The sequence below is a fragment of the Desulfuribacillus stibiiarsenatis genome, assembly GCF_001742305.1.
Lineage (GTDB): Bacteria > Bacillota > Bacilli > Desulfuribacillales > Desulfuribacillaceae > Desulfuribacillus_A > Desulfuribacillus_A stibiiarsenatis.
Window position 1 is genome coordinate 57,672 of record NZ_MJAT01000037.1, and the last position, 110,863, is coordinate 168,534.

101 protein-coding genes, 4 tRNA genes, 2 other RNA genes, 3 pseudogenes and 1 other annotated feature (1 of these 111 running past the window's edge) are annotated in these 110,863 nt (G+C 38.4%); of the genes and pseudogenes, 101 read left to right on the forward strand and 9 right to left on the reverse strand.

The window, feature by feature from the left end; genetic code table 11:
- The 8 genes from BHU72_RS12685 to BHU72_RS12720 form a co-directional block, all read left to right on the forward strand.
- On the forward strand, positions 1–1,204 hold the 3' portion of the coding sequence (locus tag BHU72_RS12685; RefSeq protein ID WP_069703001.1) for a RelA/SpoT family protein. Its footprint begins 956 nt before the window's first position; only the last 1,204 of its 2,160 coding nucleotides appear in the window; its start codon lies off the left edge, out of view; the stop codon is at positions 1,202–1,204.
- A 38-nt stretch (positions 1,205–1,242) separates the two neighbouring features.
- Complete coding sequence (locus BHU72_RS12690) at positions 1,243–1,872, forward strand: MBL fold metallo-hydrolase (protein WP_069703002.1); 630 nt, start codon at positions 1,243–1,245, stop codon at positions 1,870–1,872.
- 63 nt (positions 1,873–1,935) lie between these two features.
- Positions 1,936–2,028: transfer RNA gene (locus tag BHU72_RS12695), tRNA-Ser, on the forward strand.
- A gap of 18 nt (positions 2,029–2,046) precedes the next feature.
- Positions 2,047–2,421, forward strand: an RNA gene (gene rnpB, locus BHU72_RS12700) — RNase P RNA component class B.
- Positions 2,422–2,436: 15 nt separating this feature from the next.
- Positions 2,437–2,512, forward strand: a tRNA-Phe gene (locus BHU72_RS12705).
- Positions 2,513–2,522: 10 nt separating this feature from the next.
- A tRNA-Leu gene (locus BHU72_RS12710) sits at positions 2,523–2,607 on the forward strand.
- Positions 2,608–2,610: 3 nt separating this feature from the next.
- Positions 2,611–2,687: transfer RNA gene (locus BHU72_RS12715), tRNA-Ile, on the forward strand.
- Between the two features lie 314 nt (positions 2,688–3,001).
- Positions 3,002–4,732: a methyl-accepting chemotaxis protein gene (locus tag BHU72_RS12720; protein WP_069703003.1), complete on the forward strand. Its 1,731-nt coding sequence runs from the start codon at positions 3,002–3,004 to the stop codon at positions 4,730–4,732.
- A gap of 110 nt (positions 4,733–4,842) precedes the next feature.
- Here the strand turns inward: BHU72_RS12720 and BHU72_RS12725 are convergent, their stop codons facing one another.
- The gene (locus tag BHU72_RS12725; protein WP_069703004.1) at positions 4,843–6,465 is read right to left on the reverse strand and encodes an N-acetylmuramoyl-L-alanine amidase family protein; all 1,623 of its coding nucleotides are present in this window, start codon (positions 6,463–6,465) and stop codon (positions 4,843–4,845) included.
- A 67-nt stretch (positions 6,466–6,532) separates the two neighbouring features.
- Between BHU72_RS12725 and BHU72_RS15935 the strand changes: the two genes are divergently transcribed.
- The 31 genes and pseudogenes from BHU72_RS15935 to BHU72_RS16650 all read left to right on the forward strand — a co-directional run.
- Positions 6,533–6,697: a hypothetical protein gene (locus tag BHU72_RS15935; protein WP_176720483.1), complete on the forward strand. Its 165-nt coding sequence runs from the start codon at positions 6,533–6,535 to the stop codon at positions 6,695–6,697.
- An 83-nt stretch (positions 6,698–6,780) separates the two neighbouring features.
- A complete protein-coding gene (hemZ, locus tag BHU72_RS12730) occupies positions 6,781–8,220 on the forward strand; it encodes a coproporphyrinogen dehydrogenase HemZ (protein ID WP_069703005.1) in 1,440 nt (479 codons plus the stop codon).
- 379 nt (positions 8,221–8,599) lie between these two features.
- On the forward strand, positions 8,600–9,856 hold the full coding sequence (hisS, locus tag BHU72_RS12735) for a histidine--tRNA ligase (RefSeq protein ID WP_218076143.1): 1,257 nt from the start codon (positions 8,600–8,602) through the stop codon (positions 9,854–9,856).
- A complete protein-coding gene (aspS, locus tag BHU72_RS12740; RefSeq protein ID WP_069703006.1) occupies positions 9,856–11,631 on the forward strand; it encodes an aspartate--tRNA ligase in 1,776 nt (591 codons plus the stop codon). Before hisS ends, aspS begins: the two co-directional genes overlap by 1 nt.
- A gap of 39 nt (positions 11,632–11,670) precedes the next feature.
- Positions 11,671–14,094 (forward strand): hydrogen gas-evolving membrane-bound hydrogenase subunit E, encoded by a 2,424-nt coding sequence (gene mbhE, locus BHU72_RS12745; protein ID WP_301553537.1) that lies wholly within the window; start codon positions 11,671–11,673, stop codon positions 14,092–14,094.
- A complete protein-coding gene (locus BHU72_RS12750; protein WP_069703007.1) occupies positions 14,084–14,503 on the forward strand; it encodes an MnhB domain-containing protein in 420 nt (139 codons plus the stop codon). The genes mbhE and BHU72_RS12750 overlap by 11 nt, the downstream gene beginning before the upstream one ends.
- Position 14,504: 1 nt before the next feature.
- Positions 14,505–14,843: a Na(+)/H(+) antiporter subunit C gene (locus BHU72_RS12755; RefSeq protein WP_069703008.1), complete on the forward strand. Its 339-nt coding sequence runs from the start codon at positions 14,505–14,507 to the stop codon at positions 14,841–14,843.
- The gene (locus BHU72_RS12760) at positions 14,836–16,335 is read left to right on the forward strand and encodes a Na+/H+ antiporter subunit D (protein ID WP_069703009.1); all 1,500 of its coding nucleotides are present in this window, start codon (positions 14,836–14,838) and stop codon (positions 16,333–16,335) included. Before BHU72_RS12755 ends, BHU72_RS12760 begins: the two co-directional genes overlap by 8 nt.
- 1 nt (position 16,336) lies before the next feature.
- Positions 16,337–16,816 (forward strand): Na+/H+ antiporter subunit E, encoded by a 480-nt coding sequence (locus tag BHU72_RS12765; protein ID WP_069703010.1) that lies wholly within the window; start codon positions 16,337–16,339, stop codon positions 16,814–16,816.
- Entirely contained in the window at positions 16,813–17,094 is a 282-nt protein-coding gene (locus tag BHU72_RS12770) for a Na(+)/H(+) antiporter subunit F1 (protein ID WP_083248467.1), read from the forward strand. The genes BHU72_RS12765 and BHU72_RS12770 overlap by 4 nt, the downstream gene beginning before the upstream one ends.
- A complete protein-coding gene (gene mnhG / locus BHU72_RS12775; protein ID WP_083248468.1) occupies positions 17,075–17,461 on the forward strand; it encodes a monovalent cation/H(+) antiporter subunit G in 387 nt (128 codons plus the stop codon). The genes BHU72_RS12770 and mnhG overlap by 20 nt, the downstream gene beginning before the upstream one ends.
- Before the next feature lie 75 nt (positions 17,462–17,536).
- Positions 17,537–17,709: non-coding RNA, 6S RNA (gene ssrS, locus BHU72_RS12780), on the forward strand.
- Positions 17,710–17,777: 68 nt separating this feature from the next.
- On the forward strand, positions 17,778–18,536 hold the full coding sequence (locus tag BHU72_RS12785; RefSeq protein WP_069703013.1) for a tRNA threonylcarbamoyladenosine dehydratase: 759 nt from the start codon (positions 17,778–17,780) through the stop codon (positions 18,534–18,536).
- Positions 18,537–18,550: 14 nt separating this feature from the next.
- Positions 18,551–19,873: an AAA family ATPase gene (locus BHU72_RS12790; protein ID WP_245671909.1), complete on the forward strand. Its 1,323-nt coding sequence runs from the start codon at positions 18,551–18,553 to the stop codon at positions 19,871–19,873.
- Between the two features lie 8 nt (positions 19,874–19,881).
- Positions 19,882–20,526, forward strand: a complete 645-nt coding sequence (locus BHU72_RS12795; protein ID WP_069703014.1) for a YczE/YyaS/YitT family protein — start codon at positions 19,882–19,884, stop codon at positions 20,524–20,526.
- Positions 20,510–20,953, forward strand: coding sequence for a cysteine metabolism transcriptional regulator CymR (gene cymR / locus BHU72_RS12800; protein WP_069703015.1), 444 nt, complete (start codon positions 20,510–20,512; stop codon positions 20,951–20,953). Before BHU72_RS12795 ends, cymR begins: the two co-directional genes overlap by 17 nt.
- A gap of 52 nt (positions 20,954–21,005) precedes the next feature.
- Positions 21,006–22,157 (forward strand): cysteine desulfurase family protein, encoded by a 1,152-nt coding sequence (locus tag BHU72_RS12805; RefSeq protein WP_069703016.1) that lies wholly within the window; start codon positions 21,006–21,008, stop codon positions 22,155–22,157.
- Positions 22,154–23,257, forward strand: a complete 1,104-nt coding sequence (mnmA, locus tag BHU72_RS12810) for a tRNA 2-thiouridine(34) synthase MnmA (protein WP_069703017.1) — start codon at positions 22,154–22,156, stop codon at positions 23,255–23,257. The genes BHU72_RS12805 and mnmA overlap by 4 nt, the downstream gene beginning before the upstream one ends.
- Before the next feature lie 121 nt (positions 23,258–23,378).
- On the forward strand, positions 23,379–23,768 hold the full coding sequence (locus BHU72_RS12815) for a hypothetical protein (RefSeq protein ID WP_069703018.1): 390 nt from the start codon (positions 23,379–23,381) through the stop codon (positions 23,766–23,768).
- 63 nt (positions 23,769–23,831) lie between these two features.
- Positions 23,832–24,416, forward strand: coding sequence for a PRC-barrel domain-containing protein (locus BHU72_RS12820; protein ID WP_069703019.1), 585 nt, complete (start codon positions 23,832–23,834; stop codon positions 24,414–24,416).
- Entirely contained in the window at positions 24,417–24,590 is a 174-nt protein-coding gene (locus BHU72_RS15940) for a YrzR-like zinc ribbon domain (RefSeq protein WP_176720484.1), read from the forward strand.
- Between the two features lie 157 nt (positions 24,591–24,747).
- Complete coding sequence (locus tag BHU72_RS12825) at positions 24,748–25,722, forward strand: AI-2E family transporter (protein WP_176720485.1); 975 nt, start codon at positions 24,748–24,750, stop codon at positions 25,720–25,722.
- A gap of 136 nt (positions 25,723–25,858) precedes the next feature.
- Entirely contained in the window at positions 25,859–28,486 is a 2,628-nt protein-coding gene (alaS, locus tag BHU72_RS12830) for an alanine--tRNA ligase (RefSeq protein ID WP_069703021.1), read from the forward strand.
- 246 nt (positions 28,487–28,732) lie between these two features.
- On the forward strand, positions 28,733–29,020 hold the full coding sequence (locus BHU72_RS12835; RefSeq protein ID WP_069703022.1) for an IreB family regulatory phosphoprotein: 288 nt from the start codon (positions 28,733–28,735) through the stop codon (positions 29,018–29,020).
- A gap of 46 nt (positions 29,021–29,066) precedes the next feature.
- On the forward strand, positions 29,067–29,975 hold the full coding sequence (locus BHU72_RS12840) for an aldo/keto reductase (RefSeq protein WP_301553539.1): 909 nt from the start codon (positions 29,067–29,069) through the stop codon (positions 29,973–29,975).
- 47 nt (positions 29,976–30,022) lie between these two features.
- Positions 30,023–30,439, forward strand: a complete 417-nt coding sequence (gene ruvX, locus BHU72_RS12845; protein ID WP_069703024.1) for a Holliday junction resolvase RuvX — start codon at positions 30,023–30,025, stop codon at positions 30,437–30,439.
- Between the two features lie 11 nt (positions 30,440–30,450).
- On the forward strand, positions 30,451–30,768 hold the full coding sequence (locus BHU72_RS12850; RefSeq protein WP_069703025.1) for a DUF1292 domain-containing protein: 318 nt from the start codon (positions 30,451–30,453) through the stop codon (positions 30,766–30,768).
- 312 nt (positions 30,769–31,080) lie between these two features.
- Positions 31,081–31,656: a hypothetical protein gene (locus tag BHU72_RS12855; protein ID WP_176720486.1), complete on the forward strand. Its 576-nt coding sequence runs from the start codon at positions 31,081–31,083 to the stop codon at positions 31,654–31,656.
- Positions 31,657–31,827: 171 nt separating this feature from the next.
- A complete protein-coding gene (locus tag BHU72_RS15945; RefSeq protein WP_069703028.1) occupies positions 31,828–32,160 on the forward strand; it encodes a hypothetical protein in 333 nt (110 codons plus the stop codon).
- 461 nt (positions 32,161–32,621) lie between these two features.
- Positions 32,622–33,467, forward strand: a complete 846-nt coding sequence (locus BHU72_RS12870) for a copper amine oxidase N-terminal domain-containing protein (RefSeq protein ID WP_083248470.1) — start codon at positions 32,622–32,624, stop codon at positions 33,465–33,467.
- Between the two features lie 16 nt (positions 33,468–33,483).
- Positions 33,484–33,727, forward strand: a pseudogene (locus BHU72_RS16650) (IS1634 family transposase); the annotation flags it as partial.
- 18 nt (positions 33,728–33,745) lie between these two features.
- Here BHU72_RS16650 and BHU72_RS12875 read toward each other — a convergent pair.
- Positions 33,746–34,438: pseudogene (locus BHU72_RS12875) on the reverse strand (IS1634 family transposase); the annotation flags it as partial.
- 315 nt (positions 34,439–34,753) lie between these two features.
- Here BHU72_RS12875 and mltG point away from each other — a divergent pair.
- The 6 genes from mltG to BHU72_RS12905 all read left to right on the forward strand — a co-directional run bounded on the left by mltG (position 34,754) and on the right by BHU72_RS12905 (position 42,248).
- A complete protein-coding gene (gene mltG, locus BHU72_RS12880; RefSeq protein ID WP_083248471.1) occupies positions 34,754–35,806 on the forward strand; it encodes an endolytic transglycosylase MltG in 1,053 nt (350 codons plus the stop codon).
- Between the two features lie 79 nt (positions 35,807–35,885).
- Entirely contained in the window at positions 35,886–37,580 is a 1,695-nt protein-coding gene (locus BHU72_RS12885) for a methyl-accepting chemotaxis protein (protein WP_069703030.1), read from the forward strand.
- Positions 37,581–37,715: 135 nt separating this feature from the next.
- Positions 37,716–38,366: an O-methyltransferase gene (locus BHU72_RS12890; RefSeq protein WP_069703031.1), complete on the forward strand. Its 651-nt coding sequence runs from the start codon at positions 37,716–37,718 to the stop codon at positions 38,364–38,366.
- 21 nt (positions 38,367–38,387) lie between these two features.
- Positions 38,388–39,638, forward strand: a complete 1,251-nt coding sequence (locus tag BHU72_RS12895) for a peptidase U32 family protein (RefSeq protein WP_069703032.1) — start codon at positions 38,388–38,390, stop codon at positions 39,636–39,638.
- 50 nt (positions 39,639–39,688) lie between these two features.
- Positions 39,689–41,479 carry a peptidoglycan D,D-transpeptidase FtsI family protein gene (locus BHU72_RS12900; RefSeq protein WP_069703033.1) on the forward strand — a complete coding sequence of 597 codons (1,791 nt, stop codon included), beginning with the start codon at positions 39,689–39,691 and terminating at the stop codon, positions 41,477–41,479.
- Between the two features lie 163 nt (positions 41,480–41,642).
- Positions 41,643–42,248 (forward strand): GGDEF domain-containing protein, encoded by a 606-nt coding sequence (locus BHU72_RS12905; protein WP_069703034.1) that lies wholly within the window; start codon positions 41,643–41,645, stop codon positions 42,246–42,248.
- Here BHU72_RS12905 and sigK read toward each other — a convergent pair.
- Positions 42,245–42,943 (reverse strand): RNA polymerase sporulation sigma factor SigK, encoded by a 699-nt coding sequence (sigK, locus tag BHU72_RS12910; protein WP_069703035.1) that lies wholly within the window; start codon positions 42,941–42,943, stop codon positions 42,245–42,247. The two genes, BHU72_RS12905 and sigK, sit on opposite strands and share 4 nt — an antisense overlap.
- Positions 42,944–43,180: 237 nt before the next feature.
- Between sigK and BHU72_RS12915 the strand changes: the two genes are divergently transcribed.
- From BHU72_RS12915 to malQ, 10 genes are all read left to right on the forward strand, one after another.
- On the forward strand, positions 43,181–44,446 hold the full coding sequence (locus tag BHU72_RS12915) for a putative DNA modification/repair radical SAM protein (protein WP_069703036.1): 1,266 nt from the start codon (positions 43,181–43,183) through the stop codon (positions 44,444–44,446).
- Between the two features lie 16 nt (positions 44,447–44,462).
- Entirely contained in the window at positions 44,463–45,218 is a 756-nt protein-coding gene (locus BHU72_RS12920) for a TIGR03915 family putative DNA repair protein (RefSeq protein WP_069703037.1), read from the forward strand.
- Positions 45,219–45,220: 2 nt separating this feature from the next.
- Complete coding sequence (locus BHU72_RS12925; RefSeq protein WP_069703038.1) at positions 45,221–46,378, forward strand: MFS transporter; 1,158 nt, start codon at positions 45,221–45,223, stop codon at positions 46,376–46,378.
- Between the two features lie 124 nt (positions 46,379–46,502).
- Complete coding sequence (locus BHU72_RS12930; protein ID WP_069703039.1) at positions 46,503–47,507, forward strand: ROK family glucokinase; 1,005 nt, start codon at positions 46,503–46,505, stop codon at positions 47,505–47,507.
- 2 nt (positions 47,508–47,509) lie between these two features.
- Entirely contained in the window at positions 47,510–49,417 is a 1,908-nt protein-coding gene (gene glgB / locus BHU72_RS12935) for a 1,4-alpha-glucan branching protein GlgB (protein ID WP_069703040.1), read from the forward strand.
- Positions 49,418–49,419: 2 nt separating this feature from the next.
- On the forward strand, positions 49,420–50,592 hold the full coding sequence (locus BHU72_RS12940; RefSeq protein WP_069703041.1) for a glucose-1-phosphate adenylyltransferase: 1,173 nt from the start codon (positions 49,420–49,422) through the stop codon (positions 50,590–50,592).
- Positions 50,589–51,707, forward strand: coding sequence for a glucose-1-phosphate adenylyltransferase subunit GlgD (gene glgD / locus BHU72_RS12945; RefSeq protein ID WP_069703042.1), 1,119 nt, complete (start codon positions 50,589–50,591; stop codon positions 51,705–51,707). The genes BHU72_RS12940 and glgD overlap by 4 nt, the downstream gene beginning before the upstream one ends.
- A 23-nt stretch (positions 51,708–51,730) precedes the next feature.
- Positions 51,731–53,146, forward strand: coding sequence for a glycogen synthase GlgA (gene glgA / locus BHU72_RS12950; RefSeq protein ID WP_069703043.1), 1,416 nt, complete (start codon positions 51,731–51,733; stop codon positions 53,144–53,146).
- Between the two features lie 33 nt (positions 53,147–53,179).
- A complete protein-coding gene (locus BHU72_RS12955; protein WP_069703044.1) occupies positions 53,180–55,606 on the forward strand; it encodes a glycogen/starch/alpha-glucan phosphorylase in 2,427 nt (808 codons plus the stop codon).
- 21 nt (positions 55,607–55,627) lie between these two features.
- Entirely contained in the window at positions 55,628–59,005 is a 3,378-nt protein-coding gene (malQ, locus tag BHU72_RS12960; RefSeq protein ID WP_069703045.1) for a 4-alpha-glucanotransferase, read from the forward strand.
- Between the two features lie 151 nt (positions 59,006–59,156).
- On the opposite strand, the gene BHU72_RS12965 is transcribed toward malQ, so the two are convergent.
- Positions 59,157–60,629: an ammonia-forming cytochrome c nitrite reductase subunit c552 gene (locus tag BHU72_RS12965; protein ID WP_069703046.1), complete on the reverse strand. Its 1,473-nt coding sequence runs from the start codon at positions 60,627–60,629 to the stop codon at positions 59,157–59,159.
- A gap of 294 nt (positions 60,630–60,923) precedes the next feature.
- Here BHU72_RS12965 and BHU72_RS12970 point away from each other — a divergent pair, with 294 nt between their 5' ends.
- The 7 genes from BHU72_RS12970 (at position 60,924) to BHU72_RS13000 (ending at position 68,190) form a co-directional block, all read left to right on the forward strand.
- The gene (locus BHU72_RS12970; protein ID WP_069703047.1) at positions 60,924–62,072 is read left to right on the forward strand and encodes an MFS transporter; all 1,149 of its coding nucleotides are present in this window, start codon (positions 60,924–60,926) and stop codon (positions 62,070–62,072) included.
- A 165-nt stretch (positions 62,073–62,237) separates the two neighbouring features.
- On the forward strand, positions 62,238–62,636 hold the full coding sequence (locus BHU72_RS12975; protein ID WP_069703048.1) for an ATP-binding protein: 399 nt from the start codon (positions 62,238–62,240) through the stop codon (positions 62,634–62,636).
- A gap of 143 nt (positions 62,637–62,779) precedes the next feature.
- The gene (locus BHU72_RS12980; protein WP_069703049.1) at positions 62,780–64,846 is read left to right on the forward strand and encodes a chemotaxis protein CheA; all 2,067 of its coding nucleotides are present in this window, start codon (positions 62,780–62,782) and stop codon (positions 64,844–64,846) included.
- Positions 64,847–64,865: 19 nt separating this feature from the next.
- Positions 64,866–65,288, forward strand: coding sequence for a chemotaxis protein CheW (locus BHU72_RS12985; RefSeq protein WP_069703050.1), 423 nt, complete (start codon positions 64,866–64,868; stop codon positions 65,286–65,288).
- Between the two features lie 81 nt (positions 65,289–65,369).
- Complete coding sequence (locus BHU72_RS12990) at positions 65,370–66,413, forward strand: ParM/StbA family protein (protein ID WP_069703051.1); 1,044 nt, start codon at positions 65,370–65,372, stop codon at positions 66,411–66,413.
- A complete protein-coding gene (locus BHU72_RS12995; protein ID WP_069703052.1) occupies positions 66,397–66,723 on the forward strand; it encodes a hypothetical protein in 327 nt (108 codons plus the stop codon). Before BHU72_RS12990 ends, BHU72_RS12995 begins: the two co-directional genes overlap by 17 nt.
- Before the next feature lie 111 nt (positions 66,724–66,834).
- Positions 66,835–68,190 carry a citrate/2-methylcitrate synthase gene (locus BHU72_RS13000; protein ID WP_069703053.1) on the forward strand — a complete coding sequence of 452 codons (1,356 nt, stop codon included), beginning with the start codon at positions 66,835–66,837 and terminating at the stop codon, positions 68,188–68,190.
- A 187-nt stretch (positions 68,191–68,377) separates the two neighbouring features.
- Here BHU72_RS13000 and cybH read toward each other — a convergent pair whose 3' ends face one another.
- Genes cybH through BHU72_RS13015 form a run of 3 tightly spaced genes read right to left on the reverse strand, consistent with a single transcriptional unit; the run spans position 68,378 to position 71,979 of the window.
- On the reverse strand, positions 68,378–69,115 hold the full coding sequence (gene cybH, locus BHU72_RS13005; RefSeq protein ID WP_069703054.1) for a Ni/Fe-hydrogenase, b-type cytochrome subunit: 738 nt from the start codon (positions 69,113–69,115) through the stop codon (positions 68,378–68,380).
- A 13-nt stretch (positions 69,116–69,128) separates the two neighbouring features.
- Positions 69,129–70,838 (reverse strand): nickel-dependent hydrogenase large subunit, encoded by a 1,710-nt coding sequence (locus BHU72_RS13010; RefSeq protein ID WP_069703055.1) that lies wholly within the window; start codon positions 70,836–70,838, stop codon positions 69,129–69,131.
- Positions 70,839–70,872: 34 nt separating this feature from the next.
- Positions 70,873–71,979 carry a hydrogenase small subunit gene (locus BHU72_RS13015; RefSeq protein ID WP_069703056.1) on the reverse strand — a complete coding sequence of 369 codons (1,107 nt, stop codon included), beginning with the start codon at positions 71,977–71,979 and terminating at the stop codon, positions 70,873–70,875.
- Between the two features lie 269 nt (positions 71,980–72,248).
- Here BHU72_RS13015 and BHU72_RS13020 point away from each other — a divergent pair, with 269 nt between their 5' ends.
- From BHU72_RS13020 to BHU72_RS13105, 18 genes are all read left to right on the forward strand, one after another.
- On the forward strand, positions 72,249–73,439 hold the full coding sequence (locus BHU72_RS13020) for an FprA family A-type flavoprotein (RefSeq protein WP_069703057.1): 1,191 nt from the start codon (positions 72,249–72,251) through the stop codon (positions 73,437–73,439).
- 73 nt (positions 73,440–73,512) lie between these two features.
- Complete coding sequence (fba, locus tag BHU72_RS13025) at positions 73,513–74,376, forward strand: class II fructose-1,6-bisphosphate aldolase (RefSeq protein ID WP_069703058.1); 864 nt, start codon at positions 73,513–73,515, stop codon at positions 74,374–74,376.
- Positions 74,377–74,545: 169 nt separating this feature from the next.
- Positions 74,546–75,940, forward strand: coding sequence for a dihydropyrimidinase (hydA, locus tag BHU72_RS13030; RefSeq protein WP_218076145.1), 1,395 nt, complete (start codon positions 74,546–74,548; stop codon positions 75,938–75,940).
- A 140-nt stretch (positions 75,941–76,080) separates the two neighbouring features.
- Complete coding sequence (locus BHU72_RS13035; protein WP_069703059.1) at positions 76,081–77,433, forward strand: aspartate kinase; 1,353 nt, start codon at positions 76,081–76,083, stop codon at positions 77,431–77,433.
- A 197-nt stretch (positions 77,434–77,630) separates the two neighbouring features.
- Complete coding sequence (gene glnA, locus BHU72_RS13040; RefSeq protein WP_069703060.1) at positions 77,631–78,956, forward strand: type I glutamate--ammonia ligase; 1,326 nt, start codon at positions 77,631–77,633, stop codon at positions 78,954–78,956.
- 37 nt (positions 78,957–78,993) lie between these two features.
- Positions 78,994–79,569, forward strand: coding sequence for an ANTAR domain-containing response regulator (locus BHU72_RS13045; RefSeq protein ID WP_069703061.1), 576 nt, complete (start codon positions 78,994–78,996; stop codon positions 79,567–79,569).
- Between the two features lie 277 nt (positions 79,570–79,846).
- On the forward strand, positions 79,847–80,671 hold the full coding sequence (gene nifH, locus BHU72_RS13050) for a nitrogenase iron protein (RefSeq protein ID WP_069703062.1): 825 nt from the start codon (positions 79,847–79,849) through the stop codon (positions 80,669–80,671).
- 64 nt (positions 80,672–80,735) lie between these two features.
- Complete coding sequence (locus tag BHU72_RS13055) at positions 80,736–81,062, forward strand: P-II family nitrogen regulator (RefSeq protein WP_069703063.1); 327 nt, start codon at positions 80,736–80,738, stop codon at positions 81,060–81,062.
- 16 nt (positions 81,063–81,078) lie between these two features.
- Positions 81,079–81,462, forward strand: a complete 384-nt coding sequence (locus BHU72_RS13060) for a P-II family nitrogen regulator (protein ID WP_069703064.1) — start codon at positions 81,079–81,081, stop codon at positions 81,460–81,462.
- A gap of 44 nt (positions 81,463–81,506) precedes the next feature.
- Positions 81,507–83,120: a nitrogenase molybdenum-iron protein alpha chain gene (gene nifD / locus BHU72_RS13065; RefSeq protein WP_141709325.1), complete on the forward strand. Its 1,614-nt coding sequence runs from the start codon at positions 81,507–81,509 to the stop codon at positions 83,118–83,120.
- Between the two features lie 2 nt (positions 83,121–83,122).
- Positions 83,123–84,493 carry a nitrogenase molybdenum-iron protein subunit beta gene (gene nifK, locus BHU72_RS13070; protein ID WP_069703066.1) on the forward strand — a complete coding sequence of 457 codons (1,371 nt, stop codon included), beginning with the start codon at positions 83,123–83,125 and terminating at the stop codon, positions 84,491–84,493.
- A gap of 95 nt (positions 84,494–84,588) precedes the next feature.
- Positions 84,589–85,977: a nitrogenase iron-molybdenum cofactor biosynthesis protein NifE gene (gene nifE / locus BHU72_RS13075; protein WP_069703067.1), complete on the forward strand. Its 1,389-nt coding sequence runs from the start codon at positions 84,589–84,591 to the stop codon at positions 85,975–85,977.
- A gap of 12 nt (positions 85,978–85,989) precedes the next feature.
- Positions 85,990–87,378, forward strand: coding sequence for a nitrogenase component 1 (locus BHU72_RS13080; protein ID WP_069703068.1), 1,389 nt, complete (start codon positions 85,990–85,992; stop codon positions 87,376–87,378).
- 73 nt (positions 87,379–87,451) lie between these two features.
- Positions 87,452–88,726 carry a nitrogenase cofactor biosynthesis protein NifB gene (gene nifB / locus BHU72_RS13085; RefSeq protein WP_245671914.1) on the forward strand — a complete coding sequence of 425 codons (1,275 nt, stop codon included), beginning with the start codon at positions 87,452–87,454 and terminating at the stop codon, positions 88,724–88,726.
- A 28-nt stretch (positions 88,727–88,754) separates the two neighbouring features.
- Complete coding sequence (locus BHU72_RS13090; RefSeq protein WP_069703069.1) at positions 88,755–89,069, forward strand: 2Fe-2S ferredoxin; 315 nt, start codon at positions 88,755–88,757, stop codon at positions 89,067–89,069.
- A 56-nt stretch (positions 89,070–89,125) separates the two neighbouring features.
- Positions 89,126–89,767 carry a Fe-only nitrogenase accessory AnfO family protein gene (locus BHU72_RS13095; protein ID WP_069703070.1) on the forward strand — a complete coding sequence of 214 codons (642 nt, stop codon included), beginning with the start codon at positions 89,126–89,128 and terminating at the stop codon, positions 89,765–89,767.
- Positions 89,745–90,959 (forward strand): homocitrate synthase/isopropylmalate synthase family protein, encoded by a 1,215-nt coding sequence (locus tag BHU72_RS13100; RefSeq protein ID WP_176720487.1) that lies wholly within the window; start codon positions 89,745–89,747, stop codon positions 90,957–90,959. The genes BHU72_RS13095 and BHU72_RS13100 overlap by 23 nt, the downstream gene beginning before the upstream one ends.
- A 19-nt stretch (positions 90,960–90,978) precedes the next feature.
- Positions 90,979–91,815, forward strand: coding sequence for a hydroxymethylglutaryl-CoA lyase-like TIM-barrel protein (locus tag BHU72_RS13105; RefSeq protein ID WP_069703072.1), 837 nt, complete (start codon positions 90,979–90,981; stop codon positions 91,813–91,815).
- On the opposite strand, the gene BHU72_RS13110 is transcribed toward BHU72_RS13105, so the two are convergent.
- A complete protein-coding gene (locus tag BHU72_RS13110; protein ID WP_176720488.1) occupies positions 91,770–92,351 on the reverse strand; it encodes a DUF3793 family protein in 582 nt (193 codons plus the stop codon). The two genes, BHU72_RS13105 and BHU72_RS13110, sit on opposite strands and share 46 nt — an antisense overlap.
- 24 nt (positions 92,352–92,375) lie before the next feature.
- Entirely contained in the window at positions 92,376–92,816 is a 441-nt protein-coding gene (locus BHU72_RS13115) for a flavodoxin (protein ID WP_069703074.1), read from the reverse strand.
- Positions 92,817–93,024: 208 nt separating this feature from the next.
- On the opposite strand from BHU72_RS13115, the gene BHU72_RS13120 reads away from it, so the two are divergent.
- The 21 genes and pseudogenes from BHU72_RS13120 to BHU72_RS16210 form a co-directional block, all read left to right on the forward strand.
- Positions 93,025–93,426: an STAS domain-containing protein gene (locus BHU72_RS13120; RefSeq protein WP_176720489.1), complete on the forward strand. Its 402-nt coding sequence runs from the start codon at positions 93,025–93,027 to the stop codon at positions 93,424–93,426.
- Positions 93,427–93,565: 139 nt separating this feature from the next.
- The gene (locus BHU72_RS13125; RefSeq protein ID WP_069703075.1) at positions 93,566–94,087 is read left to right on the forward strand and encodes a YqeG family HAD IIIA-type phosphatase; all 522 of its coding nucleotides are present in this window, start codon (positions 93,566–93,568) and stop codon (positions 94,085–94,087) included.
- Positions 94,075–95,217: a ribosome biogenesis GTPase YqeH gene (yqeH, locus tag BHU72_RS13130; protein ID WP_069703076.1), complete on the forward strand. Its 1,143-nt coding sequence runs from the start codon at positions 94,075–94,077 to the stop codon at positions 95,215–95,217. The genes BHU72_RS13125 and yqeH overlap by 13 nt, the downstream gene beginning before the upstream one ends.
- A gap of 16 nt (positions 95,218–95,233) precedes the next feature.
- A complete protein-coding gene (gene aroE, locus BHU72_RS13135; protein ID WP_069703077.1) occupies positions 95,234–96,064 on the forward strand; it encodes a shikimate dehydrogenase in 831 nt (276 codons plus the stop codon).
- Between the two features lie 17 nt (positions 96,065–96,081).
- Positions 96,082–96,378 carry a ribosome assembly RNA-binding protein YhbY gene (yhbY, locus tag BHU72_RS13140; protein ID WP_069703078.1) on the forward strand — a complete coding sequence of 99 codons (297 nt, stop codon included), beginning with the start codon at positions 96,082–96,084 and terminating at the stop codon, positions 96,376–96,378.
- 106 nt (positions 96,379–96,484) lie between these two features.
- On the forward strand, positions 96,485–97,114 hold the full coding sequence (gene nadD, locus BHU72_RS13145) for a nicotinate-nucleotide adenylyltransferase (protein ID WP_176720490.1): 630 nt from the start codon (positions 96,485–96,487) through the stop codon (positions 97,112–97,114).
- Positions 97,080–97,676, forward strand: a complete 597-nt coding sequence (yqeK, locus tag BHU72_RS13150) for a bis(5'-nucleosyl)-tetraphosphatase (symmetrical) YqeK (protein ID WP_069703079.1) — start codon at positions 97,080–97,082, stop codon at positions 97,674–97,676. The genes nadD and yqeK overlap by 35 nt, the downstream gene beginning before the upstream one ends.
- 11 nt (positions 97,677–97,687) lie before the next feature.
- Positions 97,688–98,056 (forward strand): ribosome silencing factor, encoded by a 369-nt coding sequence (rsfS, locus tag BHU72_RS13155; protein ID WP_069703105.1) that lies wholly within the window; start codon positions 97,688–97,690, stop codon positions 98,054–98,056.
- A gap of 4 nt (positions 98,057–98,060) precedes the next feature.
- On the forward strand, positions 98,061–98,846 hold the full coding sequence (locus tag BHU72_RS13160; protein ID WP_176720491.1) for a class I SAM-dependent DNA methyltransferase: 786 nt from the start codon (positions 98,061–98,063) through the stop codon (positions 98,844–98,846).
- Positions 98,847–98,896: 50 nt separating this feature from the next.
- Positions 98,897–99,150, forward strand: a binding site (T-box leader).
- 51 nt (positions 99,151–99,201) lie between these two features.
- Positions 99,202–101,673 (forward strand): leucine--tRNA ligase, encoded by a 2,472-nt coding sequence (gene leuS / locus BHU72_RS13165; RefSeq protein ID WP_069703081.1) that lies wholly within the window; start codon positions 99,202–99,204, stop codon positions 101,671–101,673.
- A gap of 73 nt (positions 101,674–101,746) precedes the next feature.
- Entirely contained in the window at positions 101,747–102,415 is a 669-nt protein-coding gene (locus tag BHU72_RS13170; RefSeq protein ID WP_069703082.1) for a helix-hairpin-helix domain-containing protein, read from the forward strand.
- A gap of 77 nt (positions 102,416–102,492) precedes the next feature.
- Positions 102,493–103,779, forward strand: a complete 1,287-nt coding sequence (locus tag BHU72_RS13175) for a homocysteine synthase (protein WP_069703083.1) — start codon at positions 102,493–102,495, stop codon at positions 103,777–103,779.
- Positions 103,780–103,982: 203 nt separating this feature from the next.
- Positions 103,983–104,228 (forward strand): DUF1462 family protein, encoded by a 246-nt coding sequence (locus BHU72_RS13180; RefSeq protein WP_069703084.1) that lies wholly within the window; start codon positions 103,983–103,985, stop codon positions 104,226–104,228.
- Positions 104,229–104,244: 16 nt separating this feature from the next.
- The gene (trxA, locus tag BHU72_RS13185) at positions 104,245–104,559 is read left to right on the forward strand and encodes a thioredoxin (RefSeq protein WP_069703085.1); all 315 of its coding nucleotides are present in this window, start codon (positions 104,245–104,247) and stop codon (positions 104,557–104,559) included.
- Between the two features lie 225 nt (positions 104,560–104,784).
- Positions 104,785–106,011 carry an RtcB family protein gene (locus BHU72_RS13190; RefSeq protein ID WP_069703086.1) on the forward strand — a complete coding sequence of 409 codons (1,227 nt, stop codon included), beginning with the start codon at positions 104,785–104,787 and terminating at the stop codon, positions 106,009–106,011.
- Between the two features lie 100 nt (positions 106,012–106,111).
- A complete protein-coding gene (locus BHU72_RS13195; RefSeq protein WP_069703087.1) occupies positions 106,112–106,531 on the forward strand; it encodes an NUDIX hydrolase in 420 nt (139 codons plus the stop codon).
- Positions 106,532–106,837: 306 nt separating this feature from the next.
- Positions 106,838–107,272, forward strand: coding sequence for a hypothetical protein (locus BHU72_RS13200; protein WP_069703088.1), 435 nt, complete (start codon positions 106,838–106,840; stop codon positions 107,270–107,272).
- A 379-nt stretch (positions 107,273–107,651) separates the two neighbouring features.
- Positions 107,652–108,113 carry a YhfM domain-containing protein gene (locus tag BHU72_RS13205; protein WP_069703089.1) on the forward strand — a complete coding sequence of 154 codons (462 nt, stop codon included), beginning with the start codon at positions 107,652–107,654 and terminating at the stop codon, positions 108,111–108,113.
- Between the two features lie 431 nt (positions 108,114–108,544).
- Positions 108,545–108,877 (forward strand): hypothetical protein, encoded by a 333-nt coding sequence (locus tag BHU72_RS13210; protein ID WP_069703090.1) that lies wholly within the window; start codon positions 108,545–108,547, stop codon positions 108,875–108,877.
- A gap of 502 nt (positions 108,878–109,379) precedes the next feature.
- On the forward strand, positions 109,380–109,892 hold the full coding sequence (locus tag BHU72_RS13215) for a DUF1643 domain-containing protein (RefSeq protein WP_069703091.1): 513 nt from the start codon (positions 109,380–109,382) through the stop codon (positions 109,890–109,892).
- An 814-nt stretch (positions 109,893–110,706) separates the two neighbouring features.
- A pseudogene (locus tag BHU72_RS16210) lies at positions 110,707–110,863 on the forward strand (IS21 family transposase); the annotation flags it as partial.

A 110,863-nucleotide genomic window follows, 5' to 3' on the forward strand; every position in this document is an offset into this window, starting at 1 on the left:
AATTAGAACTTTAGACATGCATCAAACAGCGGAGCTCGGAATTGCTGCGCACTGGGCGTACAAAGAGAATAAGAAAATTCATAATAATAACTATGAACAAAAGCTTGGCTGGTTTAAAGAGATTCTCGATTGGCAACATGATGTAGGAGATGCCAATGAATTTGTTGAAAACATCAAATATGATTTATACGCAGAAGACGTATTCGTATTTACACCGAAAGGCGATGTTTTCGAATTACCAGCTGGATCTGTGCCAATCGACTTTGCTTATAGGGTTCATACGGACGTTGGGAATTCAACGGTAGGGGCAAAAATAAATGGTCGAATTGTCACATTAGACTACCGTTTGAAAACTGGTGACATTATTGAAATCTTAACATCGAAGCAAAGTTTTGGACCAAGCCGAGATTGGTTGAAAATCGCTCAATCCAGTCAAGCAAAAGCGAAAATTAGAAACTGGTTTAAGAAGCAAAAACGTGATGAGAATATTCAAAAAGGTCGAGAAATGCTCGAAAAAGAGCTGCGCAAGTTAAACTTTGAACCTGGAGATTTTCTCGGACATCAGCAATTGCAGGAAATGATCAAGAAGTTTAATTTCTCTCATGAAAGCGATTTATATGCGGCAATTGGTTACAATGGCATTAGTGCGCACCAAATTGCAATGCGATTAACAGAAAAGCAACGTCATGACCAAGCTAGAGATAATCATCTAACGGCTCTTTTAGAAGCGAAACCTGTCTTAAAGCACAAAAAGAAACAGCCTTTAGGTGTAAGGGTAAAGGGAGTAGATAATTTACTTGTTCGTTTTTCTAAATGCTGTAGCCCTGTTCCAGGTGATGATATTGTTGGATATATAACAAAAGGGCGAGGTGTCTCTGTCCATCGCTTAGACTGTCCAAATGTACAGAATGAAGAAAACGCCCAACGTTTAATTCCTGTAGAATGGGAAAGTGATGTAGAGACCTCCTATACAGTTGAACTAGAAATTACTGGGCTAGATCGTCCACTACTTTTAAATGAGGTTATGCAGGCCGTATCAGAAACAAAAACAGACATTAACGCAGCCTCAGGTAAAGGGGACAGAAATAAGCGAGCCATTATATTACTCACAATCTCTATACGTAACGTAGAACATTTACGTACGATTGTAGAGCGTATCAAAAGGGTACGTGATATTTACACAGTACGTAGGGTAATGCAATAAAATGAAAATATGAAAAGAAAAGAATATGAGGTGACTATATGGTTTGGAATATTCGAACACTGCCGATGGGGCCCGTGGAAGCAAATTGTTATGTTATATATGACGAGCAATCAAAGAATGGATTTATCGTAGACCCTGGTAGTCTTGATATTCATGACATATTGGAAATCATCGAGAGTGAACAGCTGCAAATCCAATATATCCTATTAACACATGGACATTTTGATCATATTTTGGGAATTGATGAATTGCGTAAGGTAATCAATGCGCCAGTGTGTATTCACAAAGATGATCAGATAAAACTCATAAATGCAAAAGAGAACCTCTCTACCTTCATGGGTAGTGGGTATGAATTTAATGCTGCGGAGCGTGTACTAGAAGATCGAGAAATGCTTCCAATCGCGAATATGAATATTGTTGTTTACCATACTCCAGGCCATACGTCAGGAGGAGTATGTTATCACTTGGGAAATTACTTATTTTCTGGAGATACTCTGTTTGCTGGCTCGGTAGGAAGAACTGATTTTCCAGGTGGCTCTATGGATCAACTGATTGATGGAATCCGTAAGCAATTATTAGTTTTACCTGACGATACTGTTGTATATCCAGGTCATAATGAAGATACAACGATAGGTTGGGAAAAAATAAACAATCCGTTTTTAAGATAAAACCATTGATTTAATATTTTATTTATGATACAATTATTTTTGTCGCATTTATATTATAGTGTTGGAGTGTTGGCCGAGTAGGTCGAAGGCGCTCGCCTGCTAAGCGAGTATACGACTACAATCGTATCGAGAGTTCGAATCTCTCACACTCCGCCATGATATTTTTCATACAAGTATTGTAAGTAGTCGCAGTATCTATTGCGAGATAGATATTGAGGAAAGTCCACGCTCGTCTAGGCTGAGACGCTTAGAGTTTGGGTGCCTGGCGAAATCATAAGCCAGGGCAGCATGATATGCTGACGGCGGTGAAATGAACTCACTGAGTTCAAAATAGCCTGAAAGTGCCACAGTGACGAAGTCCTTCTGGCGACAGAAGGAGTGGAACGAGGTAAACCCCACTTGCGAGAAACCTAAATTATGGTAAGGGAGCTATCCAGAGGGAATTCAACTGATGGATGGATTAGATAAAGTCTACCGCGACGTATGATTTATCTAATAGATAGATGGCTACTACTTCTTTTTAAGAAGTACAGAACGTGGCTTACAGCAATACTTGTATACGATGGCTTGGTAGCTCAGTCGGTAGAGCAGTAGACTGAAAATCTACGTGTCGGCGGTTCGATTCCGTCCCAAGCCACCAAATTACATATGCGGATGTGGTGGAATGGCAGACACGCTATCTTGAGGGGGTAGTGCTCTACGAGTGTGCGGGTTCAAATCCCGCCATCCGCACCATTTGGGTCTATAGCTCAGCTGGTTAGAGCGCACGCCTGATAAGCGTGAGGTCGGTGGTTCAAGTCCACTTAGTCCCACCAAAAACAATAAAAGTCTACACTTAGGTGTAGGCTTTTTGCTTTTCATACGTAGAATACTACCATTTAGACATTAATTTACTTATGCTCCTACAAATAAAGTATTATATAAAGTATAGTAAATCAGTAAAAAAACATCCAACAATGTATATAATTTCATAATAATAACTATTGTATATTGTACTGTGCAAAAGTATACTAAAACTATCTAATATAGATAGTTATATAGGTATTTTTAATCATGAGTCTACATTGATAATTATTACTACATCGTAATAAAAGGGAATATATATAGAAAGAAGTGGAGAGTGAAGAAGATGAACTTGTTTAGTAGTATTCGAGGGAAGTTAGGAATCATGGTATTTATTCCAATTATTTTGTTTATTCTTTTTAGTGCACTGTACACGATTCCTAAAAGCAAAGAAGACATGTTTCAAGAAAAGCAATTACAAACTAAGAATATGGTAGAAATTGGAGTTTCATTACTGAACCATTATTATGAAATGCAGACTGCTGGTGAGTTAACAAAGGAAGAAGCTCAAGCAAAGGCAATCGAAGCGATTCGTGCAGTACGTTATGGTGTAGGGCAACAGGATTATTTCTGGATTAATGATTTCCAACCGTATATCATCATGCATCCATTTAGACCTGACTTAGAAGGAACGGATGTGTCGGGTATTAAAGATAAAGAAGGATTATTGTTATTTGTGGAATTTGCGAAAGTAGCGAAAACCCAAGGCGCTGGATACGTTCCGTATTATTGGCAATATTATAGCGACAAAGATAGGGTAGAACCAAAGTTATCGTATGTTTCAACGTTTGAACCTTGGCAATGGGTTATTGGTACAGGTGTATATACGACTGATGTCAATGAAACGGCTGCCGCTCGAAGAAACACTAGTTTGTTATTTGTCATCGCAATCACAATATTTAGTAGTCTTCTGACATTCTTTTATTCGAATAAAGCGTTAATTCAGCCGCTAGAAACAGTTAAGTCACTTGGTACTTTAATGTCTCAAGGAGATTTCACGGCTGAGATACCATCAAAGCTATTAAATCGTAAAGATGAAATCGGTAAATTAGGGCAAGTGTTCTTGCTTATTAAGACTAACTTAACAGAAGTGCTTCTTAAGGTTCAGCAAAGCTCAGAACAAGTGGCCAATGCATCCAATGAACTTTCGGCAAGCGCAGAAGAAACTACACAAGCTACTAATAATATGTCGATTGCTATCCAATCAGTTGCTGATGGGACTGAAAATCAAGTGGTGAGTTCACAAGAAACCTCTAAGGCAATGGAGGAAATGGCGATTGGTGTAGGTCGAGTAGCAGAGACGTCATCAAACATTGCAGATGCTGCTAAGGGTATGCTTGCTCAATCCAATCATGGAAAGTCGTCTGTTTTACAAGCCATTGAAAAAATAGGTGACATTCAAAAAGATTCGCAATCGACTGCTTCAATTATCTCGACATTACACAAAGATTCAGAGAAAATCAGTGATTTTATTAAGATTATTGAAGATATCTCGGGGCAAACGAATCTATTAGCACTGAATGCTGCAATAGAAGCTGCCCGTGCTGGAGAAGCTGGAAGAGGGTTTGCTGTAGTTGCCGATGAAATTCGCAAGCTGGCGGATCAGACTTCTAATTCGACAAAAGAAATCTACAGCTTAGTTGGTACGATTCAAGTAAACACGAATCAAGCAGTATCATCAATTAAGAATAGTGAAACAACAGTCAATCATGGAATTGAAGCGATAGCGAATGTAGAAAAGCTATTTAGCACCATTATGCAATCTGTCCAAAGTATAACGACAGAGATTCAAGATCTTGCCTCTGTAGCTGAGCAGATGTCGGCTGGTTCTGAAGAGGTTAGTGCTTCAACTGCAGAGCTTACTACGATAGCACAAAATTCGGGAGCGAGCATACAAAATATTGCCGCTGTATCGGAAGAACAACTTGCAGCGATGGAAGAAATTTCTAGCTCTGCACAAATGCTTCTAGATATGTCCGAGGATTTAAAAGGCTTAATTTCACGTTTTAAAGTGTAAGGTTAAAGAAAAGGCTATAAATTGTATCCGTAGATACAATTTATAGCCTTTTTCTAACATCTTATTTACGGTCATCATACTCTGTCCTTTGTCATATCTCATATCTCACATTACTCATTAAAGTATTTCAGGACACCTTGAAAAATTCCTTCCGCTACTTTATCCTGAAACGTGCGATTTCTAGATACTAACTCATCATTATAATTACTAAGAAACGCAGCTTCCACTAGAATTGATAGCTGTGGATTTTCTCGTAATACGTAGAAATTCCCTTGTCTAGCGCCTAAATCCTTAAGGCCATTTTTTTGGACAATTTCCTGTTGAACCAATTTCGCTAGTTTCACGTCATTCCCTTTAGCATTATAGTGATACACTATCGTGCCGTTCACTGAAGAGCTATGGTTCGTATTATAATGGACGCTTATAAATGCATCTGCCTTATGTTTCGTTGATAGTGCAACCCGTTGAGGAAGGCTTAGAAATATATCTGTGTTTCTCGTCATAATCACATTCGAACCAGCGGCCTTTAACTTACTTTCTAATAATAAAGAGGTGGACAAACATAATTCCTTTTCTAAAGTCTTAAAATGTGAACCAATAGCCCCTACATCTATGCCACCATGGCCTGGGTCGATTACGATCGTTTTACCTTTTAGCAATCCTGCTATAGAGCGGTTGTTTTCCACATTATCGATACCTACAGCTTGGACTACCCATCCGGCCACAAAACCTTTCTTAGAATCTGCCAACGCAATCTCGAACCAATCCCCGTGAGTATTGATAATAGTAAATGTATCTCCCTGATTAACGCTCATTAGAATGTTGTAGCTAGTTCCTGGACCACTACGGATGTTTATCCCTGTTTTCGGGATGACAACATGAGGAGCTTGGCTAATAGGACTTGATTCTGGAGAACCAGGTTGACTCGTCTGCCCATCTGGTGGAGCAGTAGTACTATCGTTTACCGGTGGATTCTCTTTTTGTTGCTCAGAACTCGTATTAGAGTTGGTATCTGTTTGTTGTGCATATTCAGAAGCAATCCATCCTGTGTGTTGGTTTGTTTTTACTTGATACCATCCATCTTGAATTTTCAATAAATTCACAACTTGTCCTTTTGTCAATTTATCTAAAATCGTCGAAGAAGTGTTCGGTCCTGAACGCAAGTTCAGGATATTAGCAGTGATCGCTACTGAACGACTTACATCTGCTGATGCAGCCTGGGATGGCTTTACTTCTTGGTGTGATGTTACAACTACCCAAGAGGCTACCCAACCAACTGTCTGTGGGTTTAACTGGATCTGAATCCATTCTCCGTTATTCTCAAGAATAGGATAGAACTCCTGTTTTTTAATCGACGTTACGACAGGGAACGATAAGCTAGGTCCGGTCCGAACGTTAATTCCGTTGGACACAGCTTCTACTACCTGAACTTTGACAAGTTGGTTCGATTGTATGGTTTGCTCACTAACTAACCAACTAGCAACCCAGCCGAGTTGGTTATTATGTAATTGAATTTTATACCAGCGATCTTTATCTTCTAAAACCGAAAATTGCTCACCTTTTTTTACGCTATCGATAATTTGAAACTGTGTACCTGGACCTGATCTTACATTTAGTGCATTGACTTCTATAATAATTTGTTTGGTATTCGCATAAGCAATTCCAAATATTGAAACAATAAACGTTACAAGGACAATAATCATTATAATTGACCTTAAGCGATGTGCATTCATGGAAACATCCTCTCAGGTTGTAATTGCAGTCACTTTTCCATTTTACTACATAAGGGGGAATCAGGCTATGCGAATTTCTAAAAAAGATCAACAAATCAGACACCAAATACTAAATATTAACAATATGGAACGTCACGAAAGTACAACTGTTGAGCTTTATATGTATCAGAATCTTGGCCCGGATATTTATTGTACAAAAGCTTTAGTAGAAAGCCTTGTTAGTAAGAAGTAGGAATTTCTAACAATAAATTTCATCATGAGTTATTGACCAGTATATATGTTAAAGGTAGAATAGTGGCGATTAGGAGGGGGACTATGATTTCTGAGATCTTTCTAAATGCAGAAGCCTCAATCGCACAATTACAAATTGAACGTTTATACCACGCAGTATATGGATGCAAACCAACATTTATAGAAGACTCTTATAATCATGCATGTGTTATAAAAATAGAACACTGCGATGAGCGATTAGCATGTCGGTTAACGCATCCTTTAATAACGGTCGTCACGTCTTTTCCAAGTACGGAGTATACAATTCAACAAGTAGTAGCACATACTTTCGTGAAAGCTATTGAAGATTGTCGTATTAACGAATTACCCTGGGGTATATTGACGGGAATTCGCCCTTTAAAATTATATCGTGCTTTAGTTGAGAAAGTGGGATTACGGTTAGCTGAGGAAAAGCTAAGAGATTTCTATTTCGTGAAAGACAACAAAATTCAATTACTTCGAACGATTTATGAGGTACAAGCAAAGGTACTAAATTTCAATACGTCTGATATTGTATGCTTATATATAGGGATTCCCTATTGTCCTTCAAGATGTACATATTGTACCTTCCCAGGATATATCGCAAAATCAGACGCTGAGATTGCTAGCTTCTTTCATGCGATGATGGAAGAGCTACAATTTACTATGGACTGGTTACGCAATCATAACAAGAAAATCCGTTCTGTATATATTGGCGGAGGCACACCAACGGTACTATCTTTACATCAATTAGAGGTATTACTACAAAAATTACAGAGTCAATTACATGATCAATGTATTGAATTTACAATAGAAGCTGGCAGAGCTGACACGATTACAGCAGATACATTAAAGCTTATAAAAAAGTATGGAGTGCATCGAATCAGTATCAATCCTCAGAGCTTTCACGATAAGACTCTTCGAGAAATTGGCCGTAATCATAGTGTAGAAGAAGTACTGCAGGTCTATTCTATGGCTAAAATCGGCATTAATCAAATTAACATGGATTTGATTCTTGGACTTCCGAATGAAACTTTAGAAGACGTGAAAGCAACTTTTAAGGTAATTGATCAGTTGCGTCCTGAATCATTGACAATTCACACCTTAGCACTAAAAACCAAATCTAAATTACTAGAAACGACTGATTCAAAGCAATTCAAGAAAAATGCAATTGCTCAAGAAATGTTAGCATATGCACAAGGATGGGCAAAAGAACAATCATACATACCGTACTATATCTATCGTCAAAAAAATATTGCGTCTAACCTTGAAAATATAGGGTATGCCCTCGAAAATCAGCATTCTATTTATAATATATTAATTATGGAGGAACTTACTTCTATAGTAGGTGTTGGCTGTGGAGCGGTAAGCAAATTAATCGACGCGACTACTGGAGAAATCGTTCGTGTCGCAAATCCAGTGAATCCTGATTACTATGTAAAAAATATTAAAGAAATTATGACAAATAAGGTAACCAAAATGGCTAAAATATTGACAAAGTGTTAATGAAATGTGTATGATAGCGTTTGAAAAGGATAATTGAATATCTGGAGAGCATGAGAAAAAAGTAGCAGACACGGAGTAGTGAAAGAGAGTAGGTGCTAGGCTGAAACACCTATCTACTAATTGGATGTGAAGACAGTTCTTGATAGCTTGCTTGTATGAGCCGTAACCAATACGATACATGGACTAAGGTAGTGTTATATGAAGTTAACACTAGAATTAGGGTGGCACCACGGGTATAAAGCTCTCGTCCCTTGCGTTTAAGGGATTAGTGCTTTTTTTATTGGCATTTTTTGCTCATTTATATGAAGTAATTAAAAATTATTATGCAAGTGCTTGGCTCAGTTCGAGCTAGTAACGAAGTACATAGGAGGTTACGAATTTGATTAATGCACCACGCGGTACCTATGATGTTCTGCCAACCGAAACGAGTAAATGGCAGTATATAGAGGGGAAAATAAGAGATTGGTGTAATCGCTATCAATTTCAAGAGATACGCACACCTATTTTTGAATACACTCAGTTGTTTCAGAGGGGTGTCGGTGACACTACAGATATTGTACAAAAAGAAATGTATACATTTACAATCCATGAAGATAGTCTAACATTGCGTCCAGAAGGGACGGCATCAACAGTACGAGCAGTAATCAAGCACAAATTATATGCACAGCCGCAGCCATTAAAGCTGTACTATATGGGGCCGATGTTCCGCTATGAAAGACCACAAGCAGGTAGAAACCGTCAATTTACGCAATTTGGTCTGGAAGTCTTGGGAACAGAGCATCCTAGTATCGATGCAGAAGTCATTGTGTTTGCCTATCAACTCTTCTCAGACTTAGGACTTAAGAATCTTAAACTAGATATTAATAGTGTTGGATGTCCGAAATGTAGAAAAGATCACAAAGAAAAAATGATGCAGTCTTTATCTTTAATAAGACAAGACCTTTGTAAGGATTGTGATACAAGGTTTGAAAAAAATCCACTACGGATTTTAGACTGCAAAAACGAGACTTGTAAAGAATTAACGAAGGATGCTCCTATGTTAATTAATCACCTCTGTGAAGATTGTAACGATCACTATTCAAAAGTGAAAACGTATTTGCAAGCACTACAAATTCCATTTAATGAAAACCCGAGGCTCGTGCGTGGACTCGATTATTATACGCAAACAGCCTTTGAAATTATGGAAGATAGCATAGGGGCTATGAGTACCATATGTGGTGGCGGAAGATATAATGGCTTAGTTGAGCAATTAGGTGGTCCAGCAACACCTGGCATAGGTTTCGCCATCGGACTTGAGAGACTGTTATTGGCGATGGAAGCGCAAAAAGTTGAAATTCCAACAATGAACCATACAGATGTGTACGCTGTTTCTTTGGGACAAGATGCTGACGTGATTTGTAGTCAATGGGTTTTTGAACTTCGTAACAAGGGACTCAGTATTGAAAAAGACTATTTAAGTCGGAGTATGAAAGCTCAGTTAAAAGCAGCGGATCGATTAAAAGCAAAGCATGTAATTATCGTTGGGGAGACAGAACTAGAAACACGCGTAGCGATTATCAGAAATATGGAGACAAGTGAGCAACAAAGCATTCCATTTGAAAAAGTTGTAGATTATATTCTAGGAGGAATTCAATAATGTCAGTGCAATTACATCGCACACATCAATGTGGCAAGTTAACAGAGCAACAAATCGGAGAAACTGTAGTGCTGAATGGGTGGATTAGCAAACGTAGAGATTTAGGTGGACTTATTTTTGCAGACGTAAGAGATCGTTCAGGTATCGTGCAGATTGTATTTAATGAGGAATTTTCAAAGGAAGCTTTTGCTAAAGCTGACTCTTTACGTTCTGAATTTGTTGTCGCTGTGAAAGGAACTGTTATTCTAAGAGATCCGGAAACTGTGAACATGAATTTAAAGACAGGTACTATAGAAGTGCAGATTATTGAATTAGATATTATTAATATGGCGAAGAATCCACCATTTTTCATTCAAGATCAGGTGGAAGTGGATGAAATGCTACGATTAAAATATCGTTATTTAGATTTGCGTAGACCTGAGATGTTAAATAATTTTCAGGTGAGACATAACGTTACGAAAATCATGCGTAATTTCCTGGATGAGAACGAATTCATGGAAGTTGAGACACCGATGCTAACAAAGAGCACACCGGAAGGAGCAAGGGATTACCTTGTACCAAGCCGAGTACAACCTGGTTCTTTTTTTGCTTTGCCACAATCTCCACAATTATTTAAGCAGTTATTAATGGTATCTGGTTTTGAACGTTACTTCCAAATCGCAAGATGTTTCCGTGACGAAGATTTACGTGCAGATAGACAACCGGAATTTACACAGGTGGATATTGAGATGTCATTTTTACCGTTATCAGATTTCCAAACTATGATGGAACAAATGATGGCGAAAGTAATGAAAGAAGTAAAAGGAATTGATATAGAAGTTCCTTTCCAACGGTTATCTTACGATGATGCTATGTCACGCTACGGGTCTGATAAGCCGGATACACGATTTGCTTTAGAATTAGTGGATATTACAGAAATCGCTGCTTCTTGCAGCTTTAAGGTTTTCCAAGCAGTAGCAGAGAGTAAAGGATTAGTAAAAGGTATTAATGCGAAAGGCTGTGGCGAATTTAGTCGTAAAGAAATTGATGACTTAACGGCGTACGTTGCAAGATATGGGGCAAAGGGTCTCGCTTGGATTGCTGTTACTGAAGACGGCATCAAGAGCCAAATTGCCAAATTCTTTACCGAAGAGGAATTGAATCAGATTGTCAAAGCAATGAACGGTCAGCCTGGCGACTTATTGTTATTCGTAGCTGATAAACCAAAGGTTGTTTATGATGCATTAGGAAATCTACGTCTGCTATTAGGAAAGCAATTAAAGCTTATTGATGAAAGTAAATATAATTTCTTATGGGTCACTGACTTCCCATTAGTAGAATGGGATGCCGATGCGAAGCGTTATGTAGCACTTCACCATCCGTTTACGATGCCATTGGATGCCGATGTACCATTATTGGATACCAATCCTGCACAAGCAAAGGCAAAGGCGTATGATATGGTCTTAAACGGTTTCGAAATAGGCGGAGGAAGTATGCGTATTTACCAAAAGGATATCCAAGAAAAGATGTTTAAGCTTCTTGGTTTTACTGAAGAAGAGGCAAAAGAACAATTTGGATTCTTATTAGAAGCTTTTGAGTATGGTACACCTCCACATGGCGGTATGGCGTTTGGTCTTGACCGTTTAATCATGATATTAACAGGTCGACAATCGTTACGTGATTGCATAGCATTCCCGAAAACTGCAAGCGCGACATGCCAATTGACAAATGCACCTTCGCAAGTAAGTAATAAACAGTTAAAAGAACTGCATATAAAGACAATACAGTTTGAATAATCTATCACTAATCATTATTCTATTTGGGAGGTGTAGCTTTTGTCGTTACAAGTTGCGGTTTTATTACCTTTTGTAGTAGCTTTCATATTACCTATGGTTGCTCGTTACACAAAAGGGATCCATCCTGGTTGGTTAGCGCTACCAGTTCCGATTGTGCTCGTGAGTTACTTCTTTAGTAAGCTACCACAAATCAGTGCTGGAAAGCCGTTCCATGAGATATGGGAGTGGGTACCATCCATGGGTATAAGTTTTGACCTATACTTAGATGGGCTTAGTGTACTATTTACCTTATTGATTACAGGTATTGGATCACTCGTTGTATTGTATTCAATTTTCTATTTACACGGAGAAGATAAACGACCAAGTTTCTATGTGTACATCCTGCTTTTTATGGGTGCTATGCTAGGAGTAGTAACTTCTAATAATATTTTGCTACTCTATGTATTTTGGGAGCTAACCAGTTTCTCCTCATTTCTACTCATTGGTTTTTGGCATCATCGACAAGAATCACGACGAGCAGCGATGCAATCAAGCTTGTTTACGGTAACGGGCGGATTTATCATGCTTGTGGGAATCGCTTTACTTTATGTAGTAACGGGTACTTTTGATATACGTGAAATGTCCGCCATGGGAGATATGGTTAAATCTCATGCATTGTACATTCCAATATTACTAACGTTTTTAATTGGTGCGTTCACGAAATCTGCCCAAGTACCTTTCCATATTTGGTTACCAAATGCTATGGAAGCGCCAACACCTGTTAGTGCATACCTCCATTCAGCGACAATGGTGAAAGCAGGAATATTCCTTCTAGCGAAATTAAGTCTTATACTCGCAGGAACGCCTCTTTGGTTCTTACTAGTAGCAGGATTTGGTATAACGACAATGGCTCTAGGCTCATATTTAGCTGTAAAAGCCACAGATTTAAAACGTATTTTGGCGTTCTCTACTGTGAGTCAGTTAGGTATGGTCGTTACGATGCTTGGTTTTAGTATTGAAGCGGCGATAATAGCTGGGATGTTCCACTTATTGAATCACGCGACTTTTAAAGGCAGCTTGTTTATGATGATTGGTATCATTGATCATCAAACGGGTACTCGTGATATTCGTTATTTGAGTGGTCTAAAGAAGCTAATGCCAATTTCTTTTGCAGTTACATTAATCGGCTCGTTATCAATGGCGGGGATACCACCATTTAATGGTTTTTTAAGTAAAGAAATGTTTTTCGAATCAAGCTTAATGCTGAAAGATTTGGGCTTTGGATTTATAGATGTTGTAGCACCTATTTTCCCTATATTAGCCGTAGCAGCTAGTATATTTACTTTGATTTACTCATTTATTATTTTCCATAAGGTTTTCTTTGGAGAACTAAAGACTGGTGATGGTGAATCTAAGGTAGATCATGAATCCGATGGACATCATGATGATCATCATGGGCATCATGGAGAAGTAAAAGAGGCGGGTATTGGCTTGCTATTATCTCCTGTAATTTTAGTGAGCTTAGTGGTGGTCATTGGTATATTTCCAGGACTTGTTGACATGACAATTGTAGCTCCAGCTGCAAGTGCAGTTTTAGGAACTACAGTGGATGTACATGTATCCCATTGGCATGGATTTAATTTACCGATTGTTATGAGTCTTATTGTTGTAGGCGTAGGTTATTTCTTATATAGAAACTTAGAGCAATTAAAGAAGTTCCAAGAGAGAATCACTACTCCAGTAGATTTAGATGATTGGTATGATCAAAGTATTGTAGGAGTTGAAAGACTTTCCAACGCAATTATGGGTCGTCAGTTAACTGGTTTATTACGCGATTATGTTGCCTTCATAATGGTTGGCATCTTGCTAATGATAGGCTGGGGCATTTCTCAAGCTGGTGGAATCAATCTTAAACTTGAAGCGTATTCAATCATCACGATTTATGAGTTTTTAGTAGCATCGTTTATGGTGATTGGTACATTAACGGTTGTATTCACTGGAAGTAGAAAAGCTGCAGTCATAGCTTTAGGACTTACTGGATACTCGATGTCACTGATGTTTGTTTTCTTCCGTGCTCCAGACTTGGCACTTACGCAATTAATTGTAGAAACAGTTATCGTCGTGTTGTTTCTGCTAGTACTCTATCATTTACCGAAACAAAGAATATGCCAAAGTGGTAGAAAAGGTCCGATCAACGCTACGAATGCTATTATAGCTAGTGCATCAGGACTGATCGTTACGATTTTAGCGATTTCTGCACATAATACACGCTTGTTTGAGGCTTCCATTGCCCAGTGGTATCTTGAGAACTCGTATCCGTTAGCACACGGATCTAACGTGGTAAACGTTATACTTGTAGATTTTAGAGGATTTGATACATTTGGCGAAATTGCTGTATGGTCTTTGGCAGCATTAGGGGTTGTAACTTTAATTAAGTATCGTAAAAACGGGAATCGTAAGGAGGCAACGAATCATGAAAACTAATGATTTGATTTTAAAAACCGTCTCCAGAGGATTAGTATATTTTATATTTGCACTTTCGATATACATTATGTTAAAAGGCCATAATGAGCCGGGTGGCGGTTTCATCGGTGGACTTATGACTGCCGCGGCTTTTGTATTATTATTCGTAACGTTTGGGGCTGAAGAGTTTCGACGAATTGTACCAATTAACTTCCAGGCGATGACGATATGGGGTCTCGCTATTGCAGCTGTGAGTGGCGTGATTATGGTATTTAAAGGCCTTCCATTTTTAACGCATACGATGTGGAAAGTGTCTCTCCCTATTTTAGGTAAGACGTATATAGGTACAACGTTATTTTTTGACACAGGTGTTTATCTTGTCGTGATCGGTGGAGCATTAATACTAGTACAAACGATAGGAGAAGATTGATATGGAAATTATTATGTCGATAGTTGCTGGTGTCCTGTTCGGTTGTGGAGTATATTTGCTTTTAGATCGTAGTCTATTGCGGGTTGTATTTGGAACGATGTTAGCTAGTAATGCTGCTTTAGTGCTGTTACTTACAATGGGTGGCCTTAAGACAGGAAGTGCCCCAATATTGTTAGATTCGATATCCGTTTATACTGATCCGATTCCCCATGCTTTAATCCTGACAGCTATTGTAATTGGGTTTGGTATGAGTTCATTTATCTTAGTTCTAGCGTATCGAACATATCAGGAAGCTGGAACGGATGATCTTGATAAGCTTAGGGGAGTGGAAGATGAGTAAAATAATATTTACTAACTTAGCATTATTACCAATTATCATACCGTTTTTTACAGCTATTCTGTTGTTGTTCTTCCAAAAGAGAACAGATATTCAGAAAGTAATAGCAGGTATCTCTACGGTTTTTGGTTTAGCTGTATCGATCTATGTCTTTACGAAGGTTATGAATAGTGGAATCTATGTATTTACTGCTGGTAACTGGGCAGCACCATTTGGAATCGTTTTAGTTGCTGACCTGCTTTCATCAACATTGGTCGTTTTAGCATTTGTGGTTATGTCTGCAGTAATGGCGTATTCTTTTGCGATGAAAGATCATGATCGCGAAAGTTTCTACTATTACCCATTGATGTTTTTTTTACTTGTAGGTATTGTCGGATCGTTCTTAACGGGAGATATATTTAACTTGTTCGTGTTTTTCGAGATTATGCTACTCTCTTCATTTATCCTAGTGACTCATGGAGGGACAATTTTTCAATTGCGCGAAGGCTTTAAGTACGTTGTATTGAATATGCTGTCATCCACGTTATTCTTAGTTAGTGTATCTTATCTTTATGCAACGATAGGATCACTGAATATGGCGGATATCTCTTTACGTGTGGCGGAAGTTGAACAACAAGGAATTCTTTCGGTAATTGCGATTATGTTTCTTATTGTGTTTGCCATGAAAGCGGCTGTTTTCCCATTGTTCTTCTGGTTACCAAATGCCTATAGTGGGCCGCCACATGCTATTGCAGCTTTCTTTGCTGGTCTTATGACAAAGGTTGGGGTGTATGCTTTATTCCGAGTGTTTACTTTAATCTTCAACCATCACCCGGAGATCACGCATAACCTATTATTCTTCTTAGGATCACTATCTTTGATTATTGGGATTACTGGGGCTGTGTCTTCCTGGGATTTCAAAAAAATCTTACCTTTCTTCGTAGTCAGTCATATCGGGTATATGGTAATTGGCTTAGGGATGTTTACAACTCTGGCTATAGCTGGTGCTATATTCTATATGATCCATGATATTATCATTAAGGCTGCTCTCTTCCTATATAGTGGAGTTACGAAACATATTACTGGGACAACTGATTTACGAAAGATGAGCGGAGTGATTCGTTCATACCCTGCATTAGGTTGGGGATTTTTCGTTGCAATGCTCGCAGTAGTTGGAGTTCCACCATTAAGTGGATTCTTTCCTAAATTCGCTATTCTGCAAGCAGGTATGTTAGAGGGACGTTATTCAGTAGCATTTGTAGTTGTTATCGTAAGTGTTCTTACGCTATATGCGGGTGTTAAGATCTTCCAGAATGTGTTCTGGGGCAACAATAGTCTTAATGAACAACAAAAGAAATTAAATATCACTCCAATGGTTCTACCAGTATTATATTTAACAGCAATAGCTGTCATCATAGGGTTTAACGCAGAATGGTTTTATAGCTTATCGATGATGATTGCAGAGGATTTAATGAATCCACATATTTACATCCACGCTGTATTAGGAGGGAATTAATATGGGATATCAAATACTAATGAATTTTATCGTTGCAATTGTATGGACTCTACTTCAAGATGAAGTAACAGCAACAAGATTTATCATTGGTTGGATTATTGGGATGCTCGTATTGATTCCATTCCGTAGGATGTTTATCAAGAGACTATATTTATATAGAGTATGGGCGATTATAGATTTAACATTAATTTTTCTCCGAGAAGTACTAATCGCGAATTTCACTATGGCGAAAATGGTACTGTCACCGAAGCTAGAGATTAAACCAGGGTTCTTCGCTTACCCTCTGGAAATTAAGCATGAAGTGCAAATTACTGTTTTGGCAGGATTGATATGTTTGACACCAGGTACTATTTCTGTAGATGTTTCAGACGATAATAGTACATTGTATGTACATGCCATACATTTACCTGAATGTGAGAAAACGATTGAGGATATTAAGAACTTATTTGAAAAACGCATCCTGGAGGTGGCGAAATCATGATCGATGTAGTAATTATATTTGCTATGATAGTGATTGCGATCTCCATGATGTTTTGTGTGTATCGCTTGGTGGTTGGCCCATGTGTTGCAGACCGCGTATTAGCTTTAGATACAATTGGGATTAATTTAGTGGCAATGGTGATTATGTTTTCTATGTATCAGGACACTCAAGTATATCTAGATGTGCCGCTCATTATCGCGATTCTTGCATTTCTAGGTACCATATCAATGTCAAAGTTTATCGTTGGGGGTGGGCTTGTTGACAGAAATCGTAATTAGTTTCTTGATCCTGTTTGGTGTGTTTTTTATCCTTGTTGGATCGATTGGTGTAGCTCGCTTACCTGATGTATATACAAGGTTACATGCACCTACGAAGGCAGCCACTTTAGGAATTATTGGATTGCTATTAGCCTCTTTAATGTATTTCCTAGTCTTCGAGAACCATGGAGAATCTACGGGTGTGTTTGCTGGTAAGCATATATTAACAATTATTTTTATCTTTGTTACAGCGCCAGTAGGGGCACATATGCTAACTCGAGCTGCATACATTGCAGGTGAGAAGAAATTTGAAGGAACTTGTCTTGATGAGCTAGAGGGTCGTTATCCTAAAGCGGCACAAGGTGAAGCTTGTCAATCAGAGGACTAGTAATAATTGGGCACATTAGCACCTTTATTGCACTTGATTCTATCTCTGATAGTATGTTAATATAAAAATAACAAAAGAGCCCTACAATGCAAGTGATACCGACGCGTTTTGATCCAACACTTCAATTTCGGGAGTTTGCGTCTATTCATGGATGGGTAGCCCCTTGAGGGATTCCAGAAGTGTTTAGCAGAACACCCACCTGCTGTAGGCAGGTTCAAAACCTAGGAGCACGGCAGAGCGGGGCTCTTTTTTTTTGCCTAAATTCGAGTAATTTGCTATGATATGGAATGAATCTATTTTCTATGGAGGTGCGCAAATGTTACACCGTTTTTCGCGTACAGAACTATTGATTGGTAAAGACGGTCTGGCACTGCTACAAAAATCTACAGTAGCTGTTATCGGTGTAGGAGGTGTTGGTTCATACGCTGTGGAAGCGCTTGCAAGATCAGGTGTTGGCCACTTAATCCTAGTTGATGACGATGATATATGTTTAACGAACATTAATAGACAGATTCATGCTCTGCAAAGTACGATTGGTAAAGAAAAAGTAGAGGTAATGAAGGAAAGAGTTCTCCAAATCAATCCGAAGCTTAAAGTTACAACATTAAAAATGTTCTATAACGAGGAAACTGCGGATCAAGTCTTCTCATTGAAGCCAGATTACATAATTGATGCGATCGATACGATTTCATCAAAACTGTCACTAATTAAAACTTGTAAGGCGAATGATGTACCGATAATAGTTTCTATGGGTGCTGGTAATAAATTAGACCCTACTGGATTTATCTTAGCGGATATATCGAAAACTTCAGTCTGCCCTATGGCAAAGGTAATTCGTAAGGAATTAAAGAAAGCAGGGATTGTAAAAGGTGTGAAGGTTGTCTATTCGAAAGAACAGCCTTTGAAACCTAAAGAAAGTGAAGAATCTTGTGCAACTGGATGTGTATGTCCGCCAACAGCTTCACGGACTTGTACGGTGAAAAGACAGATTCCTGGAAGTATCTCATATATACCTTCCGTGGTAGGATTAATCTTAGGTGGTACAGTCATAACCGATTTACTTAGCAAAGAGTAATGGGGGGAGCGATATTGGATTTATTTTCATATAGTAATCCAACGGAATCGGATTCATTCGCTCCATTAGCATCAAGGTTACGCCCACGAACGCTAGTAGAGTTTATAGGTCAAGAACATATCATAGGTGAAGGGACATTACTGCGAAGGGCCATAGAAGCGGATCGCATTAGCTCATTGATTTTCTATGGACCACCAGGTACAGGTAAGACGACTTTAGCCGAAATCATTGCCAATCATACGAAATCCCATTTTGCAAAACTACATGCTGTTATGGGTGGCGTGAAGGAAATAAGGGAAATTGTTGAGCAAGCAAAAGAAAGAAAGGTTTTATTTCAACAACGCACACTACTTTTTATTGATGAGATTCATCATTTTAATAAATCTCAACAGGATGCTTTACTACCATATGTTGAGAGTGGGCTGCTCATTTTAATTGGAGCTACTACGGAAAATCCTTTTTTCGAAGTGAATGCAGCGTTATTATCTCGGTCAATGATATTTTCACTCAAGGAATTAACGATAGAGGATTTATATAATATTTTGCGTATGGCAATTGAAGATTCAGTCCGAGGTTATGGGAAATTATCTATCATTTTAGATGAAGATGCGCGCAATCATATTGCGCATTACGCCGATGGTGATGCCCGGAGACTTTTAAATGCTCTAGAGTTAGCTGTATCTACTACTCCAGTGAATGAGCAAGGAACTATACATATTACTATGAATATTGCGGAAGAATCGATTCAACGACGTGCTGTACGTTACGATAAACAGGGGGACCAGCATTACGATACTATTTCAGCTTTCATTAAATCGGTGCGGGGATCTGATCCTAATGCGGCTGTGTATTGGCTTGCTAGAATGATAGATGCTGGTGAGAACCCTAAATTCATAGCGAGACGTATGGTGATTCTTGCATCTGAAGATATAGGGAATGCCGACCCACAAGCACTTCAGGTTGCAATTGCCGCCTTCCAAGCGTATGAGATGATGGGAATGCCCGAGGGGAGAATCCCCCTTGCACAAGCAGTCACATATCTTGCAACAGCCCCTAAAAGTAATGCTGCCTACAAAGCCATTAATCAGGCGTTAAGTGATGTTAGGAAATTAGGATATGATTTAGTGCCGATTCATTTACGAGATGCAAGCTATAAGGGAGCAGAACGATTGGGGCACGGTGAAGGTTATTTGTACCCACATGAATATGACCAGAACTATGTAGAACAAAGCTATTTGCCTGACGCTATGAAGGGAAAAAAATACTATCACCCTACAAGCAATGGATACGAATCAATGATTCAAGAGTTTATACAAAACTTAAGCAAAAAGAAGTGAACAATGATATGATATTTTTAAAGAGGTTAGTCTGTAGTTGGCTTGTGTTTTTCTTAGGAATTGCAATCATGAGTTACGGAATCGTGTTAACCATTATAGCTAATTTAGGAGTCTCACCGTGGGATGTATTCCACATTGGAGTAGCGAAAGTAACCCCATTAACTGTAGGAATGGTCGTTCAGATGACTGGAATTCTTATTATCTTTATTGTCAGTTATATGATTAAGCGTCTACCGCAAATCGGTACAATACTCAATATGATTTTTGTTGGTCTGTTTGTTGATTTTTTTCTAATGTATCCTCTGATAGTATTACCAATAGGGTATCTACAACAATTTATTGTTTTAATTATAGGAATTCTTCTATTTGGTTTTGGAGCAGGGTTATATATATCCAGCCATTTAGGAGCTGGGCCAAGGGATGGTTTAGTACTCGTATTACATAGTGTGAGAGGTTGGCCAGTTAGTAGAATTAAAACTGTGATGGAAATATCAGCCCTTATTGTTGGATTGATCTTAGGTGGTCCAATAGGGATAGGAACCGTTATTATTTCGTTTACGATTGGTCCAGTGTTAGGTTTTAGCTTAGTCTTTTGTGAAAGTCATATAGGTAAATATTTAGGAGAGGGGCAAGCTCATGAAGTTATCAACTAAAGGAAGATACGGTTTGACATTGATGATTGACTTAGCGATCAATTATGGTGAAGGACCTGTATCTTTAAAGACAATTGCAGAAAGACATGATTTATCGGATCATTATTTAGAACAGTTAATCGCTCCCTTAAGAAATGCTGGACTTGTTCGAAGTGTACGTGGGGCTTATGGCGGTTACGTTTTAACAAAAGAACCTACAAATATTACAGCTGGCGATGTCATTCGAGTATTAGAGGGGCCTATAGGTCCAGTAGAATGTGTAGCGGAAACGAATGCTGCTAGCTGCGATAAATTTGACACATGTGTCAAAAAGAACCTCTGGACTAGACTTCGTGATAGCATTGCAGAAGTTCTAGACTCGACTACTTTAGCGGATTTAGCAGAAGAGAACGCAGGTAAGCAAGATTGCTACATGTTCTATATTTAGATTCGATAATGATTGCTCGTAATGGTTCAATATTTCAATTGAAGGTGAAACGATGATATATCTAGATAATGCGGCAACCACTCCTTTATTCCCTGAAGTTAAGCAAGTGATGATTGCCCATATTCATAGTAATGAATATGGGAATCCTTCGAGTGTGCACGCTCTAGGACGTAAATCGAGAAATGCAGTCGAAGATGCTAGGGAACAAATCGCCTTATCAATACATGCTAATGCAAGTGAAATTATCTTTACTGGTAGTGGTACGGAAAGTATTAATAGTGCAATCATGGGAGCGGCCTTTGCGAATCAACAACATGGGAAACATCTAATCACTTCTACCATTGAGCATCATGCGGTACTACATACTTGCCAATACTTAGAGAGCTTAGGTTGGGATGTTACATATATACCAGTCAGTGGGGATGGAGTGGTTGATGTACAACGGATTCGTTCTGCTGTTCGCAAAGACACTATTCTCATTTCCATTATGTATGCGAATAATGAAATGGGGGCTATACAACCGATTCAAGAAATCGCATCCATTTGTAAACAGAATAAAATCCTTTTTCATTGTGATATGGTACAAGCATATGGCCAATGTGATATCAATGTACAAGAGCTAATGGTAGATATGATGAGCACCTCGGCCCACAAAATCCACGGACCAAAAGGGATTGGATTTCTATATTTGCGTAGAGGGTTGCCCTGGCACCCGTATATTCACGGGGGCAAACAAGAACGAGGAAGGCGTGCAGGAACAGAAAATGTAGCAGCCATTCTCGGATTTGCTAAGGCAAGTGAAGTCACAAGCAATCAATTGCAAGAAAAACAACAAACGCTTTTTACTTTGAAACAGGCGTTTCTGGATATCATTCAGAATGAGATTCCAGTCGGCACATGGATAATCAATGGTCAAGGCCAGAGTTTACCATCCATACTAAATATCAGTTTTCTGGGGATAGACGCTGAAACACTGATGATTTCTTTAGATTTAACTGGAATCGCATGTTCCCATGGATCTGCGTGTACTTCTGGTTCCTTAGAGCCTTCCCATGTATTAAAAGCGATGAACCTATCGGATGAAAGAATAAAGGGAGCCCTTCGTTTCAGTTTTAGTGTCATGAATACCATAGAAGAAGTGAAAACAGCGGCTTTAGAAATTAGCAAACAAGTTATGAACTTGCAAAGGAAAGTGAAGTTATGAAAGAAAAAGTAGTAGTTGCCATGAGTGGTGGAGTAGATAGCTCTGTAACAGCAGTACTATTGAAAAATCAAGGATATGAAGTGATTGGAATCACTATGAGATTGTACTCTCCTGATGATCCACTAGAAGAGGCAAATCTTGTGGGTGGTTGCTGCTCTCTGGATTCAGTCAATGATGCTCGTAGAGTTTGTGAAAGCTTAGACATTCCCTTCTTTGCCGTCAATTATAAAGTGGAATTTGATAAGCTAGTTATTGAATATTTTCAGAAAGAATATGAACGTGGTAGAACGCCAAATCCTTGCATTGCTTGTAATGTACATATGAAATACGATTTATTGTTGAAAAAAGCCCTTGATTTAGGGGCGCAATATTTGGCTACGGGACATTATGTAAAGCGATGGTATGATGATACTCGCGGTCGATTTGTCTTAGAAAAAGCAGTAGACGAAAAAAAGGACCAATCGTATGTGTTGTATAATCTTACGCAAGAGCAGCTTAAGCATACCCTTTTTCCATTAGGGGGTTATCGTAAGACTGAAATTCGTGAAATGGCTAAGGACTTTGGTTTACGCGTGCATAATAAACCGGATAGCCAGGAAATATGTTTCATACCGAATGATGATTATAAGTCGTTTATAGAAAAAAGATCAACGACCCCAATCAAACAGGGTCACTTTTATGACACGAAGGGAAATATCCTCGGCAAGCATAAAGGAATTCCATACTATACCATAGGGCAGCGTAAGGGATTAGGATTAGCATTAGGATATCCAGCATACGTGGTAGATATCGACCCGAAGAAACACATTGTGATCATCGGTCGTAATGAGGAAGTGTTAGACAAAGGATTATATGCCGAAGAACTCAACTGGGTTGCAATTCCTGGATTACTAGTGGGAGAATCATTATCTGTACATATTAAAATTCGGTCAGCTGCCAAACCTGCTTTAGGCACGATGATTCTAGAGAATCATGATCGAGTGAAAATACTCTTCGATCAACCAGAAAGAGCCGTGACACCAGGTCAAGCGGTTGTATTCTATGATGCTAACAACCTAGTGCTAGGTGGTGGAGTAATCACTGAACGTATTCGCGTGTAATGGGAATAATATACTAGACGAAATTAGTCTTGTTTATTTCGATTATATGCGGTACAGTAATGACAGAGTGTAGCATATAATTTTACACACAAAATAGAGAGAAAATGGGAGAAGAATCGAATTGGTCATAAACAAGTATACTAAGCAAACCTTTAAATTTATCGAAATTGCAATTGTCGTTTTACTGATTGTTACAGTGCTATTAACAAGTAAAGAAATAGCAGTTACCCTGTGGCATGATTTTCAGAATCAACTTCTGATTGATCATTATAAGTTGATTCTATCTGAGATTCTTCTACTAGCAATCGGTGTGGAAATGGCAATCTTAATTATTAAGAAAAATGCGTATTTTGTTATCGATATCTTAATTCTTGCCATCGCTAGAAAGCTAATTACTTACGAAAATAGTATAGATCTGTTAATTAGTATAGTCTGTGTGATACTGCTTCTAGCAGCTAAAGTGTACCATAATCGATACGTATATTGTAAAACAGAACATGAAGACATATAAAAGCCGACTTTTTTGGGAAATACTAAATTTTGAGTATTTTTCGAAAAAGGAGGCTTTTTTTTTATGAAAAGAGCTGCAGATATTATAGGCCTATCGGTTTTATGTATCCGTACTGGGGAACAAATCGGTATTATACGTGATATAGCATGTGATCCACAAACATCTGTATTGGGGTTTATGCTTGAGCCTAAATCCTTATTCAGTCATGGAAAATATATACGATTACAAGATGTAAAAGCGATTGGGGAAGATGCTGTTACTGTGTATGCAGAGGATATTATTCATCCCATGGATGACGCTGAACAACAAGCGGGACGGGAAATGGAACAACAAGATGAACATGCTGTTGCTAGAAAAGATCATGAACATCACATCCGTGGTTTATATAACGGTGAGAAATTAAAAGGTATAAGAGTGGTCACTACGAACGGGAACGAATTGGGTCTGGTGGAAGATGTTTACTTTGATGAAGAAGTGGGGACAATTGTAGGGTACGAACTATCTGAGGGAATAGTGGCAGACATTACAGAAGGTAGAAAATATTTACCAAAACCTGTACACATAACCCTAGGAAAAGACGTCATAATAGTACCCCGTTCTTCAGAATTTGAAATTGAAGATTGGAGTGATCATAAGGAGGCTCATTAAATGGAGCATGTGAATTGTCCATTCTGCTATAGCAAAGATGTTGGTAAGATTGGCACGAATCAGTTTTATTGTTGGAACTGCTTCTTCGAGTATAGCGTTAGAAATAATGTGATTACATTATACGATATTGATGAAGAAGGCCAGCTCACTGCGTTAGAAAAAATAGAGCAATGATTCGCATAGTACATGCATAGAATAGTACAAAATAGAGTAAAAAGAGGGTGATCCCCCATTGTATCCTGGGTGGTTTAGTAAGCGGAGTTTACAGATTCTAATATACCTGTCTCTTATTCTTATAGTACTCCTGCTATTACAGCAACTGCGACCAGTATTGTCAGCAATTTTTTCTATTATAAAGGGGGCATTTTTACCGTTCATTGTATCAATCATCATTGCATACCTTTTAAATCCCCTAGTAAATATCTTACATCAAAAGGGATTCTCGCGTTTGACAGCAGTGCTTTTTATTTATATCGTGAGTATTTTAGGGATTGTCTTGTTATTCATACAATACATTCCAGATTTTATCGTGCAATTAAAGGAATTTGCTGAACAAGTTCCAGAATTAATGAAGAGTCTAGAAAACGGCATCAATACATACTACCAAAATCGCGATATCTTCCCTGAAAGCGTTCAATTTGGAATAGAAGCTTCACTATACAGAGTAGAAGAGGGTATTACGGAATCTATTTCGAATTTTCTATCGTATCTTGGAAATAGTTTGCCTAAGATTATGGCTTTTATCGTAGTACCATTTGTTGTTTTCTATATGCTTAAAGATCTTCAAGTGCTTGAGAATTTTATCATCACATTATTTCCTAAGAAATATCGTCGAGAAATGCTTAAGTTATTTCGAAATATCGATGAGGCTTTAGGGAATTACGTACGAGGACAAATTACAGTTTGTGTTGTGGTTGGTGTCTTAAGTTACATTGGATATAGGATTATTGATATTAAGTACCCTCTGTTATTAGCACTGTTAGTTGCCATTACTAATATTATTCCATATCTAGGACCTATCATTGGTGCAGCACCCGCGCTTTTTATCGCAGCCACCGTGTCCCCTGTCATGATTATTAAAGTGTTAGTCGTCAATATTATTGTTCAACAGTTGGAAGGAAACGTGATTTCACCGCAAATCATCGGCAAAAAACTTCATCTTCATCCTTTGAGTATTATTTTTGTGCTCTTGTTAGGTGGGCAAATTGCTGGCTTGTTTGGACTTATATTCGCGGTACCGATTCTAGCAGTAGGAAAGGTAGTCACTCAACATGTAGTGAGTTACTATATGCAAAAGAAAGAGTGATATTGACACTACTTCGATGGCTAGATATAATAAACAGTAGCCTAATACACATATTTACCATCCTCTCGTCCCTTTGAATGGATGAGGGTTTTTTATTATATCTATCTAATACTTAATAATTTTTGGAGGGGTTTTTGTGAAGTCACTGAAAGCAAAAGAAGTTCGAAAGAGGTATCTCGAATTTTTTGCTTCTAAAGGTCATGAAATTGTGCCAAGCGCACCACTAGTTCCAATTGATGATCCAACATTACTATGGATTAACTGTGGGATGGCACCATTAAAGAAATATTTTGATGGACGTGAAATACCTGAAAATCCACGAATTGCAAATTCTCAAAAATCAATTCGTACAAATGATATAGAGAACGTTGGGCGTACTGCTAGGCACCATACGTTTTTTGAGATGCTTGGAAACTTTTCTATTGGCGATTATTTCAAAAGAGAATCGATTCATTGGGCATGGGAATTCCTAACCAAAGAAATGGAACTTGATATTGAACGATTATCAGTGACAATTCATCCTGAGGACGAAGAAGCATTTGACATTTGGCATCAGGAGTTAGGGGTTCCGAAGGAAAGAATTATCCGCCTAACAGACAATTTCTGGGATATTGGAGAGGGACCTTGCGGACCGAATTCAGAGATTTTCTTTGACCGCGGGGAAAGTTTTTCTTGCGGAGATCCAGAATGCAAAGCTGGATGTGACTGTGAACGATATTTAGAAATATGGAACCTCGTATTTAGCCAATATAATCATAATAAAGACGGCAGTTATACGCCACTACCGAAAAAGAACATTGATACTGGTATGGGTCTTGAGCGTATGGCTTCTGTATTACAGCAAGTAGATACGAACTATGAGACGGACTTATTACGTCCAATTATAGACCATGCGGCAATGCTAGCTAATAAACAATACAAAGTCCAAAGGGAATTCGATATTGCCTTTAATGTAATTGCTGACCATGCACGTACTGTTACATTTGCCGTTTCTGAGGGTGTATTACCAAGTAATGAAGGTCGCGGTTATGTAATCCGTCGCTTATTACGTAGGGCAGTCCGTTTCGGTAAAGTGCTTGGATTCCAAGAGGCGTTTTTATATAAGTTAGCGCCAGTTGTGGCTGACATCATGGAAGATTATTATCCGGAAATAAAAACAAAGCTAGATTTTGTGCAGAAAGTAATTCGTACGGAAGAGGATCGTTTCCGCGAGACCTTAAATGATGGACTAGTGATTCTTCAGAACATGATCGACGACTTTAAAACAAAAGGCGTATCTGTAATCGGTGGACAAGATGCCTTTAAGCTATATGATACTTACGGTTTTCCAGTTGACTTAACAGAGGACCTAGCGGAAGAAAATGGCTTCACTGTTGATAAAGAAGGCTTCGAGACGTACATGCAGGAACAACGGGAACGTGCTCGTAATGCTCGTCAAGACGAGAATAGCATGAATGTTCAAGGTGGAGATTTAGCAGAGTTTAAGGAAGCTAGTGAATTTGTTGGTTATAGTAATCTAAACACGGATAGCTCTGTGTTGGGCTTATTTATCAATCGTGAGAAAACAAATTTCGCTTCTGTAGATCAGGAATGTCAAATCATACTTGATCGCACACCGTTCTATGCGGAGAGTGGTGGACAAGCAGCAGATGTTGGGTATATTAAAGGAAAAGACGGAGTAGGTAAAGTGGTTGACGTTCAAAAAGGCCCCAATGGACAGCATGTTCATAAGGTTTTCATTGAGCAGGGTACAATTCAATTGAATGAATCCGTTGTAGCAACAGTAGATGGTGAACACCGCAAGCAAATTATTAAAAACCATACAGCAACTCACATATTGCATAAGGCACTAAAGGAAGTCCTTGGGGACCATGTAAATCAAGCGGGATCTCAAGTGTCTAGTGATCGTCTGCGTTTTGACTTCTCACATTTATCTGCTGTTACGCAAGAAGAACTGCGTCGCATTGAACGTATCGTTAATGAGCAAATTTGGGAAAGTACGCAAGTAAATTGCCAAATTACTGATATCGAAACTGCGAAACAGAAGGGTGCAACAGCACTATTTGGTGAAAAATATGGAAACGAAGTGAGAGTCGTTTCTGTAGGAGATTATAGCATGGAGTTATGTGGTGGATGCCATGTGGATAATACGGCAGAAATCGGACTATTTAAGATTGCGAGTGAGTATGGAATTGGCGCTGGTATCCGAAGAATTGAAGCCTTTACTAGTAAGAAAGCCTTTTCTTTCTTTGATGAAAAGTATACAATGATGGAAGATATTGCAAATCAATTAAAGACCAAAGTCGATGATATGCCAAAACGCGTATCCCAAGTGTTAGATGAACTTAGAAGCGCGCAAAAGGAAAATGAGTCACTCAAAGGTAAACTCAGTCACTATGAAGCTAGTGGGCTAATTGACCAGATTCAGGATGTGAATGGAGTACCGATTTTAGCACAAGTTATTGAAAATGTAGATATGGATGAGCTTCGTATTGTAGTCGATGAGCTTAAGCAAAAGGTTACTTCCGGCGTCATTCTTCTTGGTAGTACGAAACAAGATAAGGTAAGCTTAGTTGCCTATGTGACGAAAGACTTTATCGCAAAAGGAGTTCATGCTGGAAACCTAATTAAGGAAATTGCTACGATCTGTGGTGGCGGTGGCGGTGGACGTCCAGATATGGCTCAGGCAGGTGGTAAGGACCCGTCGAAATTAAGTGCAGCAATTGAGAAAGTTTCTGAGGTTGTTTTAGGTCAGATTAAATAAGGCATACTAGAATTAATCGTACGATTTATACTATCAGAATTTATATATTTTTAATGTAGATAGTATAAGCGCAACTCAGGCATTCTCTACGCCAGAGGCTTGACGAATGCCAAGTTTTGTTTACATAGTCAGAATTTATAAAAATTCTGACTATAAGTAATGGCAACTAAGGCATTCACCTTCGTCAGAAGGACTTGGTGTATGCCAAGTTTTGTTTATATCATACTGAAATAAGAGGTGAGGGTAATGAGTTCCAACTTTGATAATTCATCCATGGATCATACAATGAAGTTTGATGTAAAGGTAGATGATAAAGAACTACAACCCCGCGAAGTGGTTTTGACGGTTTATGAAGCATTGAAAGAAAAGGGATATCATCCAATTAACCAAATTGTAGGATATATTTTGTCTGGAGATCCAGCTTATATACCAAGACATAATAACGCGCGGAACCTCATTCGAAAGATTGAACGGGATGATTTAATTGAGGAACTAGTTACCTCCTATCTTCAGCAGCACAAAAAGGATAAATAAAATGCAATATCGTTATATAGGATCCAACCAGTTGAAAGTGTCGAGAATGTGTCTCGGCACTTTAACTATGGGACCACTACAAAAACAATTATCCATTGATAAAGGCGCGGAATTAATAGTTGAGGCAGTAAAGTTAGGTGTGAATATCCTTGATACTGCTGAGCTATACCAGACGTATCCATATATAAAAAAAGCAATTTCCATGATTCCTAAGGAACATAAGCCGCTTATTATTAGTAAGTCCTATGCTTATACTAAGGAAATGATGAAACAAAGCATAGAGCGCGCAATCTCGGAAATGGATACAGACCATGTAGATGTATTTCTTATGCATGAACAGGAGACTGAGCTTACAATTCGTGGTCACATGGAGGCTTACGAATACCTGTTAGAAGCAAAACAACAGAAAATCATTCATGCCGTTGGCATATCTTGTCATTCGATTGAGGCGGTTCGGTGTGCGACAAACCTTGAAGGGGTTGATTGTATTATGCCAATATACAATCAAAAGGGGATAGGGATTATCGATGGCACATTGGATGAGATGACGAAGGCAATCTCCGGAGCACATAGCAAGGGTATTGGTATCATCGGGATGAAGGCACTAGCTGGAGGTCATTTGTTAGGAAATGCACGTCAAGCACTTGATTTTGCTCTGAGTTGTGATACACTTGATACGATTGCTATTGGAGTACAGAGTTATGAAGAGCTTCTTTTTAACGTTACTTGTTTTCAACAAGCTCCAATAAATCCTGAATTAGCCGCTAAGGTGCAAGCACAACCCAGAAAACTATGGATTGAAGAATGGTGTGAAGGGTGTGGAAAGTGTGTGCAGCGATGCACTGCTAATGCCCTGATGATTGTGAACGATCAAGTGGTGGTGGATCACAGCAAATGTAGACTTTGTGGATACTGTGGATCGGTATGTCCAGGTTTTTTCATTAAAGTTGTGTAAGAGTACATACTATGTTTTAGATGAAACAATGAGGAGTATACTAACTTATGAGGGTTATGGGATTAGACCTTGGGGACAAGACTATTGGAGTCGCTGTTAGTGATGAGATGAAATGGACAGCCCAAGGGATTGAGACGATCCAACGAAGAAAGCTGGAAAGTGACCTCAATCGAATAAATGAACTCATAAAAGAGTATAATGTTGTAAAGATTGTCTTAGGCTTTCCTAAGAACATGAATGGAACCATCGGCCCACGAGGGGAAATAGTCCGCGAGTTTGGACAGCTTCTCGAGCAGACGTATCATATCGATGTGGCTTATTGGGATGAAAGGTTATCTACGGTTGCTGCTGAAAGAACTTTACTTGAAGCTGACGTAAGTCGGAAAAAGCGCAAGCAAGTGATTGATAAGCTCGCAGCCGTGATTATATTACAAGGGTACTTAGATACTCAACAAGGAAAATAGAGGTGATTTTAATGTCAAATTGTGAACATGATTATGAGCATGACCACGAGTGTGAAGAATCAACAGTAGTATTAACAGATGAAGATGGTAACGAGCATGAATTTGAGTTGTTAACTATTCTTGAAGTAGATAACACGAATTATGCGGTTTTACTACCTTTAGAAATTCCTGAAGGTGAAGATGGAGAAGATTTTGAAGAAGAAGCAATCATCTTAAGAATCAATCAAGATGAAGAAGGTAATGATGTATTACAAGAAATCGAAGATGATGCAGAATGGGATAAAGTAGCTGCAGAATACGATAAATTAGCAGAAGAAGACGAAGAATAATACGAAGAATAATACAATAAAGAAAAAGGCGCTTATACAGCGTCTTTTTTTTTCGTTTCTGTGAATGTATACCTTTTTTCTCTAATAATCACTAGCGTTACATAAAAAATAACTGAAACAATGTCGGAATATTCAGACATTCACTTTCTTTTATTTGAGCTAAAAAGTCAATCACCAACAAAAGATAGCCTGCCCATTTGGTAAATATATTCTGTTTAAAAGATTTGCAACATGTGAACGGTCCCCCATATTCCTTACGTTTTCACTTATCTCTATATTGATAATAAATCCATGTTTCTATTTGTATTTGTTTTGTTCTCAAACATGTCTTTTGCAAGTAATGGTGGCTCAAACAACACTGTTACATTATTGGAGGCTAAAAAAGCTGCAATTTTCCAAATTGTTATGGATATGAAAGCAAATGAGGAGTCACCATGGCATAACAAAACACTCAAAATTCAGGAACCGATTGAGGCATATGACACATCAGATTCCCTGTATAGTTACTTATTTAATTTAACGGTTGACGGACAAGCAGCCGGTTTTATTGAGGTAAGTGCATTAAAGGATGAGTATCCCATTCTCAGCTTCGCACGCGAAGGTTCAGCATTGGCTCCATCGGAAATCGCAGAACTGAGACAGAAGAACAATAGTAGATCGCCTGTATTTGAAAAAGTGGTTACATTGGGTCCAGCACATTTTGGCTTGAAACGCGATTTTCCAGACGGGTCGGCAGATATTATTAGCTCTGTAGAAACTATTTCTCTTTCAAAGGGTAAGAACAAGCCTAATCCCAAGCGTAGCATTAACAACAATGCCCGTAAGCTTTGGAGGGATATCGATCTTGTTGTTGGCGATATTGGAAGCCCAAACGATGGGGGTAAATGATGATCTCGGTTTCGAGATCGGAGTAGAAAGCTTTAAAATTATCGGTGGAGTACTTGATCTGAACCAGATATATAGTTCGCTATGGACTGGCCCGTCTGGTTGTTCTCCGACCTCCGCCGCCAATATTATGAAGTACTGGAGTTCACGTGGATATTCGCAACTAACAAAGGATTGACCGACGAACAGCTATTACTGCAATTACGTAATGCTATGGGTACGGATAGCAACGGGAGAACACCTGTTAACAATATCGCATCTGGCATGGAGACCTTTGCTCGTCAAAGGGGTGTTAGCACTGCAATGGCATTTTGGATTGATCCCCCAACATGGAGTGGATATAAGTCGGGTATAAACAACGACCAAATGTTATATCCTTTGCGAATCAAACGTTTTTTGGTGACCATTCTGTCACGGGTGTCGGTTGGACAGAATTTTTCTATAACGGTTCTTCTAACGATCACCAGTATATGGAAGTTCATGATAATTGGTCAAGTACGCCAATGACAGTATTTATAGCCTATGGTCGTAATTACGCAGGTATATATTTTGACCAGTTCTCTCCTCGTTAATGAAAATTAATTAAAATGATTTAAGTGTATTCTTTCTGAATGGATGAGCTTGTAGAGCATAATTTAAAGTTCTTGAGAGGATGCTTTACGTTGTCTTCTAGGAAGGATACACTTGCTTTCTTAAAAAAAGTCTGTTAGTTTTTTATTGTTGAATAATAATTATACGGGAAGTAGATGGTGCAACCAGCGGAAGTGTATCGGCCAGTATAATAAGCATAAGATATTACAGGATTAAAGCCATTAACTATTTCTATTTTGCACGGGGTAAGCCTAATTGTTGGCATTAATTCGTTTTAAAGAAAGGAGTAAACTAATTTGAGAATATTATTGCTTACTCTAATTTTTTTATTAACACCATCTATAGCCTGGTCCGCTAAGGAGGATCAAAGCTATAATATGGCAAACATTAGAGTTGTTGTAAATGGGAGCCAAGTTAGTTTTGATCAAGAACCTATTATTGTCAATGATAGAATCCTAGTTCCTATACGTGCCATAGCTGAGTCTCTTGGAACCACCGTAGAGTGGCAAGAACCATATGTGATTATTACAAAAGGGGAGAAAAAAGTAACATTAACAATCAATTCCACGACAGCTTACAACGAAAACAGGCAAGTATTTTTTATGGAACAACCACCGATTATTATCAACGGACGTACATTGGTATCTCTTCGTTTTGTGGCGGAAGCTCTTGGGGCAAGTGTCACTTGGGACGATAACAACAAGGTAGTTACTATTATATCGGATGAGGACTTAGCAGGGTTAGAACAATCGATTGCAGGAGACAATTACTATAAGCTTTATGACCCAATTATTGGTCCTTCTATAGGCCCTGCATATGAGGAAGCAGAACAGTATGTTTTGGAACAACGACTATTAAATCATATAAAAGAAATACAATACACTTATATTCGTTTTAATGAGTTTGGAAGTTATAATACGATGGTTATAGGAAACGATGAAGTAGATAATGAAAAAGCTGTTTGGTTAGTCAAAGATAAGTATACCGATGACATTACCGTAACAGGTTCGACTATACTTAAGGATGGTATTTCCCAAGAGATAGTTTTTTCTGTATTGAAAAACAAAGAAATTGATAGAGAGAGTATTAGTAAAATATATATTGCTCCTTATGAAAAAAATCAAATCTATTGGTTTGTTATTGCAGAAAAGGGTGAAACGAAGTGTTATTACTGCTTAGATTTTTACACGGGTGATATTGTTATAGAATTAAGCGTTAAATAGCCCCTGCCTAGTCATTAAAGCACTGGTGTCTTCTGAGAAAAGCTAAGATGGGAAACTCTTTGTTGCCTTTGTAGCACTGATTTATATATCTTACATCAAAAAGCATATGCAGGAATCTGGGTTATTCCGTGATTATACGGTTCAAACCCTCCTGGATAAGCTTGATATCATAGAATGCTATGAGAACCTTGGCCATGAGCGAAGTGCTATCAAAGCAAAAACAAATCTATGAAGCTTTGGGGATTATTCCACCGACATAGTTATGTGTTGGCGGGAATCCAGGTGACAATCAGCTTCTGTTCGAAATCATCCTCTTTTACCCAACGCCCCTTATAAAACATATGATCAGCATACACTTGCTCATCAATCTTAGAAATGTCATAGCTCTTCTTATCTCCAACTAAGCCTCCAACCATCTGGTGATAGGGCCCATTCCTTTATTCTTTAATTTTTTGATCGACTGGGTCGTGATAAAAGCTCGGTCCCCTTTATCATTAAACTTTCTGTTATCCGTAGATGCTAGTCCCGAGTCCGTACAAACAATGAGCTTTGATAACTTGAAATCCGATAGTATTTTTTGTTCTAAAGGTTTTAATGTAGTCTGCTCATTGGTATTTCCTTTGTTGATGGAAATCGCAAGGGAAATACCATCACCATCCATGAAAAGTCCCATCTGGACAATCGGATTCGGACCATGTTCCTTAGAATAACTGTATTGCTTTAGACCGTCCTCTTGTTCAATTTCAAAAAAATAATTCGTACAGTCGAAATAGAGAATACCGCTATTTCTTTTGGATACATTGAGGCTATTTTTTGTACAACTCCGATTGAATAAAATCAGTTTCCTTAGCAATTACTTCAAGGGCTCGATAGACATGTTGAATTTCGAAATCGGGTTGTTCCATAAGCTTTGAAGATAATTGATGGGTAGCAAGCTTTGTAGAGGGGAATAGAATCTTGCCGTATAGCAAAGCCCTGTTTTCAAGACTTGCAATGATTTGGACATTTATGTAACAGTCAAATATCCGACAAGAAATCGAAGATGATGCAGAGTGGGATAAAGTAGCTGCAGAATACGATAAATTAGCAGAAGAAGACGAACAATAGTACAATAAAAAGAGGCGCTTTTACAGCGTCTATTTTTGCGTCTCAGAGAATGTATAGCTTTTTTCTCTAATAGGATAAAAAATATATTATTTTAATGGATATTCATAAAGTATTCATGATAAAATGGAATAAATATATGCTAATATAGCTGAAATTTACGAAGAAATCGGAGATTTTCAATGAATCAAACAATCATAAAATATATCATGATAGCTCTCGCAACTTTAATACTTGTGTTAGGAATAGGAAGTTACATTGCATATCAACATTTTTTAGACGAGATTAAACCCGTTGAAGGAAGTGCAATTGTAGAGCTTACGATTCCTAAAGGAACCAGTATAATGAAAACGGCAGCTATACTCCACGAAAATGGACTAATTAAAAATGCAAACTATTTTATTTATTATATCAAATGGAAACACAGCGGAATTCAATTCATAGCAGGCGATTACCGTTTACAACAGGGGAGCACTGTTGACGAGATTTTACGCTCTTTAAGCTCTGGTGAAGTAGTCCGTAATACCATCCGATTCACCATACCTGAAGGTTATACAGTAGAACAAACGGCAGCTAAATTAGCCGCTGAGGGATTCGTTAATGAAGAGAAATTTTTGGAAGCAGCAGATGCTTTAGATTACAACTATTGGTTTATATCGGAGATACCAACAGATACACCCTCGAAATACAATTTAGAAGGCTTTTTATTCCCTGAGACCTATGAAATGGTACAAGGATCTACAGAAAGACAGATCATAGAACGTATGTTAAGCCAGTTTGAAAAAGAATTTATTCAAGACTGGAAAACAGAATTACAGGAAAAGGGAATTTCCCTGTACGAGACAATGATTATGGCTTCTATTGTCGAACGTGAAGCGATGGTGGATAAAGAACGTGCTAAGATCGCAGGTGTGTTTTATAACCGCTTGAGAACAAGCCCATCATGGAAATTAGAGTCTTGTGCGACTGTCCAATATGCATTGGGGAAACAAAAAGCACGGATTACATTTGCTGATCTTGAAATTGATAGTCCTTTTAACACGTATAAACATGAGGGATTACCACCAGCACCAATCGCAAGTCCTGGGAGGGCCTCTATCCGAGCTGCTGTCCTACCAGAACAACATGACTATTTCTTTTTTGTTACTAAGAAAGACGGATCTAATGAACATCACTTCTCGAAGACCCTTTCGGAACATTTGAAGAACGATGCTCAGAGTAGGGGTTCTTGGTAAGCAATGCTTTAAAATTAGTAAGTATTGTATTTCAAGCAATTCATTTCACTTATATATAAATTAACGAGGAGATGAGGCTATGCAAGTATTTTCAGGCTTACGGGGAAAAATGATTATTGCGATTATTCTAGTTGTTGTTGTGAACATGGCAATTGTTATGGGATTCTTACAGTTTATACTAAAAGAAAGCGGCGAAAGTGCTGCGCAAATCAAGGCAAAGTCTGATTTAGCAACAGGTAGAGCGATTATCGAAGCTACTTACCCAGGTGACTGGGAGGTTCGTGGGGAGCAACTGTATAAAGGTAACATATTAATGAATGAGCATTTCGAAATCGTTGATTACATTGGGCAACTTACTGGCAATACAGTAACAATTTTTTTAGGCGATACGAGAATCACTACAAACGTAATCACCAAGGAAGGAAAACGTGCGGTAGGTACACAAATCTCTGAAACAGTAGGAAATGCAGTTCTTAAACGTGGAGAAACGTACGTAGGAGAAGCAGATGTAGTAGGGCACATCTATCAGACAGCTTACGAGCCAATTCGTAACAAAGCAGGAGATATTATCGGAATTTGGTATGTAGGTACATCCAAAGAATTCGTATCAAACATGGTTTGGACAACACAAAAAGGGATGATATATATTGCCCTTGGTGCAATTGTAATCTCTATTCTTCAAGCGATTTTTGTCGCAAATAACTTTGCAAAGGCGATTCAGAAGATAGCTGAAGGAATCTCTTTAGCGGCGAACCGTAATTTTAGCCATCGCATCCAAATGAACAGAAAAGATGAGATTGGTGAATTAGCTACAGCATATAACTCCATGGCAGAGAAAATCGGAACATTGATCAATGAAGTAAGGGACAGCGCTACGTTAGTCCTTGAATCGGCTACTGATTTAGATATTGCTTCTAGCGAACAAGCAACTGCTAGCGAAAGTATCGCTGCTACAGTTGATGAAATATCGAATGGTGCAGGTATGCAATCGAATGCTACGGAAGATACGGTGAGAATCGTAACGAATATTAACGAACGTATTACAAAAATTGCAGATAACGCAACAGAAGCATTCAATAGTTCGAATCAGTCGGTAAAGATGGCAGATGACGGAAAAGGGAAAATTGCTGGTTCAATCACACAAATGGAGCAAATCAACAAGAAGAGTCATGACACAGCAATGATTATGAAGAATTTAAGTGAACGTTCCGGACAAATCGGCAATATTATTGGTTTGATTTCTAATATTGCGGAACAAACGAATCTTTTAGCATTAAACGCGAGTATTGAAGCAGCGCGCGCAGGTGAACATGGACGTGGCTTTGCAGTTGTTGCCGATGAGGTACGTAAATTAGCAGAACAATCATCCCAAGCGACAGGCCAAATTGGTGGCTTGATTCAAGATATACAGAACGAAGTAGAAAAGGCAGTAAAAGAAGTGGAAGGAAACGTACATAGTATCGAGAGTGGAGTGGCAAGTGTTCGGGAAGCAGGTAATTTCTTCGAAGACTTAAGAAACTCTTCCAATGATGTGAGTCTGAAGATTAAAGAAATTAGCGATTCCGTACTCAATATTCAAAATGTTACGAAGGATTTAGTCTACAAGGTTGATGAGATTAACGAAATTGCTAGACAAACGGCCATAGGTACAGAAAGCATGGCTTCTATGTCAGAAGAACAAAGTGCAACATTACAAGAAATCAGCGCTACGGTTAGTCAAATGAGAAAGACTACAGAAGATTTGAAAAACCAAGTCGATTGTTTTAATTGCTAGTATAAGCAGTAATGGGTCATAAAGAGGCTCATTACTGTTTTTTTGACCGAATCATCAAGTTCGTACCATTCGCAAGATGAATGCGATTATGATATATTAGATTCAATTGAAAAAGGACAAAAGGTGGTTAGATGATTGATAGATAGTCAATTAGTTACATACATACAAGGATTACAACCTATTAGAAAACCAATCTACACACAACTTGAATCGATTGCGAAAGAGGAAGGAATCCCGATTATTTATCCAGAAACGGGATATTTTCTAGAATTACTATGTAAAATTCAACAGCCGAAACGCATCCTTGAGGTAGGAACAGCCGTTGGCTATTCAGCGCTATGGATGTTAGATGCGACGAACGCAGTGATTGATACGATTGAGATTGATTCGGAACGTGTAAAGCGTGCCCAACAGTTGTTCGAAGAAAATCACTATGCCAATCGCATTAAAGTTCATGAGGGGGATGCAATTGATGTTCTCCCTATTCTTGCCCAAGATATGCAGTATGACTTTGTATTTATTGATGCGGCAAAGGGGCAATATGTGAAATACTTTGATGTCATCGATCAAATGACTAGTAAGGGTGCGATTGTTGTCACGGATAATGTGTTTTTTCACGGAATGGTACCTGGAATTGTGGAACCAACGAAAAAGCTTGCTTCCCTGGTAAAGAAAATACAGTCCTATAACGTGAAACTACAGCATCTAGAAAATTGGCATACGACATTTTATTCCATTGGTGATGGAATTGCTGTAAGTATAAAAATAAGCGATACAAACGATTGATAGGAAAGGGTACCTTTGAACATGAAGAAACCAGAGCTTTTATCGCCTGCTGGCAACTTAGAAAAATTAAAAATGGCAGTACGCTATGGGGCAGACGCGGTCTATATAGCAGGAGAACGATTTGGGTTACGTAAAGCGGCGGGGAATTTTACATTCCAAGACATGCGTGAGGGAGTAGAGTTTGCCCATTCACATCAAGCGAAGGTTTATGTGGCAGCCAATATCATTGCACATAATGATGACCTGGTAGGATTAGATGAATATCTCATAGAAGTTGCCAAAACAGGGATTGATGCCATTATCTTCGCAGATCCTGCAATCTATATGGCAGCGAAACGAGTGATCCCAGAGATGCCTTTGCATGTCAGCACACAAGCAAGCACAACAAACTGGCAGACTGTAAAATTCTGGGCGGACTTAGGTGTTGAGAGGGTCGTATTAGCCAGAGAACTATCGCTACAAGAGATTACTGAGGTTCACAAAAATGTAAACACAGAAATTGAGTGCTTCGTCCACGGTGCAATGTGTGTAGCATATTCTGGTCGATGCTTACTCTCTAATTATATGGCGAATCGTGATGCAAATAGGGGCGGGTGTGCTCAATCGTGTCGTTGGAATTATTCCGTCGCCACAGAGCAAAACATAGAGCATGCAAACGAGCAGTCACAAAAGCAGTGGTCACTGAAGACAGAAGGGCACTATCTGATGAACTCTCGTGATTTATGTATGGTGGAACATATCCCAGAGATGATTCAAGCGGGAATTACTAGCTTTAAGATTGAGGGTAGAATGAAGAGCATCCACTATGTTGCTACAGTAACGAATGTGTATCGACAAGCGATAGACTTATATTTACAGAACCCAGATGCATACAAAGTTGACCCCAATTGGATTAAGGAAATCCAAAAGGCATCTCATCGACCGTTAAGTACAGGATTTTATCTCCAAAAGCCTACGGAAAAAGAGCAAATGTATCGGGCGGGTGAACAGTTCCGCAGATATGACTTTGTTGGTATGGTAATGGAGTATAATGAGGAGACAAGAATTGCAACGGTAGAACAGAGAAATAATTTTAAAGTTGGCGATGAGCTGGAGGTTGTGAGTCCGGGAGGAGTACATTTCCAACAACTAATACATTGGATTACTAACGCTAAGGGTGAACAGGTAGATGTAGCACCACATCCGTTAGAAATTGTATATATTCCGATGGATCAGCCTGTAAAACCATATTCATTATTTAGGAAAGAAAGTTCAATATCTGTAGACGCATAAAGTTTATCCCCTGACCTCATTGGCGATACTGAGGTTACAGGGGGTTTTTTATGGACTGGAACAATGATCTTCATCGTAAGAATATTAGGAGATTAGTATCTTTACTATTCTCATTTTCAATACTACTAACTATCATCTTAGCGCACATAGGATATATTCAACTGTTTGCCAAAAACGATTACCAGGGGATTAATCTCGTGAGTAAATCAATCGAGCAGCGTTCACGTTCTGTTACTTTAGATATTGGTCGTGGGGATATCTTAGATCGAAAGGGACTTTCCTTTACAGGTTTTGAGAGAGAAGCAATTCTTGTACTTCCTAAGAGGAAAGAACAGTTAGCGCTTGAAAAGAAGCAAATCGAAGAGTTAGCAAGCATATTAACAATTGACGAAGCATTACTATTTAATAGATTCGCGACGATTCGATTACCGGAACTACTAAAGATTAATCAGAAAGTTGTGTATATTAACGAAGCACAGAAACAGAAAATCGAGGCCTTGAAACTATCGGGTATTTTTTTTGCTGACCACAAAGAACGATACACAGATGAAATGATTGCAAGGCATGTGGTGGGTTTCATTGGACAAGATCCGAGTCTGTTACAAGCTAAGTATAAGAAATACATAGAAAACGGTGTCTTCTCAGAGCGTGATTTAGTAGGGAAATCTGGATTAGAAAGGACCTACGAATTGGATGTGAAAAGTGAAGGAGACTCGCGAATCTCCTATTACATATATCAAGACCGCAATCAACAGCTACACCCCTACTATGGTTTAGGCATTCGACTATATGAAAACGACAATCCATACCGCCCTGCCAAAATTGTAACAACACTCGATTTCGAAATGCAGCAATCAGCAGAACGATTACTAGACTCCTATCAAGTGGAAAAAGGGTCCATCGTAGTTCAAGACATGGAAAATGGCGATGTTTTAGTGATGGCTAGTAGACCGAATTATAACCCCAATCAAATAGAAATTGAAAAATATAACGATACGAAAAACCGAGCTGTAGCAGCTTTGTTTCCAGGATCTGTGTTTAAGATTGTGATTGCAGCGGCCGCATTAGAAGAAGGGATTGTTTCTTTACAAGATCGATTTGATTGTGAGGGGCATTTAGAGTTTGCTAATGGAGAAAAGCTAAAGTGTTGGAAAGAACACGGGCATTTATCGTTGATTGATGCGTTTGCAGAGTCGTGTAATGTTACATTTGCAAAGCTAGCGATTGAAATTGGTAGAGACAAAATAGAGAAATATGCGCAAGCTTTTGGACTGGGCTCGACAATCAGTTATTATGATTCCAATCGCGGGATTCCACAAATCTATCAAGAAGAGCATGGTCAAATCTTTCGAATCGAAGGAAAGAATGAGCAGTTGATTGCGAACACTGCCATAGGACAGCAGGATGTGCAGATTACTCCACTTCAGGCATCGAATATGTTGGTTACTATTATGAATCATGGGAGAATCTATCAGCCACGACTTGTTCAAGAAATTCGTGGAAAAAATGGTTATCTAATTCAAGCGTATCATACCCAATATAAAACTCCTGGATTAATTAGCAGACATACATTCTACCAATTGAGTAAACTACTAGAGGCAGTTGTACAAAAAGGGACAGCTACCACTATTGGAGAAGCAGGAATCTTAGCAGGGGGAAAGACTGGGACTGCTGAAATAGGAAAAACAGGGAATGTCCATCGCTGGTTTGTAGCATATTACCCAGCGAATAAGCCAAAATATTCAATAAGCATTGTTGTAGAAGATGTAAGGTCCTATGAACAAATAGGTACTCCGACCAATCTTTTTAAAGATTTCATTATTAATACTCTAAATCAATAATACATGAATATACTGTTATAAAAATTCATTCGTTAAAATATAATTCTTTAGTGTGATAAAGTGACATACTTCGACACGACATATTTAGTAGAATATTGATTACTGGGCTATATTTTTAAGTAATAATATCTTTATTCTCCAAAGCCATAAGGAGGTAAATAGTATGGGAGAATTGGAAAAAGATAAAAACGAGTTAGAAGATATCCGCAAAGAGCGTCAAATTAAACAACTAAATGACGAGCTTATTCAATTACGCGATGAATGCCAACGCTTAACACATGAACTAGACAAATGGAAGGAATATGCACGCAAGGATGATATGACTGAAATACTGAACAAAAGAGAAGGAAAAAAGATGTTAAATCATGAAATTGAAGTTGCTAGAACCACTGGAAATCCTTTAACAATCTGTTTTGTCGATATAGATGACCTGAAAACAATCAACGATGTACTTGGTCATATGGAAGGCGATAATTTAATATTAAATACAGCGAGAATACTGAAAGAGAATATTAGAAAACATGATGTTGTCTACCGTTTCGGAGGCGATGAATTTGTGATTATTTTCCCAAATACGACTCATCAAGAGGCTCAAGAAGTTTGCTGTAGAATTGAAAAAAAGATTGAAGATTATAATCTTCAATCTACTAAGTTCAAATTAAACATCAGCTATGGGGTTTGTCAGTATCCTACAATGAATATGCCATCGATTACTGAATATATTCAATTAGCTGATAAGAAGATGTACGATATGAAAAAGAAGTGTTAATGGTTCTTCTTATAAAACTCATTATATAATTTATTTAGAGCCCGTTTCTCTATACGTGATACGTAAGAGCGAGAGATTCCAAGTCCCTTCGCTATTTCCCGTTGCGTTTTTTCTTTATCTCCTGTGAGTCCATAACGGGCTATAATCACTTGTTTTTCGCGATTATTCAAGATATCTAACCTCGTAACAACCTTCTTCTTCTCCATTTCTAAAGCTACCGTATCGCCAATCTCTAAATCCTCTGATTTTAAGACATCAATTAACGTAATTTCATTTCCTTCTTTATCATGACCAATCGGATCATGTAAGGAAACATCTTTTTTCATTTTCTTCGTGGAACGCAAGAACATCAGGATTTCATTTTCAATACAGCGCGCCGCATAGGTTGCTAGCTTGGTCCCTTTATCAAGTGAGTAACTGTTGATTGCTTTAATTAATCCAATCGTACCGATTGAGATTAAATCGTCTGTATCTTCCCCGGTGTTTTCAAACTTTTTGACAATATGTGCTACTAAACGCAGATTATGCTTTATCAATTTCTCCCGAGAGTCCCCACAACCATTTTGCAGTGCAGTTAATGTCGCTAATTCTTCGTCTTCTGACAATGGCTTTGGAAATGCATTATTCTTAATATAAGAGAATAGCAACACAATCTCGCGAAACATAAGACCTAAGGCAGTAATCAAGCCTGGCACACGCATTCCTCCCTATTTCTATTTGTTTTTGTAGGCGCATAACCCATCATATGAAGAATCGTGCAAGTCCGTGCACGTACCAAAATTTAATATTTCAAAAACAGAACATAAGTTTGATTCGATGTAGGGAATTGTGATATAATTTATTAGAACAAGTAGTGACAATAGTAAGAATTAGTAATGAAATTTTTAATAATCATTCGACAGTTAAATGATGATAGATGGAAGGTGTCCATAGTGGACTTGCAACAGAAATTAGCGATCTTAGCAGATGGTGCGAAGTACGATGTTTCTTGTTCATCCAGTGGTAGTAAGCGGCAAGCACAAGCTGATGGGATAGGAAATGCTGCCATGAGTGGAATTTGTCATAGCTGGGCGGAAGACGGCAGATGTATTTCTCTGCTAAAAATTCTATATACGAATTATTGCATTTATGATTGTGTGTATTGTGTCAATCGCGCATCCAATGACGTGCCTCGAGCGGCTTTAACGCCGGAAGAGCTAGCAAATCTTACGATTGAATTTTATAAAAGAAATTATATAGAAGGTTTATTCTTAAGCTCTGGTGTAATCAAAAGCCCTGATTATACAATGGAGTGTATTATTCGTTCCTTACAGCTATTACGAGAAGTGTATAAATTCAATGGATATATTCACGTAAAGGCAATTCCAGGGGCGGATTCAACATTAATTGAACAAGCGGGACGTTATGCAGACCGCATGAGTGTCAACATTGAATTGCCCAGTGAACAAAGCCTATTGATGCTAGCCCCGCAGAAAAAACGCGAAATGATTGTGAAACCAATGATACATATCAGAAATCAGATTATACAGGTAAAGGAAGAGAAAGCGAAATATAAAAAAGCGCCTTCCTTTGTTCCAGGAGGTCAAAGCACGCAACTCATCATTGGCGCGACCAATGATAAGGACTACCAAATTCTGCGTCTATCAGAGGGACTTTATCAAAACATGCATTTAAAAAGAGTCTATTACTCATCCTACATACCGATCGTTGAACACCCCAACTTGCCTGTTACATCAAAATCATCCCTGTTAAGAGAACATCGCCTTTATCAAGCAGATTGGTTGTTGCGTTATTATGGATTTGATGTGGATAGTCTGTTTGCAAACAATCCACAACACGACTTAGATCTTATGTTAGATCCGAAATCCGATTGGGCTTTACGAAATTTGCATATCTTTCCGTTAGAGGTAAATCGTGCTGACTACGAGATGCTACTGAAAGTACCTGGTATTGGGGTGCGTTCCGCAAAAAAGATTGTGATTGCTAGAAGATATGGGGTCGTTTCCTATGAAGGTCTGAAGCAAATAGGTGTAGTTCTAAAGCGTGCTCAACATTTCATTACTTGTCAAGGGAAATACTATGGCGGTTCCTTTGATGATGCGAAGATTCGTCAACATTTAATAGGGGACAAGCACAAGAGCAGTAAGCAGTTAGCAGCAAATCCTACGAATCACGGGGAGCAACTATCACTATTTTAGTATTGGAAGGGACAATATGGCAATTTACATCTATGATGGGAGTTTTGAAGGTTTATTGACAGCATACCATGAGATTTTCCATAGTAGGCAAGCCCCTGATTTTATCGAAACGAGGGGTTCTTTTGCAGGTCATCTTTTCCTCCCAGTGATTGATGTTCAGACGGATGTAAAAGTAGCAGAGTTTGTATATAAAGGGATTATAGAAAAGAAATCGAATGAAATTATGGGGCAGATTTATAAAGTTTTTCTTTCGGAAGAAAAGGGCTTTGAAATGATTGTTTATCAATATTTGAAGAAGTTAGGAAAGTACGGTATTAATATTTCTAACAATATCCTAGATGAGACTACCCAGCAAATTCTGAGAATTTGTCAAAAGGTAGGTAGAGAAAGGCATCGAATGCTAGGCCTGTTACGATTTCAAAAAATAGAAGCAGAAGTTGAGATGTACTACGCTTCGATGGAGCCAGACTTTAACATTGTGGGGTTAATTGCACCACATTTTGCAGAAAGGCTTGCGAATCAATATTGGCTGATTCATGATGTAAAGCGGAAAATTGCGGCAATATATAATAGGCAGGAATGGATTGTGTCAGACTTCTCTAATTTCCAGCAATTGTCTCTAGCTAGCGATGAAAAGGATTTTCAGAAATTATGGAAAACTTACTTCCAACATATTGCGATTCAGGATAAAATAAATCCATCCTTACAAAGGCAACATATGCCGCAGAAATATTGGAAGCATTTGACTGAAATCTCTCGAGAAAGCTGGTAATCATGAATAGACTATTTATCAGTTATAACTGGTTATTGTTCTTTGGGATAGGATCACTCTATCCCTTATTAGCGATATACTTAGAAGAAGTTGGATTATCTGGCGCCCAAATCGGCGTCATCTTATCGATTGGTCCGATTGTTACGATTTTTGCACAACCGTTTTGGGGATATCTCAGTGATCGATTTCAAAGACCTATCGGTGTGATAACCTTAACTGCAACTCTATCTGCAATTACTGTACTGGGATATTTATTATTGAACCATTATATCCATTTCATAGTAGTAGCCGTTTTGTTAGCTCTTTTTCACAGTCCGTTAGTACCTATATCTGATAGTATTACACTCGGGTATGTCAAGAAGCATGGTGTCCCATTTGGTAATATTCGTTTATGGGGTGCGATTGGCTTTGCTTTAGCTGTATGGATTACAGGATTCCTAATGGAATTTACTTTTTCAGGGATCATATTCTATGTATTCTCGATTGTTCTGATTTTGACTGCAATCCTTGCGCGCTGGCTTCCGAATGAGGCGGAATATGTGCGAACAAACTTCAAACAAGGAATATCTAAATTATTCCGTTTACCAGCCTATTGTTTGCTGCTAATCAGTACATTTCTGATTTTTGGAGCGGTTCATGCGAACAACTTCTATTTCGGAATTTATTATACGAGCATTGGTGGCACAGTAGCAGGTGTAGGGGTCGTATTCCTTTTAGCGGCTGGTAGTGAGGCACCTGTGATGCGAATCGCAAATTATTATATTTCGAAGTTTGGCTTAGCGAACATCTTAATCTTTGCTTCTAGTATTGGGGCTTTACGATGGTTTTTCTTTTCCATGGAACCTAGTAGTCTATGGGTCGTGGTTGTATCAATATCGCAAGGAATTTCAGTGGGTCTTTTCATCCCTGCTTCCGTGATGCTTGTTCGTGAGCTTTCTCCCGACGATGTAAAAGTGACTAGTATGGCAATTTTTTCAAGTGCAGGGACGGGTCTTGGGACGACTTTTTTTACAGTTCTTAGTGGATATATCATTGAAATGTATACGCCATCTTCTATTTATTTATTGTATGGCATTGCATCTCTAGTCGGCATTACCAGTTTGTTTTTTATGAAAGTGTATCTTATACAAGCATTTCAAGGTGAAAGATTACAAAATTGAGCATATTATTAAAATATGGAACCATTTTTTCTTAAATATGAAAAAGTGGTTTTTTTATGCAGGATTTTACAGGTGCTTAACAGTATAATAACAATAAGGATATATAATGGAACGAAAATAGAATATGGAAGGGGTAAATCCTATTCAAAAGCTGAGAATTGGAATCGATTTAGGTGGATCAAGTGTCAAAATTGGATTAATCAATTCATTAGGTAGCATTGTGCACAGCGAAAAGAAACCAACTCCCATTGGAATAGGGTACAAAGATATTTTATTGGCATTTACAAGCTACATCGAGAATATACTAAAAGGTAAAGGCTTGTCCTGGAATGCGATTGATAGTGTTGGAGTTGGTGTGCCTGCTTTTATAGACTATCATAATGGGATTGTCTTACATGTTACAAACCTCGGTTGGAAAAATGTTTCGCTGCAAAGTGATTTGCAGGCCTTGTGGAAGAAACCAGTGTTTGTAGATAATGATGCGAATCTTGCGGCCTTAGGTGAGAGTTGGAAGGGTGCAGGTCGAGGCTACAAAGAAATGCTTTGTGTCACGATTGGTACTGGGATTGGCGGAGGTCTAATTATTAACGGTCATGTGTATCATGGGGCACATGGGATGGCCGGCGAAATTGGACATATCACAAGTGCGAATCATAAAGGGCGTTTATGTAATTGTGGGAACATAGGCTGCTTAGAAACAGAAGTATCAGCAAGAGCAATTGCCATTGATGCAACGGAGTTAGCAGCTACAAATTCAAAAGGATCTTTATATGATGAATTCTCAAAAGGTCAAGGGATTTCCACTCAATTCGTTATTCGGCAGGCTCTTGAAGGGGACGCTGACTGTCAGTTGATTATACGAAATATTGCTTCAATCCTTGGTACTAGCTTAGGTAATATTGCGGCAGTGCTAAATCCTGAACGCATTATTATCGGAGGTGGCGTCAGCCATGCGGGAGAACTATTAATGAATGCACTGCGAAGCTCATTCATGCTCTCTGCACCACCTTTAATTGCCGAACAAACTACGCTACACTTAGCTCAATTAGGAAATCAGGCAGGCATGATTGGGGCTGCAAGACTTGCAGAATTATCATATAAAGCTGAATCCATAGAAAGGGAGGGATAAATATGGCAGCAATGCTTCCTTCCAGGGATGATTTATACTTATTTAATGAAGGTAGTCTTTTTCAAAGCTACAAAGTTTTTGGTGCGCATGTAGTCGAGAGTGGACTAACTTCAGGAATCCGTTTTACAGTGTGGGCGCCGAACGCTACAGCAGTACGTGTGATAGGAAACTTTAATGATTGGGATGGACATCGACACGCAATGGAGCGTATCGATTCATTTGGCGTATGGACGCTTTTCACAACAGAAGCAAGTGTTTATGATCTTTATAAATATGAGATACATACTACCCAAGGTGAAGTACTTTCGAAAGCGGATCCATTTGGAGTATATTCTGAAATACGTCCTAATTTTGCCTCTGTCATTTATCCATTATCAGGTTATCAGTGGCAGGACGAGCAATGGCAAAAGAAACATAAAAGTTATAAGGCCCATAATGAACCAGTTAACATATATGAAGTGCATTTGGGTTCATGGAGATTAAAGGATAATGGGGAACATTATACATATCGTGATTTGGCGGTGGAGCTTGTCGACTATGTAGTCGATATGGGTTACACTCACATTGAAATCTTACCAGTGATGGAGCATCCCTTTGATGGATCATGGGGATATCAGATTACGGGATATTATTCGGTGACGAGCCGATATGGTACGCCAAAAGATTTTATGTACTTCATCGATCAATGTCACCAAAAGGGTATCGGCGTGATACTAGATTGGGTACCTAGCCATTTTTGTAAGGATGATCATGGTTTACGGATGTTTGATGGAACGCCTATATATGAATACACAGATTCAAGAAAAGCTGAAAAAGGTGAATGGGGAACCTTGAGCTTTGATTTTGCAAAGCATGAAGTACATAGTTTTTTAATTTCTAATGCAATGTTCTGGTTTGAACAATTCCATATAGATGGACTACGAGTTGACGCAGTTGCTAGTATGCTATATCTTGACTTCGGCAAAGAACATGGGCAATGGACACGTAATGAATACGGCGGAAGAGAAAACATTGAAGCGATTGCATTTCTCCGCAAATTAAATGAAGCGGTGTTCAAACATTATCCGAACGTCTTAATCATGGCCGAGGAATCAACAGCATGGCCATTAGTGAGTGCTCCTACATATCTAGGTGGTCTTGGATTTAATTATAAATGGAATATGGGTTGGATGAACGACATGTTGAAATACATGGAGCTAGATTCTGTCCATCGTAAATGGCATCATCAGTTATTAACATTCTCGTTTTTTTATGCGTTTTCAGAAAATTTTATTTTGCCAATTTCTCATGATGAAGTCGTGCATGGCAAAAAGTCGTTACTAAACAAAATGCCTGGTGACTATTGGCAGAAATTTGCGAATTTGCGCTTATTCATTGGCTATATGATGACACACCCTGGGAAAAAGCTATTATTTATGGGTTCGGAATTTGGGCAATTTATTGAATGGAATGAAAAGCAAGCTCTCGATTGGTTTTTACTTGATTATGAAATGCATCATAAAGTACAACTATATTTTAAACATATCAATCATTTTTATAAGAATAACAGCATACTTTGGGAGTTAGACCACCATCAAGAGGGTTTCTCATGGATTGATCCCCATGATTTCAACCAAAGCATGATTACTTTTATGAGATTAGGTGAGGAGAAGGGTTCCTACTTTATTATAGTGTGTAATTTTACGCCGACATACTATGAGAACTACCGCATAGGGGTCCCTGAGCTTGCAGAGTATAGCGAGGTTTTTAATAGCGACTTAGAAATATACGGAGGCTCAGGCCAGCATAACGAGAAGCAATTGCGGGCTCAAAAAACGAAATGGCACAATCAGCCGTTTAGCTTAGAAGTGAAAATACCTCCGTTAGCAACTATCATTTTAGAACCACGAAAAAAAGAGAGGAGCGTATGACGATGCAAAGAAAGCAATGTGTCGCAATGTTATTAGCAGGCGGTGAGGGGAGAAGGCTAGCCCCTTTTACAGCGAAGTTAGCAAAACCAGCAGTACCATTTGGTGGTAAATATCGTATTATTGACTTTACCCTTAGTAATTGCGTGAATTCGAATATTGACACTGTTGGTGTGCTTACACAGTACAGGCCGTTAGTTTTAAATACATATATTGGGATTGGAAGTCCGTGGGATCTTGACCGCAGAAATGGCGGGGTCACTGTACTTCCTCCTTACATGCATCAAGAGGGTGGAGATTGGTACAAGGGAACGGCAAACGCTATTTATCAAAATATGGGTTTTATCGACCAATACGACCCAGAGTATGTTCTTGTGATTTCCGGTGACCATATATACAAGATGGATTACGCGAAAATGCTAAAATTTCATAAAGAAAAGAAATCAGAAGCTACAATCTCTGTCATTGAGGTTCCGTGGGAGGAAGCTTCACGTTTTGGCATCATGAATACGAATGATTCGTACGAGATAACTGAGTTTGATGAAAAACCAAAAAAACCAATAAGCAACTTAGCATCGATGGGGATATATATATTTAATTGGAGTTTATTAAAAAAGTATTTAATAGCCGATGAGAACAATTCCGAATCAAGCAATGACTTTGGTAAGGATTTAATTCCAGCAATGTTGCGCGATAAAATACCTATGTTTGCATATCCATTCCAGGGATATTGGAAGGATGTGGGAACCATTGACAGTCTATGGCAAGCGAATATGGACCTATTAGAAGATCGTCCTGAGCTAAATCTATATGATAGTAAATGGAGAATCTATTCTGTAAACCCAAATCAACCACCACAATATATTGGACCAACTGCCAAAGTGACACAATGTTTGGTCAATGAAGGATGTATTGTTCATGGGAATATTCATCGCACAGTTCTATTTTATGGTGTTACCATAGAGAAAGGTACTGTCATACGGGATTCGATTATCATGCCGAACGTGAAAATAGGGGCCAATGTGCAAATCTATAAGGCAATTATTGGAGAAGGAACAATTATTGAGGATGGCGCTACTATAGGGAGTATAGATTCTGAAGAGATTGCAGTGATTGACAATAATAGTGTAGTAACGAAAACTGCGGTGATTGGGGATCAGGAGGGGATATTGGTATGACGCAGATGATGGGAGTCGTTAATCTTGGTAATGAATGTAAGGATCTAAAGGATCTAACAATTTTCCGTTGCAATGCTTCAGTTCCATTCGGTGGTAGATACAGGTTTGTTGATTTTGTACTTTCTAGTATGGTAAATTCTGATATTTTCAACGTTGCCGTATTAACAGACAAAAAATATACATCCCTCATGGATCACCTGAAAAACGGGAAATCGTGGGATTTAAACAGAAAAAGAGACGGTTTATTCATACTTCCTCCAGCAGATAAAGATAACTTCCCTGGTTTTGTTGGCGATATCAAGAACTTTTATTGGCATCTCGATTACTTTTATCGCAGTACCCAAGAATATGTTGTCATTGCCGGAAGTCAAATTTTACTGAACATCGACTATAAGAATGTCCTTGATTTTCATATCGAAATGGATGCTGACCTTACAATCGTTACCTGCGATAAAGAAAAATTAAATTCAACACTTTGTCACCAATATTGCAATACGGTCAAAATGGATAATCAGCACCAAATAATTGATATCCACAAAGGCATGGATGAACAAACTACCAATGTATCATTAGATGTGTATCTTCTAAAGCGCAACTTCTTAATTGAACTGATTGAATCTTCTATGATTAAAGGTCATAAGGACTTTACAAAAGACACAATCATGAAAAGCGTAAGTAAACACAAGATGTATGGCTACACACATCAAGGATATGTGGCACCAATATTTTCTATAGAAGATTACTATCAGCACAGTATGAACATGTTAAATTCAGCGACTAGAGATGAATTGTTCCATCATCCAGGTGTAATCTATACAAAAGTAAAAGATGAACCACCTTCGAAATACTCAAGTGATGCGAACGTAATCAACTCTTTAGTTGCCAACGGCTGCCATATTGAGGGGACAGTTGAAAATTGCATTGTATTTCGCGGTGTTAAGGTACAAAAAGGGGCAGTGATCCGTAATAGTATTATTATGCAACGCTGTGAAATCAGTGAGAATGCTTTGATTGAAAACGTAATATTGGATAAGGAAGTATACGTTACACCAGGCGGTTCTATGCAAGGGGAACAACACTCGCCTACTGTTGTGGCACGGAGAATGGTGATTTAAGTATGCTTTGAAAGGTTGGTTATATGAATATTTTAATGGTTGCGTCCGAAGGTGTTCCATTTATTAAAACGGGAGGATTAGCCGATGTCATTGGTTCTCTCCCGAAAGCACTTCAACATGAAGGATGCGATATCCGGGTCATTCTACCGAAGTATGGAACGATTATAGAAGAATTCAAAGATCAGATGAATTTCCTTTGTTCTTTTCCAGTCATGGTAGGTTGGAGAAAGCAACATTGTGGTTTATTCGAATTGAAATTCAACGGAATTCATTATTATTTTATTGACAACGAATACTATTTTAATCGCGAGCGTATTTATGACTTTTTTGATGAGGCAGAGCGATTTGCCTATTTCTGTTTTGCTGTATTAGAAGCGACACAACATATGGATTTTCAACCAGAAATTCTTCATTGTCATGATTGGCAAGCGTCTTTAGTACCGGTATTTCTGAAATCCCATTACTTACAGCAGGCGCCGTACAGCAACATGAAAACGGTACTAACCATTCATAATTTGAAATATCAAGGAATCTTTCCTGAAGTAATCCTGTCGGATATATTAGGTTTAGGCTATGAGCACTTTACACCTGATAGTTTAGAAAGCAACGGATGTGTGAATTATCTTAAGGGTGGAATCCTATATTCAGATGTTGTAAATACAGTCAGTAGTACATATGCAGAAGAAATTAAGCATGTTTTTTATGGGGAAGGCTTAGAAGCTGTTATTGCGAAAAAAGGGATTCAAGGGATTGTCAACGGTATTGACTACGACCTTTACAATCCAATGGGAGATTCGAATATACAATTTCATTACAAGACCTCGTTAGCCAAGAAACTTAAAAATAAAGAAGAATTACAAAAACAACTAAATCTACCTATCAATCAAGCCACTCCGATGATTGCCATTGTATCTAGGCTTGTGGAACAAAAAGGATTTGACTTATTGGCACCAATAATCCACCAAGTCCTAGCTGAAGACATACAGCTTGTAGTTCTAGGCACTGGAGAAAAGAAATATGAAGATTTTTTCTTACAAGCTATGCATATCTACCCTGAGAAAGTCTCGACAAAATTATATTTTAATGAAGCATTAGCAATGCAAATATATGCCGGTGCAGATCTTTTCTTAATGCCATCAAAGTTTGAGCCGTGTGGTCTAAGCCAACTCATTGCCCTAAGGTATGGGAATATACCAATTGTGCGCGAAACAGGTGGATTGAAAGACACAGTACAGCCGTTTAACGAATTTGAACAAACGGGTAATGGTTTCACTTTTACGAACTATAATGCTCACGATATGTTGCATACGATTCAAAGGGCACTAAGTATCTATAAAAATCAAGTTCAATGGGCAAATCTCGTGAAAAATGCAGTGAAACAAGATTATAGCTGGTCGAATGCTGCAAAACACTATAAAAATTTATATTTGCAGCTATAAATCCTATTAGCGGCTAATACAAGGAGGAACATTATGTTTTCAAATACGGAAGAATTTAAAACAGGGTTTTCAAAAAAATTAGCTGCTCTTACGGGAACAAATATCGAGGATGCAAGCTATAACGACATATATACGACTATTGGTAGCATGGTTCGAGAGTATATCAGTTCGAATTGGATGGACACGAACCATCAGTACCGAAAGGATAACGTCAAACAAGTGTACTACTTTTCATTAGAATTCTTACTCGGTCGTTTAATGGGAAGTAACCTACTGAATATGGGGATTTATGACATATGCGAGCAAGGACTCAAGGAGTTAGGGGTATCGCTCGAAGAAATGGAAGAACATGAGCCAGATGCCGGTTTAGGCAACGGCGGTCTAGGTAGACTTGCAGCTTGTTTTTTAGATTCCCTTGCATCTTTAAATTTACCGGGACATGGTTGTGGAATCCGTTATAAATATGGATTGTTCGAACAAAAAATCGTCAGTGGTTATCAAGTGGAATTGCCGGATCATTGGTTAAAAGAAGGAAACGTATGGGAAATACGTAGATCTGATAAAGCAGTAGAAATTCACTTCGGCGGACATGTTACGATGGAACAAGTCCAAGGACGTTTGAAATTTAATCACTATGCATATGAAACAGTTGTGGCGGTACCTTATGACATGCCGATTATCGGCTATGAAAACAGTACAGTTAACACCTTACGACTATGGAGCGCGGAATCCATTGTCAAGGACTTAGATTCGCATTCTATTAGCACACATGACCAAAGAAAGATTATTGAATATAAGCGTCAGACCGAGGCTATTTCTGAATTCTTATATCCAGATGACAGCCATATTGAGGGAAGACGACTTCGCTTGAAACAGCAATATTTCTTAGTGAGTGCTGGAATTCAAAGTGTATTGCGAAGTTATAAAAAGAATTATGATTCGGTTTTTGAATTGCCGAATCGAGTTTGTATCCATGTCAATGACACACATCCAGTACTGGCAATCCCTGAGCTAATGCGCATTCTATTAGATGAGGAGAACTTATCATGGGATGAAGCTTGGGATATTACGACTAAGACAATTTCTTACACGAACCATACGACTCTGTCCGAAGCATTAGAAACATGGCCTGTGGATTTAATGAAAAGCTTATTACCTCGTGTATATATGATTATTGAGGAGATTAATCGACGTTTTACACAAGTCGTATGGGAACAATATCAAGGAAATTGGGAAATGCTCCGTAATTTATCAATTATTAATGACAACACGGTGCGCATGGCCAATCTCGCGATTGTAGGAAGTTATAGTGTCAACGGGGTGGCACAGGTACACACAGATATCTTGAAAAAGAGAGAAATGAAGGATTTCTATCAGATGTTCCCAACGAAATTTAATAACAAAACGAATGGGATCACCCATAGGCGTTGGTTATTAAGAGCAAATCCTCAGTTAGCATCGCTAGTCACAGAGTCGATTGGGGAAGATTGGATTGCCGAGCCATCTCAATTGATAGGAATAAAGCAATATCTATCGGATGCTAGTTTTCAACAAAAGGTTCAAGATATAAAACGTTCAAACAAGTTGATTCTTGCAGATATTATTAAGGAGCAAAGTGGAATTATCATCGATCCGAACACGGTTTTTGATGTCCATATAAAAAGGCTTCACGCTTACAAGCGTCAAGTTCTTAACATCCTTCATATTATGGATCTTTATAATCGTATTAAAGAAGACTCGACATTTGAAACGAGTCCTAGAACCTTTATTTTCGGGGCAAAAGCAGCACCTAGCTACTATTTTGCAAAAAAGGTAATTAAGCTAATCAACACTGTTGCAAACATTGTCAATAACGATTCATCGATACGCGGTCTTATTAAAGTAGTTTTCCTTGAAAACTATCGTGTGTCGTTAGCAGAGAAGATTATTCCTGCATCTGACGTAAGTGAACAAATCTCGACCGCTAGCAAGGAAGCATCAGGCACAGGGAACATGAAATTTATGATGAATGGTGCAGTAACCCTAGGCACACTCGATGGAGCGAATATTGAGATTGCCGAAGAAGTAGGCGACGATAATATCTTCATTTTTGGACTCACACCTAATGAAGTTCTTAATTATTACAAGTATGGTGGTTACAGCTCATGGGACATGTATAACACGTTCCCGAGAGTGCGTAGAGTTATGGAGGAACTGATATCAGGGGAAATTGTAGCTCAAGCTGGAGAGTTAAGAGATATTTACAATTCTTTATTATCGGATAATGATGAATACTTTGTACTCAAAGATTTCACTCCATACGTAGATGCTCAGCTTAAGGTCAGTCAAGCCTACAAGAATCAAAAGAAATGGACAGAAATGGCAATTATGAACATCGCACACTCTGGAAAGTTCTCCAGCGATCGAACAATTGCTGAGTATGCCTCGGAAATATGGAAGATTAAGCCCGTTATTAAATAAATCTTGTTGGGTGGTGTCTGTTTGAATCATAGAATTCTGCATAATTCCCATCTTGCGGAGTATCGTCAACCTTTTGGTGCAGTGCCTTGTGGGATGGAAATCACTCTTCAATTAGACATAGAAGTTGCTAGCCATGTGGAATATGTAGGCCTTCATATACATTACGATGAAGGGCAAACGTTTGAGTACCCAATGTCAATCAGTCCATTCAATCATGATATAAGTCGGTATCGAGTAACTGTAGTAATGCCATCGCAACCACAGCTTGGCTGGTATTATTTTGTCATTATTGAAAATGGATATAAGTATTATTATGGGAATAACCATGGAAGATTCGGAGGGGTTGGCGACAGATACGAGGATAATCCCCATGCCTACCAAATCACAATCCATGATGAAGCAGTAGAAACTCCACAATGGTTTAAAGAATCAGTGATGTATCAGATATTCGTTGATCGATTTTATAACGGAAATCCGAATGGGTTGATAGATAACCCAAAGAAGGAAAGTTTATTACATTCTCACTGGGAGAACGCACCGTTATATGTGCGTGATCCTGATACAAAGAGAGTCGTTCGGTGGGACTTTTTCGGTGGTAATCTTCTAGGTGTGATGAAAAAGCTGCCGTACCTCCAATCATTAGGGATTCGAGTGATTTATTTTAATCCAATTTTTGAAGCGGCTAGTAATCACAAGTATGACACTGGAGATTATCATAAAATTGATCCAATGTTCGGGGATAATGATTTGTTTCAAGAGCTTTGCATAAAAGCAGAGCAATATGGAATTTCAATTATTCTTGACGGAGTGTTCAGCCATACGGGCAGTGACAGCATTTATTTCAATAGAGAAGGTAATTATGATTCTGTCGGTGCATACCAGTCGCAGAAATCTCCTTATTATTCTTGGTACAAATTTTCCAACTACCCCGACCAATATGAAAGTTGGTGGGGTGTTGATGTTTTACCGAATGTGGAAGAGTTAGACCCATACTATCAAGATTTTATTATCGAACAAGAAAATAGTGTATTAAAGCAGTGGATTCAATTGGGTGCTAAAGGCTGGCGTTTAGATGTAGCAGACGAACTTCCTGACTCATTTATCAAAAAGTTTTGGAAAACAATGAAAGAGTTTGATAAGGAAACTATATTAATCGGTGAAGTGTGGGAAGATGCGTCCAATAAAACGAGCTATGGAAACAGACGAGAGTATTTACTCGGACAAGAGTTAGATTCGGTAATGAACTATCCATTTCGAAATGCAGTGATCGACTTTCTAATGAATCGCAGCGATGCCAATAAGATTCATCAGCAACTCATGAGTTTGTATGAGAATTATCCATTGCATTACTTTTATAGCACGATGAATTTAGTAGGAACTCATGATTCTACACGAATATTGACGGTATTGAATGACAATATTGATAAGCTGAAATTAGCAGTTATTTGGCAGATGACATTTCCGGGTGTGCCTTGTATTTATTATGGCGATGAAACAGGAGTGACTGGTGGAGAAGATCCACATAATCGCAAACCGTTCCCATGGAATGACCAGAATCATGAGTTAATCAATTGGTATAAAAAAATCGTTGCCATTCGTAATCACTACGACGTTTTCCAGACTGGGTCTTGGCAATCGATTGCTCCGTCAAACCAAGTATATGGGTATATTAGAACTATCGAAAACCAGCAAGATGTATTTGGTTATAAGAAGTTAGATAACTTGGCTGTCGTTGTTATGAACTCTAGCGATACACAAACCGTTTCAGTCGATATCGATACCCACCAATGGATGATTGAAGGTTTTATGTATGACCTAACGGATGACGTGGAATTTGTAGTGAATGAGGGTAGAATACGTATTCTATTACAGCCATTGCAAGGTAGAATTCTTATTAAAAATCGCTGGAATCGTAAGGAATCGGAAAAGCGTAGGGCTGGTATCTTGTTACATCCAACTTCATTACCATCAAAGCATGGTATAGGAGATTTAGGTGAACAAGCATATGCATTCGTTGACTTTTTAGCAGAATCAGGTCAAAATCTTTGGCAAATGTTACCGCTCCATCCTGTCGGTTATGGTGAATCTCCATATCAAAGCTTTTCTGCTTTTGCCGGAAATCCGATGTTAATTTCCTTAGAAAGATTAGTTGAAGACGGGTACTTACAAGCTGAAGATATAAGTGATCATCCGGTTTTCCTAGATAACATTGTAGATTTTGAAGAGGTCAAACAGTTTAAAAACAAACTTTTGAAAAAAGCATTTGCGAATTTTTGTGAATCTCCAAGCCTTACCGTTCTATGTCCTGAATTTGATTTGTTTTGCAAAGAACACCAAGATTGGCTGGACGATTATTCATTATTTATGGCTTTAAAGGATCATTATAACCAAATACCATGGGTTGATTGGGATCAGAACATTGCTGCTAGAGAAAGTAACGCTATAGATAACTATAGAGAGAAGTTACAGAATCGTATTCAATATGAAAAATTTCTACAGTTTTTATTCTTCCGTCAATGGAATGATCTGAAGAACTATGCAAATCAAAAAGGCGTTCAAATCATTGGTGACCTACCAATCTATATAGCGCATGATAGCGCAGATGTATGGGTTCAACAGCACCTGTTTAAACTTGACGCACAAGGTCATCCTACACATGTAGCAGGGGTGCCTCCTGATTACTTTAGTGAAACTGGGCAGTTGTGGGGAAATCCTATTTATCAATGGGATACTTTAAAGGCAGAAGGTTATCAGTGGTGGGTAAAACGGATAGCTGCATTACAAAAACTAGTCGATAGGATTCGTATCGACCACTTCAGAGGTTTTGCAGATTTCTGGGAAATACCTGCAGGAGAGAAGACGGCCATTAATGGTCAATGGGTTGATGGACCAGGGGAAGAATTTTTTGATAAAATATATGAGCAACTGGGAAGCGTACCATTTGTTGCAGAGGATTTAGGGTATTTATCTCCGCGCGTTCATGAATTAAAAGAGTATACTCAGCTCCCAGGTATGCAAATATTACAATTTGAGATAGAACCCAATCTGTTAACTAAGTTTCATATCCCTTTGCATAACAAAAACACAGCAGTGTATACAGGGACTCATGATAACGATACAGTTTTGTCTTGGTATCAACGAAGTCATCCTATAGCTGCGGAGGACTCTACTCGAGAAGAAGATAAGAAGATTGCTTGGACGTTTATAGAAAAAGTGTATCAGACCGATGCTAATATTGTGATTATTCCTTTACAAGATATTTTAGCGTTGGGTCCTGAAGGGCGAATGAACACACCGGGCACAACGACAGGTAACTGGAGCTGGAGATTTACTGAAGGACAAATCAACGCTAAAATTAAGCAAAAGCTCAAAGATCTAACAATTAAGTATGGTCGATAAAGAAAACTTGGCATTCGCCAAGCAACTGGTGAAGAGAATGGCTGCCAAGCTTTTGGCGAAGTAGCAAGGAAGACAATAAATAAGGATGCGCTAGTTTAGCACATCCTTATTTTTATAAGCTAAGTTTTTGTTTATTTCATTTTAGACTAGATTATCTTTTGTTTTCTTCTTTATTTCTAAGTAACATGAACGCAATAGCAGCTACAACGGCTAAACCTAGAATCCACCATAGGTAGTTACGCGTCGCTGTCTCATCTGCTACTTGACCCGGTTCTTGTGTCTCTGCAACAAATTCAGGCTCATCAATTGCACGTTGTGCTAAATCTTTAGCTTCTGTTGCTTTGTTAAGAGCAACAGTTAACGCACCAGTTGCTTCTTCTGGATGGTGGAAGCCCATACTATTTTCTGCTGCAATCCACTCCCAATTTAAGTGGGAAATGAAGTAAGTATCTCGTGCTTGCTGTAATAACGTTTCGCTAAATGCATTAGCAGTTCTTGCTTGTTCAATCGTATCAATTGCAATGGACATTTCATCCATCGCTTCTTCCATTAAACTATAGACTCCTTCTTGAATCTCTTTCATCTGTGCACGGTATTGATCTTCTGTGAGGTCATGACAGTTACCGCATGTTTGTTCAGGGTTGTTCATTGGACTTCCTAAGAAGTGCTGTGTGAATTCATTACCTTGGGCGTCCTTAATTTTTGGCATATGACAATCGGTACAAGATACGCCAGCTTTATGATGTGGGCTTTCCCAATATAGTTCTGTCTCTGGGTGCTGAACTTTATATAAGAACATATCAAGCTCTGGGTGATTCCAGCCTCCTGTAGGGTGTTGCTGCCAAAATTCGTTGTTTGCAATATACTCCGGCATATCTGCAACTTTTCTAAAAGGAAATTCAATTGTTTTTCCAGTTGGGTTAAAGTTATAATTTACGTGACATTGTGCACACATTTGAGAGTTAATGGAATCATTCTTTCCAGGGTGGTCAGCTCCCGTTTTAGCTAAAGCTTCATGGAGGCCAAAGCTAACTGTACGTGACTCCGTACCATGCGGATTGTGGCACATTACACATGTAATAGGATGACTGATTTTTTTGTCTGTAAGTAATTCTTGCACATCAGAGTCGTAATTAATTCCATCTGGTTTATTCCATTGATGGTAGATGTCTGCACTCTTACAAGTGTAACAAGTTGCACCTTTACCTCTTGTTGTTAGCTCAATATCTTCAATCATGTTAAAGTGTTCCCTAGGCTCTCTGTAGTCTTTCGCAAATGCATGTCCACTTAATAGCTTTGGAAGTAATGGCCACTCCACTGACTTCTGTGGAGTCTGGTCAACTTTATTCACGTAACGATAGTCATCATAGATAGTTTTGTGACACATACCGCACGTTGCTGCACTAACATCGATGTTAGGACGAACTTGTTGCGGGTTCGCTGCATGTTGCTCAGAACCTGTATGACAAGTAACACAAGATACATTAGCATGCTTGCTGCCAGTCATCTTTGTTACTGTTTGACTATGGCAGGTTTGGCATTGTTGTTGGGCTGATACTTCTTCAAGACCTGTAAAAACAAAGAACGTAAAAGCGACGAGAAAAAATATGATAGTACGTTTCAACCTGTATCCCTCCTGAAAATATTATGTACAAGGGTCTAACTCCTATAAAGGAGCAACTCGACCTTCTTATTATGAGATTAAAAATAAAAAATATACCGTTTATCTCCATATTAGTGAGATAATTTAGACACATATTTGATGAATTTTTGTCACTGTAAAAAATGTATATTGATGTATTATCAAGTAAGGATTAGGAATGGACAGACGGAATCTTAGAGTTCATATGTCCTAATGATGATAATATATATGGAATAGGTTCACGTATTTATTTTAAATATAGGAGAAACATAAGCTATGCAAACAATTTTTTTATACTTTGTAATAGTAGTCAGCTTTATTGATACAATGGCACAATTACCTATTTTAGCACCTTTTATTACATCATTAGGCGCAACTTCCATTATGGTTGGAATTATAATGGGGGCATATTCCTTTTCTAATATGATTGGTAATCTTGGTGCAGGATTTATTATCGATCGATACGGGAGAAAGATCGGGATTTACTCTGGGATGTTTATAGCTGGAATGGCAGTGTTTTTATATGCGTACGTTACAAATCCTATGGAGTTATTTATCTTAAGAATCGTTCACGGAGTAGGTGGGGCCATATTGATTCCAGCAGCCTTTGCGTTTCTTGGAGATCTATCGGAAAATGATTCCGTAGGCAAATCTATGGGGTATTCCGGAGCAGCCGTAGGAATGGCTGCTATGCTAGGTCCGATGTTTGCAGGTATCGGCAAAGATGTGTATGGGATTAATGTTGTTTTTATGGCGATTGGTTTGGCACTTATGATTACGTCAATTTTAGTATACATTTTTTTGGAAGAGCGTTTCGTCGATTCGCATCGATTAGCGAAATCATATTCCAAACAGGATTTTATCTTGCTAATTAAGAATCCTTACCTGCGAATATCTTACATTGCTGGGTTTAGTCTGATGTATTCCATGGGTGTACTCGCCTATGCGTTTCCCTTACTGTTGGAACAGCTATCATACTCTAGCAAACACACTGGAATGCTGTTTAGTTTATTTTCAATTATGGCAATCATAATATTTATTCTTCCAATCAATCGTTTCTCTGATCGATATGGGAGGGTAGTACCAATCGGAATCGGCATTTTCTTAATTACGGTTAGTATATCTCTACTGCAATTAGGCAGTTCAATCTCTTTTTTTAGTTTACTAATGATTGTATATGGATGCGGTTTTGGGTTAATCTTTCCTGCAATGACAGCGCTTGTGGTTGATCAAACAAACGTATCTACTCGAGGGAAGGCTTTTGGTATTTTCTATGCTGCTTTTTCCTTAGGAGTCTTTTTAGGTCCGATTATGTCTGGTTATGCGGAGCGATATCAATGGAAGGTTTTTTGGGTCGCTGCATTTTGTTTAGCTATCTTACAGATAATTTTTTATTTTTTAGCAATTCGAGCGAATAAAAACTAATAATTATGTTCTCAAATCTTGCAAGACAATGATATAATCGATTCATACTAGGTATTATTTATAAATGGAAGTGTATTTCACATTTTTTTACATAGTAAGCAGGAATTATTAAAACAATGAGAAAATTATATAATATACAATCCTTAGATTAGAAGGTTGCGACCCATGAAAAAAATCCATTTTAAAATTAATAGCACTATGGATGAAGTTGAGGAAGTGAAACAACACATTCAACATACTCTAAGCGAGCTACCGAATCAATCTGTTCTTGATTGCATATTGTTCTGTTTTAGTGAGCTTATTAACAATGCATTTGAGCATGGGAATGCAAAGGATCCGTCCAAACATATATTAGTAGATGTTAGTATTACGGATCAAATGGTCCGTATTACTGTAGAGGACGAGGGAGATGGCTTTCTTTGGAAAGAAAGAATGAACAAAGAACTTGATGTCTATAATTTTGCCGAGAGAGGCAGAGGCATTATGATGACAAAAATGGTATGTAACGATTTATTATATAACGATCAAGGAAATCGTGTAACCTGTTACAAGCTTTTAAAATAATGCAAAACAATTTTCGGTTAGACTATATTTTGTAGTTTTATTTATTAACATTGAAGTATATTCGATGTATAATAGATTCATATATTGGCAGGAAATTAAAGTATATTCATGCTTTTCAATAGATTGTGAAAGAGGTGTGCTAAGTGGATACAAATCAGTATTTAGATATGTTTATTGAAGAATCAAAAGAACACTTGCAAGCGATTAATGAAAATTTACTTCAGCTTGAACAAAACCCAGAGAATATCGAGATTGTAAAAGACATATTCCGTTCAGCCCATACGATTAAAGGTATGTCGGCTACCATGGGCTTTGAAGATATGGCCAGCTTGACCCATGAGTTAGAGAACGTATTAGATCAAATTCGCAACGAAAAGTTAAAAATACAACCTGAAATCATGGATATTATTTTTCAGAGTGTAGACATCTTAGAAGGAATGATATATTCCATTATTGAAGGCTCTGATGGTAAAGCGAATGTATCCCATTTAGTTGACCAGTTAAAAAGTATTGCTAAGGGACAAGTATTATCGGCTAGTAGTCCAGTTCCACCGCAAGCTACTCAAAGCACACAAACAAGTAATGCGGTAGCTAGTAATAACAGCGCTTATATGGATATGTTAGACGAATATCAAAAAGCGATTATTAGTCAGTCAAATGCAAGTGGACATCAGTCATTCCACATTGAAGTGAAGTTAACGAAAGAATGCATGTTGAAAGCTGCACGGGTGTTTATGGTGTTTGATGCACTAGAAGGTTTGGGGGAAATCATTCAATCGAAACCAGTGGCAGAAGACTTAGAAGATGAGAAATTTGATCAACAGTTTGAATTGATTTTTATTACAAAAGATGATAGTGCAACAATTGAGAAGAAGTTGATGAACATATCAGAGGTTGAATCTGTACGTGTCAATGAAGTGCAAATCTCAATAGGAAAAGAAGTTGATCCAATGCCGACGAATCAAGAAGCTATTGCAACAACACCAAATGTTACAGCAAGTGCTCCTAAAGCAAAGGCTGCTGACAATGCTGCTAATCAACCAAAAGCAAAACCAATGGGCAGTAAGTCTATTCGCGTTGATATTGAGCGCCTCGATGTATTAATGAATTTATTTAGTGAATTGGTTATTGATAGAGGTCGTTTAGAGCAGATTGCTAGGGAGTTAGGACATTCAGAATTAGTAGAATCTGTTGAGCATATGAGTCGTATCAGTGGTGATTTACAGAATCTCATATTAAATATGCGCATGGTTCCAATTGAGCAAGTATTTAATCGCTTTCCACGAATGATTCGCGATTTGTCAAAGGATTTGAATAAAAAGGTTGAACTTGAAATCATTGGTGCAGAAACAGAATTAGACCGTACAGTAATTGATGAGATTGGTGATCCATTAGTTCATCTAATTAGAAACTCTATAGATCATGGCTTAGAATTGCCAGAAGAACGTATGAAAAAAGGAAAGCCAGAAGCAGGAACAATTCAGCTTCATGCGTATCATAGCGGAAACCATGTGTTTATAGAAATCATTGATGATGGAAATGGTCTCGACCGTGATAAGATTTTAGGCAAAGCAATTGAAAGAGGTTTATTGACTGAGGAACAAGGAAATCAACTCAGCGATCAACAAGTATATCATTTATTATTTCAATCAGGATTTAGCACAGCTAAAGTCATTACAGATGTATCAGGGCGTGGAGTAGGTCTTGACGTAGTTCGTAGTAAGATAGAAGCGTTAAGTGGGCAAGTTCATATTGAATCGAAGATTGGCGAGTTTACCAAGTTCCAGATAGAATTGCCTCTTACACTATCAATTATCCAATCTATGCTAGTCAAAGTATCAGATGAGAAATATGCTATTCCTTTAAGTTCTATTATTGAAACGGCAGTCTTCCCGAAAAAGGACATTTATTTGGTTCAGGGGCAACCAGTAATAGATTTCCGTGGTCATATTGTACCGTTAGTTTCATTAGAAAAAGTATTTAAAATTCCTCGACCAGAAGAAGGTCAGGGTGACGAAATGTCTGTGATTGTTGTTAAAAAAGGCGAAAAAATGGCCGGACTAATTGTTGATGACTTTATTGGTCAACAAGAGATTGTATTAAAGAATCTAGGAACATACTTACCGAATGTTTTCGCAATATCTGGGGCTACTATACTTGGAGATGGTCAAGTGGCTCTCATCATTGACTGCAACGCCCTTATTCACTAGTACAGGAGGGATTTAGCTGATGAAAGTCATTATATTTAGGCTTAAAAACGAAGAGTATGGAGTGGAAATCGATCAAGTGCGTTCTATTGAGAGACTAAGCCATATCACAAGGATTCCCAATACTGCTGATTTTGTAAAAGGGGTCATCAATCTGCGTGGTATCGTCACTCCGATTATAGATTTAAGAAAGCGTTTTCATATTGATCATGTCGAGGATAATGATCAAACAAGGGTCATTATCATTTCTGTGAAAGATGTAGAGATTGGTTTAATAGTAGATGCTGCGAATGAAGTAATAGAAATTCAAGAATCTAAGATTGAACCTCCTCCGAAGGTCATTGATAGTGTCGAAGCGGAATATATTCGTGGCGTGATTAAAGTGGAAAATCGTTTATTAATATTGTTGCATCTGCATAAAGTCCTTACCATACAAGAAAATTAAGATTGTACTTAATTTATCAGCACGTACCAACATCGATTATTATTTAATCGATGTTTTATTTTAAAAATCGGAGGAGTATTCATGAGAATAGCAATCGACATCGGGTTTGGGTTTGTAAAAGCAATGAATCAAGAAGGGACAATTATTCGCTTTCCTTCTGTTGTTGCCTTAGATCGTAGTGAAAAAATGAGAAATATTCTTAAGACGCAAGCCGAAGACTTCTCGGTTACAATCTGGCCGACTGGTGAATTAGAGCACTCAAAATCGTATTTAGTTGGTGACGCGGCAATGGTTGGAGGAAACGGATTAAGAACGTGGGAAGAAAAGGCAGTAGCGAACACAAATATGGAAATACTAATTGCAACTGCTGCTGCGGTCTTAGGTAATGATGAGGATATAGAATTAGCTGTAGGGTTACCATTGACTTACTATCGAACGCAAAAAGAAGAAGTCACAGCTTTATTAAAGAAAATGGATATGTCCGTACTAATTGAGGGACAAGCACGGAAAAGGGTGAAAATCGCTTCTGTCTATGTTTTTCCCCAAGGGGCAGGTGCTTATTACGCAGCATGTTTAAATATTGATGGTGCAGTTAAGAACCCTGAATTAGTAAACTCTCCAGTTGGATTAATAGATATTGGTTATCGCACAACAGATATCCTTGTAATGGCGAAAGGTAAAAAAGGTTTAATGCCAAGAGAAGAGCTTAGTGGTGGCATAGATATGGGAATGAAGTTTGCTTACCAAATCATCCAAAATGAAGCGGAAGAAGTCGTAAAGAAATCGATTGACTTGCTTACGGTTGAAAAAGCAATACTTTGGGAAAATAGTCGACTATTACATAGAGGAATTGAATATTCTTTAAAAGATGTAGAAAATGAAGCATATGCAGAACTTGCTGATCAATTAGCTGCGAAAATCAAAATTCGTTGGGGTGATGAAATTGATCATTTATCAGCTATTATAATTGCTGGAGGCGGTGGAGAAATATTAGCTCCATACTTAAAACATAGCTTTTCAACGATGATTAAGATGGAAAATGCAGCTTTTGCAAACGTAGAAGGGTTTCTCGCTGCACAATCCTTAGCTAAAAAAAGGGCGGAAATGAATGAAAATAACAATTGATGTTTCTTTATTATCAGATAAGACAAAATCGTGGTTAGAACTTCAGGATAATTTAGAGCAGCAAATCCAGAACGCTATTGAGCATTATGCGTTATTGCAAGAAAATGGGCCGCAAGAAAATATACTAACAATTTTAAAAAGGATTGAACAAAAGATTGACAATGTGGAATTGAGAAAAGGATCAGCTAGATTGATCAAACAAGAGAATGTGACTACTTTACAGGAACACACAGCTAACATAGATCAAAACAAATCTCAAAATAAAGATAAGGCAGCAGAAGACTTAGCGAACGCTCTTGACTTCTTCTAAGCCCATATGTAATGTTCATCTCGTTTTATGATATAATGCTGTATATAGTCTTAGAGATAGAAGTAAACAAAGGGATTGAATTGTTGTTGGAATAGGGAAGGAGATAAACATATGAACTTAGAACAGAAAAACTCGTTAGTGGATTTATGTAAGAGAGTTGAGCAAAACAGTGAAATCGGTGCGGAACATTTCTCAATTTACGACGTGAAACGAGGACTTCGTAACAGCAATGGAACTGGAGTTTTAGCAGGGCTAACGAAAGTGGGAGAAGTTCACGGATATGTAGTGGATGACGGTGATAAAATTTCCGATCATGGGAAACTTTTTTATAGAGGGATTAACATATTTGAGGTTGCTAATGGCTTTCAACAAGAGAAACGTTTCGGGTTCGAAGAAACTTGCTATTTATTATTGTTTGGGAACCTACCAAATGAGAAACAATTGGCTGATTTTAATGAGCTACTAGGAAGCTTACGTGAGTTGCCGGAAGGCTTTGTTCAAGATATGATTTTAAAAGCACCTAGTAAAGATATCATGAATAAACTAGCAAGATGTGTACTTGCTTCATACTCATATGATGAGAATCCAGATGAAACATCGACTTTTAACATCATTAGACAGAGCATTGAGTTAATCGCACGTTTTCCAGCATTTCTTGCGTACGGGTTTCAAGCGAAAGCCCATTATTATGGGGCTGAGAGCCTGTTTATCCATAAACCAAGAGTAGATTTGTGTACGGCGGAGAACATTTTAACAATGATACGTCAGGACAGCGAATATACAGCCTTAGAAGCCGAGATTTTAGATTTATCTCTAGTTCTACATGCAGAACATGGTGGTGGTAACAATTCATCATTTTCAACGCGGGTAATTACATCATCAGGAACAGATACATACTCTGCAATCGCAGCAGCTATCGGTTCTTTGAAAGGACCGAAGCATGGTGGTGCTAATGCTAAGGTTATGGGTATGATTGATGATATTAAGGCGAACGTAAAAGATTGGTCTAATCGAGAAGAAATCAAGCAATACCTTACAAAAATTATAAACAAAGAAGCATATGATGGCAGTGGACTGGTATATGGTTTAGGTCATGCAATTTATACTCTTTCAGACCCACGTGCAATTTTACTGAAGGAAAAAGCAATTGAATTGGCGAAGGAAAAGAATAGGGAAGATGAATTAAATTTATATCTTGCCATTGAGGAGTTAACACCTCAAGTATTTGCAGAAGTGAAGGGTTCAGAAAAGGAAATCTCTGCAAATGTTGATTTTTATTCAGGTTTTGTATATCAAAGCTTGAATATTCCACCGGAACTATATACGCCTCTTTTTGCAGTAGCTCGTGTTCCTGGCTGGTGCGCTCATCGAATTGAAGAACACTTAACTGGACAGAGAATTATTCGACCGGCTTACAAGAGTGTAGTAACAAAAAAGAAATACGTACCAATATCAGAACGTTCATAATAAAACCATACATTAAAACTATAGTTTCTAATTCTAGAATAAAAGGCTGCTGCGGCAGCCTTTTATTCTAGAATCAGCAGAAATTATAAAAATTCTGCTGATAAGTAACGGCAACTAAAGCATTCTCTTCGCAAAAAGACTTGGCGAATGCTAAGTTTTGTTTATTTATAGCTTTTGAAGTGTACTTCTAATGATGAATTTCATTTTTATCTTTGTTTTTCTTTTGTTTTTGAGGGCCTTTTAGCTGCGTCTTTATTTCCTCATCAAGCACAAAATCTTGGGGTATAAATTTATATCCGTTGAAGATAGCGGAAATAGTGCCATCTTCATCTAATATATCTTGACGAATCACTAGATACAGATGAATGATAATGAACCATATAAATGCCCAAGCGACAAAATGATGCAACATTCGAACATCCATAGAATTTCCGAATAGAGTCAGCATCCAGCCAAAATACTTCGCTTGAAGGCCTTCAGGAAACATTTCACCTTGCATAGCAAACCCCGTGAAGATCATTATGAAAGAACCTACCCACATGAAGAAAAAATAGCTTAATTGTGCTAAAACATTGTGACCGTGCTCTAAGCTATGTTCCTTTTTCATAAACGAGTAATATTTCAATGTTTCCAGACCATCTTTAGCAAATCCTCTTCGCCATGGCTTGAATTTAGCGTATTCATTGCCTTTAAATGCCCAATAAAAGCGTACAATGATATTTGCAATGAAAAACCAAGCAGCTAGTGTGTGGATATAAATCATCCAACCCATAATGAAATTCTCGGTTGCCTCTCCTCCTGTAGGGCCAAAAATCGGATATCCAATATAAAAGCCAGTCACTAACAAGGCTACTATAAGAAATGCATTAATCCAGTGGTATAAGCGTACAGGGAGTTCCCATATATATATCGCTCTTTTAAGCATATAATCAACTCCTCTATATAATAGTAATGCTTGTTCGAGACTGCTTTTTCGTATCAAAAATATGTGCTGCGCAAGCAAGGCATGGGTCGAAAGAGTGGATAATCCGTAAAAGCTCTAAAGGTTGCTCAGGATCTGCCATTGGAACTCCAATTAATGACGCCTCATATGGGCCGCGTTGTCCTTGCGAATCAATGGGTGCGGCATTCCAAGTACTTGGAACAACAGCCTGATAAAGACTTAACTTGCCGTTATCAATTTTCACCCAGTGTCCTAAGGCGCCTCTAGGAGCTTCTGTAAACCCTACTCCACGAGCACTTGTAGGCCATGTATTTGGTTCCCACTTCTGCCCATTGAATACATTGCTATCTCCAGCCACAATATTCGCAACTAAATCATTATAAAATTCGCGCAATTTATGTACAGTAAATTGTGTCTCTAAGCCTCTAGCAAGTGTTCTTCCTAGCGCAGAGTATAGAGCTTCAATCCCCACATCCAATTGATTGAGAGAATTGTCGACTAAATCTTTAATTTCAGTTCGTCCTCTAGCATAAGCTACTAATACCCTCGCGAGTGGGCCCACTTCCATTGGGCGACCTCGCCAACGAGGAGTTTTAATCCAACTATATTTATCATTTACATTTAAATTGTCGTATGGAGGTTTAGGACCAGTATACTTCACTTTCGTCTCGCCATCCCATGGGTGTAATCCGCCCTCATTCGTATATTCGAACCAAGCATGGTCAACAAATTCTTGTATTTCTTCTGGATTTCGTGGATCAATATCTTGGACTTCGTTGAGATTTCCATCTACAATTACACCGGAAGGGAATACGAAATCTTTACTATCAGCTCCACCGTGGTTCCCCATGCTACCAAACACTAAGAAATTACGAACGCCACCACCATAAGTCCAATCCTTATAAAAAGATCCTATCGCTAGCAAATCTGGGATATACACTTGCTCGACAAACGCTACCGCCCGATCAATCTCTTTCTTCACAAGATTTAAGCGTTCCATGTTAATTGTGTTCACATTGTCCATGTTGATTGCACAAGCCATACCACCAACTAGGTAATTAGGATGTGGATTCTTACCACCAAATATTGTATGAATCTTTGCGATATCCTTCTGCCAATCTAAAGCTTCAAGATAATGAGCAACAGCCATAAGATTTGCTTCTGGAGGCAGTCGGTAAGCGGGGTGTCCCCAATATCCATTGGCGAAAATTCCGACTTGCCCACTCTCTACAAATTTTCTTAGTTTATTTTGAACGTCGGTAAAATAACCTGTAGAAGAATTAGGCCATTTTGAAATAGATTGCTGCAATTGTGAAGTAGCTGCAGGGTTGGCATTTAAAGCAGACGTAATATCAACCCAGTCAAGTGCATGGAGGTGGTAGAAATGGATAACATGGTCTTGCACAAATTGTGTTGCTGTCATAATATCTCGAATTATAGCGGCATTTTTAGGTACTGGAATCTGCAAGGCATCTTCTACTGCAACTACTGACGCCACAGCATGAATATGTGTACAAACTCCGCAGATACGTTGTACAAATGCCCAAGCATCTCGAGGATCTTTCCCTTGTAAGATTGTTTCTAACCCACGGAATGCAGTTCCAGAACTAAATGCATTTACAATTTGATTGTTATCTACATCGATTTCCATCCTTAGATGTCCTTCGATTCTTGTAATTGGGTCTATGACGATTCTTTCAACCATTATAATTCCTCCCTATGAGAAACCCTAAAAAAAGTTATTTTTTATTTTCAGGATTTGTATTGTTCTTGTGATTCAATTCATCTTTTTCTTTGCCTTTAATGATGGCCGTTGCTAACGCGTGAGTTGCGACGCCGGCTGCTGTAACTCCAGTGACGATTTTGCCGACATCATTGGCATTGTGAGGCACAGCCATTCCTGGGACAATAGCACGTCGTTCGTAGAATGGAGTAGCATCGTTATACCAATTATCTTCCGAACATCCTAAGCAGGGATGACCAGATTTTACTGGCCAGCTTACTCCGTTGTTCCATTGCGTAATTGCACAAGCGTTATAGGTTGTAGGGCCTTTGCAGCCGACTTTGTATAAACACCAACCATGCTTATGTCCTTCATCATCGAATTTTTCTACAAACATACCTGCATCAAAAAATGATCTTCGACTACAGTTGTCATGGATTCTTTGATTATAGAATGCCTTCGGTCGACCAAGGTTCGTTAACTCTGGTATTTTACCGAATGTTAAATAATGTACGATAGTGCCTGTAATTACCTCAGCAATCGGCGGACAACCTGGAACGTCGATGACAGGTTTGTTTTTCACTATTTCTCTTACTCTGCGGGCTCCAGTAGGGTTAGGATAAGCGCCTTGTACGCAAGTGTTCGTTGCACAAGAGCCATAAGCTATGACAGCAATTGAATCTGCCACTGTTTCCTCTAAAATTTGCTGTGCAGATTGACCGCCGATGGTAGTGTAAATTCCATCATCGGCGACTGGGATGGAACCTTCTACAATTACGAGATAATTATTTTTATAATCTCTCATAGTAGCCTTTCTTGCTTCTTCTACGGCATGTCCAGACGCGACAGAAAGGGTTTCTGAATAATCGAGGGAAATCATATTAAAAAGTAGGTCCTCTAGCAGCGGGTGGGCCGTTCGGATAAATGATTCCATACAACATGTACATTCTTGTAAATTCAGATAAATGACTGGCAGTCGAGGCTGTGTTTCTAAGGCATTAGCGATTTTCGGTACTGATGATGCCTCAAGCCCTAACATAACAGAAACAGTTGTACAGAATTTCAAGAATTCTTCTCTTGTGTAACCGCGTTTCGTTAAAATATCATAATATGTGTTAGGCATAACGCTCCTCCTAGAAATTGATTCTTATGTGTGTATTACCATCTTTCACTATTTTCATTGATTTAAAACAGATGAAGGCAAATAATTTCATTGGACACTATTGCGAAAAGACAAAAAAATGTATAAAGTAAGAATTGGCTTTCAATAGAACTGGCTTAAAACAGATACCTAGTATTAAGCTTATTAGTTTGAAATGAGCTAAATTTTCATAAGCTAAAGTTTCATAGGCATATAGTTCCAGAATATAGTGAATAGAAAGGGGAAAAAATATGACACTTCCAATAACATTAACAGATGATGTGTTTTGGATTGGGGTAAATGATCGAGAGACACATTTATTCGAATCTTTAATGCCTATTCCAGAAGGTGTATCTTATAATGCTTATTTAATTAACGATGAGAAAGTTGCCTTAATAGACACGGTGAAAATTGACTATAATGATGCTCTGATAGAGAATATTAAAAGCATCATTGGAGAGAGGACAGTAGATTACCTCATTATTAATCATATTGAACCAGACCATTCAGGATCGATTGGAGCTATCTTAAATGCATTTCCTGATATGATCATTGTTGGAAACTCTAAAACAGCAAATTTTCTTAAAGGCTTCTACAGTAAAACTGAAAACGTCTTGATTATAAAAGAAAATGACGTATTAGAGCTTGGGCAACACCGTTTGAAGTTTTTCATGACGCCAATGTTACACTGGCCCGAAACCATGATGACTTATGAGGAAACTAAACATATACTTTTCTCGGGTGATGCATTCGGCGGGTTTGGAGCTTTAAATGGTGGAGTTTTTGATGATGAGGTTGATTTTTCTTTCTATGAAGATGAAATGCTCCGCTACTACGCGAATATTGTAGGCAAATATAGCAATATGGTTCAAAAAGCATTATCGAAGCTTCAAGCGCTTGATGTAAAAGCGATAGCTGCTACCCATGGAGTTGTTTGGAGAAAGAATCCGCAATATGTCATTGATTTATATGATCGTTGGAGCAGCTATCAGGCGGAGGATGGAGTAGTCATCGTTTATGGTTCGATGTATGGAAATACAAAGAAAACGGCAGATGTTATAGCCCGTGCATTTGCTAACAAGGGCATGAAGAAAATTCGTGTATATGATGCTGCAAGAACCCATATCTCTTACTTAATTAGCGAGATTTGGCGCTACAAAGCAGTCGTTATTGGGAGTAGTACATATAATGGTAGCTTATTTCCTCCAATTGAACAGTTAATTAGCAAGATGGAAAATAGTGCACTTCAAAATAAAATATTAGGGGTCTTCGGTTCCTATAGCTGGAGTGGCGAATCCGTTAAAATGTTGAAGCAGTCAGGGGAAAGTGGAAAGCTAACATTAGCTGAACCGATTGTTCAATGGATGTTTGCACCGGACGAAGAAGTGAATATACAAGCAGATATGCTGGCAACAAATATAGTAAATTTATTAAAAGAGTAAACTCAATTTTATAAAACATATAGTAAGTACATTTTAAATAATATTTTAAAATACATTTAGAGGAGTAGATTGTATGCCATTAGTTTCAATGAAAGAGATGTTGGAAAAAGCAAAACAAGAGAAATATGCTGTAGGCCAATTTAACATTAACAACCTAGAATACACACAAGCAATCTTGTTAGCAGCACAAGAAGAGAAATCGCCAGTAATACTAGGTGTTTCAGAAGGAGCAGCGAAGTATATTGGTGGATTTAAACTAATTGTCTTAATGGTACAAGAATTGATGAATGAGTATAAAATTACCGTACCAGTAGCAATTCATTTAGATCATGGATCTAGTTTTGAGAAATGTGTGCAAGCAATGTATGCAGGTTTTACTTCTGTTATGATCGATGGTTCTCATTATCCATTAGCAGAAAATATAGCTCTAACGAAACGCGTAGTTGATGTAGCTCACTCATTAGGTATCTCTGTGGAAGCAGAGCTAGGAAGGATTGCAGGTCAGGAAGATGATCTTGTAGTTACAGAACTTGAAAAGGCATACGCAATACCAGCGGAGTGTGAGCAGCTTATACGTGCAACAGGAGTAGATTGCTTCGCACCTGCCTTAGGTTCTGTGCATGGTCCGTATAAAGGAAAACCGCAATTAGGCTTTGACCGTATGCAAGAGATAAAAGACTTAACAAATGTTCCATTAGTCTTACATGGTGGGTCAGGAATTCCATTAGAAGATATTCAGAATGCAATATCACTTGGAACTGCAAAAATTAATGTGAACACAGAGAATCAAATTGTTTCAACGAAACGCGTTCGTGAAGTGCTAGAGCAAAAACCTGATGTTTATGATACTAGAAAGTTCATGGGACCAGCTAGGGATGCAATTAAGGAAACTGTCATTGGAAAGATGAGAGAATTTGGATCTTCCAATAAAGCATAAGAATCATATTGAAGAAAGCTACCTTTTGGTAGCTTTTTTCTTATTTACCTTCATGTCCGCTTCCAACATAACACGAGGTGTAAAATATATTGACAACACATGTAGCGAGATATATGATATTTGTATCATTAGGATACTTTTGTATTCATCGAATTGAAAGAGGTGTACGATGATGGGGAGATATTCGCTCTTATTAAAAGGGGGAACTGTAGTTACAGCTGATGAAACCAAAGTCACAGACATTGGTGTATATAAAGGAATGGTTGTAGCTTTGGGAGATCTTGATCCGGCAGATGCGAAGGAAGTAATTGATGTGACTGGGAAGTATGTTATGCCGGGAGCCATAGACGTGCATACTCATTTAGATATGCCGAGTGGAAACTATACTACGAGTGACAATTTTTTTACAGGGACTAAGGCTGCGGCCTTTGGTGGCACAACAACCATTATAGATTTCGCTATTCAGGAGCACGGCAAATCCCTAAAAGAAGCCGTAGATGTATGGACGCGTAAAGCCAATAATCGAGCTGTGATAGATTACGGATTTCATATCATTATTAAAGATATACACGATGGAATAATAGAAGAGATGAGAGAATTAGCGGAAATGGGTTTTCCGAGTTTTAAATTGTTTATGACATACGATAGTTTACGTGTAAGTGACGACGTTATCTTAAAGGTCTTTGAAGTTGCGAAGGAAGTTGGGGCGATTGTGCTCTTACATGCTGAAAACCATGAGATTATTAAGTATCTCGTGGAAAAGCATGTGCAAGAGGGGAAAGTGGAGCCGAGATACCATGCACTATCTAAGCCGGACTATACTGAAGTAGAGGCTGTAGTGAGAGCTAGTAATCTAGCGCGGGCAGTAGATGCACCAGTTTATTTGGTTCATGTTAGTAGTCCAGAGTCGATTAAGTATATCAATGAATTAAGAAATACTGGTACGACGATATTCGCTGAAACTTGCCCGCAATATCTATTATTAGATGATAGTATGTATGATGAACAAAAACATTTAGGTGCTAAATATATCATGAGTCCACCATTGCGTTCGAAAGAGCGTTTGCATGAAATGTGGGCGGCTATATCGAATGGTAGCTTCCAAGTGCTTGCTACTGATCATTGCCCGTTCCCGTTAAAGAAAAAAATTGAGCAAGCGAAAAAGGATTTCTCACAGGTTCCCAATGGAATGCCTGGAATTCAACTCCGTTTAATGCTTGCGTACACATATGGTGTATTATCTGGTAGGCTCACGATGCAGGATTTAGTGCGAATCTGTTCGACAAATCCAGCTAGAATCTTCGGTTTATACCCGAACAAAGGGACTATAAAAATTTCATCAGATGCAGATTTAATCGTATTTGACCCAACAATAAAAGGGAAGATTAATATGGAACTTATAAGAGAAAATATTGATTATACACCTTATGAAGGAATGGGTTTTCAGGGGTTACCTACGTATGTTTTTAGTAGAGGAAAAACTATTATTGATAATCTCAAATTTGTTGGAAAAAAGGGTACTGGAGTTTTGATAAAACGTAAGAAATTTAGTTTAGGCGAATAAATGATAAATAAACTTTCCAAGAAAATCCCCTTAGAAACTCCCTAATGTAAACTTTGAAAGATTGTGATATAATCTTGAAATATATATTTTGATAGATTCATATAATTCAAGAGGACAATCTTATTGCCAGGGGGATATTCATGAAAGTTGCAAAGTTCGGCGGGTCATCTTTAGCGGATGCCAAGCAATTCGAAAAAGTGTTAAATATTATAAAAGCAGACTCTTCACGCAAGTTTATTGTTGTATCAGCTCCAGGGAAACGTTCAAAGGAAGATATTAAAATAACAGATTTACTGATTCAATGTGCAAAAAAACAATTAGAAACAGGTGAAAGCTCTAAAGAGCTACAAGCTGTAATTGACAGATATCAAGGAATTGCAGAAGAACTAGGAGTCTCAAATGAGATTATAGAAGAGATCCGTTTGGATTTACAAAGTAGATTAAATGCCTCTACTAGTAATCAGGGCCTCTTTACTGATAGCTTAAAAGCTAGTGGTGAGGATAATTGTGCAAAGTTAATGGCTGCTTATATCCGCAGTCAAGGACTAAACGCTACTTATGTTTGCCCGAAGGATGCAGGGTTATTTTTAAGTAATGAACATGGGAATGCGCAGGTATTGGCAGAATCTTATGAGAATCTAAGTAAGCTTGTAAATGTAGACGGCATTGTCGTGTTCCCAGGTTTTTTTGGATACACATTGAATGGCGATTTAGTTACATTCTCAAGGGGCGGATCAGATATTACAGGTTCGATTTTAGCAGCTGCAGTGAAAGCGGATTTATACGAGAATTTCACAGATGTTGATTGTGTTTTCTCTGTGAACCCTAGTATTGTAGCAAATCCGAAGGCAATCTATGAAGTTACGTATCGTGAAATGAGAGAATTATCTTACGGTGGTTTCAGTGTGCTTCACGCAGAAGCTTTACTACCAGCTTATAAAGAGAAGATTCCAGTAAAAATCATGAACACTAATAATCCCGATTGTAAAGGAACAATCATAGTAGCGGAGCGTTCTATCGAAAATGGTCCAGTGGTAGGAATTGCTAGCGACGCAGGTTTCTGTAGTATTTTTCTAAGTAAATACTTAATGAATCGTGAGATTGGATTTGGTCGAAAACTATTACAAATCCTAGAAGAAGAAGGATTGTCTTATGAGCATACGCCATCTGGGATTGATGATATATCTGTAATCCTACGTGAATCAGAGTTTACAGAAGAGAAAGAAAAGGTAGTAACTGACCGCATTCATAAAGAATTAGAAGTCGATGACATTGTGGTAAAACGCAATTTAGCATTGATTATGATTGTCGGTGAAGGCATGCGTAAATCGATAGGTGTCGCCGCAAAAGCAACTAAGGCATTTGAGCTGGCGAATGCAAATTTAGATATGATTAACCAAGGATCATCTGAGGTAAGTATGATGTTTGGTGTGCGTGCAGATGATGTAGATCGAGCAGTACGAGCGCTCTATCAAGAGTTTTTTGAAAAATAAAACTTTTTATGTAAAAAGTATTGCCATAGTATGTTAGGTATGTTATCATATGTTTAAGAAAATAAATAAATCACTCGAAGATAACATCAAGATAAAGTAAATGGTAGGCAATGGCGTCTACATTTATAGAGGAGCTAGAATCTCTATGAGTGTAGGCGTTTTCTAATACCTTGCACTCCGCGTTAGGGGGTAACTTCATGTATGACCGTCAAGATATTATTGAAATGCTCCATGAATATAACGTGAAATTCATACGATTACAGTTTACTGATATATTAGGTATTCCTAAGAATATCGCCATCCCGGTTTCGCAGTTCCATCGAGCTGTAGCGGGAGACATTATGTTAGATGGTTCATCAATTCGTGGCTTAACAGGTATCGAAGATTCAGATATGTATCTCAAGCCTGATCTCAATACATTTACAATCCTTCCTTGGAGACCGAAAAACGGTCAAGTCGCTAAACTGATTTGTGATATATATACATCCAATCATGAGCCGTTTGCCGGGTGTCCACGCATCAACCTCAAAAGGATTATCAAAGAAGCAAAAGCATTAGGATATACCATGAATGCAGGTGCTGAAGCAGAATTTTTCCTCTTTCTAACTGACGAAAAAGGAAAGCCTACTACGATTACCCACGATAAAGCAGGATATTTCGATATGTCTCCAATCGATTTGGGCGAGGATGCTCGAAGAGCGATGGTGTTGGCATTAGAACAAATGGGTTTCGAAGTAGAAGCGGCACATCATGAAGTGGCAGAAGGACAACATGAAATTAGTTTTAGGTACTCCAACGCGTTAGATATGGCAGATAAGATTATTACTTCAAGAATTGTAATTAAAGCAATTGCTCAGAGTTATGGGTTGCATGCAACATTTATGCCTAAACCAATTCGTGGTATCGATGGATCTGGAATGCATACGCACCAATCGCTGTTTCAAGGCGATGAGAACATTTTCTGGGAAGCGGATGCTCCGATGGAATTAAGTGAAACAGCTCTTTACTACATTGGCGGCTTAGTCAAGCATGCGAAAGCTATTACAGCAGTTACCAACCCAACAGTCAATTCGTACAAACGTCTAGTGCCTGGTTATGATGCACCTGTGTATATAGCTTGGTCTACTAAAAATCGAAATGCTTTTATCAGGATTCCTGCAAAGCGAGGAATTTCTACTCGATTAGAAATGCGCAGCCCTGACGCAACTTGTAATCCATATCTTGCTTTATCGGTTATGTTAAAGGCCGGGCTTGATGGGATAATTAATAAAATAGAACCCCCAGCTCCATTCAATAGAAAGTTCGAATTGCTTAATACTGTTGATGCGCAGCTTTCAACCATTGATGTATTACCAACAAGTTTAGCAGAAGCAATTCAGTTCCTAGAGGATGATCAACTGATACAGCAAGCATTAGGCACTCATATAGCAGAACATTTTATCAAGTTGAAAAAGGAAGAGTGGAATCAATATCGGATGATTGTCCATCAATGGGAAACAGATCAGTACCTAGGGCGATATTGATACGCAGCAACTGGTATGGGATATAGGGGGTGCTTGATTGATTAGCACACGAGTTATCATTGTCTCAAGTGACCAAAATTACAGGAAAAACCTAAAACGCTTATTGATGCAAACTGGGTATAGTATTATCGGAGAAGCTGACCACCAATCAGCGACACTCCGTTTAATTAGAAGCAGGCTGCCAGAAATAGTGATTGTGGATGGAGACTGTAAAGATATTAACATAATAGAATTAGCAGAAGTGTTAGAAGAAGACCCAATCTCCGCACTGATTGTATTAACGAATCACATTACCGGCCAATATATAGATAAGGCTAAGAACTATTGGTATTTCTTTTATGGTGTAAAACAGCTTCCAGATTCGATGTTAGCTTCCAATATTGATGTTGCATATGCAAGCTTTAGAAGATCTAAAAAAATGGAACAAGAAATTGATAAACTCAAGAAGACTTTAGAAACACGAAAGCTTGTAGACAAAGCAAAGGGAATTTTAATGATGAAAAAGGATATGTCAGAAGATCAAGCCTTCCGTTATATCCAGAAACTCAGTATGGATAAATCACTTCCAATGAAGGAAGTGGCAAATGCAATCATCATTACTGAAAGTGTCTAAACAAGCTAATCATTTTCTGTAGTAACTTTTAAGAAGTATAGTTCTTAAGAAACTTAACATTACAATGGCAATGTAGCCGTTGGACCAATCTATCAGACAAAGGTGTCGATAGGATATGCAATCATAATGATTGTGTACTCTATTGACGCCTTTTTATTTTACACTTTACACCGATGAAGGAGGGATCAAAAACGAGTAGGTGCGCGAAAAATCAAGTTACAGAGCATGTTATGATCTAGCAACTGCTAGGCTAACAAAAAAATTGGGAGGTAATCAAATGAGACAGGTAGCGATTTATGGAAAAGGCGGTATTGGAAAATCTACAACTACACAAAATTTAACAGGTGCTTTGGCATCGGTACTTAAGAAAAAAATAATGATCGTTGGTTGCGACCCAAAAGCGGATTCTACACGTTTATTATTAAGTGGTTTATGCCAAAAGACGGTATTAGATACGTTGCGTGATGAAGGTGAAGACATTGATTTAGATGATATCATGAAAAAGGGCTTTGGCGAGATTGATTGTGTTGAGTCAGGTGGACCAGAGCCAGGTGTTGGTTGTGCTGGTAGAGGTATCATCACTTCTATCAATATGTTGGAGTCATTAGGTGCATATGAAAGAGATTTAGATTATGTATTCTATGACGTTTTAGGCGACGTTGTATGTGGTGGATTCGCAATGCCGATTCGTGAAGGTAAAGCTCAAGAAATCTATATCGTTGCTTCTGGTGAGTTGATGGCACTTTATGCAGCTAACAACATTGCAAAAGGGATTCAGAAGTATGCGGAAAGCGGTGGCGTTCGTTTAGGTGGTATCATCTGCAATAGCCGTAAAGTAGATAAAGAGTTAGAGCTTCTTACAGCATTTGCAGAAGAAATTGGTTCACAATTAATCCACTTTGTACCTAGAGACAATATTGTTCAACATGCTGAGATCAATAAGAAGACAGTTATTGACTTTGATGCTAGCTGCGGTCAAGCACAGGAATATGTAGCTTTAGCAACAGCAATTGATAACAACAAAATGTTCGTTATTCCAAAGCCAATGCACACGGACAGACTGGAAGAGCTAATGATGGAACACGGATTCATGAACTTGTAAGAGTATTCGAATAGAAAATATATCTACGGTACTTTAATTTGAACCTACATTGGGAGGTAATACCATGTTAATGATAAAAGCTGTCATCCGTCCTGAAAAAAGCGGAGAAATTTTAGCAGAGTTAAGCGAAGCAGGTTTTCCGGCTGTTACCAAAATTGATGTTGTTGGTAGAGGGAAACAGCGTGGGGTTAAAGTTGGGAATGTTGTATATGACGAGATTCCGAAAGAAATGTTAATTATGGTCGTGGACGACGAACATAAAGATGATGTAATTTCTATTATTTCTAGAAAAGGGAAGACAGGGCAAGCCGGTGCATTTGGAGATGGAAAAATCTTTGTATCTCCTGTCTTAGAAGCATACACGATTAGTAGCGGAACCAAAGGCCTATAGGAGAGGGGGACTTCACATGAAGGAAATTATGGCGATTATCCGCATGAATAAAGTCGCTCATACGAAAAAAGCACTAGTAGATGCTGGATTCAATGGCTTAACCGCTATGAGAGCTGTAGGACGCGGAAAAATGATCAAAAGCTTATCCGAATTGGAAAAGTTAGACGCCGCACAAGAGGAAATTCGTGAGAAATTTATGGAAACGATCCTCTCAGGGGGAAGATTAGTTCCGAAACGATTATTATTTCTTACTGTTGCAGATGAAGAACTAGAGAAAGCTATAAAAGTAATCATTGAATGTAATTCTGAAGGGAATCGTGGGGATGGTAAAATCTTCGTTCTTCCATTAGATGATGTTATCAGAATAAGAACTGGTGAAACAGGTGAAGAAGCTGTCTAATCAAAACAAAGGAGGCATATCTCATGGCTTTAAGTAAACACGATATAGAGACGCGCAAAAAAGAACTTGAAAAGTTCTTAGATGCGTATCCAGCAAAGACAAAAAAGAACCGTAGGTCACACATTGTTGTTCGTGATTCCTCGTTAGAAGAGCAGCAAATAATTGAAGCCAACACGAGAACTATTCCTGGGGTAATCACCAATCGTGGTTGTGCTTATGCAGGTTGTAAAGGGGTAGTATTAGGTCCAATTAAGGATATGGCGCATATTGTCCATGGACCCATCGGATGTAGTTACTACGCTTGGGGTACTCGTAGAAATAAAGCAAAGACGAAAGATGGAGAAGTGAACCTAATTAACTATGCATTCTCCAGTGACATGCAAGAAAGCGACGTAGTATTCGGGGGCGACAAGAAGTTAGCAGCGATGGTTGACGAAATTGTGGAGACTTTTAAGCCTAAAGCTGTAACGATTTCTGCAACTTGTCCTGTAGGTCTGATTGGAGACGATATTGGGGCAGTTGCGAAGGCGGCGGAAGCGAAACATGGAATTCCAGTTATGTCATTTAGCTGTGAAGGATATAAAGGGGTTAGCCAATCGGCAGGTCACCATATTGCGAATAACGTACTAATGCAAAGAGTTATAGGTTCAGGTGAAATTGAGGAAGCAGAAGGAAAGTACGCAATTAACATCCTTGGTGAGTACAACATAGGTGGGGATAGCTGGGAAATTGAAAGAGTACTGAAGGATATCGGGTATCATGTCGTTTCTGTAATGACTGGTGATGGATCCTATGAAACTCTTAAAAACGCCCATACTGCTGAATTGAATCTTGTACAATGTCACCGCTCGATTAACTATATTGCAGAAATGCTAGAAGAGAAATATGGAACTCCATGGTTAAAGGTGAATTTCATAGGTGTTCAAAGCACGATTGAATCACTACGTAACATGGCAACATATTTTGGCGACCCAGCGTTAACGCAAAAGACAGAAGAAGTAATCGCACGTGAATTAGCGGCTGTTGAATCAAAGCTAGAGCAATTCAAGAAAATCTGTGATGGTAAAACGGCTTTCTGCTTCGTAGGGGGATCTCGCGGTCACCATTACCAAGGACTATTCAAGGAAATTGGCATAGATACAGTATTAGCTGGCTATGAGTTTGCACATCGTGATGATTATGAAGGTCGTGAAGTAATCCCAGACATTAAGTTAGACGCGGACAGTAAGAACATCGAAGAAATTAAAGTTTCTAAGGATGAAAAGCGTTACAAGATAAGGATTTTGAAAGAAAGATTGGATCAAATCAAAGATAAAATTCCTTTAAGCTACTATGGCGGTATGATTAAGGATATGCCAGACGGCAGTATCATGGTAGATGATTTAAATCACTATGAAACAGAGGAATTTATCAAAATTCTAAAACCTGATATCTTGGCTTCCGGAATCAAGGACAAATACGTAATCCAAAAGATGGGTATCCCTTCGAAACAATTACACTCTTACGACTACAGTGGACCATATGCAGGCTTTAGAGGGGCATTGAAATTTGCTGAAGACATTACAATGGGCTTTACTTCACCGACGTGGAATTATATTACTCCTCCTTGGAAACAAAAACCGATCCTCGACGGAACTGTCACAGAAGGAGGTAAATAACAATGTTAGATGCTACTACAAAAGAAATGAAACCCCGTTTAAGTGGCGGTGTAATCAATCCAGCGAAGACTTGTCAGCCGATTGGCGCAATGTATGCAGCATTAGGAATTCATAAGTGTTTACCTCACAGCCATGGTTCTCAAGGTTGCTGTTCTTATCACAGAATGCACTTAACTAGACATTTCCGTGATCCAGTCATGGCTTCCACTAGTTCCTTTACTGAAGGTGCCTCTGTATTTGGTGGTGGAGCGAATTTAAAGACTGCCATCAAAAATGTATTTACAATATACAATCCAGATATTATGGCTGTGCATACAACGTGCTTAAGTGAAACAATCGGTGATGACATTCCTACTATCATCAAGCAATCAGAAGTACCTGATGGGAAACTTGTGATTCATGCAAGTACGCCAAGTTATGTGGGATCTCATATCACGGGATTTTCAAATATGGTAAAGGGTGCGGTTACGTACCTTGCAGAAGCAACAATGGAAGAAAAGAAAGAGCAAGTAAATATCATTCCAGGTTTCGTGAACCCTGGCGATATGAGAGAAATCAAACGCATGGCAAAAGTAATGGGTGTGAAAAACATTGTATTGCCAGATACATCTGGGGTGCTTGATTCTCCAATGACAGGTGAATTCGATATGTTTCCTAAGGGCGGCACGAAGATTGCTGAAATCGTAGATACAGGAAATTCGAAGATGTCAATTGCACTAGGTAGCTTTGCATCTAGTGACGCAGCTTATGCATTAGAAAGAAAGTGCAAAGTAAAGCCAGCTGTATTAAAAACACCAATTGGCATTAAAGCGACAGATGAGTTTTTAATGACATTAAGTAGTAATTTCGGAAAAGAAGTAGCTAAGGAATTAGAAGAAGAACGCGGTCAATTAGTTGATATTATGACGGATACACATTTCCACTTCCACGGTAAGAAGGTAGCAGTATTTGGTGACCCGGATATCGTAATTGGTCTTACGGAATACTTGTTAAGCTTAGGGATGATTCCAGTTCATGTATTGACGGGGACCCCAGGCTCTAAGTTTGAAACAGAAATTAAAGAAATGCTTGCAAGAGCTGGTATTGAAGGCTCTAATGTGAAGGCTGCTGGGGATTTGTATACATTCCATCAATGGATTAAGAATCAGCCAGCTGATTTAATGATTGGCAATACTTACGGCAAATATATTGCCAGAGCAGAAGATATACCGTTCGTAAGAGTCGGTTTCCCAATTCTTGATCGCAGTGTGCATTCGTATATGCCAATCGTCGGATATAAGGGAGCGATGCGATTACTAGAAATGATTAGTAATGCATTGCTTGATCGTAAAGATCGTGATTCCGCAGATGAAGACTTTGAGTTAGTCATGTAATTCGATAGTTGAGTAAGAGCACATGAAAACAAAAGAGACGTTTGGGGGTGAAATGCTCACCCCTAGACAACACTTTTGAGAAGGGCGTGGTGAACATGGAGCAACTGGCACTGAAAGATCCAAAAGTAATCGAAGAAAGAAAAGAGTTTATAAGTACTAAAGGTGCACAAAAGCAGCAGGTCAAATGTGATGAAGATAGTGTAGCTGGCTCTATTAGTCAACGTGCTTGTGTGTTTTGTGGAGCTCGAGTTGTGTTAAATCCTATCACTGATGCGATTCATCTCGTCCATGGGCCAATCGGATGTGCGAGCTATACTTGGGATATTCGTGGTAGCTTGACAAGTGGCTCGAATCACTATCGGAACAGCTTTTCTACAGATATGAAAGAGAAGGATGTAATTTTTGGCGGAGAGAAGAAACTAGCAATCGTCATTGATGAACTAGTAGAGAAATATAAACCGAAGTTAATCTTCGTGTATTCCACCTGCATCGTTGGGGTCATTGGCGATGACTTAGAAGCCGTATGTAAGAAACAAGCGCAAAAATATAACATTGAGATAATACCAGTTCAATCGAGTGGATTTATAGGGAACAAATCAGCAGGATATAGAGCAGCATGTGATGCTTTATTACGTTTAATTGCACCTGCTCCACAAGAACAATTGACGAACAATGGCGAGACCAGTCAACCTAAAGAAGTAAAGAAGAAAAGTAAGACTATTAACTATTTAGGAGATTTTAACCTAGCAGCTGAAGCATGGATTATAAAGAATTATTTAAAAGAAATCGGTGTAGAAATCAATGTTACATTTACCGGTGACTCTGATTATGTCTCGCTGAAAAAAGCGCCAGAAGCTAGCCTTAACATTATCCAGTGCGCTGGATCAATGACTTACTTAGCAAAAAAAATGGAAGAAATATATGACATTCCATTTATCCATATATCATTTTTAGGCATTGAAGATACGAAGGAATCAATCCGAAAGATTGCTAGATTCTTCAATGATCCTGAGATCGAACAAAAAGCTGAACAATTGATTGCGAGAGAATTGAAAACGATTGAATCCCAGTTAGATTGGTATAAACAAAAGCTACAAGGTACGAAAGCAGCCATCTATGTTGGTGGTGGTTTTAAGGCAATCTCCCTTTTAAAGCAGTTTAAGGAGCTTGGGGTAGAGGTTGTTATGGTAGGAACGCAAACTGGTAGAAAAGAAGAATACCAAACCATTTCTGAATTGGCCACTGAGGGCACCGTTATCCTTGATGATGCGAATCCTACAGAGCTAGAACAATTTATGACAGAAAAAGGTGCAGATTTACTTGTTGGTGGTGTAAAGGAACGCCCACTTGCTTACAAGTTAGGTCTAGCATTTATAGACCATAATCATGATCGTAAACACCCATTAAGTGGTTTTGTGGGGGCAGTGAACTTTGCCAAAGAAGTCTATTCCACCGTTTGTTCACCAGTATGGAAATATGTCTAAGGAGGGGATTTCATGAAGAAGACAGTCACACAACATCACAAAAACGTCAATGAGAATCCCTGTAATATGTGTATGCCTATGGGAGGGATTCTACCGTTTAAAGGGATTGAAGGATCGATGGTGATTATGCATGGTTCACAAGGCTGTAGCACCTATATGCGCCGTCATATGGCAGAGCATTATAACGAACCAATTGATGTTGGTTCGTCGTCTCTCAATGAAAAGGGTACAGTATACGGCGGTGAAAAGAATTTAAAAACTGGACTACAAAACATTATTAAGGTGTATCAGCCAAAGCTTATTGGTGTATTAACGACTTGCCTAGCAGAAACAATTGGTGAGGATGTAGAACGGATTACCGCAGATTTTAAAAAAGAACATTCAGATTTATCAGCAAAAATTGTGCCGTGCGCAACCCCAGGATATGGAGGAACACAATTTGAAGGGTATTTTTTGACATTGAAACAGATTCTTAAACACCTCACAAAACCGTCGGAATCCCATGACAAAATCAACATCATTGTTCCCAATATATCACCAGCAGACATTAGGGAAATAAAGAGGATCCTGCAAGTAATGGAAATTGCCCATACAATTTTCCCGGATTATTCAGACACACTTGATCGTCCATATGAAAGACCGTATAAGAAAATCCCAGACGGTGGCACTACCATTGCAGATATTGTGAAAATGTCGGGGGCAAAAGCTACGATTCAATTTGCTGCGATGGTTGACGACGAGTTATCGCCAGGGCTTTTTCTGAAAGAAAAATACGGGATAGAACTACACAATATACCTATCCCAACAGGGTTAGAAAGTACAGATATATTCTTGCATACGTTAAGCAGTATCTCAGGAAAAGAAATACCACAAACGATACAGCAAGAGCGTGGAAGGCTACTCGATTGTATGATTGACTCTCATAAATATAATGCAGAAGGTAATGCCGTGATCTATGGCGAGCCTGAACAGGTCTATGCCATCACAAAGGCTTGTCTAGAGAATGGAATTATTCCGAAAGTCGTTGCAACAGGAAGTAAAACAACCAAACTAAAGGCAGCTCTTCAACCCATGATAGAACAACTAGACATGGGGATAGAAATTGTGCAGGAAACAGACTTTTCTGTCATTAGAAGTCTAAGTGTGAAACATCATGTAAATCTAGCGATTGGGCATTCTGACGGAAGATATTTGACAGAACAAGAAGGAATTCCACTCGTAAGACATGGTTTCCCGATTCATGATCGTGTCGGTGGCCAACGACTACTGTCCGTAGGTTATACAGGAACAACAATGCTACTCGACCGGTTAACCAATACTTTACTAGAGAACAAATATAATCAATATCGAACAAAAATGTACAAAGAATATTACGAAAAAAACTTTTTAATAGGAAGCTGAGGTGATAGTTATGGCATGTTCAACCGAAAAACACCCTTGTTATTCAGCAGATGCACATCACAAATTTGCGCGGATGCACCTTCCGGTAGCACCAAAATGTAATATTAGCTGTAACTATTGTAACCGCAAATTTGACTGTATGAATGAAAGTCGCCCAGGTGTTACCAGTGAGTTATTAGATCCCAATGAAGCATTATTCAAGTTTCAAGTGGTGAAAGAGAAAATTCCTCAATTAAGTGTTGTGGGAATCGCTGGTCCAGGAGATGCCCTAGCGAACTGGAAAAACACGAAGCAAACGATTTCGTTAATTAAAGAGTCGATAGAACAGCAAAACCCATTGAAATCATCATGCGGCGAAGCGGATGATGACTCAGAGATCATATTTTGCCTATCCACCAATGGCTTGATGCTCCCGCTCTATGCACAAGAGATTGTTGACTTAGGAATTAACCATGTGACAATCACGATTAACACCTTGGATGCAGAGATTGGGGCCAAGATTTATAAGCACATCGTATGGAATGGTGTAGTGTATAAAGGTGAAGAAGCGTCAAAAATTCTTATCAACAATCAACTACATGGGCTAGAGTTTCTAGCGCAGCAAGGTGTGTTAGTAAAAGTCAACATCGTTATGATTAAAGGCGTGAATGACCATCACATTCCTGAAGTGGTCAAAAAAGTAAAACAATTAGGTGCGTTTATGACGAATATTATGCCGTTAATTCCAGCACCAGGTAGTGTGTTTGAAGATCATCCGCAAACGAGTATGAAGGAAATCGTCCAAATGCGTAAAGATTGCGAGCTTGATTTGCAACAAATGCATCACTGTAAACAGTGTCGTGCCGATGCCATAGGCTTGTTAGGGGAAGATCGCTCGATAGAATTTAGAGATTTATGTAAAAAGAAAGCTGCTGAGAAAACTGCTGAAAATGAGATAAAAGTTGCACAGCAAGAAGTGGCTGCAATCACAGAAGCATTTGATTCAAGTGCGGAATCTAAAAAAGATGAGACCTACAAAGTAGCTGTTGCTACGAAAAGTGGTATCATCGTAGACTTGCATTTTGGTCATGCAGAAGAATTCGCCATTTATCAATATAAAAATCAGCAATTTCTATTACTCGAAAAACGTAAGGTTTCTAAGTATTGCAATGGTGAGGACGAATGTAAGGAAGACAAACGCAAGCAAATGGTGAATATGCTGCGCGACTGTGATGCGGTATTATCCCTGCGAATAGGGCATTCCGCAGAACAAAATCTAGTAAATCATGGGATTTGTAGCTTCCAACATTATGAAACGATTGAAAAGAGCCTAGCCTATGTTGTTGAGAATTTAAAAAAAGCCAATTGATATCGTAAAAAGGGAAGGGAGATTTCTAATGGATAAGCCAAAAAAACACATTTTCGTATGTAGTAGTTCAAGAATTAATGGACAACAAAAAGGGTTCTGTCACTCGAAGGATTCTGTAAACTTAGTGGAAACATTTATGGAAGAGTTAATGGATCGCGGCATCAGTGGCGAGGTTATGGTTACGAACACAGGATGCTTAGCCATATGTGAGAAGGGCCCTATCGTCATCGTATACCCTGAAAATATCTGGTATGGAAACGTAAGTGATGATGACGTGGAAGAAATTCTAGATGAGCATATTGAAGGTGGCAAACCAGTAGAGCGACTGATGATTTTTAAGTAAAAAAATAAAGGGAATCATTTGTTCCGTGAGATTCCGTCAGTAAAGGAGGTTATCGAGTGGCTAAAATTATTGCATCTTTTGTCAATGAATCAAGGGAAATCCTTCCATTGAATGAGAATGGCGAAGTAGTTGTATTCAAAAAAGAAATGGGACATTGGTCTCTGATCAGGTCTAAAAGATTTGATATGCGCGAAGTGAAGAATATTCGTGAATTGCGAAGCGAAATGGGCAATATCATAAGTTTTCTTGATGATTGCAAAACATTCATTGGAAATTCAATCACAGGTGTTCCTTTTTTCGAACTTGAAAAAGCAGAAATTGATAGTTGGGAGTTTGAAGGGAAGGCAGAAGAATTTCTAGATTACGTATATCAAAAAGATCTGTTAGAAGTAGAAGAAGCATTACTACAATCGAAAGAAAAAGAAGATGAGTTAGCTTCGTTACAGCCAATTGATCTAGGGAACGGAATCTTTGAGGTAGTTTTATCAAAGGTCCAAGGCACCAATCTCGGGATTACTTCCAAGCAGCTATTGATTCCAGTCTTAAGCAAAGGGGCTTTCTATCAGCTGAATGTGATCTGCAATCACGTTCCACCATGGCTAGAAGCCGAATTAATAAAACATAATTTTACTAGCAATATAGAGAAAATCAATGATAAAGAATTAAAGCTTACGATTGCAAAGAAAGTCTGTACGTAATACTCCTAAGGACTTGCAAAGGGTGGTAATGATGACGATTGAATACAAGAAGCGCCCCATAACAATCATAGACCGGACATTTACTTCTATAAGTCATGTTAATTCAAAGCTTCATTCACCATATACACCATTGGAACGCGCTCAATTGCGAGACCTTGTAAAGATGCTAATTCGAGTTGGAGTAGATATATTTGAAATCAACCAAAGAACTGTTTCGTTCATGCAGGAACTACATGGATTTCCCCTTGCCTATCGGTTTGAGGATGATTACCAATATAATGCCCGCCAAAGTAACGATTATGGTATTGAAGATATCATTAAGAACTGTCAATATCTAATAATCCCTTACCACATAGCAGGATTTTTCATACAAGAGCACCATTTGAGCGAGCATCATTTATTCGCACAGTTAACACAGCGATACAGAAATAAGATTATCATAGAATGTAATGTGGCGAATTTTCAAAAATTACAGGTAATTCTAATGAGTGATCAATGGCGCTCCATTTCCAGACAATACACAATTGATGTTTTGCGAATTCGTGGATTGAGTCAAATCGCCGTCCCTTTTTTAACAGACGAAATTTCTCAGATTCGAGAATTAGTACAGTGTAGCATTGATTGGTGCCCTTGCAATAGTAGTTATTCAGCAACAGCAATCACGATAGAAGCATTAGATTATACAGTAGATAGTATTTCTACACACTTTAATGGTGGTATATCAGATACAGTCACAGATACGACCACACCATTAGAAGAAATTATTATGGCGATTCATTATCTTAAGCAACCGAAAGGGATACGCCCTGACTATTCGGTTTTTCCTGATATCACTGCCCTATATGAGAGCCTTACTGGCGATCGAATTAATGGTATGAAACCGATAATAGGGAAGGATATATTCAAATATGAGTCAGGGATTCATGCGGATGGAATCGCTAAGAACCATGCAACCTACGAACCATATGCACCTGAAGTAGTAGGGAATATCCGAGAGCTTTATATTGGAAAGCATTCTGGAATGAAATCACTAACTTCGTTCATGGAAAAGTGGAAGATATCAATCACCCATGATCAGTCGAAGGCTTTATTACAGTCGATTCGTGCCTTTAGTGTAAATTATAAACGGAATGTTCGAGAGGAAGAATTATTTTATCTATGTCATTCCATTCTTAAGAGTCATCCATCTTAGTTTGATTGGAGGTTTATGTATGAATATTGTAGATACCACATTGCGTGATGGGGAACAAAAGGCTGGGGTTGCTTTCAATGTATGTGACAAAGTGAAAATAGCAAAACTTCTAGACTATATAGGAGTAGCGCAGATTGAAGCTGGCACGCCATCGATGGGTGGAGTGGAGCGGAAAAGTATTGAGAAAATTGTGGAACTTCATTTGCAAGCGAGAATATCTGCTTGGAATCGCATGAACCACCTGGACATTCAAGCTTCCATTGAATGTGGAGTGGATATTATTCATATTTCCATACCCGCATCGGATCTACACATTTACTATAAATTTAATCAAACAAGACAATGGGTGATGGAACAAATGGAAAGTTGTATTGATTATGCAAGGGAGCGCAATCTAGAAGTTCACATTGGGTTAGAAGATGCATCTAGGGCTGACATTGATTTTATTCTTGAAATCTGTCGCAAGGCTCAGAAAGCAGGGGCTTCAAGAATACGTTACGCCGACACAGTTGGAATTTTGACTCCTAGTAAAGTCTATCAAGACATTCAGACAATTTGTGAACACATTGAAGTTCCAGTAGGAATCCATGCGCATAACGACTTTGGTATGGCAGTAGCAAATTCTCTAGCTAGCGTTAGGGCGGGAGTTACCTTTGTCGATACAACAATTGGAGGATTCGGTGAGCGGAGTGGAAATTGCAATTTACTGCATATGCTCAAAGCAGCGATTGTACAAGGCCAAGGGACAAAAAAAGAAGAAGCATCTTTACAGAAGCTTCTAAAGGTGCAAGATGAAATCTTGCGTATATTTCATAACCATTCATCCAATTCCTTTAATACAGTAGCTTTCGCTTGATCAAAAGCTGCAAAAACGTGTTTTGCACGTTCGGCATCGTGATAGACCTTCCAGTATCCGCAAAGCAAACAATTTTGTCCTGCATTTTTAATAAAACCACAGACATCTTCTAGGGGAATCCCTAAGAATATCCCGATTTCGTGAGGACATGATTCGTCGAAATGCTTTTTTAACTGATGTAGACAATCTTCTGTCGACATATGCTCGTGATAGCCATAGCCCTTTAGGAATGCCATGTTTTTGCGTTGAAATAATATATCCTGAAGCATTTGCGGGTTATAAAAAAGAACTAAACTGCTATCAGGCTGTGTACGGATTTCAAAGAAACTTACAAATGGGTCATTGGCAAATAAGTACTGATATTGTTTCCAAAGCTTATGTAAGTTCCTTCCGCCAGAAGTGAAAGATAAGAGGTTGGAAGGTTTCTTCCCAGCACTTGTAGGAGCAATATGGTACGCAATTGTGGTAATAAGATAGTTCCTGTCATCTAACTGTTCTCTCTTATCTATGAAATCTTTTGATAGTTGTTTGTCCATTTTCATCACCTCGCACGGTAAAATTTAATGATTTGGTTGTGTCACAATTTGTTTGCCAAATTGTTGGCATTTTTCTATGCCAGTAGAGCTGGGATAGCCTTGTAGAATTACAGAATCAGCAATAATTTTTGCACCGTATTGAGTCATGCGCTTTTCCCATTCTTCCATCCATTCGCCATCGCCCCAATCATAAGAACCAAATAATATCATTGGTTTATCTTGGAGCTTCTCATCTTTAAGCGAAGTAACAAATGGTTCCATCTCTGTGTCTTCTAATTCTTCCGCACCCATTGCCGGGCAACCTAATGCAACTATATCGGCATTGAATACATCGTTCGTAGTTGCTTGACTAACTGGTATAAGGGTGACGTTCGCACCCGCATTACGAGCACCTTCTGCGATTGCATTTGCCATACCTTCAGTGTTTCCAGTACCGCTCCAATATATAATTGATAAAGTCGTCATAAATCTCATCTCCTCGTCAATGATAATCATTATCGTTATTTAAAGTATATAATATAAATTTCCCATTGTAAACACTCAAATTTAGATAATTTGTGACATATAATGATGAGAACGTTCAATTATACTGTTTTTCATTGACAATCCAAGAATTTATTATGATAATGTTGATTGAATGGATGAAGAATAAATCAATATGGGGTGAATTACATTGATTAATCATAACAATGACGCTTTTTCAGCTCCAGAGGTTTTCGCAGAGGTTGAGCAAAACATACAAATTGTACATATAAAAGGGAAATTGAATTATGGAACAACGCAAACTGTAAAAGATTCTATGGCGAAATTATTCACAACTGCCGATGGATACATCATAGATTTATCCAATGTGGAGAATATTGATAGTACAGGTTTTGGGGTATTAATTAATTTCGCAAAAAGAATTGCTGAGATTGAGCGTAAGATGGCAATCGTGGTAACGAATGATTTTATTTATGACTTATTTAAGATTTCTAAATTTGACCTTGTATTTCCTCTCGTGAAATCTAAGGCAGATGGAATTAAGATTTTAAAGGAAGGTTTTGAACGACCGCTACCATTAAAAGAGTACTAAGATTGTTAGCATTAGTTTAAGGCACACCTGACATGGGTAGCTTACATGTAGGTGTGCTTTTATTAGCATAACTAGACTTTATCATTAGATTCTGTAAACATTCTGGTTGTGCGATGCCTTTTTCGAAGGAGGAGTAGTTATGTCAATTTTTCAAGCATTTATACCGAATATGTACGTAAACACCATTCACCAAATCCATCCAGAAGAGCTATTGAAGAAAGGCATTCAAGGAGTTTTAACGGATTTAGATAATACATTAGTGCGTTGGGATCAGCCCGAAACTACAAAGGAAGTAACATCTTGGATTGAATCTTTGCAAGAATTAGGAATTCAAGTGTATATTATTTCAAATAATAGTTTTATTCGAGTGAAAGAATTTGCTGAACCGATTCAAATACCATATTTACATAAAGCTCGTAAGCCACTCAAAAAAGGTTTTAGAAAAGCACTACAAGATATGAAATTACCAGCATCAAAGGTAGCATTAGTTGGGGATCAAGTATTAACAGATGTTCTTGGCGGAAATCGGATGGGATTATATACAATTTTAGTCGATCCAATAGGAGAGAAAGAATACTTCACAACGAAAATCAATCGCAGAATTGAGAAGAAAATCGTAAGACATTTATTTAACAAGGGGTTAATCACATGGAAACGTTAAAAGGCAAATGCTACGGATGCGGTGCGGAACTGCAATTTGTTGATGAATCAATTCCGGGTTTTGTTCCAGAAAAACTACTAGATAAGCCAGGGGTTATATGTAAGCGCTGTCATAGAATCAAACATTACAATGAAGTGATTCGTGTGACTTTAGAGGAAGAAAAGTTCGTAGACATTTTACGGCAAATATCCACTCAATCGGCGGTTGTTATCTATGTAATGGATAGCTTTGATTTTGAAGGATCTTGGATCACTCAATTAAAAAAGCTAATCAAAGACCAGCCGATTTATGTTGTTGTCAATAAAATCGATATCCTTCCAAAGGATATCAATCAGCAAAGAATTCGCTTGTGGATAAAACATGAATTAGAAAAGAAGAAACTTCCTGTGCAAGCAATTTTTCTAGCGAGCGCATATAAGCAGTGGGGAATTGATGAAATCGCCACATACGTAAGGAATAATAAAGGGAAACGAGACGTTTATGTAGTAGGTGCCACAAATGTAGGAAAGTCCACTTTAATCAATCGATTAATACCATTATTAGTAGCTGAAGATGGTATAGAGGCAAGTACGAAACTTTTTGATTTACCAGAATTAACGACATCTGTATATCCGGGAACAACAGTTGAAGCATTGAAAATTCCACTGAGTCGTAAAAGTGCAATTTATGACACTCCGGGGATTGTGAAAAAGGACCGTTTGATTGAACAAATTTGTCCAAGCTGTTTAAATATTGTTACACCAAGCAAAAAAATCGATCCAAGGATTTTTCAATTGAATGACCAACAAACCTTATTTTTTGGGGGTCTGGCTCGCATTGATTATGTCAAAGGAAATAAACAATCGTTTGTGTGTTATGTATCCAATGATTTAGTAGTGCATAGAACGAAGTTAGAAAAAGCAGACGAATTATATGAAAAGCACTATCTAGAGCTACTATCGCCGCCTTGTAAAGAGTGTGAGAGCGACCTTGCACTGACCAAAGAATACGAATTTGATATTCCTGCCAATCACGAAACAGACCTTGTTATATCAGGATTAGGTTGGTTGACAATCAAGGGTGAAGCTGCGCTTGTGAAGATTCGAGTACCGCAATCGGCACAAGTAGTAAAAAGAAAAGCATTAATATAGAAATGGGAGAATTTATATGAAAATTGTTGGGCTTTTTGGTCATCCAGTAAGTCACAGTTTATCTCCAATGATGCATAATTTGGCTTTTGAGAAAATGGCACTACCGTATCGATACTTCGCATTTGATATCAATCCCGACCAAGTGAAACAAGCGGTAGATTCAATCCGTGTGTTAGGGATTCGTGGAGTAAACGTTACAATCCCTTATAAAGAAACAGTGATTCCATTTTTAGATGCAGTCGATCGCTCAGCTACAATGATTGGCGCTGTCAATACAATTGTCAATGATGGTGGAAAACTAACGGGATATAACACTGATGGACAAGGGTATGTCATGTCGTTAGAAGAAGAACTCAACGTGAATGTACAAGACCTAGATATCGTAATCCTAGGAGCAGGGGGCGCAGCCCGCGGAATCATCTTTTCATTGTTAGAGAAGAATGCACGAAATATTGCACTCTATAATCGGAACAAGGAAAGAGCAGAAAAGCTAGTGGCTGAGTTCGATAAGGAGCAAGCTAGCAAGATAATGGTAATTCATGATCTTGAGCAGCTGCACAAGTACCATTTAATCATTAATACAACACCAAGTGGCATGTATCCGAATGTGAACGAAACTCCCATCGATATCGCTTATGTTTCACCGTCACATCTAGTGAGTGATATTGTGTATAATCCACTCATGACAAAATTTTTAAAGCAAGCGCAAACAAAAGGTGCTACCATACATCACGGTCTTGGTATGTTTATTTATCAAGGTGCCATAGCGTTTGAATTATGGACAGGCCAAAAGCCACCAGTGCAAGAAATGTACAAAGCTGTCCAAACACATCTAATCAAACAATAATCATTGGAGGAATCATTATGTTAACGAATAAACAAAAGAAATATTTACGCTCTTTAGCAAACTCGCTCGACCCAATTTTTCAAGTTGGAAAAGGTGGAGGGAACGATAACCTATATAAAAGCATATCAGAAGCACTAGAGGCTCGTGAGTTAATCAAAGTTAGTGTATTAAGGAATTGTGATGAAGAAAAAGATGAAGTCGCAACTGAAATTGCTGCCAAGACGAATGCGGAAATTGTACAAATCATTGGAAACATAATCATTTTGTACAAGGAATCAGTTGACAAAAAGAGAATCGAACTACCGTCACACTAAAGTGTGGCTTTTTTCATCAGCATACCTTTTTATTGCAGTTGGACAGGTAGTTGTATACAATAGATTTACACAATTATGGAAAGGTAAGGTTCATACCTTGGTACAATTGTTTACACAAAAACAAAAAATAGGTATTTATGGGGGAACATTTGACCCGATTCATATGGGACATTTAATATCGGCAGATTGTATTCGTGATGAACTATGCTTAGATCAGGTGATTTTTGTACCTGCCAAAGTACCGCCCCATAAGCGATCAAAAAATATTACTGATGGACATCATCGATATCAAATGATAAAGCTTAGTATTGAGAATAATCCACATTACCAAGTATCTAATTTCGAGCTTGATTCTCCTTATGAAATCTCATTTACTTGGTATACGGTTCAATACTTTCGCAATCAGTATCCGGATGCTCAACTGTTTCTGTTGCTTGGTGCTGATACAGTGCTCGATTTACCTAATTGGGCATTTATTCGAGAAATATGCCAGGAGTGTACACTCGTTGGTTTTCAAAGAGCCGGTGAAGTAAAGTTAGAATCAGAAACACAATATTTAGATTGTCAAAACATCCAAATTATCAATACGCCGTCCGTTGATATTTCGGCCACGATGATTCGCGATAGAATCACAAATAATCAATCTGTTAGCTATATGGTTAACAATCGCGTGTTAGAATACATTAAGGAGCATACTTTATATGGAAAAATGGAAACAATGGACAGAAGGGGATAACTGGGAGCAACTTCAGGACAAGCTGAAAAACATATTGTCCTATCACCGATACGAGCATACAAAACGTGTCATTGATGTTGCTGTTAAGTTAGGTGAACAGTATACAATTGATAAATCCCTATGTGCGTTGGCTGCATTATTTCACGATTATGCGAAAGAGTTACCTAAAGACCAAATGCAACTCATTCTTAAGCAACATCAACGGGAAGATATTATTGCAATGGCATCCCCAATTTGGCATGCGCCAGTAGGTGCTTACCTGATTAGAGATGAATTTCCATTTGGAGAGGACATTTTTTTGCCGGTTTTCTATCATACTACAGGTAGAAGGGAAATGACGGATTTAGAGAAAATTATCTTCCTTGCAGATTATATTGAACCGAAAAGGAGCTTTCCTGGTATTGAAGAAATTCGAAGAGCTACATGGACAGAACTTAATAAAGGGATGTATTTAGCCCTTAACTTAACACTAGAAAAGTTAGTGAAGAACCATTTTTTAATTGCAGAAATCACTGTAGATGCTCGCAATTATTTTTTACAAAAAAAAGGAGAGATAAAGTGACAAACATAGAAATGAAAAAAGAGAAAAATTTAGATTTAATAAAAAGGATTGTATATTTAATTGAAGATAAAAAAGCTGAGGATATCGTGATTCTTGATATAGAAGGTCTTTCTGTTATATCCGATTATTTCGTTATATGTACAGGTCGTTCTGTTACGCAGGTTAAAGCCATAGCTGACCATGTGATGGATACATTAAAGCAAGAAGATGGCATAATGACTAGAGGTGTAGAAGGTCAAAGAGAAGGCAAATGGGTTCTAGTTGATTTCGGGGATGTCATTATCCATGTATTCCGCCAAGAAGAACGTGAATTTTATAATCTTGAACGTCTATGGGGAGATGCTAAACTTATTCCTGTTGACCAAGTGTCTACAAACTAAATCAATGGAAGCTTATCGAGAGTTTGCAGATACATATGATTATTTGATGCGAGATGCGCCATACCAGCAATGGCTTGAATTGATTGAGAAGATTATACATGAGCGTAGCAAGTCAACAGAAGGTAAGACGAATGGTCAGATGAAAATTGCCGACCTGGGCTGTGGAACAGGTACTCTAAGTATTCTGTTAGCAGAGAAAGGCTTCGAAATCTGGGGTATAGACATCTCCGAGGATATGCTAGCAATCGCACAAGAAAAGCTGGGGAAATTATCTCTTCCTGTACAAAGAAGGGTCCGTTTTTTGCAGCAGGACATGGTCGAATTAAAGCTACCAGTTTCATTTGATGTTGTTTTTGCATTTTGTGATAGCTTGAATTACGTTGTCGATGAAGGTGAATTGTCGCAAGCTTTTGCAAACATCAATAACGCCTTGGCACCTAATGGTTTTTTTATTTTTGATATGCTGTCCATAAAAAAAATGCAAAGCTTAGGCGCAAGGAAGCATTTTGAGGTATCTGATGATACCATTTGTATTTGGCAAAACGAGTGGGACCTAGATAATGAGCTTCTCACGTACGATGTGACGATACTTACGCAAGAATATGGACAAATGCAAATGTATAAAAGGGTTGATGAATACCATCAGCAGAGAGGGTATCAACCAGAACTAATACTATCATTATTAGAACGAAATGGTTTTGAGCTGCATCATACTTTTGCGGATTTTCATTACGACACACCTCTTAACGAAGCGCAAGATCGTTACTTTTGGGTTGTTAGAAAGCGCTAACCCTTGACAAAGAGAGCAATTATTTCATATACTAACACTAAATTAATTGATATTTTACATTGACAGGGATAGTAGTTGTATTGAGTACTATAGAGAGCTGGCGGATGGTGCAAGCCAGTGACTGATACAATGAAGCTCACCCTTGAGTTATTTTAGTCAACCAATTGCGGCTAGCTAAAATCGTAGGACTGCGTTAAAGTCATTGAGTGAGTAATTCGGTTGCTTCGCCTTTGTTGACTGACATTGGTTAAGTTGTCGATTACTAATTAGGGTGGTACCGCGAATCAAACCTCTCGTCCCTAGCGTATAGCTTTGGAGAGAGGTTTCTTTATATTATAGGAGGTAATTGATAGACATGAGACAGTATAATCCATCAGAAGTAGAAACTAAATGGCAGCAATATTGGGAAGACCAGAAGATGTTTGCAACGACAGAAGACAGCGATAAACCTAAGTTTTACTGCTTAGAACAATTCCCATACCCATCAGGGAAACTACATATGGGACATATGCGTGTATATTCTATCGGTGACGTTATCGCCCGCTTTAAAAAGATGCAAGGCTATAACGTATTACATCCTATGGGTTGGGACGCATTTGGTATGCCAGCGGAAAATGCCGCAATTAAGAATAAGCTACACCCAGCAAAATGGACATTTGAGAATATTGACTACATGAGAAAACAACAGAAGACGTTAGGAGTTAGTTATGACTGGGAACGGGAAGTAACAACTTGCGCTCCTGATTATTATAAATTTACACAATGGCTATTCTTGCACTTCTATGAGCAAGGCTTAGCATACAGGAAGAAGGCAGCAGTCAACTGGTGCCCTGATTGTGTGACTGTACTTGCAAACGAGCAAGTAGAGGATGGAAGCTGCTGGCGTTGTGGAACAGAAGTAGTGAAGAAGGAATTAGAGCAGTGGTTTTTCCGAATCACAGATTATGCAGAGAAGTTATTACAAGATCTGGATACATTAGATGGCTGGCCAGAAAAAGTTAAGACAATGCAAAGAAATTGGATTGGGAAGAGTGAAGGAGCAGAAATCGTATTTGAATTACCAGACATTCAAGAAAAGGTATCTGTGTTTACCACTCGTCCGGACACGCTATTCGGAGTGACTTATATCGTTCTTGCTCCGGAGCATCCATATGTACAAAAGCTAATTCAAGGTACAGAAAAAGAAACTGCCATCACTGAATTCGTAGATGCAATTCGCAAAAAATCAGAAATCGAACGAACGTCTACGGATTCCGAGAAAATCGGAATATTTACAGGCAAGTATGCGATACATCCATTGACTAAACAGCAGGTTCCAATATGGATTGCGAATTATGTACTATTAGAATACGGCACAGGGGCTGTTATGGGTGTTCCAGCTCATGACGAAAGAGACTTCTTGTTTGCAAAGAAATACGATATGCCTATTGTCCAAGTCATACAGCCATTAAAAGCAGATACGATTGTATTGGATGATCAAGGGAATTTGACGAAAGCATATACGGGCGAAGGTACACTAATCAACAGTGATATATTTAACGACAAAGAAAATGAAAAAGTAATCACAGAAATTGCACAATATTTACAAGAACAAGGTTTGGGCAAAGCAACAGTATCGTATCGCTTGCGTGATTGGTTAGTATCGAGACAACGTTACTGGGGTGCACCAATCCCAATTATATATTGTGACGATTGCGGCACAGTTCCAGTACCTAATGAGCAGCTACCAGTGCTATTACCTGAAGAGGTTTCCTTTGATGTAGGGAACAAATCACCGCTAGCTTCATCAGCAAGTTTTATGAACACCACCTGTCCTACTTGCGGTAAGCAAGCAAAAAGAGAAACAGATACCATGGATACGTTTATTTGCTCTTCCTGGTACTACTTAAGATATACAGATCCTAAGAATGACCATGTGCCATTCTCTTCTGAGCGCGCGAATCAGTGGCTACCTGTTGATGAATATATAGGTGGTATTGAACACGCTGTATTACACTTGCTATACTCAAGGTTCTTCACGAAGGTGTTACACGATTCTGGTTTAGTGAACTTTAATGAACCATTTAAGAGCTTATTAACGCAAGGAATGGTGATTAAAGAAGGCGCTAAAATGTCCAAATCTAAAGGGAATGTAGTTAGTCCTGATGAAATCATTAGCAAATATGGTGCCGATACTGGTAGATTGTTCATCCTCTTTGCTGCTCCACCAGATCGAGATTTAGATTGGAATGATCAGGGGGTAGAGGGTTGCTACCGTTTCTTAAATAGAGTATGGAGATTTATTAACGAAAATCAGAATGTCAATGAAAGCAAAGTGGCATATGCGACAGATTGCGATGCAAGTAAAGAGCTACACCGTATGATACATGTAACGATTAAACGAGTAACGGAAGACGTTGGAGAACGCTATAATTTTAATACAGCGATCTCTGCTATCATGGAGTTAGTCAATAAAATGTATCAATATCCAGCGGAAGCGAATCAAGCAGTCCTGCAAGCAGCGATACGTACGTTAGTCATCCTACTTGCGCCGTTCGCACCTCACATAACAGAAGAATTATGGCAAATCATTGGTGAGAAAGAAAGCATCTATCTAACGGATTGGCCAAAATATGACGCAAAAGCTCTAATACTTGACGAAGTTGAAATTGTAGCACAAGTAAACGGAAAAATGAAAGCGAAACTTGTTGTTCCAACGGATGCTACTAAAGAACAAATTGAAAAACTTGCATTGGAAGATGAGCGAATTCAAAGTTCCATTGAGGGTGCATCGATTAAGAAGATTATTGTAGTGCCTCAAAAACTAATTAACATTGTTGTAGGCTAGTAAACAGCTTGTCAGGTTTAACGAAGGACTTGCAATGCCAGTTTTTCCTTATTCTGAAAAGGGGCGTTTATGAATGGTGTCAGTCACAGCTAAACAAAAAACTGTCATAGTCGTACTATTTGCAATTGTTTTTTTAGGAGTAAGTACCTATTGGTTACTGGGGAGAAACGAATCCCCGGTAATCATTACACAAAGCGACCTCAATCTTGGTCAACAGAACAATTCGACTCAACAAAATAGTCCGTTAGAACATGAACGATCAAATGTAGGTTTAAATAACAATCAAGTAGAGCAAATTTATGTTCATGTTAAAGGTGCTGTTACGAATCCAGGAGTATATAGATTGCATCAAGGACAGCGTGTTGTTGATGCGGTGGAAGCTGCAGGCGGAGTACTACCTATGGGTAATCTAGATTTAATAAACTTAGCAGAGAAGCTACAGGATGGACAAGAAGTCATCATTTTCACTTCAGAAGAGGACCGCAATCAATGGCTTATGAATGCTCCTGCTGGAGGACAACATAATAATTCTATGGGACAGCATACTAACAAAATCAACATTAATACCGCTACGAAAGAAGAGCTGCAAAAACTTACAGGGATTGGTCCAAGCAAAGCGGAAGCGATTATTAGATACAGAGAAACCAATGGTCGTTTTTCGAAGGTTGAGGATTTAACGAATGTAAGTGGGATTGGTTCGAAAACGTTAGAGAGCTTTAAAGATCAAGTGTCTGTAAATTAACACACTTAATCATAGTATTGTAATGCGAATTGTGGTATATTTATGTAAAAAATTACTTACTTCTAAGGAGGATTACTATGACGGACAAACAAATGCGTTTTGACACCATTGCAGTGCGTGGAGGTTTTGAAGGAGACCCAGCAACAGGTGCTTGTGCAGTACCTATTTACCAAACTTCTTCGTATGTGTTTAGAGATACAGAACATGCAGCGAATCTATTTGCTTTAAAGGAAATGGGTAATATTTATACAAGAATTATGAATCCTACTCAAGATGTATTCGAGCAACGTATTACTCAACTAGAAGGCGGAATAGGCGCTTTAGCTACTTCTTCAGGACAAGCTGCTATCACATACGCTGTATTGAACATTGCGAATTCTGGTGACGAAATTGTAGCAGCTAGTAGCCTTTATGGTGGTACATATAATTTATTCTCTACAACATTGCCGAAACTAGGAATTACTGTTCGTTTTGTAGATCCGTCTAATCCAGAGAATTTTAGAGCAGCAATTAACGAAAAGACCAAGGCGGTTTTTGCTGAAACAATCGGTAATCCTAGAATTGATGTATTGGATATTGAAGGTGTTGCTAAGGTTGCCCATGAAGAAGGAGTACCATTAATTATAGACAACACGTTTGGAACTCCATACTTAATTTGTCCATTCGATTTTGGAGCAGATATTGTCATTCACTCTGCTACGAAGTTCATCGGTGGTCACGGCACTTCTATTGGTGGAGTAATCATTGATTCAGGTAAATTCGACTGGTCGAATGGAAGATTCCCAGGTCTGACTGAGCCAGATTCAAGCTACCATGGCGTATCCTATGTAAGAGATATTGGACCTGCGGCATATATTATTAAAGCGAGAGTACAATTATTAAGAGATATGGGATCATGCATATCTCCATTTAACTCCTTTTTGCTGATTCAAGGCTTAGAGACATTGCATTTACGTATGCAACGCCATTGCGATAATGCGAAAAAGGTAGCAGAATTCCTTAGTTCCCACGAATCCGTTACATGGGTGAATTACCCTGGTTTAGAGGGAGACGTTCAAAACGCTAAAGCTAAGAAGTATCTTCCTAAAGGCCAAGGAGCAATCTTAACTTTTGGTATCAAGGGTGGAACTCCTGCAGCAACGAAATTTATTGATTCTTTGAAACTGTTTATTCTACTTGCTAATGTTGGGGATGCTCGTTCCCTGGTGATTCATCCTGCTAGTACTACACATCAGCAATTAACGAAAGAGCAACAAGAAGCTAGTGGAGTTACAGAAGATATGATCCGTCTTTCAGTGGGCATCGAAGATGCACAAGATTTAATGGAGGACTTAGACCAAGCATTCAAGGCAAGTCAACAATAGTAAATCGATCCGTATGAGTTTGCGATAAATTACTTAAATACAACTACACATATTCCTATACCTCAATACTTGAAAAAAACAACAGAATCCTATATCATATACCACATAGGGTATGTAGGAGGTAGTTTATGGTAGAAGTAATGATTTTTGGCGACCAGAGAAGTCAATGTGCCAGTGGTGGATGATTTGCTCCACCGTCTCCAGTGGAGATCTACGAGCTACTTTTCCAAAGAATTTCTAGAGATTATGTTGAAAAAAGTGTAATAATAAGTTATATCAATATTGATGACCCGCAAGTGAAAGAAGATGCTAGAGTTGTCGATATCCGTAAACATGCAGCATTTTTCCCTGTTGTTACTGTAAATAATGCAATAGTTGCAGAAGGAACAGTAGATTTCGGGAAAATAATTCAGCATATCGATATGGCTGGAGCTTTAAAGAAATCATAAATAGGAGGTAATTTTAATGGCTGTCATTAGTGTAGTTGGTAAAGATAATTTTGTTTCAGAAGTAAGTGCTGGTGTCTCTCTTGTGGATTTTTACGCTGATTGGTGTGGACCATGCAAAATGCTTGCACCAGTATTGGATGAAATTGCAGAGGAATTAGCAGATGTGAAAGTTATTAAAGTGAATGTAGATCAAAATCAAGATCTTGCAGCTGAGTATCGTGTACAAGGCGTCCCTACAATTGTTATCATGAAGGATGGACAGTTGGTAGAACGCGCTGTTGGCTTCCAACCAAAAGGAAACTTAGTGAATCTTGTGAATAAACATAAGTAATAGTAATAACGAATAACAAAACTAAACATAACATTAATTACTAGTAGAAAACTCAAGGCGTTGTCTTGAGTTTTTTACATTAATCAAATAGAATTTTAACTCAGCGGTGTAACACTATAAGCTAAGGTTTCTTTACTCAGCGGCGTTACTAATAGTCCCACTTCTATAAATGTAAGGTAAGTGCCGCGAAATATGGGCTATAACGCAAAGGAAAAGGGGTACATCATGTTACTGCTTAAAGGAATATATAATTCAGCAAAAGTATACACAGATCAAATCGACGAGACAACACAATTGCAAATTATAGATTTATGTAATCAGGAATTTTTTCAAGATGCAAATATACGGATCATGCCAGATTGTCATGCAGGAATGGGTTGTGTGATTGGCACAACAATGACGATCTGCGATAAAGTTGTACCGAATTTAGTTGGAGTTGATATCGGGTGCGGAATGCTTGTAGTTAATCTTGGTGAAATCGACATAGACTTTGAAAATGTTGACCGTTTTATTCGAGAACAAATCCCTCATGGTTTTCAGATTAATCAGCATCCGCAAATAGATTTCAGCAAAACAATTGAAAATATCAAGTGTTTTCGTGAAATTCCTAAATCATCAAAAGAATTTAACAGAGCCTTAGGTTCCCTTGGTGGAGGAAATCACTTTATTGAAATAAATTGCGACGACAATAACAACAAATATTTAGTGATACACAGCGGTAGTAGAAATTTAGGAAAACAAATAGCAACTTATTATCAGAATAAGGCATATCAGTATCATACTGGCGAAAATGAGCTGTTTGAAAAAGAACGAGAAGAATTAATACGTACTTTTAAAGAAGAAGGTAAAAGAAAGGAAATTCAAAAAGCACTAAAAGCATTAAAAGAGAAATATAAAAGGGAGTGCATAATTCCTAAAGATCTCTGCTATTTAGAAGGAAGGCTGATGGAAGATTATCTTCATGACATGAAAATCGTGCAAGAATATGCGAACAAAAATCGTGAAGTAATCGGGCGAAGAATTGTCAATGAGTGCCTACAACTTAACTTTAATAATCTCCATAACTTTCAAACGATTCATAATTATATCGATATTGAGAATAAAATCCTCCGCAAGGGTGCCATATCCGCGTATAAGGATGAAATAGTAGTAATCCCGATCAACATGAGGGACGGAAGTATCATCGCCAAAGGAAAGGGTAATCCTGACTGGAATTACTCAGCACCACATGGTGCTGGCCGATTGATGAGTAGAAATGTTGCGAAAGATCATATCTCAATACAAGATTTCCAAGACTCAATGGCTGGGATCTGGTCATCTTCTGTAAGAGAAGCAACTTTAGATGAAGCTCCTATGGCATATAAGCCAATCGAGAACATCCTAAACAACGTAAGTGACACAGTAGAAATCCTTCAGATTATTAAGCCCCTATATAATTTCAAGTCAAGTTAAGGGATAAAAAAGAGTCAATTTACAATTTAAGTTATAGTTTAATTACTCCTTATGTATTATAATAGTGGATAAAATTTGAATTACGATAAGGAGCGACTGAATGATTGAACAAAGTCATTTTCATATAGCAATTAAAGGATTAGTAACGTATCAAGGGAAGTTTTTAATTTTAAAGCGTCCACAACGTCATGGTGAAACAGAATCGTATTGGGAGTTACCTGGTGGTGGGCTAAGCTTTCGAGAAGCTCCAGAAACTGCTCTAAAACGCGAATTAACAGAGGAAGTAGCTCTTGAGGTTAAGGTTGTTCAGCCTATTCATGTTTGGAATCGTATGAAGAATGAAACGACTCAGATTATAGGGATTACCTTTTTGTGTGAAAGTGAAAGTGATGAAGTTAAGATATCCCATGAACATTTAGATTATGCTTGGATTAGTCCTAATGAACAAGAAAAATATAATTTATTACCAGATTTGAAAGCAGATATGGACCAATGGGATTGGAGTAAGGTTTTAAAATAAAAGGATTCAAATGGGGCAACGTCGAAAATCTCTCTATGGGAAATATAGGAGGGGTTGGATGCGTCGCTCTTTATTTTGGTCATTATTGATTTTTATCGCAGGATGATTCCTATGTGTGGCAATCCTCGAATATTAGCGTTTCCACAATATATTTTCCCGAACCATGGTTCGTCTAAAATCCAATTTTTGCTTCTTATACGAACGTCGGGTACGGGAAAGAAGTAGTTATAAGTAATTCCCAGCTTGGTTCGCCCCTAAGAGAGCGGGGATCATATAGAATCAATAGTTACATTTGAGGTGGTTATTTTGAAATCTTACATTATTGATACAGGGAACCCAGATCAACAATTAATCATGAGCAATATTATTGTTTCATATGAGGATTTCAAAAGTGGAAATCCGTATAATACGACATTCAATGTTAGTGTGATTTCAGGAAATTATTCAGGGATTTCTGAATTTGAATATAACATAGAAGACTTTGTTCGCTTTGTTAAAGAGATAAAGGATTTATATGATTTCAAGACGAAAACTGTTGAACTAAATGATATTTGCTATGGATCAGGTGTAAAGTTTTGTCTAGATAAAACCGGGCATGTAACTGTATCCGGAAGATTATATGGAATAGCTATGGAACACAGTATAACTTTTACATTTATTACCGATCAAACAGCATTAGAAGCTTTTAGTATACAGCTATATAATGATTTTGTGATTAAGAAAGTACAAGAATTTAATTAAATGGATTAACTAGCAATTGTGAGAATAGGATTTTGCAACAGTGGGCATTGATTGTGGCTTTTAGGGGCTGGGAACTACATATAACAAAGCACTCAGCGCTAGGGGCACAGCAGGTTGCAAGGCTCTGAAGTATCGTCAGGAGGTTATCCTGCCCACATGTCTCAGCCTAACCGAGTCGGTCGCCGCATTAGCCCGCGAAGTCTCTCTGGGCATGAGCGGCTCCCTGTAAGGCTGAGCCACGTCGCGAGTGCAAAACGTTAACTGACATCGGACGAAGTGCAGACGCGCCGTCCATGGCGCTGGGTTCAAAAATTCATACTATTTCGTGAGATTCTGAGTAGTCTAAAATAAAATCAATGAATCCTAGAGGTGATAATATATGAAGAGAATCATAATGGTTATTTTATTATGGGCTTTTATAGCTGCTATTATTTTTGGTTGCCAATTAAAAGATAATAATACATCGGAAACACAAATAACATACCATGAATTACAATTATTAGATAATGAAAGATTGAAATTAGATGGCGAAATAAAAAAGGTTGTATTTAAATCAAAAGGAGTTAGTGAAACTATTTTTGAAGAAAAAGAAGTACTTGAAACATTTGGTGATCTAATTACAACTGCGGTAAGAGTAGCTGGCATAGCAAATATGGCTACTCCAGAGGTTTACTTTGATGTTGTTTATGAAAATGAAAATAAACAGCGTTTTTTTCTATGGATAGGTAAAAAGGAACAAAATAGTACATTGATGAGTAAAGATGATACGCATACAATTTATATTGTTTCAGAAAAAATGATTAGTAGACTAATTGATTTAGTGGAACAGGATTTAGATTGACCTTTTATTCTGTAAGGGCTGCCGTCCTTGGCAGCTCTGAACTAGAGGTCGTCTGGCATCAGTTAACAACGCAGTACAGCAAAGTGCGGAAGCTATGAAGTGCATGAAGAAGTGTGCATTGCAGAATAAGCACGAAGCATTGCCGCACCACATCCCTGGGCCTAACCAAAGTCGGCTTGCCCGAGGCTAAGATAGGAGTTATCTAACCCTCGGCCTGCGTCTGTAAGGCTCAGTGACGTCTGGACTGCAGGACGTTAAGCGACGGACTCTGCGATTACCGCGCGTCCTGCGCGGAGATTAAAAGAGAGTAATAGATTGTATAAATGCTAGCTTATGCGTAGCGGTTAAGAGCTTATTAAATTAATAGAGCTGTTTAGTTGCACAGGGGTAATGTTTTTTATGATAAAGATAAGTATGGGGGAGGGGAAGACGTGTCAGTATTTCAAAATATTGTAATTGTAATTGTGATTCCAGTTATAGTTGCCGTAATCACTACTTTTATCTTTTCAAACGTTTACAAAAGGAAGGACAAAGTAGATAAAGGTATAGAATTAAATTATTTCAAACTATCTCATAGAAGAAAGATGGTGCGAACTTTAATAAGTTCCCCAATTTTAATCATTGGACTTATTGTATTATACTTTTTCTCTAATGGAAGTTTAGCAGTGTATATAACCTTTGTTTCAATTGTATTATTAGCGTTATGTATTCAGTTAATATATCACTATAAAATGTGGAAGAAAGAAGAAGGAAGAGAGTGGTAATTCATTAACGGGGGCGTTAGTTCAATAGTTATTGTATTTTGCATGGGATAATCTAGCTACTGAACATCATCCATATATTGCGACAAGGTAAAGGCTGCTTGAGGCCGCAGCGTCCTGCTGCTCTTGTTTTGTGGGGCAGAGTCCACCGCCTAACAAGGCACTCGCACAAGGGGCAGAGCATGAAGTAAGCCCTGAAGTAGCGCTGCACGATGTCATCCCGCCCACATCCGCCAGCCTAAGATAATAGCTATCTAAGGCTAGCGGACGTCGCGAGTGCCGGACGATAGGCAGGACATTACTCGCTGCGCTCGAAAGTCCTGCCTATCGTGGCGCGGGCTTTGCACCCGCTGATAGGCTGCTCGCGCAAGACGCTCGCAACGACCCTATCAACGGCCTTTGCGGACATTCCTTCGTTGTGCACGCACAACTTCGGTCACGTCGCAAATCCCGCGCCAAGTTATGTGTAATAGCAATTTCGGAGAATTATATGGAGGGATAAGGAATGTGTGAATTCATGGCTACGGTAAGTTCTACAGCTGTATTTTCAAGTGAAGAAAGAGTTCACCGATATTTATTGACAAGAAAATGGCAAGAAGAAGCATCAAAAGCCACGGTTATTATGCTAAATCCCAGTTATGCTGATGAAATAAAAGGTGATTTGTCAGTAATGAAAGTTATGAATTACCTTGTAGATGAAGGATTTGGGTGTATAAATGTTGTTAATCTTTTTGCATATGTATCTCCTACTCCTGAAAGTTTAGCAAATAATAAAGATGCTGTGGGAAATAAGAATGATGATTTTATTAAAAAAGCCATCGAAGATTCAGATATGATAATCATTGCCTGGGGATCAGACAAAAAGAAATACATTCGGCGCAAAAGAGCTGTAATGAGTTTGCTTAAGGGGCATGAAGCAAAAATAAAGTGTTTTAAAGATAAAGACGGGAAAATGGGTAGGCATCCAAGCCGTTTGGGTTTCGACTTAGAACTGATTGATTTCACTAGTAATGATTAATAATCATAAGAGTCATACTCAAGGTGAATTTATAGTTTTGCTTTGGAGATTTGCCACTACACATAACAATGTGTTGCCCGCAAGGGGCGGAATAGCCAGAACTCTAGGGATTGCCGCCCACACTCCCTGAGCCTAAGCGAGGCGACAGCCGCATTAGGCCACCCAGAGGGTCCCGGCCATGAGCGGCTACCTGTAAGGCTCAGGGCGTCGGGAACACGAAACGTTAGTGCGCCAAGCAAAGCTTGGCATCTACTTACAGGGTGGAAGTCCCTGTTGGACAAGGTCTAACCAACCACCCATACCGAGTGTTGCGCCGAAGCTGGTAACAGTTAGGTGAAGCGTACACAGGGAACTATATAGACCACAGGGGAGACCGTAATCCTTGAAGCATATTCAGCCCCGTAAATCGTGTGCCTAGAAATAGGTTAGTTGCAGATGGCGACATGTTTAACGTCATGGAAGCCAATACAGAGAAGTCGTAAAAGGTGAGACTTTCGAGGGTCTGTCGGGGTCAGAGAACGTGGTATGTATAGAGAGAGATGTCAGGAACTTGGGAGTATCCTGTGGCTCCTGCTATATCAGGTAGGTCTATCCAATCGAAAAAGAGGACGGCCAATGCACGCAGGAATTCGGATTAACCCATAGTACTCCGAGATTGGGAGAGCCAATCACATGGGAAAGGGGTTAACAGATATATGCAGCTCGCAAAGGAAACATAATCCGTATAAATGCTAGGCTAATAATGTACAAAATTGATTGAATAAGAATGTACAATTTTCAACCCTACATGCATACTGGTTATGGGGTGAAATGTATGCATGTAAAACTAGACATAACAACAGAAATTGAAATTACTAGACTCTCAGATTTACCAAAACTGAAACTTCTCATGGAGAATCTCAATATGAAAATAAACAAAAGTGAATTAGCAAGGAAGTTCCAGGTAGACAGAAGAACTGTAGATAAATACC

What these genes read in the sequence shown, in the direction of transcription:
- BHU72_RS12690 (WP_069703002.1), top strand. Translation starts at nt 1,243, where the DNA reads ATGGTTTGGAATATTCGAACACTGCCGATGGGGCCCGTGGAAGCAAAT.
- BHU72_RS12720 (WP_069703003.1), top strand. Translation starts at nt 3,002, where the DNA reads ATGAACTTGTTTAGTAGTATTCGAGGGAAGTTAGGAATCATGGTATTT.
- BHU72_RS12725 (WP_069703004.1), bottom strand. Translation starts at nt 6,465, where the DNA reads ATGAATGCACATCGCTTAAGGTCAATTATAATGATTATTGTCCTTGTA.
- BHU72_RS15935 (WP_176720483.1), top strand. Translation starts at nt 6,533, where the DNA reads ATGCGAATTTCTAAAAAAGATCAACAAATCAGACACCAAATACTAAAT.
- hemZ (WP_069703005.1), top strand. Translation starts at nt 6,781, where the DNA reads ATGATTTCTGAGATCTTTCTAAATGCAGAAGCCTCAATCGCACAATTA.
- aspS (WP_069703006.1), top strand. Translation starts at nt 9,856, where the DNA reads ATGTCAGTGCAATTACATCGCACACATCAATGTGGCAAGTTAACAGAG.
- BHU72_RS12750 (WP_069703007.1), top strand. Translation starts at nt 14,084, where the DNA reads ATGAAAACTAATGATTTGATTTTAAAAACCGTCTCCAGAGGATTAGTA.
- BHU72_RS12755 (WP_069703008.1), top strand. Translation starts at nt 14,505, where the DNA reads ATGGAAATTATTATGTCGATAGTTGCTGGTGTCCTGTTCGGTTGTGGA.
- BHU72_RS12760 (WP_069703009.1), top strand. Translation starts at nt 14,836, where the DNA reads ATGAGTAAAATAATATTTACTAACTTAGCATTATTACCAATTATCATA.
- BHU72_RS12765 (WP_069703010.1), top strand. Translation starts at nt 16,337, where the DNA reads ATGGGATATCAAATACTAATGAATTTTATCGTTGCAATTGTATGGACT.
- BHU72_RS12770 (WP_083248467.1), top strand. Translation starts at nt 16,813, where the DNA reads ATGATCGATGTAGTAATTATATTTGCTATGATAGTGATTGCGATCTCC.
- BHU72_RS12785 (WP_069703013.1), top strand. Translation starts at nt 17,778, where the DNA reads ATGTTACACCGTTTTTCGCGTACAGAACTATTGATTGGTAAAGACGGT.
- BHU72_RS12795 (WP_069703014.1), top strand. Translation starts at nt 19,882, where the DNA reads ATGATATTTTTAAAGAGGTTAGTCTGTAGTTGGCTTGTGTTTTTCTTA.
- cymR (WP_069703015.1), top strand. Translation starts at nt 20,510, where the DNA reads ATGAAGTTATCAACTAAAGGAAGATACGGTTTGACATTGATGATTGAC.
- BHU72_RS12805 (WP_069703016.1), top strand. Translation starts at nt 21,006, where the DNA reads ATGATATATCTAGATAATGCGGCAACCACTCCTTTATTCCCTGAAGTT.
- mnmA (WP_069703017.1), top strand. Translation starts at nt 22,154, where the DNA reads ATGAAAGAAAAAGTAGTAGTTGCCATGAGTGGTGGAGTAGATAGCTCT.
- BHU72_RS12820 (WP_069703019.1), top strand. Translation starts at nt 23,832, where the DNA reads ATGAAAAGAGCTGCAGATATTATAGGCCTATCGGTTTTATGTATCCGT.
- BHU72_RS15940 (WP_176720484.1), top strand. Translation starts at nt 24,417, where the DNA reads ATGGAGCATGTGAATTGTCCATTCTGCTATAGCAAAGATGTTGGTAAG.
- BHU72_RS12835 (WP_069703022.1), top strand. Translation starts at nt 28,733, where the DNA reads ATGAGTTCCAACTTTGATAATTCATCCATGGATCATACAATGAAGTTT.
- BHU72_RS12840 (WP_301553539.1), top strand. Translation starts at nt 29,067, where the DNA reads ATGTGTCTCGGCACTTTAACTATGGGACCACTACAAAAACAATTATCC.
- ruvX (WP_069703024.1), top strand. Translation starts at nt 30,023, where the DNA reads ATGAGGGTTATGGGATTAGACCTTGGGGACAAGACTATTGGAGTCGCT.
- BHU72_RS12850 (WP_069703025.1), top strand. Translation starts at nt 30,451, where the DNA reads ATGTCAAATTGTGAACATGATTATGAGCATGACCACGAGTGTGAAGAA.
- BHU72_RS12870 (WP_083248470.1), top strand. Translation starts at nt 32,622, where the DNA reads ATGGCAAACATTAGAGTTGTTGTAAATGGGAGCCAAGTTAGTTTTGAT.
- mltG (WP_083248471.1), top strand. Translation starts at nt 34,754, where the DNA reads ATGAATCAAACAATCATAAAATATATCATGATAGCTCTCGCAACTTTA.
- BHU72_RS12885 (WP_069703030.1), top strand. Translation starts at nt 35,886, where the DNA reads ATGCAAGTATTTTCAGGCTTACGGGGAAAAATGATTATTGCGATTATT.
- BHU72_RS12895 (WP_069703032.1), top strand. Translation starts at nt 38,388, where the DNA reads ATGAAGAAACCAGAGCTTTTATCGCCTGCTGGCAACTTAGAAAAATTA.
- BHU72_RS12900 (WP_069703033.1), top strand. Translation starts at nt 39,689, where the DNA reads ATGGACTGGAACAATGATCTTCATCGTAAGAATATTAGGAGATTAGTA.
- BHU72_RS12905 (WP_069703034.1), top strand. Translation starts at nt 41,643, where the DNA reads ATGGGAGAATTGGAAAAAGATAAAAACGAGTTAGAAGATATCCGCAAA.
- BHU72_RS12920 (WP_069703037.1), top strand. Translation starts at nt 44,463, where the DNA reads ATGGCAATTTACATCTATGATGGGAGTTTTGAAGGTTTATTGACAGCA.
- BHU72_RS12925 (WP_069703038.1), top strand. Translation starts at nt 45,221, where the DNA reads ATGAATAGACTATTTATCAGTTATAACTGGTTATTGTTCTTTGGGATA.
- BHU72_RS12930 (WP_069703039.1), top strand. Translation starts at nt 46,503, where the DNA reads ATGGAAGGGGTAAATCCTATTCAAAAGCTGAGAATTGGAATCGATTTA.
- glgB (WP_069703040.1), top strand. Translation starts at nt 47,510, where the DNA reads ATGGCAGCAATGCTTCCTTCCAGGGATGATTTATACTTATTTAATGAA.
- BHU72_RS12940 (WP_069703041.1), top strand. Translation starts at nt 49,420, where the DNA reads ATGCAAAGAAAGCAATGTGTCGCAATGTTATTAGCAGGCGGTGAGGGG.
- glgD (WP_069703042.1), top strand. Translation starts at nt 50,589, where the DNA reads ATGACGCAGATGATGGGAGTCGTTAATCTTGGTAATGAATGTAAGGAT.
- glgA (WP_069703043.1), top strand. Translation starts at nt 51,731, where the DNA reads ATGAATATTTTAATGGTTGCGTCCGAAGGTGTTCCATTTATTAAAACG.
- BHU72_RS12955 (WP_069703044.1), top strand. Translation starts at nt 53,180, where the DNA reads ATGTTTTCAAATACGGAAGAATTTAAAACAGGGTTTTCAAAAAAATTA.
- BHU72_RS12970 (WP_069703047.1), top strand. Translation starts at nt 60,924, where the DNA reads ATGCAAACAATTTTTTTATACTTTGTAATAGTAGTCAGCTTTATTGAT.
- BHU72_RS12975 (WP_069703048.1), top strand. Translation starts at nt 62,238, where the DNA reads ATGAAAAAAATCCATTTTAAAATTAATAGCACTATGGATGAAGTTGAG.
- BHU72_RS12985 (WP_069703050.1), top strand. Translation starts at nt 64,866, where the DNA reads ATGAAAGTCATTATATTTAGGCTTAAAAACGAAGAGTATGGAGTGGAA.
- BHU72_RS12990 (WP_069703051.1), top strand. Translation starts at nt 65,370, where the DNA reads ATGAGAATAGCAATCGACATCGGGTTTGGGTTTGTAAAAGCAATGAAT.
- BHU72_RS12995 (WP_069703052.1), top strand. Translation starts at nt 66,397, where the DNA reads ATGAAAATAACAATTGATGTTTCTTTATTATCAGATAAGACAAAATCG.
- BHU72_RS13000 (WP_069703053.1), top strand. Translation starts at nt 66,835, where the DNA reads ATGAACTTAGAACAGAAAAACTCGTTAGTGGATTTATGTAAGAGAGTT.
- cybH (WP_069703054.1), bottom strand. Translation starts at nt 69,115, where the DNA reads ATGCTTAAAAGAGCGATATATATATGGGAACTCCCTGTACGCTTATAC.
- BHU72_RS13010 (WP_069703055.1), bottom strand. Translation starts at nt 70,838, where the DNA reads ATGGTTGAAAGAATCGTCATAGACCCAATTACAAGAATCGAAGGACAT.
- BHU72_RS13015 (WP_069703056.1), bottom strand. Translation starts at nt 71,979, where the DNA reads ATGCCTAACACATATTATGATATTTTAACGAAACGCGGTTACACAAGA.
- BHU72_RS13020 (WP_069703057.1), top strand. Translation starts at nt 72,249, where the DNA reads ATGACACTTCCAATAACATTAACAGATGATGTGTTTTGGATTGGGGTA.
- fba (WP_069703058.1), top strand. Translation starts at nt 73,513, where the DNA reads ATGCCATTAGTTTCAATGAAAGAGATGTTGGAAAAAGCAAAACAAGAG.
- hydA (WP_218076145.1), top strand. Translation starts at nt 74,546, where the DNA reads ATGATGGGGAGATATTCGCTCTTATTAAAAGGGGGAACTGTAGTTACA.
- BHU72_RS13035 (WP_069703059.1), top strand. Translation starts at nt 76,081, where the DNA reads ATGAAAGTTGCAAAGTTCGGCGGGTCATCTTTAGCGGATGCCAAGCAA.
- glnA (WP_069703060.1), top strand. Translation starts at nt 77,631, where the DNA reads ATGTATGACCGTCAAGATATTATTGAAATGCTCCATGAATATAACGTG.
- nifH (WP_069703062.1), top strand. Translation starts at nt 79,847, where the DNA reads ATGAGACAGGTAGCGATTTATGGAAAAGGCGGTATTGGAAAATCTACA.
- BHU72_RS13055 (WP_069703063.1), top strand. Translation starts at nt 80,736, where the DNA reads ATGTTAATGATAAAAGCTGTCATCCGTCCTGAAAAAAGCGGAGAAATT.
- BHU72_RS13060 (WP_069703064.1), top strand. Translation starts at nt 81,079, where the DNA reads ATGAAGGAAATTATGGCGATTATCCGCATGAATAAAGTCGCTCATACG.
- nifK (WP_069703066.1), top strand. Translation starts at nt 83,123, where the DNA reads ATGTTAGATGCTACTACAAAAGAAATGAAACCCCGTTTAAGTGGCGGT.
- nifE (WP_069703067.1), top strand. Translation starts at nt 84,589, where the DNA reads ATGGAGCAACTGGCACTGAAAGATCCAAAAGTAATCGAAGAAAGAAAA.
- BHU72_RS13080 (WP_069703068.1), top strand. Translation starts at nt 85,990, where the DNA reads ATGAAGAAGACAGTCACACAACATCACAAAAACGTCAATGAGAATCCC.
- nifB (WP_245671914.1), top strand. Translation starts at nt 87,452, where the DNA reads ATGCACCTTCCGGTAGCACCAAAATGTAATATTAGCTGTAACTATTGT.
- BHU72_RS13090 (WP_069703069.1), top strand. Translation starts at nt 88,755, where the DNA reads ATGGATAAGCCAAAAAAACACATTTTCGTATGTAGTAGTTCAAGAATT.
- BHU72_RS13105 (WP_069703072.1), top strand. Translation starts at nt 90,979, where the DNA reads ATGAATATTGTAGATACCACATTGCGTGATGGGGAACAAAAGGCTGGG.
- BHU72_RS13110 (WP_176720488.1), bottom strand. Translation starts at nt 92,351, where the DNA reads ATGGACAAACAACTATCAAAAGATTTCATAGATAAGAGAGAACAGTTA.
- BHU72_RS13115 (WP_069703074.1), bottom strand. Translation starts at nt 92,816, where the DNA reads ATGACGACTTTATCAATTATATATTGGAGCGGTACTGGAAACACTGAA.
- BHU72_RS13125 (WP_069703075.1), top strand. Translation starts at nt 93,566, where the DNA reads ATGTCAATTTTTCAAGCATTTATACCGAATATGTACGTAAACACCATT.
- yqeH (WP_069703076.1), top strand. Translation starts at nt 94,075, where the DNA reads ATGGAAACGTTAAAAGGCAAATGCTACGGATGCGGTGCGGAACTGCAA.
- aroE (WP_069703077.1), top strand. Translation starts at nt 95,234, where the DNA reads ATGAAAATTGTTGGGCTTTTTGGTCATCCAGTAAGTCACAGTTTATCT.
- yhbY (WP_069703078.1), top strand. Translation starts at nt 96,082, where the DNA reads ATGTTAACGAATAAACAAAAGAAATATTTACGCTCTTTAGCAAACTCG.
- yqeK (WP_069703079.1), top strand. Translation starts at nt 97,080, where the DNA reads ATGGAAAAATGGAAACAATGGACAGAAGGGGATAACTGGGAGCAACTT.
- rsfS (WP_069703105.1), top strand. Translation starts at nt 97,688, where the DNA reads ATGAAAAAAGAGAAAAATTTAGATTTAATAAAAAGGATTGTATATTTA.
- BHU72_RS13160 (WP_176720491.1), top strand. Translation starts at nt 98,061, where the DNA reads ATGGAAGCTTATCGAGAGTTTGCAGATACATATGATTATTTGATGCGA.
- leuS (WP_069703081.1), top strand. Translation starts at nt 99,202, where the DNA reads ATGAGACAGTATAATCCATCAGAAGTAGAAACTAAATGGCAGCAATAT.
- BHU72_RS13170 (WP_069703082.1), top strand. Translation starts at nt 101,747, where the DNA reads ATGGTGTCAGTCACAGCTAAACAAAAAACTGTCATAGTCGTACTATTT.
- BHU72_RS13175 (WP_069703083.1), top strand. Translation starts at nt 102,493, where the DNA reads ATGACGGACAAACAAATGCGTTTTGACACCATTGCAGTGCGTGGAGGT.
- trxA (WP_069703085.1), top strand. Translation starts at nt 104,245, where the DNA reads ATGGCTGTCATTAGTGTAGTTGGTAAAGATAATTTTGTTTCAGAAGTA.
- BHU72_RS13190 (WP_069703086.1), top strand. Translation starts at nt 104,785, where the DNA reads ATGTTACTGCTTAAAGGAATATATAATTCAGCAAAAGTATACACAGAT.
- BHU72_RS13195 (WP_069703087.1), top strand. Translation starts at nt 106,112, where the DNA reads ATGATTGAACAAAGTCATTTTCATATAGCAATTAAAGGATTAGTAACG.
- BHU72_RS13205 (WP_069703089.1), top strand. Translation starts at nt 107,652, where the DNA reads ATGAAGAGAATCATAATGGTTATTTTATTATGGGCTTTTATAGCTGCT.
- BHU72_RS13215 (WP_069703091.1), top strand. Translation starts at nt 109,380, where the DNA reads ATGTGTGAATTCATGGCTACGGTAAGTTCTACAGCTGTATTTTCAAGT.